The sequence below is a fragment of the Paenibacillus sp. M-152 genome (genome assembly GCF_003856555.1).
GTDB lineage: Bacteria > Bacillota > Bacilli > Paenibacillales > Paenibacillaceae > Paenibacillus > Paenibacillus polymyxa_C.
Map to the genome: position 1 here is coordinate 3,331,887 of NZ_CP034141.1, position 115,343 is coordinate 3,447,229.

Below are 115,343 nucleotides of genomic sequence, written 5' to 3' on the forward strand. Positions count from 1 at the left end.
TACCCCATATACCAAGGGACATCCCGATTTGTTCACGCGGCATAATTTTGTAAATAATCGTCATACTCAGCGGCATAATGACACCGCCGCCCAGACCAGCCAATACACGCGCTGCAATCAGGGAAGAATCACTCCATGCAAAAATACATATTCCTGTCCCCAGCGAGAACACGCTGAGCGCAAGAATCAAAAACTTTTTGTATCCGATACGCTGCTCCATATATCCGGTAATCGGGACGATTACGCCGGATGCAAGCGTGTAACCTGTAATAACCCACTGAATACGTGTCGTCGTTGACCCTAAATCCGTCGTCAATCGTGGAATGGCGACATTGATCAGACTGTTGTTCAGAATGGCGACAAAGGCGCCTAAAACGATAGCAAAAAAGGCAAGCCAGCGTTCTTTGGAAGAATCTGTCGAAGGAGCAGCAGCAGTTTCATTGGCAGCCACATGGACCCCTCCTTTTTAAGATGTATGAATTTTTACTTCCACGTTCGTTCCAGGGATAAGCTTCATGTCCTTCGGCTTGTTCACAGCAATTTCTACAGGTACACGTTGAGTCACCTTATTAAAGTTACCACTTGTGTTCACAGCAGGAACGAGCGAAAACACTGCATTGGAAGCTTCGCCCACTTTACGAACCTTACCCTGAATGACCTGATCGCCTGCTGCATCAAGCGTAATGTCAACAAGCTGTCCTGGTTTAATACGGTTAATATCGGTTTCTTCAATATTCGTGGATACATACAGGTTGTTCATATCAACCATAGTCGCTACAGCACTACCCGGTGTTCCAATTTCATGTTCTTTCGAATAAATCTTAATAACAGTTCCGTTAATCGGCGCACGCAGCACAGACTTGCTAATCATGCTTGCATCCAGTCCTGATACATCCTGTTCGGCAATCGGTTCATTGCGTTGCAGCACATCGCCTTCTTCAACATCAATGTGGCTAATCTCACCGGAAATTTGCGGCATCACCTTATACTGATCGGCTTGAATGCGCGCATCGTCACTTTTAACAAAGTGTGTTGCCTGATACCAATAATAGTAGCCAATAGCTCCACCACTCAGAATGAGCAGCACGATGAGAATCGGCAATACAGTTTTCTTACTCACTTGTTCCACCCCTGTTGTCCAAAAAATTTTTATTATTCAACGCTAATATTTTAAAATTGAAATATTAGGGCATTAAACCAAATCTAGAGCATAAATAAACACATGGCAGCAAGCCATGCACAAGACAGGACTTATTTATGTACGTAGGACAAGCTGATCCATAGTCCACAAACCGTCTTTATTATATTTAAATATTTTCATATAACTATTGTACATTGAAATATTATAGATATATTTATCTATTCAGGCAATATAAATTTTCAGTTTTTTCAGAATTTTTTTTCACAAAAAAGAACCTTGTTTCCAAGGCTCTTTCATGAAAAGGGATAGTTTACATTTAAAGGTTCACACAATAAACCTAAGAGAAAAGCGTAGGTCCAAATGACCGATCCCTACAGTTTTTCGCCTCTCGCTCTTCCTTTTTGTCCTTATTCGCTCTGTTCTGCTGAGAACCTTGCTGCCCCATACATCCCCTACAACGACAGCGTTCTGCCATCCCATGCATATCCTCTCTGGAGTCTTTTAATAGTCGTACGTAATCCATAGATTGCTGTAAAGAAGCCGAACCAGGAAGAAAACGAACCTTCTTGCCTTCTAGCAGACAGTATACTTCGATAAGCTGAGGGAGAGCTCCAAATGCATAATAACAAAATACATTTGTTAAATGTTGAAAAGTACTAATAACGTTAGGGTTGTAGTCCACCATATACTTTTGAATCAGTAATGAATCCGCTTGTTCTGATTGTTGCCAGGCAGCCTGAATAATCAGCGAAATGTCGACCTCCAACTCAGGCACCGCTGTACAAAATTGTTCATACAACATCACAGGCACCAATAAGTCATTATTTAAGGCACATATTTTTGACAACTCGCCTGACACTTTATTTTTGACATCCCAGTAATGGAACAAGGATTCAAAACTGTTCGACTGCTTAGGCCACCACTTCTCCAGCACATACTGGACAGGGACTTCTCGCCGTACCTCTACTTCCATTCCAAAGTATTCGTTCAGCGCATGCCCTATCGCATACTGAACCCTTTGCCGCCAATTCCAACCCTCACGCCCTCGTTTTCTCTGTGATTGACGGATTGGCTGCGGAGTTCTCCACATCTCCTCAAGCTGATAGTCGTGCAGAAGAGGAAAGCCGCTTAAGCTATCGCTATTGCGCATACCTATCCCTCACTCTCTTCTCAGGACACTCCAATACCAGCCTGCGCAAATTGTCTTCCGTAAGCCCGGCAATTCTCCTTCTCATCATCGAGTGGATTGAATTCAATCTTCAGACTCTCCTGAATGACCGATGCGCCGCGTTCTTTGACTTTTTCCTCTACTAAGTCCACTGCGCCACAGAATTGTGTATAAGATGTATCTCCACTGCCAAATACAGCAGTCTTTTTACCAGACAGATCAAGCTCGTCTAGTTCCTCGTAAAAATCTAAAAATTCATCAGGAAGCTCACCATCTCCCCATGTATATACACCCAACAGGAATCCGTCATATGCAAGCAATTCTTGCGCGCTGCAATCATACGAAGCCTTCAACTCCGCCTCATGCCCTGCCTGACGAACACCCTCGGCGATCAATTCCGCGATTTCCTCTGTATTACCGGTCATGCTAGCATAAGCAATCATGATTTTACCCAAGTTCATCCCTCACCTTTATTTGAAATATGGGATGCTTTCATTCCCTATTACTCAAATAATATTTGATAATGATTCTCATTGTCAAATATTAATTTCAATTATCAACTGTATTTTGGTAAACATATACGCAAAAAAGTCGCATTATATGCGACTGTTCACAATTAAAATCTATAGATAGATGCGAAAATATTATGTACGTACAACATAATACACCTTTCATAAATAGAATGAAAATCGAATAGTTGTACGTACAAGTGGGATTGATTTCATTTTAATATGGAAGCGCTCTAATTACAAGTACATCCGAAAAAAATATTTTTGCTCTGTCTAACTACTTACTTATTCATGGAATCATTCGATTGTTGCTAAGGTTTGTTGTACAATAGACTCCATATGGGGATTTTACGCAGCTTACTGCCTAAATCCTGAATTGACTGCTGAAGGATGGATTGTACATGTATGTAGCACAAGAGTGGAAAGACTATGAAGTAATGGATACAGGCGGTGGTGAAAAGCTGGAACGTTGGGGCAATATTGTCCTGCGTCGTCCCGATCCGCAAATTATATGGCCTTTGACCCAGGAAACAGCGGAATGGCGGAATGTTCATGGGCATTATCACCGCAGCTCTTCCGGGGGAGGCCAATGGGATATGAAAAAGCCTATTCCCGAGCGCTGGACGATTAGCTATGGACCGCTTAAATTCCACATTAAACCGACCAGCTTCAAGCATACTGGCCTTTTCCCAGAGCAAGCAGCCAACTGGAGCTGGATGATGGATAAAATTAAAGGCGCGGGCAGACCTATTTCCGTACTGAACCTGTTTGCATACACAGGAGGGGCCACGACTGCCGCAGCGTATGCCGGAGCCAGTGTAGTTCACGTGGATGCCGCCAAAGGTATGGTGCAATGGGCAAAGGAAAACGTTCAATTGTCCGGTCTGGCTGACCGTCCGGTGCGCTTCATTACAGACGACGTGTTCAAGTTCGTGCAACGGGAACAACGTCGAGGCAACCGTTATGATGCCATTATTATGGACCCTCCTTCTTACGGACGTGGACCTAATGGAGAAACCTGGAAGCTTGAAGAAAGCTTATATCCGTTCCTTGAATCCTGCATGAGCATCATTTCAGATCAACCCTTGTTTATGCTGATCAACTCCTACACGACGGGTATTTCACCTACTGTATTGCGTAACATGCTGAGCATGACGATGCAACAAAAGTATGGGGGCCAAATTAGCGCTGGTGAAATCGGATTGCCGATCACACGCTCAGGATTGAATTTGCCTTGTGGTATTCTCGGACGCTGGGAGGCTTAATTCCTCTTATGAATCAAGATGAACTTACTCGGCAAGAGCATGCACAGCCGAATATTCCCGTACTATATGAGGACAACCATGTCCTGGCGGTTGTAAAGCCTGTCAATGTTCCGACACAGGAGGATGCCAGCGGTGATCCCGATCTGCTGTCTTTACTCAAGGAAGATTTGAAAATCAGACACAATAAGCCTGGTAACGTCTTTTTAGGTTTAGTTCACAGGCTAGATCGGCCTGTAGGCGGAGCCATGATTTTTGCTAAGACGTCCAAAGCTGCTTCTCGCCTGTCAGAGTCGGTTCGAAGTCGTCATTTTCACAAGCTGTATACAGCTGTTCTGAATGGCGTTCCTGCGGCTCTTCAAGGCCGGCTAACCCATTACCTGCTAAAGGACAGCCGTACCAACACGGTCAAAACGGTTCGACCCGGCACGGCCGGTGCCAAGGAAGCCATTTTGGAATACCGCGTTATCGGACAGGCTGCTGGACTCAGTCTTGTGGAAATTAAGCTACACACCGGACGCTCGCACCAAATTCGCGTACAGATGCAGGCAATCGGCTGTCCCCTCTATGGGGACCAAAAATATGGCGGTAATCTGAGCCGTCCTGGTCAACAGCTGGCCCTCTGGTCCTTGCTCGCTGGAGCACCGCATCCGGTCAGCAAGGAAGCGATGAGCTTCCACTCACTGCCTCCCGTCCAATTTCCTTGGAGTGAGTGGCCCTTATCGCTTTATGAGAAGATGATTACGTCGGAAAATTGAGCAGACTTACTACAAAGAACCCGCACTGCATGTAAACAAACATGCAATGTGGGTTCTCTTTTTTCACAAAAGCAAATTAAAATGTATCCATGCTTATGATGAGGAAGCCACGGTCTTCCCCTTCTCGCTGTTGACCAGTTGTTGACGGGAACGAGCGTTTTGTGCATTCGTATTTTTGATGAAAAACGCTAAAACCAAAGCTGTCACGCTCAATAGTGTAGCAATAATAAAAGCCGAGTTAATACCGTAAATCGTAGCTTGATTGCCAGCAGCCAGCATTCCCGCTTTGTCCGTAACGTTCAGTCCTTCAGATGCAACCATCGTGGTCAAACGATTGCTGGTTTGAGTAGACATTACCGTCACTAGAATTGCTGTCCCAATCGAGCCCGAAATCATACGCAGCGTATTGCCCATCGCTGTACCATGGGCATTCAATCGTTGTGGAAGCTGATTCAGTCCGGCTGTTTGGATCGGCATCATCAGCAACGACATCCCGAACATCCGTACCGTATAGTTGATTAAGAGTGTCAAATAGGTGGTTGATTCGGTTAAACGTGTGAATTCCCAAGTCGTTATAGTCATGATCAACAACCCAATTACAGACAGCCAGCGCGCTCCAATTCGGTCAAAAATAGCCCCCGTCACAGGAGACATGATCCCCATCAGAATCGCTCCTGGTAGCATTAGCATACCAGACTGGAGTGGTGTAAATCCGCGAATATTTTGCAAATAAATCGGAAGCAATATCATACCAGCGTACAGAGCCATCGTCACAATAACATTAATGATTGTCGTCAAGCTGTACACATCGTATTTAAAGATACGGAACTCCAGCATAGGCTCATCTACCTTCAGTTGTCGGACAATAAATAAAATAAGCGCAATCGTCCCGACGATGAGTGTAGACAGGACTGGAATACTTCCCCAACCTGATGTTCCAGCATCACTAAAGCCGTATAACAGCCCGCCGAAACCGAGTGTAGACAAAATAACACTGAAAATGTCCAGCTTAGGCTTGGATTGCTCGGTTACATTTTTCAGAAAAATAAATCCGATCACAATCGAAATTACGGAAATCGGCAGGATAATCCAGAACAATACTCGCCAGTCATAATGCTGGACTATATAACCAGATAAGGTTGGTCCAATGGCTGGAGCAAACCCCATCGCAAGCCCCAGCGTTCCCATTGCACGGCCACGACGCTCTATTGGGTAAATGTTCAAGATAACGACTATCATTAATGGCATCATTATCCCTGCACCCGCAGCCTGAATAAGCCGACCGATTAGCAAGATACTAAAACTCGGCGCTATTGCACATAACAGCGTGCCGATTGAAAAAATAGTCATCGCACTAATAAACAATTTACGAGTAGAGAAACGGGCAATCAGGAATGCGGTCACCGGGATTAATACCCCGTTTACGAGCATAAAGCCTGTGCTAAGCCACTGAGCTATATTGGCATCTACATTCAGATCACTCATCATTTTCGGTAAAGCCACACTTATCAACGTCTGGTTTAAAATCGCAACAATTGCGCCAATCAACAGAGCGGCCACAATGGGTGCTCTGCGGACATTACCTGGTAGTGTCATTTGAGGACTGCTCAAGTTGATTCATTCCCTTCGGTGTTAATTTCATGATCATTTGTTTATGAACATCCAAGAGCAACTCTAGCTGCTCCCTCGGGATGTCCAGAATTGGCAAGACGCGCTCCATCCACATGGCGTCTACCTTTTGCATGATATCTTTTCCTTCTGGCGTAAGCGTCAGTACTAAAGATCTGCGATCATGCTCAAGCCGTCCACGAGCGATATATCCCGCCTTGGTCAAGCGGTCTACCACCCCGCTCATAGAGCTGCTTCCCACATGAGCTATCTCTGCCAGCTCGGATAACCCAATATTGGGACGTTTATTTAGAATGGCCAAAGCCATATGCTGAATCGCCGTCAGATCCAAATGCTGCTCCTCATTCCAGAAAGCATAAAATATTGTCTTGTTAACCTCCCTTACCGATTGAATAATCCGGTACACCTCAAGTCTGTCTTCCTCTCTGTCACTCACTAGAACCATCCTTCTTCCCAATACATATTCTTTACCCATATACACAAACTAGTAACTATTCGTATACGAAATGTTATTTATTTATAACTATTATTTTATCATCTCTTATGTAAATGTCAACATTCCCCCAAATACTACCTATGCTTGAACACAAAAAAGCGCGGAAATGAATACCACGATCGGCATTTACCCGCGCATTTCTATTCGCCTCAGAAAGCTATTCTGCTCGCTCTATTTGTTCCTTTATTCCCTCGTTTTCACTGGCTGATACAGCAGTTTTTGACTTCGTTGTAATTTTCCCCAACAAATAAACCAGCAAATTCTGATTGTGCTGAGATATTCGGTTTAGTGCAGAACCCAGAAAATCGTCCCTGATTTGCAATCCACGCTCCACTTCTTCTCTACCTTGATCTGAAATAACAATCCATACAATTCTACGGTCCTTTACGTCTCTGAACCGGGTGACCAGTCGATTCCGCTCCATCCGATCCAATAGCATCGTAACTGCCGCAGGTGTGGTGGCGAGATATGGGATAAGTTGAGACGGCTTCATGCGGCCGTATTCGTTCAGAACCTCCAGCACCGTGAGTTGAGCCTCAGTTAGTGATGGAGCTAGTTGCTGCTCCATATGAACCTTGTAGTCCTTAGCCATTCTGGACCAGATTTTTGCAAATTCGGTCGTTTGCATTTTGCCTCACTCCTTTGAATAACAGGGTCAGTAAAAGCATCAATGTTACCGTATGGGCCACCGTCCGGATTGTATTTCATCACATTAAATTTTCGCCATTTCCCTTCAGTTTCCTGCCGTTTTTGGAGCATCAAATGAAAAGGGGAAGGAAGTCTCACTTCGGATTTGGAGGCAGGTCAAGGTTCGACAGCATGACGGCAAAAAGGTCCTCATTCGTGCCGGAATGGCACGTGAGGACCTCTCTTTTTCGAGCTAAAAAACGCTTGACTTTACAATTATTCTACTGTCTGCGAACTCTGAGGTTCACTACGCGGCAGCACATTTACAATTTCGTCCTTCTTCTCCACAGGAGCCAGCAGCTTGCCTGTATCCTTGCGGTCGGTTAAAGGAGCTTTTTCCGAAAGGAAGGACATCGTCTGCCCTTCTGATGTGATGACAAATAATTGAACAGCTTCACGACAATAGAAGGCAGCCACAATTCGAGTTCCGTTCGAACGCACCCGCTTGCCTTCCTTGAATTCGAAGGTGCTGATTCCTTTACCGCCTCTTCCCTGAGAAGGATAATCCAGCAGTAGCGTACGCTTACCGTAACCGGATTCGGTCAGTACCAGCACCTCTCCTTCATCCTTTTCTACCCATAGTGCTGCGACAATTTCATCGCCTTCCGCCAGTTGTATACCTTTGACTCCCGCTGAAACGCGGCCCATGGCATTAACCTCTTGCTCCTTGAAACGTATGCTCATCCCCGCACGGGTAATCAACATAATATCCTTGCTATTGTCGCTTAACGTTACTGATAGTATCTCATCGTCGCCAGCCACCTTGCAGGCTGCTACAGCACTGGAGCGTTTTGTAGCATATTCTGTAAGTTCTGTTCGTTTGACCTGTCCTTTCTTCGTTACAAACACCAGACTTTTGCCGATTTCCTCCATATTTTTGATCGGAATAACGCTTACGATCCGATCTTCCTTCGCTAGCGAAATGACATTGACAATTGGAGTGCCCGGCTCTTTCCACTTATACTCTGGTACCTGGTGCACAGGCAGCAAAAAGTATTGTCCACGCTGGGTGAAGACGAGCAGCACATCGAGTGTATTCACGTCAAGGAACTGGGTAATGTAGTCCCCTTCTTTAACACCTGAGTTTGAACGTTCCCCGCCAGAACGAGTGAACGACAGCATACTCGTACGTTTCACATATCCATCTTTCGAGAGGGTTAGCAACACATCCTCTGCCGCAACCATGACCTCCAGGTTTACCTTAATCTCTTCTACCTCACCCTGTATCTCCGAGCGGCGGTCAATACCGTACTTTTCACGAATTTCCAGCAGTTCCTTGCGGATCAGACTGATCAGCTTGCGGTCGCTATCCAGAATAGAACGATATTGAGTAATTTTCTTCTGAATGTCAGCAAGTTCTTTTTCGAGAGTTGTAATTTCAAGATTCGTAAGACGGTACAATTGCAGAGTCAAAATGGAATCCGCTTGTCGTTCACTAAAGCCAAACATCCATTGCAAATTATTTTGTGCATCCTGACGATTTTTAGAAGCTTTAATAGCCGCGATGACCTCATCCAGAATGTTCAGCGCCTTGACTAAACCTTCCAGTACATGTGCGCGATCCTCCGCCTTTTCCAGTTCAAACTTGATACGGTTTGTGACAACCTCGCGCTGGTGAGCTATATACGCTTCCAAAATGGACTTTAATCCAAGCTGGTGTGGTGCTTTGTTTACGATGGCTACCATATTGAAGTTATAAGCCACCTGGAGATCGGTTTTTTTCAGCAGGTATGCCAAAATACCTTCCGCATCCGCTTCCTTCTTCAGCTCGACAACAATACGCAGGCCATTTCTCCCGCTCTCGTCACGAACCTCGGCAATCCCTTCTACCTTTTTCTCCAAACGGATGTTTTCCATAGCGGTTACGAGCCTGGATTTAACAACCTGGTATGGAATCTCTGTAATAACCAGTTGCTGCTTGCCTCCACGCAAAGACTGAATTTCCGTTTTGGAACGGATATAAATACGTCCTTTGCCTGTTCTGTAAGCATCCTTGATGCCTTCGCCACCCATAATGAGTCCGCCAGTCGGGAAATCCGGACCTTTAATAAAGGTCATAATCTCTTCTAGCTCGATCTGCGGCTTTTCCATCACTGCGATGGTGGCGTCAATCACCTCACGCAAGCTATGAGTTGGAATTTCCGTTGCAAATCCCGCTGAAATCCCGCTGGATCCGTTTACCAACAAATTAGGATAACGGGATGGCAGCACAACAGGTTCCTTTGCCGAGTTATCAAAGTTATCCTTGAACAAAACCGTACGTTTTTCGATATCACGCAGCATTTCCATTGCGATCGGAGATAATCGTGCCTCCGTGTAACGCATAGCTGCCGCAGGATCGTCGTCCTGAGAGCCCCAGTTGCCGTGGCCATCCACCAGTACGTGGCTCATTTTCCAAGGTTGCGCCATCCGTACCATCCCATCGTAAATAGATGAATCACCATGAGGATGGTAATTACCCATAACGTCCCCAACGGTTTTGGCGGATTTGCGATACGCTTTTTCCGGGGTATTACCCGAATCGTACATCGCGTACAGTATTCGGCGTTGCACAGGCTTTAATCCATCCCGTACATCAGGTATCGCCCGATCCTGAATTATATATTTGGAATATCGGCCAAAGCGGTCACCGACCATTTCCTCCAGATAAGCTGGCAAAAATTGCTCCGATAAGCTCATGTCTACACCTCATTTAATAGCACTACTCTACGTATTCCGTGAAATCCACGTTTTCCACGATCCAGCGCTTACGTGGATCCACCTTATCACCCATCAATGTGGACACACGGCGTTCAGCTTTGGCAGCATCCTCAATCTGAACGCGCAACAGGGTGCGTGACTCGGGATTCATTGTCGTTTCCCATAACTGATCAGGGTTCATCTCCCCGAGTCCTTTATAACGTTGAAGCTCAAAATTTCGTCCAAATTCTTTTAAGTAATTATCAAGCTGCTCGTCAGTCCAGGCATAACGAACCGTTTCGAGCTTACCCGACTTGCGGGTTATTTTATACAATGGCGGCTGAGCAATAAATATGCGTCCTGCATCAATGAGTTCTTTCATGTACCGATAAAAGAACGTCAACAACAGTACTTGAATGTGCGCGCCATCTGTATCTGCATCGGTCATAATGATGATTTTGGAATAATTGCTGTCTTCCAGCGTGAACTCAGTTCCTACCCCCGCGCCAATCGCTGCCGTAATCGCACGATACTCATCATTTTTCATAATATCCGCCAACTTTGATTTTTCCGGATTCATCGGCTTGCCCTTTAACGGCAAAATTGCCTGGATTTTGGAATCCCGTCCTTGTTTGGCCGATCCTCCAGCCGAATCGCCTTCCACGATAAATAACTCATTACGTGTAAAATCCTTAGACTGCGCAGGCGACAGTTTGCCATTCAAATTAGAACTTTCACTGCGTTTCTTGCCAGAACGCATTTCGTCCCGAGCCTTACGTGCAGCTTCACGCGCTTTGGATGCTTGAACTGCCTTTCTGATCAAGGTTTGCGCTATCTGTGGATTTTCCTCCAAAAAGCGCTGCATTTGTTCAGATACGATGGCATCCACTGTACTCCGCGCCGAAGCACTACCCAGCTGATCTTTTGTCTGACCGACAAATTCAACCTCGGCCATCTTGACACTGATTACAGCCATCATACCCTCACGCAGATCGTTACCTTCCAGGTTTTTATCCTTTTCCTTCAACATCGCTGTTTTGCGTGCATAGTCGTTCATGATACGAGTGTAAGCGGTTTTGAAGCCTGTTTCATGCGTACCCCCGCCACGTGTCGGAATGGAGTTAACGAACGAAGCAATCGTCTCTGTGTAGCCGGCATTGTATTGGATGGCAATCTCCACTTCAATGTCTTCTTTCTCGGCATTAAAGTGAATAACATCATGCAGTACATCCTTACCCTCATTCAAAAAAGAAACAAACTGACTTGCTCCACCCTCATAAAAATATTCATCTGACTTTCCGCTGCGTTCGTCTTTAAGCTGAATACGAAGGCCGGAATTCAGAAAAGCAATCTCCTGAAGGCGTTCAGCCAGCGTATCGTAGTTAAAATGAATTCCTGACTGAAAAACGCGAATATCCGGTTTAAATGTAATTTTCGAGCCCGTCTTGTTAGTATTGCCCAGCACTTCAAGGCCTGTGGTCGGTTCACCGACATGCTCCACGCCCTTCTTGTCCTGCCAATATTCAAACCGCTGACGGTGAATCTTGCCGTCCCGGTAGATTTCCACTTCAAGCCATTCCGAAAGAGCGTTCGTTACAGACGCACCTACCCCATGCAGACCCCCGGACTTTTTATATCCCGAACCGCCAAACTTACCTCCGGCGTGCAAAATGGTGAATACAACTTGAGGCGTAGGAATTCCCATTTTGTGCATTCCCGTAGGAATACCGCGCCCGTTGTCTGATACTGTAACAGAACCGTCCTTATGCATTGTGATATCAATGCGAGAGCAAAACTTGGCGAGATGTTCATCCACCGCGTTGTCTACAATTTCCCATACCAAATGATGCAGTCCCGAAGAACTGGTGCTCCCGATGTACATGCCCGGCCGTTTGCGAACTGCCACAAGCCCTTCGAGCACTTGAATGTCGTCCGCGCCATATTCTGAAGCTCCGTTCTGTGTACCGGAAGCTCCCGCAGACAAGTCGATTTTGTCGACCATTCATGCTCCCCCTTTGTCTAATCGTAACCGTGTTTTGCCTTATTCTTGATGGTTTTCACCAAAAATGCAAACAGATGTTTTCTTTTACCTTGTCCATTTTAATTCAATATATCCCGTTTCGTAAAGACGGCGAATGAAACAATCAACGCCGCAGCCCCCCAAATGCCCAGTACAGCTAAAGAAAACGGCAGGGTCATTCCCTCAATCGGGGCAGGGCTTCCAGATAAATAATCGGTTAATCCGAGGTTAACCATAAATAAATATTTGGCGCTCTGCCAAGATGAAGCCATGTTGGTCAGTATAGTGCCCGAAATGAGCGCGGCCATCATGACCACGATACTTGCAGCTGTACTACGTACCAGAACAGATACCATAAAGGCTAACGAAGCAACCACCAGACTGACAAACCAGATCAATCCGGCTTGCAGCATCAGGTAATGCCATTGTGGAATTGCATGTACAGCAGACAAATCCACCGTCGATCCAACAATTTGAAAGCCGGTAAATACCGGAACATTAAAACCACGAAAACCAAAAAACAAGCCTGATATGAGATAACTAATGACAAATACGGCCAAAATGATGAGCGAAACGAACATATACAGTGTCAGCAGCTTGCTCAGCAGTATTTTCCACCGCCTGACCGGCCGAGTCAGCAACATTTTTATCGTGCCTGTCGTCCGTTCTCCTGAAACCAAGTCCGAAGCAATGGCCATGATCAACAACGGAACGAACAGATTTATGGAGTTATCCATAAACTCTCTGGTAAAAGTGACGCCACTCGGCTCATTAGGATTCACGTCATTTTCCAGATAATATTGCATCTGCTGCACAAAGACCCGACGATAGGTCTTCCATTCTTCGGGAACCCTATCGCTGCCCAGCGAGTTTTGGTTATCGGTAATGGCTTGACGCAGTTCCAGCCGCCAATCATTGCCGAATTTCTCGCGATTGTTTTCTGCCACTTTCATCTGAGCGTACGTAAAAATCGGCACAAGCACAAGCAAAACAAGTAAAATGACATAAAATCGTTTCTTCTTGATAATTTTAAGGGTTTCATTTTGTACGAGCGGTAAAATATTATTCAAGTATCTCACCTTCCGTCATTTTCAGGAATAGTTGCTCCAGTGTAGGATTAATTTTGGTTACACCTTTAACGGAAATACCGGAAGCTGTCATGTGTGCGACCAGCTTCGCAATATGCTCTTCATCCATTTCTGTAAAAATAGCATCGACTCCGCTGCCTGCAACAATGCTGTCATCAATTAATTCATCGACGTTCGTAATTATGTGCACATACGGAGAATTTTGCAATAGGGCAAGGCCTTGATCGCGAGGCTCCAGCTGCCATACAGCCATATGTGAGTGTGTCTCAACCAGTTCCTGTACCCCACCAACAGCCAGCACCTTTCCCCGACTAATAATTGCCACACGATCACATAGCAACTGGATCTCGCTGAGCAAATGACTGGAAACAAATACAGCCATGCCTTCTGCCGCTAACAAACGGATAAAAGCTCTCATCTCTTTGATTCCCTTGGGGTCTAGCCCGTTCGTCGGCTCATCCAAAATGAGTAGCTTAGGTCTGCCAAGCAAGGCTTGAGCTATACCAAGACGTTGGCGCATCCCCAGTGAATATGTACTTACCTTATCATGGATGCGACGATCGAGCCGAACCAACTCAACCACCTCGCGGATACGCTGTTCATCAACACCAGGCTGCATGCGGGCAAAATGTTCTAAATTCTCCCATCCTGTCAGGTAGCTGTACACCTCTGGATTTTCCACAATAGAACCAATATGCCGTAAAGCCTGCTCAGGGTCACGATTTACATTATGACCGCATACGGTTATCGTCCCTTCCGTAGGCTTAATTAAATCGACCAGCATACGAATAGTCGTCGTTTTTCCTGCTCCATTGGGGCCGAGAAATCCGAAAATTTCACCTGCGCGAACGTCGAACGTTACATCATGAATGATCATTTTGCGTTTAATTCGTTTTTTAACATGCTGAACAGAGAGCACGATTTCATTATTGCTGCTGTCTCTGTCTGCGCTACCAACCTGATTGGAGGAATGAAGACTGGACACTGCATTCGTGGATGTCGAATCTTGGGTCACGCCAGCCTCGGTCTTGTCAGCAGATTGGATGCTCATTACTTGTTCCCTCCCTTTTTCGCTTCTGCAGGTTGGCTACTTGTAGACTGTTGATTAGGATTTACATGATCGGTACCCTTCGTTGCGGTAACAGCAAATCCTTGTGCGATACGTTCAGCGATTGCCTGATAGCCTTGTCCGTTGGGATGAAAATGATCGGATGATAAATAGACGGGCAAATTTTGCTCGAATAAATCGAAAGTTGGAACCAGCGTCATGTTACTGTTTTGGTTGGTAATTGCCATGGCAGCCATATTCCATTCAGTTACCACAAGATTACCGGGAATTTTCATTTCCCGCAGATCACTGAATGGATTATACAATCCTACATAGACAATTTTAGCATTCGGATTAATTTTCCCTACCTTTGTTAGCACCTTTTGCAGACGTTTGGCTGCATCAGGCAGAGCTTTGCGCAAACCGCTGAGTGTAGGTGGCTCTTTGCCGGTTTGGGCCGCCTGTGCGCCCTGAAATAAATCATTTCCGCCAATCGAAACTATAATCACATTAGCCTTCTTCAGTACATAAGACACACCAGGCTCATCCAACTTGGTTAATAGTCCTTGAGTCGTCAGTCCATTAATCCCTAGATTATTTATGAGCCGAGCTTTATGTCCTTCCTGATCATTTAACAAAGTCACCGACCGACGCACAAAACCACTTCCGGAGTCATCCCCCGTTCCTTTGGCTAACGAATCGCCAATGGCAGCTACACGCAACTCTTCCGTCTGAGCAGTAGCCGATGGTGCAGTTTGTGTCTGCGATGAACCGGATTGTACAGGTTGAGTACTTACCAATGGCTCTGGAGCCGTAATACTTCGTACTGCTGCAATAAATCCGTACAATAATAGCAGTGTGGCGGCAATGGAAACGGAACCGACAGACCGCCAAATCCATTTTGATGAATTCACTCGTGTTCCCTCCTGATAGCTTGGTGAAATAAACATAAAGCTTCTCCTGTCATTTTGCAAATAAACCGTTCTGGTTCAAGCGAAAATCAATGATTACAATCCCATATAATTTTCCATGAACATACTAAAAAAGGATGGCAAATTCCCATCCTTTTATTATACTTTTTGTGCGAATAGCCCTTCCTCTCATCAGCGGGATTAGACGGAAGGAACTATTTGCTATCAGGGATGAAACTTCTAATCCATTGTCCAAAACTACCCGGATTTCGGCTTTGAATCAGTACCGTTCCTTCACCGCGAAAACGACATACAAGAGCTTCCCCACTCGTTACGCTGGACAACCAGCCTTTAGATGCCTTTTCAATTCTATAATCCATATAATCCGGCCATGCCACTAGATGAGCATTATCAATAATACGCTCCTCTCCTGGCGCGATATAAATGGGGTGAATGGCTCCATACGAGGATAGGAATACTGTGCCTCGGCCACTGATTTCTACAATAAAAAAACCTTCACCGGAGAATAAACCTTTCATCAGGTTTTGCATTTTGGTACTAACCTCAATCCCTTCCGTACAGGCCAAAAAACCGTCCTTTTGGACCAACAGCCTGTACGTGCCATCCAGTTCCACTGCTTGTACATCACCTATGCTTGCGGGGGCTAGCAGTACTTCAGCGGGTCCCCGGGCTGCTCTCAGCTCTTGAAAAAAGAATTTTTCTCCGCTCAGCATTCTGCCTAAACCACGTAACAGCCCACCGTCTACCGTCCCCTTTATATCTACACTGGAAGACATGGAAACCATCGCTCCCATTTCTGCTTTAATGGTTTCTCCGGGGTTCAACTGCACCTTAAGCATCGCAAAAGCACCTTCATGCACGATTTCGTAGCTCATTTGTTCACCTAGCTTTCCAAAAGTAGTCTGTTATCCATTCAGCTTACTGTCATCATACTATAAGCGCGTCCCATATGTCTTTTCTGGGATAGAGAAATGGTTTATGCTTGAAGAGTCATAAGCGACATAAAAAGACCCGCTGAACGTTGTCAGCGGGTCTCTAAATTACGTTTCGTCACTATCTTTTTATAAACAGAAATGACGTTTGAAACGTTTTTTCTATCAACTTAGTTACGTGTGAACTCTTGTACCCAATATCCATTGTAGTAAGCCACACCGATTTGTGTATATTCTGCCTTCAAAATATTTTCACGATGTCCCTGGCTATTCATCCAGGCCTTCATTACTTCTTGTGGTGTTTTTTGTCCCATTGCAATATTCTCACCCGCATACGTATAAGTTACACCGAATTTTTTCATCATATCAAATGGTGAACCGTAAGTCGGAGATGTATGGGAAAAGTAATTGTTCGTGCTCATGTCCTTCGCCTTCGCTAAGGCTACTTCTGTAAGCTTCGCATTAGAGGTGAGGGGCTTCAGACCTTTTTGGCTGCGCTCGTTGTTTACAAGCTTTACCACCTCGGCTGCAAATTGAGACTTGCTCAGTTGTGCATTAGAATCTGTAGACTGACCTGCACCTGAGTTGGCGTTTTGTGTTTGGGTCTGTTGCTTGGTAACAGTCTTTGAAGCCTTTTGGCTAGCCTGATTCGTCGTTTGCTTGCCAGAAGAAGGATTTGCTGTTTTTGTTTTAGCCTTGTCCTTTTCAGAATAATCCTTAATGACAGTCTTCGTTATTGTTGTCGTCCCATTGGACATATTGACTGTGTATCCGTTATTTTGAAACCACTGTTGTAATTGGGCAGACAAATCGTCAGCTGGTGAAGCTGATGCCGGAACGATGAATCCTGCGGATAAAACGGCGCTTAAGCTTCCCATCACCAGTGTTTTTTTCAACATATTCTTCATTTCGTCATCTCCTCGTTGTATAAGTGCCTTTTGTGAACGTCTCAGGTTACAACTTTGTAATCTTTACTCTAGCAGTATATCATGTTTTATAGCATCATCAATGGTATAAAAGTTGGAAAAAAAATAGCCTGCTCGGCAATGGCGAACAGGACTAAGTTAAAAATATTGAGGCTTTAAGTATTAGATTGTTTGTTGCAAGCTGATTATCTAAGCTTTTTGCTGAAACGGTAGCCTTGCTTCTCAAAGCCGATTCGGTTGTAGAAAGCACGGGCCTCTACTTGTTTGATGCGGTTATTCGCTCCAGTAATGAATAAATGATAGCAGCCTTGCGCACGCCCCCACTCCTCACCACAAGCAACCAATCGTTTGCCAATGCCTTCGCCGCGATACTCCCCGCTCACGACCAGCATGGTGATTTGTACAGCAGGATCAGGATAGGCCAGGCTTTGAGCCGTATGCATGCCGATTACTCCGACAACACAACCATCCATTTCTGCAACCATCATATTCGCTTGACTGTCCTCCTGCGCTGTTCCCATAACTTCTTTCATAACGCCACAAGTCATCGGGTATCCGACTTCTCTAAGTAGTCCAGTTACGGCTTCACAATCGCCAAGCTCTACGGAACGAATTGTCAGTACTGGAATCATCACACTGTTAGACATGATTTACCTCCACTTTCAGCATATTGGCAGCTTCTTTGGCTGTCTTCCGTGCTGTCTCCACATCTTCTGCAGCGCTAAGCGCTACAGCCATCCGGCGTCCCGGCTTGGTTTCAGGCTTCCCGAACACTCGCACCTGTGTCCGGGGTAGCAATAGTGCATCATGCAGACCGCTTATTGCGAAATCGCGCGTAGCCACTTCTGCCTTCAAGGTAGCTGAAGCTCCTGGTGTAAGCAGCGTGACCGAAGGCACCGGGAATCCGAGAATCGCCCGTACATGAAGCGCAAATTCAGACAAATCCTGCGTGATCATGGTTACCATACCTGTATCATGCGGACGCGGGGATACTTCACTAAATATGACGCTATCAGCCGTTAAAAACAGCTCTACGCCAAACAATCCGTAACCACCCAGTTCATCCGTAATCGTACGGGCAATGTCTTGCGCCTCCGAAAGCTGCTTGTCCGTCATGCCATGAGGCTGCCAAGATTCGACATAATCCCCATCTTTTTGAATGTGGCCAATCGGTGGGCAAAAAGTCGTGCCTGATTCCGATCTGACGGTCAATAAGGTAATTTCGCTCTCAAACGGGACAAAAGCTTCAACAATGACACGTGTCGTTTTGGCACGCGCGCCTTCCAGCGCCGTATTCCAGCAGGATTCTGCGTCTTCGAGTGTCCGACATACAGACTGCCCTTTACCCGACGAACTCATTAAGGGTTTGACCACACATGGCGTGCCCAGCTCTTGAACCGCCGACCGTAACTGCTCAAAATGATCTGCAAAACGGTAGGCGGCAGTCGGAAGCTGTAATTTCTCGGCAGCCAACCTGCGGATACCCTCCCGGTCCATCGTAAGACGGGCGGCCCGGGCCGTTGGTACTACGTGAAATCCCTCTTGCTCTAATTCTTCCAAAGCACCCGTAGCAATAGCTTCGATTTCAGGTACAATTATGTCGGGCTGTTCCTTGCGAATTAATGCCTTCAACGCCTCAGCATCCTGCATATCCAGACAGTGAGAGCGATGAGCCACCTGCATTGCTGGAGCCAGCTCATAGCGATCTACAGCAATACATTCCACGCCAAGCCGCTGAGCTTCAATAATGACTTCTTTTCCCAATTCGCCGCTACCCAGCAGTAGCATCTTCTTAGCCTTGGCAGAAAAAGGAGCACCCCACATCTTGAACTCTTCCCCCTCTGACGATATTGCTCTGATCTCTTTTCATCTTTATTTTCAGGGTTTAGCTCCAAGAATGCAATAGTGCTCGGCATTTTAATTTACAAAAAACGCGATTTTTTGATCTTTTTTTTACAAAAATCTGAACTGTGCTTCCACCAGCCCCCGATATATTCCATGTTTTTTCATCAATTGTTCATGATTACCACTTTCCTGGATTTCCCCATGGTCCAGTACAACGATATGATCAGCATTCCGAATAGTGGACAAACGGTGAGCAACCATAAAAGAAGTTCTGCCTTCCAATAGAACCTGAAGAGCCTCCTGAATTTTCAGCTCCGTTTCCGTATCAATGCTAGCTGTGGCCTCATCCAGAATAAGAATTCGCGGATTAGCCAGTAAGGCACGAGCAAAGGATAAGAGCTGGCGCTGGCCCATGGACAGCATCCCTCCACGCTCCTCTACCTCTGTTTCATAGCCATCTGGTAAGTGAACAATGAATTCATGAGCATTGACCGCCTTCGCAGCCGCTTCAATTTCCTCATCCGTTGCATCCAAACGGCCAAATCGGATATTATCGCGTATCGTCCCCGAAAAAATAAATGTATCCTGAAGCACGATGCTAATCTGGCTGCGCAAGCTCTCCACCGTGACATCTCGCACATCATAACCATCAATGGTAAGTCGCCCTGACGTAATGTCATAAAAACGACTGAGCAAATTAATAATTGTACTTTTACCTGATCCGGTATGACCTACAAGCGCTATAGATTGACCCGCCTCGACAGAAAGATTAATACCTTTAAGCGCCTGACGTCCCTTTTCATATTCAAAAATGACTTTTTCAAATTGAATTTCACCCCGGATAGGCGGTAAGGCTTTTGCTCCCGGTTTGTTTGCAATATTCGGCTGTTCATCCATGAATTCAAAAATTCTTTCTGAAGAAGCCATCGCAACCAGTAGCTGATTGTACATTTGACCCAGCCGATTGATTGGCTCCCAAAAGTTCCCTACATAGTTGGCGAATGCAACCAGCAGCCCCACCGTAAGCTGATCTGTCTGAATTAAATGCGCTCCAAACCAGAACAGCACAAGCGTACCTAATCCTCCGGTAATATCAATAAGTGGGCCAAAGACCTGATTCATAGCAGAAGCCTTATCCCACGATTTTTTACTGGAGCTGTTCATATCGTCGAAATAAGCCATGTTTTCCTGCTCCTGCGTATACGCTTGTGTCACACGAATTCCCTGAATAGATTCATTCAAATGAGAATTGATACGCGAGTTCTTCATGCGTACTTCTTGCCAGGCGCGACGGATGCGTACTCGCAGCTTGGTCGAGATCAAAAACATGATCGGAACGGTCACAATCACTGCCAAACCGAGCTTCCAGTTAATAAGCAGCAAAATAACGATAATTCCGAAAAGCTGTACGCAGTCAATCAGGACATTCACTGCACCATTCGTAAATAAATCCTGTAGCGAGTTAATGTCATTCGTCACACGTACTAATACAGAACCCGCCGGTCTTTTATCAAAAAAGTTAAAGGAAAGCTTCTGAATATGCTTGAACAAATCTTCACGCAAATCGTAAATAACCCGCTGACCAATAATATTGGTGAATTTAATGCGGTACGTACTGGCTGCCCATTGAATTAAATATAACAAGAGCACGGCACCCGTAATGAGCAACAATAACTTTACGCTCGGCAGTGCAGGCCATGCGGGAGCAATGGCCTTGTCAATGGCCAGACTGATCAAATATGGAACCGTCAGCTTAGTAATCGTGCCGAGAATCATCATGACCAGAAGAATCGGCAGAATCTGACGGGCATAAGGTTTCATGTATGCTAGCAAACGTTTGAATTCCGCCCAGTTAAACGGTTTATCAATGACCTCATCATCTTGATAGACAAAGCGCTCATTGGTCGGCTTCTTTAACGGTTTGGCTTTTTCTACTGGAATATTCATGGTCTCACCTGCCCTTCGGATACACCGTCTGGAGCCTCCGCTATGTAATCGGCGTATTGAATATGATACACATCTTGATATGGACCTGGAGTAGCAATGAGCTGTTCATGTGTTCCACGTTGGACGATTCGTCCTTCCTCAAGCACTACAATTTCATTGGCATGACGAAGCGAAGAGATTCGATGAGCTATAATAAACGTTGTGCGTCCACGCATAACCTCTTGAAAACCGGACTGAATTTCATGCTCCGTCTCCATGTCGACCGCACTGGTAGCATCATCCAGCACGAGAATTTTCGGATTTTTGAGTAGTGCGCGCGCGATGGCGATCCGTTGTTTCTGCCCTCCAGACAGTCCCAATCCACGTTCACCAACAACAGTGTCGTAGCCCAGCGGTAATTCAGTTATGAATTCATGCGCCTGAGCCAGCTTGGAAACGCGTATGATGTCATCCATACTGACATGACTTAACCCATATGCAATATTGTTGCGTATAGAGGACGAGAACAGAAACGTCTCCTGAAACACAGAAGAAATTTGAGCACGTAAATCGCGAATTTTCAAATGACGTATATCCGTCCCATCCAGCTTGATGCTTCCTGCATTCACATTGTAGGCTCGCATGAGTAGTTGAATAATGGTCGACTTCCCGGAACCTGTTCCTCCTAAAATCCCAATGACCGATCCCGGTGGCGCATCCAGATTGATGTCAACAACAGCAGGTAGCTTATTTCCGTAAGCAAAGGTAACATGATCAAACGTCACATGACCCTTCACCTGATCGGCGTTGAGTGTAAGTGCATCAGCTTCATCGGTTACATCTACAGACTGATTCAGCAACTCCAAAACCCTTTCACCGGAAGCTTTGGACTGCGTATAGTTATTGATATGAAAGCCAATGCTCCAGATGGGACCGATAATATACCAAATTAAGCTAAAGAAAGCGACGAGTTCCCCCAAGGTCATTGACTTCTGGATAACTAGATATCCACCCATGCCCAAGAGAAGAACCACACTGACCGAGGCAATCAGTTCCATCGCGGGAAAAAATCGACTCCATAAGGAAGCAGCCTGAATTTGGTTACTTTTGTACTGCTCATTACGTACGGAGAATTTTTCCACTTCATAGGATTCGCGAGCAAAAGATTTAACGGTTCGCACACCTGTAATATTTTCTTGTACCGCTGTCGTCAGGGCGCTGAGAGCTATTCGCATTTCCTGAAAGGTGGGATGAATCCGAGATTCAAATTTGAATGTGACGAAGAGTAGCAATGGCATGCTGATCATCGTAAAGAGGGTGAGCTGCCAATTAATATACAGCATCATGATAGAGCCGAATACGACCATCAGTAGCACATTGAGGAGCTGCGCAAAACCAAACCCGATAAAGTTGCGAATCGCCTCCAAATCACCAGTCAGACGGGACATAAGATCCCCCGTTTTGGCGGTGTCATAATATCTGAAGGACAGAAATTGCAGCTTTTCGTAACAGGCATTGCGAAGTCGATACGCCAGATAGTTACCTAGCCGTCCACCAAAAAAACCATGTAAAAATTGCATAAACCCTTTGATGATCACGACTCCCAGTACAGTCAGAGCCAGAACCGGAACTTTCTCGAAGTCACCGGGAATGATAGCGTTATCAATGAGCCGTTGGAGCAGGTTCGGATACACCAGTCCCAAGGCAGTCGCTATCGCAAGGCATAGAATGGAAAGAAATAGATAATGTCTCCTCTCACGAAAAAAAACTTGCAGTTGCCTGAGCACTTCCATGTCAAGTCCCTCCATTAGTTGCACGACGTTGTTATATGGCTTAGTGAAGTTTACCATCCGTGTTCCAAGGCGGCAAAGAGGATAACGGGCCGTTTTCAGGCAGGTTCGCAATTGGTAGGTGATTAGACAAATTAAATCGCTTTCTTATCATTGAATATGGCTATTTCCTCAGTTTTCCTTTCTTTTTGAAGTATGCTTAAAACACCGGATTGTCCCACAACCCGGTGTCCTGAACTTAATACAATCATGAACATATTTATATTGACTCTAAATTCGCGAGCTGATCAGCAAGCTCTTCCCAAACTTGTGGCTCCTCACCGCCGTTAAGTGCATGTTCCATACCACGAATCGTCTCCAGCATTTGCTCTCGTAGCTGTGCTTTCTGCCATGTTTGTTCCTCTTGCATCATAGCAACGTAAAAAGAAGACATTCGTTCTCGCTGCTGATCCACAGCTTCTCCGATTAACTGGCGTAATATGGGCTCCAGTCTAGTTTGTAAATTCGCCCGACCCGTCCCTTCAAAAAATAGCTTTGGATTTTTAAAGCTATTCCAATAATTCTTCCACTGAATGGACTCCTGTAGGGAAATATCGCTCAGTTCGGGGACAGCCCATTCTCTAAATCCAGGAACTGTGCAATCTAGCCCATTCAACTGAAGGTTCATGTGATCTACGCACTGTTGGATAGCTTTACCCACCAAGGCTTGCCCCATTTTTTCTAGTCTGAGGGTGGTTGCCAGCAATTCCTGAGACAACTCCAGTTCGATCAATCGCATCAGCTCACGACCACAAGATGCAAAGGCCAAACGAAGATCACCTACTCCTTCACGCAAAACAGATGGATGGAACGCTTCTGCCATAAATTCACCCGTCCGGTAGGCTAGCCTTTGGCGTACATGATACAACAGTTCATCGGTTTCGTCCGACAGCACAGATCCACCATTGTTGTCAGTCGAACCAAGGAGCACATTCTCCAGTTCCCCACGAATTCGAGTTAATTGCTCTAATCGGAGCTCACGCTCTTCAGCGCTATACAGGGCATCAGCAGCATGTTGTTCTATTCGACTCCGCAGACGTCCCAGCTCCTGCAAAGCAGATGCAATAGACAAGCCTGCCAGCTCTTCGGCTGCAAATGCCGAAAAATCATTTTCAAACACATCAAACCGTGAAGCTGCACGTAGCGAAGCCTCTCCCCGCTCGGCTGCTTCCAACGCTAGCATGCTGGAAAGCGGATAAATACGCGGCTTGCGGATTCCGTTCGCCTGAAGTTGTTCCTGTACATGCTGAGTCACAGAATATAGTTCATCTTCAGAAGACGCCAAATCGGATGCGTTGACGATAAAAAACGTCTGATTCAGCGCCAATGTCTCTTTGACTCGGCCCAATTGATTCAAGAACTGCCGGTCTCCTTGCGTAAACGCATGGTTATAATATGTCACAAATACAAGAGCGTCTGCATGCTTCATATAATTGAAGGTCACACCTGTGTGCCGTGCATTCACAGAATCGGCACCTGGCGTATCCACCAGCACGATGCCCTGACGAGTCAAAGTGCAATCATAATAAAGGTCGATATGCTCCACGAAGCATGATTTGCGCTCGAATGCGACAAAATCTCGATATTGCTCTAGATTCACCTGAAGCTGTTGTCCTAGCAAGCTTTCAGCTTCTTCCCATCCAGCTGCAGCAGCCTTCAAAAAGCTGTAATGAGGCCTTCCCGCAGGATGAATACCTTCTGGTGATAACGAATTTACGGCTTCTTGCCAGCCCACGGATGCTGGCTCTCCCAATCCTAATAACCGAAATGAGTATTTAAGATCTTCCCGCAACGCATCCACTGATTTCATGTGGACGTCAGCCGTGGCATGGCGCTCATGAATTGTAGGCGCCATAATGCGATTAATCGCCGCTGTCGTCGGATGCGGCGATACGGGTAACACCGCTTCGCCCAGCAAAGCGTTGGCAAAGCTGGATTTGCCGGCACTGAATGCTCCGAATAGCGCCAGTGTAAAGCGCCCGTCCTCCAGTGCAGCAGCTCGCGCATGTAAATCCCGAACAGCCGCCTGCATCGCAGGGTACGGGCTTACCAATGCAGCGGCCGCCTTCAATCTTGTCGCTGCTGCATCCAGCCGCGTACGGCGGCCCCCGGCGGCAGACTGCGCTGTTGTCATGCCTGCTTGTGGCTGCACCGATGCGTTGTGCGAGCCAGCAATGTCTGGACGCACGGCACCTGTTGAAGCCGTATCTGTCGGGGCAGCAGCTTTGGTGTCGGCCGCAGGAGCAGGCGTGCCCACACGGGGCAACCCGTCAGGCGCGGAAGCCTGCGGCAGCATGCTACGCAGCAGGTCGGCGTGCGAATCCAAGGCTTGCAAGCGAGTGCTGTAACGGCTCGCCGCGTCCGCCTGCGCCAGCAACGCAGTGCGCGCATCCGCGAGAGCCTCGCGGTTGGCTTCGGCCCGTACCGCAAGCTGGGCCAGCAGGCGGTCTACCAGCGCCAACGCCTTGCGGCGGCAATCAGCGGTCACAGCAGCGCGCAGGTCCTTGCAATAGTTCAACGTATACTCCGGAGACAAAGCATTTTCCTTTACTGTCTGCTCTACCAGTTGCCGATCCATTGCAGGGCGGATGTCATCCAGCTCCTGTTCCATCGCAGCGGTCCACAAACCTTGACCTTCTCCCCATGACCTCAGTAACTCACGCACATGAGGCAACAGTTGTCCCTCCACCTGATCACTCAGCATCCCTGCCAGCCGGTCCAAACGGCGCTCCTTTTCTCGCTCCGTCTTTCCTCCGGCAAACCATAACCCTGTTTTAAAGCCCGGCTTGCGGCTTTCTAAATATTCGCCAGCCGCTTCACGTAGCTCCGCAGGCGTGAGATGAGCATGTTCCAGTAGATGATCCAGCTCTTGACGAAGCCGTTTATGCTCCTGCTCTGGAAGCATCCTCCAGTGTTCATCCTCTTGCTGTAAGGCCTTCTGCTCTATGTCCAGGCGCAAAATGGCCTCTTCTCCACCTGCTTCTTTGAGCAGTGCGTTCAGTTCCTCTTCTTCAGCGGCCTGCACCGTCTCCACATGCTGCTCTACCAAATGGTGCATAGAAGACACTAAACTATAAGCCAAAAGCTCTGCTTTGCGCTCCAGCAAATTCGGAATCAAGTACGTCAACTGCTCCCACTGATTCCAGGGGTGATTCTGTTCCTTCAAGGAAGTAAACAGAATGTCCGTGTAATGTACCTGCCAGGCATGAAAGCTGCTTTCCACCTCATTACGATAACGTGTAAAGGATAGCTCCCGCTCTCGGTGCTTATCGATTTGATTGATTATCAAATATAGTGGCTTGCCCCAATCCGACAAACTTTTGGCAAAAGACAAATTATTCTCAGATTGGACATGATTGTAGTCCATCACATAAAAAACAATATCAGCCCAATGTAAAGCTGAATGTGTCGCCATCGCGTGTCCGTGGTCTGTGGAATCTACGCCGGGTGTATCCAGCAGCACTCCTCTGCCAGATAATATCGGTATATCCTCCCATACTTCAACTGATTCATAGGCTCCACCATTTTTACAATACTCAGCAAGCTCGGACAGGGAAGCTTCCACGATTTCCGGCTCCGGGTTTTCTACCGATCGGGCTGGATGAATAAGCACTCTCGAACGTCCATGACGGATGGACACTACATTAGCGCTTGTAGGCACCGGTCCAGATGGCAGCACGGTTTTACCGCACAGGCTGTTAATCAAGCTCGATTTACCTGCTGAAAAATGTCCACAAAAGGCAATGGTCAACTCTTGCGCATGCGCTTTTTCCATCAAATCCCCTAGCGCCCTCGCTCCCGCTTCATCCCCTGCTTTACGCAAGTTATCCTGTATCTGTTCTATCGTATTCAACCACTTGTCCGCATCTCCTGTAATCGTTTGCATCATAAGCTACGGTTTCACTCCTTGTTTCTTATCTGCACCAAATAGCTATATTGTAGCATTCCTAAGCCACTGTGAGAATCATCACGTTAAAAAAACTAAAAAAGCGCTCCCTGGCTTTCGGGAACGCGTTCTTGTAAATGGCAAACCATAAGTTTATTTTATAATGTCCAAAACAGATCATCACAGTAATGCTTCAATATATTCTTCCATATCCAGAGGGTCTGTCGTTGCTTCAAATCGTTTGATCACTTTCCCGTTCCGATCAATCAGGAATTTCGTGAAATTCCATTTGATCGAATCTCCTGGTAAGTACTCAGGATGACGCTCATGAATTAAAGGAATAAGTATTTTGGCAACCGAATGTGTTTCATCAAAGCCCTCAAAGGGCAACGACGAAGCAAGATATGTAAACAACGGGTGAGCCTGCTCATCACGTACATTCACCTTTTGGAACATGGGGAATGCGACACCATAATTCAGAGTACAAAATGTTTGCACACTTTCATTGGAATCCGGCTCTTGATCGGCAAATTGATTGCATGGGAACCCGAGAATCACCAAGTCTCTATCCTTATATTGATCATATAGACGCTGCAAATCCTGATATTGAAATGTAAAACCGCACTGGCTGGCCGTATTTACAATCAACACTACTTTATCTTTATAATCACTAAGGGTGATCTCCTTGCCGTTCATCGCAATGGCTGAATAATCATAAATGCTCATTTAAGAAACTCCTCTGAAAATGTAATTGAAGATTTCATATTTAAATATGTGAAATCATCCATATCCAGCGTTTTATGACAGTCTTCAAGGTTCGTGTAAATATGCGCCTGCGGGCTGGTTAGACCAGCCGAGCCGCCTATACCGGAACATGCAACGCATGTCGTCCGCTAATTACACTTAATTAGCTGCAGTCTCAAGTACTGGCAGCAAAATTTCAAATACTTGACCATGCTGTAAGATCGTAATTCCACGGGATTTATCCTTCATTACGACCACTTCTGGTTTTTGTGACATACGCTCTAGGTAATGCTCAGGTACATCACCAGAATGACTAACTGTGATTCCCTCTAGCTCGCGCTCTTCGTTTTCAGCAAACTCTGTTGTTACAATTTGCTCAAAAATATCGGAGAACGCCTCAAAATTATCTGTATATACCGAAATGCACTTCATTACTCTTCATCCTTTTCTACACATAAATGGTTAAACCCTCTATTACCTTTATAGGTCTTTCGGGTCTTTAAGCTCTACGTTTCTTATCTTTTCTGATAAGAGACGTTTTCATACGTTTCTTGCCTTCCCTGCACACATCAAGCAATGGACACACCTGACATTGAGGGTTTTGAGCTTTGCAATGGTAGCGTCCGAAAAAAATGAGCCGGTGATGGGTCACAGACCATTCATCCCTAGGTACCCTTTTCATCAGCTTTTTTTCCACCTCAAGCACTGAATCATCCCACCCTGCAAAGCCGAGCCGTTTGGAAACGCGCTCTACATGCGTATCTACCGCAATAGCTGGTACATCAAAGGCAGTAGATACTACGACATTAGCCGTCTTGCGGCCAACACCGGGTAGCTTGACCAGTTGATCATGCTCCGAAGGTATCTCTCCCCCGTACTGGTCTATTAAAATCCGGCAGAGGTTATGAATATGCTTGGCCTTGTTTCGGTACAAGCCGATTCTACGAATATCCTGCTCCAGTTCCTCAAGAGGAACAGCCAAATAATCCTCAGGTGACTTGTATTTTTGAAACAGGTCTGCCGTTACTTTATTGACCATCTGATCGGAGCATTGAGCAGACAATAACACGGCAATCGTTAATTCAAAAGCATTGTCATGGTTCAGCTCACAATGGGCATCCGGAAACATCGTACCGATGGTGTCCAATATATGACGTGCGGTTGCTGCATTCACGGAAATCCTACCTCCTAGCAAAAAAAACGTCTTGATACGGGATAGCCCGCATCAAGACGGTCACTCTAAATAATCATCCGGAAAGAAACGAATACTATTTGTGCATGACTGCCTGCATAGGCGAGAAATACACTCCTATATTATCATTATCTGTCACAGATTGCACGTGAAAAGTGTGTAAATTCTCAAGAAATTTTCATACAGTCTGATCGATTAACGGCTCATTGGATGCTCCAAATCTACATGTCCCATTAAGGACTCCAGAGATTGACCATCTACGAGCAAATCCAGCGTTTTGACTTCCTTGAATTGGAACATCGTTTGCTTCAAAGCATCGATAGCCAATTCCTCGCCGCCAGCTCCCAATCGAGCCTCATCCGGCAGGGAAATATCAAAGGTCAATGCACCGTTATCCAATTTGATCTTATGCACGGTAATTTTCTCGGACCACAACGGAATCAGAGCAGAATCACCGCTCTTTTGTAGAGCTTCAAACGCTTTTTGGAATTTTTCCAGCTCGCTCGGATAGGTAATTTCCTTTTTCTGTTCTTTCAAACCGTTCTCTTGTGTATCCGTATAATACACCGTGATCTGCTGTGTTTGACGATCTCCTGACTTTTCCGTGTCCGTCTTGGTCTTTGTAGGCTCCGTCGACGGAGTTGCAGGTGTTTGACTCGCTCCATTATTTTCAGCAGACTGAGCTGATGGATCAGGGGTCGTCTGTTCGGGTGTACTATTTTGTGCAGCTGAAGTTTGTGTTTCCTGAGATGGAGTCGCAGGAGCCGATGTTTGCTTAGAGGCACACCCTGCACCTGCAATGGCAAACAGTGCCAGCAGACCTGCAATTACGATTTTCTTGTTCATATGTCTGTCCCCCTCCTTACTTGACGTTGGCAAGCGATTTGTTGAAGATTTATTTTACGTCGAGATACTCTGTGATTCCATCTGCAATCCCTTGAGCTACCCGGTTTTGAAAATCTTCATCAAACAGTGTTGCTTCCTCTTTTGCATTACTCAGATATCCTACTTCAAGCAAAACAGCTGGCATAGTCGTTTCCCGAATTACATGGAAATTTCCATAACGAATGCCGCGGTCTGTCAGACCCGTCGCAGGAGCAAAGTACTTATGCATAACGTTGGCGAACGCTTTGCTTGCACTACGCTGGTAATACGTCTCTGTGCCGTTGGAAGCTGAGCTACCGCTGCTGTTAGCATGAATGGACACAAACACGTTGGCTTTAAGATTTTCAGCCACTTTTACGCGCTGTTTAAGCTCCAAAAATGTATCATCGCTACGTGTTAACACAACCTCAAGCTTGGGGTTTTGTTTTAATATGCTTTCTACTTTCAGAGCCATCGCAAGGTTGAAGGTCTTTTCATAATTTTTTCTTGAAATACCAACTGCCCCGGAATCTTTTGCTCCATGTCCAGCATCAATAACAACGACCTTTTTACCATTGCTATTAACTGGAGATGTCTGCGTATCGTCCGGCTCTGACCCATCCGGTAACGTTGCGTCTGGCGTTGTATTCACTGAATCCTTGGAAGCCAGATCGACGATAACACGATTCGATCCATCATTATATGCGGTATAATTCATGGCATGTTTCAAATCAATAACAACTCGCACCGTTGATGGTTCCTTTTGGAATAAAGCATATCGGATACCGGACACATCCGCTTCATTCTCAATGTCCAGCGAACCATTTAAGTTGCTATCCAGCTTCTGCTGGTCTCCAAAATTGTCCGCAAATGCAGTCGCTGGCAAATCCACCACTACCCGATCAGGGCCTGTCATCGTAAACGCTTTCGGCTTGACAGCACCCGCTGTTGTGATGGTTAAGCGGTTTTGGCTGAAACTGACTCCCTGCACCTGCGTCACACCTGAACTTGCATTATTGGTTGGCGCAGTTACACTTCCTGTACCTGTACTGTTATTTCCGGACTTAGGAGGTGTAAATTCCCCGTTTCCAGACCCACTATTGCGGGTATATAATTTTACGGACTTGGAGCTGCTGTCCCATTTTACGTCCAGTCCCATTTGCTCGCCGATAAAACGAAGCGGTACAAGGGCATAATTGGAACGCAGCAGAGGCGAAGCATCCAGACTAATGTCGCTTCCATTGACAGTCGCCGTCTTACTTCCGATTATCATTCGGATCAAGGTACTGTCCTTCTCAATCGTTATGGTTCGCGCCTGCTGCTTCCATGTCACGTCATATCCCAAATTTTCAGAAATTACGCGCAGCGGAACCATCGTACTTCCGCCAATTACTTGTGCCTTAGCACCACTAGGGACACTTAACTGTTGATCGTCGAGATAGATTTGTGTTCCACTCGAAGCCGCATGTCCATAACCCGGAACCACCCACATGAAGACAAATAATAACAACAAAAAACCAAATTTCTTCATTCGTCACCCTTCCATTCATAATTTTTTTGCCACATGCTCCGGTGCGGCGACCTGATATACGCGCTTATGTAATATCAGACAACCTTATAGACGTTATCTCACACCAAAAGTTGCGAATATATTCCATCATAACAGAAATATACGTGCCAAAGAACTATTTTTGTCGAATTTTGACTAAAAATATGGACCATTTGCTTCCCGTCAAAAGTCACAGCAAAAAAATAAAAAAAGCTACTTTTCACCCTCATGAATTTTCATTAAAAGGTGAAAAAGCAGCTTTTATTGCAAACTTTCTTAGTTGAGTGATTCAGTTACTCCTGTGCCTGTTCCAAGGTACTCTTTCAGGCCATCGACAATACCTTCGGCAATCTTCTGCTGTGTTTCTTCTGTGAACATGGCCGCTTCATTTGACAGATTACTAAGGTAGCCACATTCCAGTAATACAGCGGGCATTTGTGATTTTCTCGTCACCACATGGTTTGCCACCTTAATACCGTTATCCTTAAACTCGGTTGCTGCTACAAGATGCTTGTGCATGATCGTGGCCAGGCTCAAACTTTCCTGACGTGCATAATAGGTTTCAGACCCATTAGCTTTTCCGTTATTAGAAGTTGGCATACTGTTACCATGAATGGAAACAAACACGCTAGCCTGCTGATTATTAGCGAGCTGTGGCCGTTCATCCAGTGTGGGATACGTATCTCCATTGCGAGTCAATACAATTTGAATATCAGGATCATTTTGGGCAAGCTGCTGGACTTTTAACGCTACCGCCAAAGTAAATTCCTTCTCATGTCGTCCAGTCACACTGCCTGCTCCAGGGTCCTTACCACCATGTCCTGGATCAATTACGACGATTCGCCGTCCTTCGACATTCGTTGGAGCTACTATCTCCGGGTTCACACTACGTTCACGCAACTGAAGGGTGATATCACCTATGCCATTTGTTGAAAGATCGTAATCACGTGCCTGATTCAAAGCAATGACGATACGTGCGCCCCCTTTTGTTCCATCCGCAGGAGCAAATCTGATTTCCTGTACATCCTCACCGTAACTATTCACCAACGCCCGAGTGCCATCCTTACGAACCGGGAACGACTGGAGAAGATCTGTCGACAGTGAAGTCTCCGGTAAATCTACAACTATACGGTCAGGTCCTGTCATTTTGGATACTTTAGGAGTTAGGTCTTTGTTCAGAGAAATCTTTAACGTTTCATTCTCAAAAGAAATGTTTTGTACAAGCACCGCATTTGTAGTAGTCTGTTCTACATTCTGCTCCTTGGAAGTTGAAGGTACGGCTTCCGTATGCTTGTCTGCTTCAACCGGAGTTATTGTTCTCGCTGTTGCTGTAGGCGTTTTATTTGTGCTTTTTGTACTCTGTGTTGACGTTTGCGACGGTTGTTGGGATTGAGACTGTTTATCCGCTGGTTGAGTTGCAATCTTCTGACTGAGATTTACGGATTTATTTTGATTATTCCAATCCACTTTTAACCCCATTTGCTCCCCGACAAAACGCAATGGAACCATGGTCGAGCTGCCCCGCAGCACAGGTGGTGCATCCAAACTAACTGTTTTTCCATTCACATCAGCCGATGTACGGCCTACATACATAGACATATCGGTACTGTTTTTTTGTATTGAAATTTTATAGGCTTGTGGCTCCCACTTAAACTGATATCCAAGCTGCTCCCCAACCACCCTGAGCGGTACCATGATTTTACCATTGACCATTTCAGGCTTGGCACCCGCGGGCGCTTCCACCCTTTTGCCATCCAAAAACAATTCTGCTCCAGCCGCATTCACATGAGGGGAGGACGGCCACAACCAAATCAAGATAGCCGCTAGTATCACCCAACCATATTTCTTCATCCTCATTCCCCTAACTTATATATGTATTTTTTGTGCTACTTACAGACATAATCCTTCAACCATTTTACATTTACAATACCATGATGAGTCGAACCGTCAACCCCTTATTTACCAATTTATTTTCTAAACATGATAAAAGCCCGTAGGCAAAAGAGTTGCCAGTACGGGCTGTCTGTCTATCAAATAAATTAACTATATTTCTTCATATTGAAATTGGACCGGAAATGAACATTATGCGCCTTGTTTCGCAGCACGCTTTTGCTCATAAGCCAGAATTTCAGACTCATGCTGGAGGGTCAAGCCAATATCATCCAAGCCTTGCAGCAGGAATTGACGGCGATGTTCATCCAGATCGAATTCAATACGCAGACCGTAATCGTCAGTGACCGTTTTTTCATTCAGGTCTACGTTTAATTGGTAATTATCATGCTTTGCCGTGCGCTGGAACAATTCCTCTACTTGCTCTTCAGACAGTTTGATCGGCAAAATACCGTTTTTAAAACAGTTATTATAGAAGATATCCGCAAAAGACGGTGCGATTACACAACGAAACCCATAGTCCATGATTGCCCACGGTGCATGCTCACGGGAGGAGCCGCAACCAAAGTTGGCGCGAGAAATCAGTACAGATGCCCCTGCATAACGAGACTTGTTCGGTTCAAATTCAGGATTAATATTGCCCGCCTCATCAAACCGCCACTCATAGAACAAAAACTGCCCAAAGCCTGTGCGCTCGATGCGTTTCAAAAATTGCTTAGGAATAATAGCATCCGTATCCACGTTCACCCGATCCACAGGCGCTACAATTCCTTTTAAAGTTGTGAAAGCTTCCATCGTTAATTCCTCCTCCGTATCCTAGCGGACAACTTCTTCTTGCTTGAATTTCCAATCTCGTACATCGACAAAATGTCCATGAATCGCCGCAGCGGCTGCCATTGCTGGAGATACAAGGTGAGTACGTCCTCCGCGTCCCTGACGACCTTCAAAGTTGCGATTAGAAGTTGAAGCACAACGTTGCCCCGGTTGAAGTACATCTGGATTCATCGCAAGACACATGCTGCAACCCGCTTCGCGCCACTCAAATCCTGCTTCTTGAAAAATGACGTCCAGTCCTTCTTCTTCAGCCTGAATTTTCACACGACCCGAACCTGGTACCACGATTGCCGTGACTTTGTCAGAAACCTTGTAGCCTTTGGCTACTTCGGCTGCAGCGCGCAAATCTTCAATCCGACCGTTGGTGCATGAGCCGATAAACACATAATCAATTGCAATATCCGTGATCGGTGTGCCTGGCTTCAAATCCATATATTCAAGCGCTTTCTCAGCTGCTTTACGTTCGTTTTCTGTCGGCAATTCTGCCGGAATGGGTACGGTTGAGGAAATATCTGTGCCCATACCGGGACTGGTGCCCCACGTTACTTGTGGAATTAAGGAATCCACGTCAAACTCCAGCACGACATCAAACTCGGCGCCTTCATCGGTGACAAGCTCTTTCCACTCAGCAACCGCCTGCTCAAATGCGTCACCTTGGGCTACATGTTGACGTCCACGCAAGTAGTTGAAGGTCGTTTCGTCCGGCGCAATCATACCTGCTCTGGCTCCGCCTTCAATAGACATGTTACACACTGTCATGCGCTCTTCCATGCTCAACTCGCGGATGGATTCACCCGTGTACTCAATAACATAGCCTGTAGCGAAATCTGTACCGTATTTGGCGATGACACCCAAAATCATGTCCTTTGCCGTCACACCAGGTTTGCGACGCCCTACAAAACGAACTTCCATCGTTTTTGCTTTTGCTTGCTGGAGACATTGCGTTGCCAATACGTGCTCTACCTCACTGGTTCCGATACCAAAAGCGAGCGCTCCGAACGCCCCGTGTGTGGAGGTATGGCTATCACCACAAACAATCGTTTTTCCCGGATGAGTCAGCCCCAGTTCAGGCCCCATAACGTGAACGACACCCTGATCCACCGTATCCAGATCATATAGTGTGACACCGAAATCGCGGCAATTTTGAGTTAATGTATCAATCTGCTGCTTGGAAATCGGGTCCGTAATGTTGTAACGATCTTTTGTCGGTACGTTATGATCCATTGTGGCAAACGTCAGCTCTGGACGACGCACCTTGCGACCGCTAAGACGTAGTCCCTCAAACGCCTGCGGCGAAGTTACCTCATGTACGAGGTGAAGATCAATGTACAAAATACTCGGCTTGCCCGCTTCCTGATAGATGACATGGTTATCCCAAATTTTCTCGAACATGGTCTTTTTACTCATCAATATTCACCCCTGTGTTTTTCGAACCTAGTGGAGAGAAGCTGTACGGCTCTCTCTTGGATGTCAACAATATACCACGACGTGTCTGATTGGTCTAAGATATGATATCTATAGAAGTGATAGTCTTGACCTATAAGCGCACTTAAGAAAATATTGAGGCAAGACTAAAACACCAAAGGCCGAAGGTTATTTTTCCTTTTGACCTTTGGTATGACTCTATTTTTATATCATTATAGTTTTGCGCTAAAACATTGAGATTGAGTGCATCACCATACCGTACACCGTCAATCTCCGATGACTGCTTACTTCAAATAGGTTCCCGTTTCTCCAATTCCACCACTGCCATTCAAAACATATACCCTTGCATTTCCTTTACCGGAGCAAGTCAAGGTAATTTTGCCATCCGTAACTTTTTTGGAATCACCGGTCACTGCATCCACATAGGTTCCGTTCGGAATTCCGGAAAACGTTGCGTTTCCCGAAATCGTGACCAACGCAAAGCTGTCAATGCCTTTGGCGCTGTCGGTATATCTTCTCTTAAACGCAAGATTACCCGTAACATTTTCTGTAGAATACTGGCCTTTTTGCAAGGCAGGTACAGCTCTTCTAATTAAATTAAGCTGTCTGATATGTTTCGCCAGAGGATGGCTGAGTGATTCCGCAAGCGTGCCAGTAGCGTTTGTGTATTTGCCATAATCTTGTACCATAACACTGCCTTCTATGTGATCGCCGTAGTAAGCCCGTCCCGTTTTGCTTAGCGGTGCATTTGGACCCGGATCAATGACTGCCCCCTTTTGAAATTCGATTTCGGAGCCATAGAAGATGGCAGGTATTCCGCGGAAGGTGAACATCAGATCGAGATTCTCGGCCCAAGTATCTTGTGTGCCCGCAAATCTTTGATTTTCCGGAGCCTGGTCGGGCGCATAGTCATGAGAGTCGACATAGGTTACATTCCAGGTGGCATCATTGTAGTATTGATCTCCACTTCTCATATTGAAGGCTTCATGCGCGGTCTTGAACGCCCAATGCATAGGAAAATCTATCACATCCATACCCGATTTCATCGAATAGTCAGGCGTATGATAGGTATTGCCGATTAAGAAAGCATTGTTCGAAGTTGGCTGTCCTGCTGTAGTAGAGTTATCCGCCCACTCTTGTTCAACCGACATTTTATTAGAGGCATAGTCATTTTTCCCATCGCCCGGATACGATTTTGAAGCCTTCCAAGTATAGAATGGCGTTGAAATCGCTGGAATTCCGCTGTTCCAAACATCTCTGTACCGGGTGGCTACTTCTCCAAAAACATAGAAATCCGAGCCGCCTCTTGTCTTCCAGGCAGGAATATAGTATTTATTGAAAATATATCGGCTCACATGCTTCACTGTATCGACACGGAAAGCGTCAACGCCCATGTCTATATAGTGATTGTAGGTATCAATTAAATATTTGTTAACTGTAGGGTTTTCCGTGTTCAAATCCACGCAATCTCCCGCTATCTGACCAGTCTGAACAGTATAGGACTCCCAGGAAAGACTTTTCTCTGTATGGTAAATATTATTATTCGTTTCGGCGGTCTTCATTAAAGCGAGCCTTGCCTGATACTGCTGATCGGGTGTCATGGAATCATAGTTTGACGGCAGCTTATCCGTAGTTTTCACCAAGTTGTTACCGGTATCCGGTTTAGCCGAATCTTTCTTAAACATGGGGTACAGATTCTCTTCACCAAAATTACCGGTATGATTGACGACGATGTCCTGAATAACCTTCAGCCCTTTGGCATGGGCCGCATTGATCAAATCCTGATAAGAAGCTCCCGCCGATTCATACCTTGGATCTACTTTGGCAAAGTTTATAGCATGGTAACCATGATAATCATAACCGCTGGCATTCTGCACAACAGGTGTAATCCAGATGGCACTAAATCCGAGGGCTTTGATATAATCGAGCTTTTGAATCAGTCCCTTAAAATCTCCTCTCCAAGCCGGGTCCGAATCCGGATTACGCGCCTTGGTATCATCCCATGCATGCACATTGTTGCTTGGATCACCGTCATAGAACCGGGAAGTAATCACGAAGTAAATAGTGTCTTCCCGAAAATCCCCCTTGTCTCCAATATTATAAACAAAGCTCTGTTTGGTTTGATTCCCAGCACCGTCTATAATAAGAAATTTTAATGTCGTGGTCTTGGAGATAAGGATGGACGGTCCGGTCAATCCGGCCAGTGCGTTACCGTGGATGTAGACTTTTGAGCTTGTGGTAGGTTCCGTACCATCCTCCGTGTAGTATGCCTTGGTCGTTGCCGCCTTGTTATCTTTCAGGTTGAAGGATACCGTCACAGAGGAACCGGAATGCCCGGCAGGCAAATTCGCCGTGATTGTCGGAGCTTGCAGATCGGCATTTAGATCAATTACATAATCGAAAGAGGATGCATTTCCAGTTTGACCGATTGAATTGACAGCGATGGCTTTGATAGTCAAAGAGGAAGCAACCTTGATTGGAGTGGTATACAAGGTCGAGGAGGTCGTAGGTGTCGAACCGTCTATCGTATAATAAATCTTATTGCCACTGTTGGTGCTGGACAGCGTTACCATTTGGGCCGAATCGTATGTTTTCGGCTCGGGAGAGATGGAAACCACCGGAACTTTTGGAGTTTCCGGGTTGGCATCATACCATACGTTATCCGTGTAATACCAGCCGTCTTTCACACTGCGGGACAAGTCGGCCGTCTGTTTGCCACTACTATCATTAAAGATGAGACTTGAGCCTGTCGCCTCGGCAATGGTATAGCTATACCAGTCGTTTCCGTCCGACTTCATAAGAATTCCGGGCCACGCCCCACTAATCGGAACGGTTGCCGGATTCAAATTCCAGTAATGGATTCGAATTGCTGAATTCCAGCTTGCAGGCTTTTTAAAGTGAACCGTTAATCCGTTTTGAGTTGATGCAGGTGATGCTGTAGGTGCATACGTCGCAGTAACGGTAGACGTGACCGCTGCGGTCGGCAATGGAAGAACATTCACTGTGGAATTCGTATAGGCGGCTGTATGATCGGTGTTACTGGCCGAAGCACCGCCAGGTAAACCGAAAAAGTTCAAGCAAAGCGACAGTATAATCAACCAAGAAATAAAACTCCCTGTTTTTTTTCTTAGCAAGTTAACACCCTCCTGATAAAATTTAGTAGCTAGATCGTGCAACCGGTTGCATAAAAAATAAAAAAAAAGAAAGACACTTATTTTGGATAAAATGAATCCATTGATCGCCTCCCCCGTGTTATGTAAGAAAAATCATTGTACGCGCTTACAAAATAAACTCTTAAAAAAGCCCGTTTAAATACGGATCTAAAATAATCAATGATTTTTCCTTTTTTGATTATATCATCCATACTTTTCCTCGGTCAATGTATTTGCTAGTGTGTAGATTTCCTCCGACCATAATCACTCTTTATGAAAACCAATGGCTACTTTTCCAGAACTCTCTCGCTCGCAAATTCCCAGCATACCTACCTCCAATCTAAACTATGTAAAATTTTGGTTGGGTGTAATGAATTTCACATCTTTCCTGGTCAACCTGTTCTACCATAGAAGAGTGATACGCCGTGCTGGGCAGACCATTTTGGTCGGGACGTTTACTTCCTGTTCTAAATTAGCTACAGAGGCTGTCTAGCATGCGCGGCAAGTACGCCTTTATTTTGATTCGAAGCGGAGTGTCCAGATGTTGAATACCGAATTGGAATACCGTGAGCGCATCAGGAAGCTGGCCGTATGTATTGTCAAGCATTACCGAGGAAAAGGACCGGACAACGTTAAGGTTTCTTTGAACTCACCACTCCGAGTTACAGTAGAGATCCAAGGTACTTTGTCTAATCTGTCCGAAATTCTCGTTCATGAAGGCGCTGTGGAAAAGGTCAGTGATTACTGGAATGTCCTTCGTCCTTATCTGGAAAAGGAGTTTATGAGGGAAGCCGAAAAAACACTTGGCAGTCCCTTCACTTACACTTGGGAGGTCTGCCCCTCCGTCCATGGAGACGGACATATTATCATTACTCTTGAACTACAACACATACCCCGGTTGGATTAGCGGGAAGGAGATTATCTCCTCGCTCGCGGATAAGCCAGTACAGAATGCAGCGTAAAGCGGCATTTTTGTATTGGCTTTTTTTATGTTACGAGTTTCATCTATTTCATATAAAAAGAGGTGCTGCACACATGGCAGACAAGGTATTAACAGTATGTCCTTACTGCGGAAGCGGTTGTCAGCTTCATTTGCTAGTGGACAAAGGACAGGTAATTGGCGCGGAGCCAGCTAATGGCCGTACAAATGAAGGAACATTGTGTCTGAAGGGACATTATGGGTGGGATTTTCTGAATGATCCACAGATTCTGACTGCACGCTTGCGCAAGCCCATGATTCGCAAAAATGGAGTCATGGAGGAAGTGGAATGGAATGAAGCCATTCAGTATACTGCCGAACGGCTGTCAGCAATTAAGGAAAAGTATGGACCTGACTCTATCATGGGGACGGGTTCCGCACGCGGTCCGGGGAATGAAGCCAATTATGTCATGCAAAAGTTCATGCGGGCAGTCATTGGCACCAATAATATTGATCACTGTGCCCGTGTTTGCCACGGTCCTTCCGTAGCAGGCTTAACCTACTCGCTTGGGGATGGGGCTATGTCCAACTCTATTCCTGAAATTGAACATTCTGATCTCCTTTTCGTATTTGGATACAATGCGCCAGAAACGCATCCAATCGTCGCAAGACGTATTGTAGCTGCCAAGCAAAGAGGTGCCAAAATTATTGTATGTGATCCTCGTATGACTGAAACAGGGCGCATCGCGGATATGTGGCTACCTCTAAAAGGCGGCTCGAACATGGCTTTGGTGAACGCCTTTGGTCATGTGCTAGTACATGAAGGGCTGTACGACAAAAGATATGTCGAAGCAAACACAGAAGGCTTTGCCGAATATGTAGAAAACATTAAAAAATATACACCTGAATATGCGGAAGGTATTACGGGTGTCAAGGCTGCTGACATTCGGGCGGCTATGAGGGAATATGCCAAGGCTCCTACCGCTACAATTCTATACGGAATGGGCGTATGTCAATTTTCACAGGCCGTTGATGTGGTAAAAGGTCTCGCTTCCCTTGCCCTGCTTACTGGTAATCTGGGCAAGCCAAATGTAGGTATTGGACCTGTACGTGGACAAAACAATGTCCAGGGCTCCTGCGACATGGGTGCATTACCCAATGTGTATCCTGGTTACCAGGATGTCATCGACACTGCAGTTCGCAAAAAGTTTGAAAAAGCATGGGGTGTTGAACTGCCGCGTAAAAAAGGATATTCACTTACAGAAGTACCGCATCTCATTCTGAAAGAGAACAAGCTGAAGGCTTATTATATCTTCGGCGAAGATCCTGTACAAAGTGATCCGAACGCTGCCGAGCTGCGTGAAGCGCTGGAAAAATTGGAATTTGTCGTGGTGCAGGATATTTTCATGAACAAGACGGCACTGCATGCGGATGTCATCCTCCCTTCTACCGCTTGGGGCGAGCATGACGGGGTGTATTCTTCGGCAGACCGTGGCTTTCAGCGCATCCGCAAGGCCGTCGAGCCTCAGGGTGATGTAAAGCCAGACTGGGCTATTATTAGCGAGGTTGCTACCGCTATGGGCTACCCTATGTCCTATGCAAACACAGAGGAAATTTGGGATGAAATGCGAAGCCTCAGTCCCTTATTCGCTGGTGCCAGCTATCAGAAAATGGAGGAACAAGGCGGCGTACAATGGCCATGCCCTACAGAGGATCATCCAGGTACACCGTATTTGTACAAAGGCAACCAATTTTCCACACCTAGTGGTAAAGGCCGATTATTCGCCTGCGAATGGCGACCACCACAAGAACAGCCGGATGCACAATTCCCGCTTGTCTTATCTACAGTACGTGAGGTAGGCCATTACTCCGTACGTACTATGACTGGTAACTGCCGTGCATTGCGCCAGTTGTCTGATGAGCCTGGATTTATTCAGATTAGTCCGGAAGACGGAGCAGATCTAAACATTCTAGATGGCGAAATTGTGGCTATCTCCTCGCGTCGGGGACGCATTATGGCACGGGCACAAATCAGTGACCGTGTGCAGAAAGGTGCGACCTACATGACCTATCACTGGTGGGTCGGAGCATGTAACGAGTTGACCGCCGATTTTCTCGACCCGGTATCCAAAACCCCGGAATTAAAATACTGTGCCATCCGGTTGGAGCGGATTGCCGACCAAGCGCAGGCTGAACGTGATGTACATGAATCATACCAACAGATTCGTAAACAAATGAACGTTCAGGAAGCCGTTTTAGCTGACAAGGTGACGAGATGAGCGGCGCGCGCAACACGCTGAGCCGTCCGACAAACAGAATGGGGTCAGCCGATAGAACAAGTGCTATTGCTTCCTCATTCGTCGTTGCAGACGGCGGGCAATGTATTGGCTGCAAAGCCTGTGAACTGGCGTGTTTTGCCGTTCATGGGCAGGCGGGCGGCATAGGCGCTTCGGTCGGAACCGTCAGTGTGCCTGTGGTTCCCAAGGTATATGTAGTGCGCGCCGGAGATACGTACGTGCCAGTGCAATGCCGGCATTGTGAAAATGCCCCCTGTGCACATGCCTGCCCGGTGCAGGCCATTCGCCAGGAGGATGGCGTAGTCATGATTGATGAGGACCGATGCATCGGCTGCACCTCCTGTGTCTTGGCCTGCCCCTTCGGAGCAATCGAGGTGTCTCCAGTCTATCGAGCCGGACACGTTATCACGCAGTCCGGTCTGACTAACCGTGCAAATCGAACCGCGCTTCCCCGCACTGCGGCAAGCAAATGCGATCTGTGCGCGGAAACAGAGAACGGACAGCCTGCTTGTGTAGAGGCCTGTCCAAATCATGTGCTACGGCTGGCCAATGGTATATCCGACTCGCCTCCAGAGCCTCGGCGGGAAGTCTTTTTCCCACGCCTGTAAGGTCAAAATCAGCCGCAGAAAGGTAGAAAAACATGTCAACAACAGACAAGATCTCTTCGCCTCCATGTATGAGGACGTCTGATTCTACAGACCCCGTCATTCATATTGACCCAACGCTCTGTACTGGATGCAGACGCTGTGCGGGTGTTTGTCCGGTAGATGCCATAGAGGGACTGCCTGGAGAACCTCAAACCGTGAACGCAGACCGCTGTGTTATTTGCGGTCAATGTGTGCAAATATGCAGCGTGTACGCCTCAGATTGGGCAGATTCATCTCCACAGGTAGCCGCCATCAGACGACAGGAACGTATACGTGAACGCGATATGCCTGCCGACATCGGCGAACCGCTATTTGCTGCCTATTATAGCTATAACCTGAATAAGGTAGCTGACATGATGAAGAAGCCAGGACAGCTTCGAATCGTGCAGTGCGCCCCAGCCATTCGCGTGTCACTCGCAGAGGAATTTGGTATGCCGTTTGGTACCCTGACGCCCGGCAAAATGGCCGCTGCCCTTCGTCGTCTCGGCTTCGATCGAGTATATGATACGAATTTCGGAGCTGACGTAACTATCATGGAAGAAGGCACTGAGTTGATTCGCCGCGTAACCGAGGGTGGACCGTTACCGATGTTCACATCCTGCTGTCCAGCTTGGGTCCGTTTTGCCGAGATTGAATACCCCGATCTGCTAGACCATCTATCCAGTTGCAAATCGCCAATGCAAATGGTGGGAGCGCTGGTCAAGACCTATGGTGCACAGCTGGATGAGGTGGAACCTGCGAATATTTACAGCGTCGCGATCATGCCATGTACCTGTAAACAATTTGAATGCGATCGTCCCGAAATGGAATCCGACGGTTATCGTGATGTAGATGAGGTATTGACCACGCGTGAGCTTGCATACTGGATCAAGCAACAAGGCATTGATTTTATGAACCTGCCTGATGAGGAATTTGATGCACCGCTAGGTCAATATTCAGGCGCAGGTACTATTTTTGGTGTAACTGGAGGAGTTATGGAAGCTGCCATCCGCACAGGTTATGAACTGCTGACAAATGAGAAGCTGCCAAAGCTCCAGCTGGATTTTGTCCGTGGCGAAGAAGGCATTCGAGTAGCGGAGGTACAGGTGGGCGAATTGCAGCTCAAGGTAGCGGTCGTCGCTGGACTCCAGCATGCCTATCAGCTCCTGGATCGTGTGCAGGCAGGCGAATGTGATTATCATTTTATTGAGGTGATGGGCTGTCCAGCTGGATGTATCAGCGGAGGAGGGCAACCCAAGCTCATGTTGGAAAAACAAAAAATCGATGCTTATCGTGCGCGTAAATCGTCTATCTATGGACATGATGCTGCATCTCAGGTGCGCAAATCGCATGAGAATCCTTTTATCATCAAGCTGTACGATGAATTTCTAGGTGAGCCGCTAGGTCATGTATCACACCATCTGCTGCACACGACCTTTCAAAAGCGTGGACCCGGCAGGCAGAGCCGCAGCAGCAGTGATATGTCCGTCAAAGGACATAACGATTATCCCATTCATTAGTACGTTCAACACATAGATATAATCATTAGAAATTATAATTTGCCGTTAGTTAGAGAGGAGTCGAGTTAGTATGAATCGCTTTGTTTTAGCTGATCCCGATCAGTGTATCGGCTGTCGTACCTGTGAAATCGCATGTGTTATCGCACATTCATCGGAGAACCCTTTTATCTCGCCAGATGACGAGTTTCATTTTCACCCTCGCTTAAAGGTGATCAAATCCTTTGGAGTCACCGCACCTGTCCAGTGTCGTCACTGTGAGGATGCTCCATGTGCTAATGCTTGCCCGAACGGCTCCATTACGAACGCAGACGGCTGCATTCTTATTAACAGCGAAAGTTGCATTGGCTGTAAAACCTGCATGATCGCCTGCCCTTACGGCGCGATTACCATGGTGCCTCAATACAGAGACGGACAGCCGGTCGTGCAAGACGGACTGTACACTAATGTGTCGGGTCGTTTGCAACCCAAAGAACGCATGATTGCCAGCAAATGTGATTTGTGCGAAGGTGTGGATGGCGGACCGGCCTGTATTGGAAAATGTCCAACGCAAGCCCTCAAGCTGGTCGAGCCAGATCTGGTTCATGCACGGGTTGAGGAAAAACGAGCTGCAAGTGCACGTCAGCTGCTGCATATGACACGTATTCCGGCGACGGGTCTATAACATGACTCCGTCTTCTCCTCTGGTCAAAGTTATGCGGACCGAACGGGATGCACTAGGAGACATGGAAATTCCTGCGGAGGCCTTGTACGGTATTCACACCGCACGTGCGATGAACAATTTTGCAGTCAGCGGCAGGCCCGTGAACAGAAACCTGATTCACGCTCTTGTATTGGTGAAAAAAACGGCCGCTCAAGTCAATGGTGAGCAGAAGCGGCTACCTACTCACCGGGTGTCTCCCATTGTAAATGCCTGCGATGAATTACTCGCTGGACGGCATCAAGATATGTTTACCGTAGATGCCATGCAAGGCGGCGCAGGCACCAGTACCCATATGAATGTAAATGAGGTCATTGCTAATTTGGCCATCGTACAGCTAGGGGGGCAGCCAGGGCAATATGAGCTTGTACATCCGCTGGATGATGTGAACTGCTGCCAATCTACGAATGATGTCTATCCTACGGCGCTACGAATTGCTGCGATACGCCTGCTGCGCCCTTTATGTGACACGATGTCTTCGTTACAAAATACTTTACAGCAAAAAGAAATAGAATATGCCGACCTGCTCAAGCTAGGCCGCACACAGCTAATGGATGCCCTGCCTATGATGGCCGGGCAAGGCTTTGGTGCCTACGCAAAAGCTATAGCGCGTGACCGTTGGCGCCTCTATAAAGCCGAAGAACGGCTGCGAGAAATCCCAATTGGAGGCACGGCGATTGGCACAGGTATGAATGCGCCTCGGGCTTACAGCTACCGGATGGTCGAAAAGCTGGCGGACGAGACTGGATTAGGACTATGTCGTAGCGACCACCCCATGGACCCGATTCAAAATATGGATGTCTTCGTTGAGGTATCGGGTCTACTTAAATCCGCTGCCGTAAATCTGCTCAAAATATCTGGCGATTTTCGTCTGCTGGCCTCTGGTCCTTTCGGTGGTATCGGTGAATACATGCTGCCTCCGGTCCAAGCTGGCTCCTCTATTATGCCAGGCAAGGTCAATCCGGTGATGGCAGAAATGGCCGGATTGACAGCGATGCGCGTGATGGCCAATGATGCGGCTATCACGATGGCTGCTGCCTCTGGACAGCTGGAGCTGAACGCGTTCCTACCGTTGATTGCCGAGTCGCTGCTGGAATCTCTGCACATTCTCAGCAATGCCGTTCAACTGTTCGAGGAACGGTGTGTGCGCGGTCTGATCGTACATGAGGAACGCTGCTCTGCTAATCTGCACAGCTCAGCTGTGATGGCTTCTGCGCTAGTCGCGGAACTTGGCTATGATGAAGCTGCTTCCATTGCATCAGCAGCCATTGCACAGGGGCGCTCACCAGAGGATATTGCAGAGGATCGCGGTCAACTGACCCGTGCGCGGATTGACCAATTGTGCCATCCCTATACCGTTACCAAGCCCGGAATTCCGGGGCAGGAAGAAGGAACTCACCATGGGAATGAATGATACCCCGAGAAGCAACCGACCACATATCGTTCTGCTTGGTCGCCGAAATGCAGGCAAATCCAGCATTCTGAACACCTTGACCGGCCAGCCCGCCGCTGTGGTATCACCTATAGGAGGAACGACTACGGACCCCGTTTTCAAGCCGATGGAGCTACTTCCTGTGGGTCCCATTGTTCTGGTGGATACCGCCGGACTGGACGATGAGGGTGAGATCGGGGAGCTGCGCCGCAACAAAACGCTAGAAATTCTTAATAGTACAGACTTGGCTCTGCTGGTCATCGACGCCACTGTTGGCGTCGGACCATTCGAGCATGAGCTGCTTGAAAAGCTACGCACTAAAAAGATTCCTGTCATTGGGGTACTTAATAAAATAGATACCCTTGCTGAATCAGATCCGATGGCTGCAACGCTGGGGAACGAATTGAATCTCACACTGATTCCTTTCAGTGCCGCTATGCTTCGGGGGGACACTGAACTGAAAAAGGCCATCACGAATACACTCCCCCAAAACGAAGATCGCTTCCGCATCGTAGGTGACTTGTTGTCACCTGGCGATCTGGTCGTGCTGGTGGTTCCCATCGATAAAGCTGCGCCAAAGGGTCGATTGATTCTGCCGCAGCAGCAAACGATCCGTGATACGCTAGAGAGCGATGCCATCGCTGTAGTGACCAAAGAGCATGAACTACGTTTGACGCTGGAGCGACTGGGACGCAAGCCCCGCCTGGTCATTACCGATTCACAGGTCTTTATGAAAGTCGCAGCCGACACACCCAAGGATGTACCTCTTACCTCTTTCTCTATTCTGTTTGCCCGTCATAAAGGCGATCTGGACGAACTGGTGCGAGGGGCAAGAGCCATTGATCGCCTCAAGGATGGAGACCGTGTACTCATTGCCGAAGCCTGCACTCACCAATGCCAATCTGACGATATTGGTCGAGTGAAGATCCCTCGTTGGCTCCGCCAAACGATAGGCAAACGTCTCATTATCGAGCATGCATCCGGCTCCAGTTTCCCTGACGATTTGAGTGAATATGCGTTGGTTATTCATTGCGGTGCCTGCATGCTCAATCGGCGTACAATGCTTCATCGTATGTCTGAAACGAAAGCGGCCGGCGTGCCGATTGTGAACTATGGTGTTTTTATCGCTTATGTACAGGGTGTCTTTCCCCGTGCTATTGAATGCTTTCCATCTGCTATGCTGGCCTGGGAGCAAGCGGCTGAAGCCGGAAGTTATTCTTAAAATCTCATCATTAATATTTTTTCTCTAGACATACAAAAGCAGCCGCGTTGGAATCAGCGCGGCTGCTTTTGTATGTTCAAATGCTATTATTATAAATAATAAGAATTTTCATAGCGTGAAATGATACTACCCATATTATATAATGCTAAAAATACAAATCACGCTCGCCTGCTTCCAATCGTTCAAGTCTGTCAAGCGTCAAACGGCGCGTCGATTCACGTGGGATACGCTCCAGATTCTCTCGCAACGCGGCAGCTCCCAGTTCACGTGCCTCCTCATCCCCATAATCCAGTAGATATTCTTGGAAGGTCAGCAGCGAATTCGGCTGGCACACATTGTGAATTTGTCCGGATTTGGCAAGCTCCATGAAGCGGTCTCCAGTTCGTCCCTCACGGTAGCAAGCTGTACAGTAGCTTGGCATATATCCGCCGCGGCACAGACTTTTAATAATTTCCGATGGTGAGCGATGGTCTCCCACCTCAAATTGGGGCTTGTCTTCCGTGTCCTGTTTGGCATAGGCGCCTACGCCCGTAGCTGATCCTGCACTAATCTGTGACACGCCTAAACCAATGACACGGTCTCTATATTCCGGCTCCTCGCGTGTAGACAGGATCATACCAGCATAAGGGACAGCCAGTCGAAGGACGGATACAATTTTCATAAAATCATCATCGTTGACCAGGTACGGATATCGCTCCAGGTCTACATTTTCAGCCGGACGCAAGCGTGGAACCGAGACCGTGTGAGGCCCACAGCCAAAGACTTCTTCCAAGTGCTCGGCGTGTTTCAGCATGGCTACAGTTTCATAGCGGAAATCATACAAACCGTACAACACACCGATCCCCACATCATCTATACCTGCACGCATAGCCCGGTCCATTGCGGTGGTGTGCCAATCAAAGTCCCGTTTTGGTCCTTGTAAGTGAAATTTGCGATAGCTTTCTCGGTGATACGTTTCCTGAAATAGAATATACGTTCCAATACCCACCTCTGCCAACTTCCGATAATCCTCTTCGGTAGTGGATGCAATATTCACATTGATCCGCCGAATGCTGCCATTATCTACTTTGACCTCATAGATCTGGCGCAGACAATCAACGATATAGTCAATGGGACAATGGACTGGGTCTTCGCCCGCTTCCAGTACGAGTCGCTTGTGTCCCAGTTCTTGAAGTACTCTGACCTCTTCCACCAATTCCTCCGGGGTCAAGCGGCTACGCGTAAAGCTATCATTGGTATGTTTATAACCACAATATTCGCAGTTATTAACGCAGTGATTGCTTACATATAAAGGAGCAAACAACACAATCCGGTTGCCATAAATCTGCTCTTTGACTGCCCGCGAAGATTTGAACATCTCTTCCAATAATTCAGGATCATCCACATGCAAAAGAGCCGCCGCTTCACTTGCATTCAGTCCGCGGCAGGCTCTACCCTTTTCTAAAATTTCCAAAATGCGTTGTCGATTGGTTGCCTCTTGTTTCCCCTGCTCCACTGCAGCCATAATCTCTGCTTCATTAATAAAATCCGCCGACACTTTCTCCCGTACTCCACTCACGTATACCCATCTCCTTATTTATGGTTACTGCAATGTTTCCGTCACGTTCTCACACTGTCCCCTGTCTCATAAGCTGTCGTTGCACTCTCAAACTATCGCCGCGCCCCATATCAACTTCAAATCCAGCTCCACGGATCCGCAGCTCCAAGCAATGTCTACATTGGGCAGACTCATCACCCAAACATATTTTATTCTCATAAATCGCATACTTAGGCCTCACCGCCAGTGGCGACAAATTAGGCATCACCACATTCGCTCCCGCCTGAAGCGCCTTCTCCCTTCCTTGGGGATGAATCGTCCCCATGGCCGTGGATGCCGGAATAAGCGCATCTGGAACGACCAATCGGGATAATGAGATGATATCAAGTGCCTTTTCCATGCTCCCCTGGCTGGCCTCACGAAGCGGCGTGTTGCTATGTGGTAAAAAGGGACCAATCCCGATCATATCTGGCGACAGGCTATGCAAATAGACCAAATCGTCTGCTAATTCACTGTTCGTTTGTCCTGGCAATCCCACCATACATCCAGCCCCGATCTGAAAGCCGATACGTTGCAAAGCCAGCAGACGGCTACGCCTGCTTTCGATCGTCATCGTCGGATGCAGCTTGGCGTACAAACTGGGTGAAGCTGTCTCATGCCGGAGCAAAAAACGGTCCGCACCCGCCTCGTATAATCGCTCATAAGTTTCGTCATCCCGTTCACCGATGGACAATGTAACCGCCACATCTGCAAAACGGCTTTTAATTTCCCGAATTAGTTTCGTCAGCCGAGCAGCCGTAAACCAGTAATCTTCCCCACTTTGCAAAACAAAGGTCCGATAACCCAGTTCATACCCCTCCGCGCAGCAGGCCAGAATTTCTTCCGGCTGCAAACGGTAACGGTCAGCCTGTTTATTCGAAGCACGCAGCCCACAGTACATGCAATCCTGACGACATATACTTGAGAATTCAATTAATCCTCGTAAAAAAACACCTTTGCCATAACGCTCCAATTTGGTGCGAGCTGCCAGTTGACGCAGTTGAGCTCGTAGCGCCGGCTCACTATCCAGACGTGTTAGCAGTTCCGTCATTTCTGTATGCGTCCATTCCTTGCCATCAGCCAGACGCAGTAATAATTCGTCCGTGACTCATCCCTTCTTCCCTCGTCCATCCGGACTTTACATCATCAGCGACTTATATCGTACATGTATTATTCTAGCAACATTAGAGAGAATATAACGTGACTAGTTTCACAAAAAATCCCATTTTCTGAAAACCAATTTCATTCTCAACTTAAAAACTACATATTCATCTCTACACACAAAAAAAAAGCTGCCTCCTCCCTTATGGAAGAAACAGCTTCTGTCGATGGTTCTGTTTATCACTGAATCAAATCAATCGCTTGCTGGGGTACAAAATAATCAACGCCGTTAAATACGACTACACCGTTGAGCGTAGAATTTTTACCATTGAGTGTAGCAATATTTTTGTATACTGGAAGCTCCAGCTTGTTACTGCCTTTGGTCACTGTAATGACTTTCGTGTCTGCAGTAAACTTGGCTCCTTTAGCTTCAAAAGCGGCTTTTGCAGGAACAAACAGTTGCTTGCTGACTGTATCCAAATCCAGTCCAAGTACACGTGTCATATACTTATTTACATCCGTATTGTCGATTACACCGGATGGACGGTCTCCGTTCGGCGCGTACGTGTACAACACAACATCGCCTCCTGTATGTCCACCCGTAGTCCAGCCAATATTGGCACGTTTGCTAATCATCGGTCCGACGGCATAATTCATGCTACCTTCTTTAGCATTTTTAATTGTCTTTACTTCTTCGTCTGTCAAATCGGTGATGCCAAAATACGTGGAAAGCACCTCTTTAATATTGCTGCGATCTGCATTCAGCTTGGCTTCCAAGCCTTCCCCCGTTAGCTTCGCTTTTTTCAGCGGGTCTATAAAAGAAGCCAAAGGCGTTTTGTCATAATTGCTAGTTGTATCACTGCTACCAATCGTCAATCCACCGTTTCCGTGGTCTGTCACTGCTACGACGACAGTATTTTGATTTTGCTTGGCGTAATCCAGAGCCACTTTCACGGCATCGTCAAATGAAAGCACGTCACTAATAATTCCCGTTGGATCATTAGCATGTGCAGCCCAATCCACTTTACTGCCTTCTACCATTAAGAAAAAGCCTTTATCATTTTTGGATAACACATCAATGGCTTTCGTTGTCATTTCTGCCAAACTAGGTTCCTTGGATGCATCGCGATCCAAGTTATACGCGAGGGCTTCGGGAGAAAAGCTGCCCCAGAGCTTGTTGGAGGTCGAATTTTTCAACCCTTCAGGTGTTGTGACAAAATCATAGCCCTGGTCTTTAATTTGAGCAATTATATCTTGGCCGTCCTTACGCCCTGCTGGCTCCAAAAACTTGCCTCCTCCACCTAACACAACGTCAACTCCGTTGTAGGCTTGTTGCATGCTGAGTGCATCATAATTTTTACGGTCAGGATAATGTGCGGTAAAATCAGCTGGTGTCGCATGCATAATCTCCGAAGTAGCAATAATTCCGGTCGATTTCCCTGCTAGCTTGGAAGCCTCCAGAATGGAAGCTACAGGTTTTTTGGCATCACCTGCTGCGATCGGTTGTTGTCCAGGCATCGTCGCTTCATCCGGAAGAACACCTACATAGCCAGTATGTGATTTATGTCCTGTGGCAAAAGCTGTACCCGCTGGAGCAGAATCGGCAATCGGTGCATCCGCGGAATGCGTGCGCACCATGCCGCTTGCCATGCTGTCTAACGTTAAAGATGATCCTTTGTACCATCTAGCCAGTGCAGTAGCGTCATTAGCCATACCGTCTGGAATCAGAATAATTACATTTTTAATTGATGTATCCTTCTCGACTGCCATCGCTGTCCCGCCGCTTACGGTTAGCATCATTGTCGCTACGAGTGCAGCCACCGATTTTTTCGTATGTATCCCCCAACATTTTAGCATTCATTTTCCTCCCAGACCTTTTTTGTACAACCAGAACTAAGATTAATTAGGTTTTATCAGGAGAATGTTAAGGGAATTCATTATCTGTATTAAAAGGCGCTATTTGTGAAAAAACACTTCATCTATATAAAACTTGTGACACATGAGATTCGTTAGGATTGGGCATTTAATTTTATTATTGTATAATCAGTCTATAATGTAATAGGAAAAGCTTATAAGATAGGAGCATGAAATTCGATGGAGTTCAGACAGCTTCAGTACACCCTGCAAATTGCAGCGGAAAAAAACTTCTCACGTGCCGCAGAAAAACTGCATATTGCCCAGCCTTCTTTGAGCCAGCAATTGTCCAAACTGGAAAAAGAGCTTGGGGTGCTGTTGTTTCAACGCAACACCAGCACGGTGGAATTAACACATGCCGGAGCAAGCTTTGTGGAAAAGGCAAAAAAAATAGTCGACGCGGTGGAGCAACTCCGACAGGAAATGGACGATATCTCTCAACTGAGAAAAGGGAAGGTCGTCGTTGGCAGCATGCCTATCACGGGCTCCCATTTGCTGCCGCATGTGCTGCCTGTATTCAAGAGGGCTCATCCAGACATTGAAATCGTGTTAGTCGAAGATTCCTCCATGAATCTGGAGAAAAAAACGGCAAGTGGCGATACAGATCTCAGCCTGCTCTCTCTTCCCTTAGTAGAACCTACACTTTCTTATGTGCCCATCGGTGAAGAATGGATTGATCTCGCCGTTCCTCCGGGTCATCCCCTAGCCGTGCGTAAAATCGGTGACCAGCCGCAGCCCGTGCATATGGAAGAACTTAAAGACGAGCCTTTTGTCGTCCTGAAAAAAGGGCAGGGCTTTCGCAAGCTGACGATGGATCTGTGTCATCAAGCAGGCTTTGAACCCAATGTGGTGTTTGAAAGCACTAATATGGAGACACTCCAATCGCTCGTCGCGACAGGTATGGGCGTGACACTCGTCCCCCGTTTCATCGCACGGGCCGCCAGTAGCGAGTTTGTTCCAGCATTGCTGCCACTAGCCGAACCTACCCCCAGCCGCACCCTAGCGATTGCTTACCGGAACGGACGTTATTTGTCTAAAGCTGCCGAAGCTTTTATTGATACCTTCCGAGAAACGGTCAAGCAACTTTCTCAAAAGTAGCCTCGAACGTGAAAAGGACCGTCTTCCTCCCCAGCCCAAGCCAGAGAGGAAGACGGTCCTGGGGCTTCGCCCCTATACTTTCAATACTGCAATTAGATCACGGGTTCGATTACACTGTTGCGATGTTGCTTCATTCTGTCTTCAACGAACCACATTTCATGTTCATTTGAAATTCATGTCAGCCTCGCCTGATTACTCTACGCTTGCTCGGAAACTCCACTTTATCCATCCCGCATCACTTCTTTCCTTAAGGTCTCTAGTCTTGGTATCCAAGAATGTCCTACCTCAGTTCCAATGTGCTGTGTGATCCCAAAGTGTCTGTCCTCGCCTTGTTGTGATCAGGGTCTCCCTAGATGTGGTGGACTTTTGTCCTGATCATAGCCCATTTCATAGTTGTTTCCGACAACCTGTCTATTTAAGCCTCTCGGCCGTGACAGGCCATCCCTATTCGCCAGTTCGGATCTACTTTGGTTATCCATCGTTATCAACCTCCTGGTGTCGGGATACTATTATAATACACCTATAGGCTGTATCTGAAACAGGCGGAACAATTTTTTTATCGGGAAGAACCAAATGCTTGCTGCACGTCAGCTTCACTCACTTGTGTCTTAATAACCAGTTTCGAAGGATCTTGAGGCGAATATATAACCTCTATAATACTTCCCTGCTGCAGTTTGGATAGTTGGGAAGAGAAAACATCCTTTTGCGTGGTTACATTAAATGTTTCGCCACTGCTTTTCGTCACCGTCAGCGTAAATTGAAGCTTGATTTTATTGGGCCCCGCTTCCCCCATAGGTGTGACATCCAGTATCTTCGCATAGGCTTGCTCACCGGTTTTGGCAATTTCCATCAGCTCAGGCGATACGCCCTGCTTGACCATCTGCTCATTCATTAACGCTTGCAAATCCATTTGCGACACCTGACCTTTCAGGTCAAGACCTACCTTCATTTTGTCTTTCTCAGATACGATCAACGGAACGATCGAGCCCGGCTGAAATTGAGCCATGGAGGTCAAAGGAATAATTGTCGTCAAAGCAGTATCATATTTGTCTTCTCCCTGTTTGGTTACGGTCAACCCGAGCTTTACCTGCGGCTGATTATTTACATAAGTCCCTGTTTGTTGAACACTTGTAATGATTCCCACTCCAGGAACACCCTTCTTGACTTTACCGCCTCCAAAAAATAGACCTAAAATACCCGGTAGAAATATAAGCGCAAATCCTGTATAAATTAACGGCCGATACCACGGAGCATCCATAATCAAAAATGGATCATCCCATAAATATTCAGCCAGAAAAGGCGAAAACCCTACGCCAAACACCAGAAGTACCCCAATCAGACTCAAAAATCCTTTCATCCTCCAAAACCCCTTTTTCAATCATCTATTTTAAAAATATGCCCGCAAGAATGGTGAAACGCTCCAATCATTTATGCTGTCACCAGCCCCATATAAATCAGCTCTGATGGATTTACCGGATTGCTACCCAGCCCCACTGTATCTCCGGGCCGCGGAATTTGCAGCTTGGAAACGAGTGTTTCCAGTGTTTTTTGGTATCGATTGCCGTTAACTTCCGTCACATCTAGTACAAGCACCACAATCGGATCAAAATTTACGAGCTTCCCGGTATCTGTTACCGAAATGACAACCGCAGTCGCTGCCATCGCCAATCCACCGTTAGCCGCTGCTTGAGCTTGTCTTGCCGAGTTTAAGCTCTGGTTGATCTGTTCCCGATGCTCTTTGGGGACCAGACCTTTCATAAATAATCCGGATAAGCCCTTATTCATCAGTTGATCTGCATGTTCTATCGCATCCTGCTGTTTTTTCTTCTTGCCGAAAAAGTTCATCATGTGGCTGCACCTCATATTTTGTATTGTTGTTGTGCCTTATGAATTCAGTATAGAAGACGGTATCCGGCATCACAATATGTTTTGGCACATACAAAAAAACCGAAAAAACAGCAGCTTTAAACTGTATTTTGTCGGTTTAGTTTTGAACTTTGGGGCGGTTTGCACAAAATTTTGCGCACTTCGGAGCATTCTTTTACACGATCATCTGATCGTTTTGTGAAAAACGAATGCATTCAGACTATTTTTTACGCAAAAGATAGACCAGTTTACGATAATACGCTGATGATTCTTTATAACGACGACTGTCCTCGGACACTACAGCCAGCGTTTCATATAGTTGCTCAAGCCGCGCAGGATGCTGGAGGGCTTCAAAATAAGGCAAGCATTGCTGAGCATGCTTCCAAAAAGCATCCTGTTTTCCCTGGGCAAGCGCAAGCTGGCTTTCATAAAAATCAAGCCCCATTTGCTGATCCGTTGTCAGATTAGTTTTACGCAGCTGATCCAGATGCTGTGAGAGCAGCCCCCAGTTTTTCCGGGCAAACGCAATCTCGCAGCGATATATCAGCGTAACGGGCAGCATCATTTGTTGCATTTCCTCTCGCTCCCGACTCACCAGTGCTTCAAAACGCACCACTTCCTCCAAGGCCTTATCCAGCTCGCCAATCGACGTCAGCATAATAATCCGATTGTTCAGAATCGTCGTGAGCATATCTGCTGCATTTTCCAAATAGACCAAATTGGCCTCCGCCATAGACAACGTTAACAGTGCTTCCTGTACAGAACCCATAGCAAAACAATATCCGCTGTAAGCCACATACAGACCCGTCAAACGGTGAAAAAGCCGATCATCATATACTCTGCGCATCGTCTGCTCAAATACCTGCTTTGCCTGATCAAATTGCTTGACCTGAATGCAGGCCTCCATCATAATGTTTTGCGCATTGAGCCAGTTTTCCGTCCCTTCTTCCACCAGGCGGATTAGCTGCGTAACATTATTTAGTACATCATAATAATGATTTTTAGAGCGGAAATACTGAATTTTATAAAATAAAATTGCTTTTTTTAGCGGTACAGGCAGCTCCACCTCATCCGAGCGACCAAACTTCTCCAAGTAAAAATTCAAATAGGTTTGATGCAAATAATCATAGGCCGTTGGGTCATTTAACTGTTGAAAATAAACAGCCTTCATCAAATAAGTCGTCATTTCCACCACGAGCGAATCGTTGCGATCCTCCAACTGATCCACATAGCTTTCCGTAGCGGGATTAGCCAGCTTGGACAGCTCTGTGAAAATCTTATCCGCTGTAGCCAGCGTCTCCTCGTCCTCTGCCGATGCGCGCAATAGGTAAGAAGGTTGTACACCTAGGCGCTCAGCAATTTGCTCAGCTAAATCCTCAGCCAGCGGGTAACGGTCAGCCAGTATATTCGCAAAATGTGCAGGTGTAACTAATCCGTCTACTAACTCTTTACGGGATAGGTTTTTCTTTTTACACAAAAATTCAATGCGTTCCTTAAGCATGGATTATCCTTTCTACACTAACTATCGGTCATACAGCAGGGGACGCCGATCTTCAAACACCGGAATACGCCCGCGCACGTCCTGAACCAAGGCTGATTCAATTGATCCTGTGAGAATTTCCTCCTGTTCTCCGCCCTCGGCAATCATTTCTCCCCATGGATCAATGATGAGCGAATGCCCGAAGAAATCGGTATCTCCGCTACGACCTACCCGGTTACAAGCGATGACATACATCTGATTTTCAATAGCCCGTGCGGTCAGCAGGGTACGCCAGTGATGAAGCCGGGGATGAGGCCATTCTGCGGGTACGATTAGCAAATTTGCGCCGGACAGAGCCAGACTGCGGGCCAGTTCAGGAAAACGGATATCGTAGCAGATTGACGCCCCAGCCTGAATCCCGCCATCCAGTGCGAATACAACCTTTTCCTCGCCAGGCTGTAAATATTTCTCTTCATCCATAAGTCGGAACAGATGAATTTTGGAGTACGAAGCTATCTCTTTGCCTGTACGGTCAAAAACGAGCATCGTATTATACACATGACCGTCGCTTTTTTTCTCTGCGATTGACCCTGCTACTACATTCACTTGATGGGTGGCGGCAAATGCTGCTATCCATGCCCGAGTCTCCGTCCCTTCTTCGTCCGCCAGCTCATGAATGCGATCCAAGGCATAACCCGTATTCCACATTTCCGGTAGAACAATCAGATCTGGCTTTTGTTCGGCCCTCACCGCTTGTTCCATTAAAGATCGGATATGACTGTGGTTTTCGGGGGGATTTCCTATCTCTATATGAGCTTGTATAAGTGCCACACCGAATGGCTGAGCTTCCTGATACGTCAAAGTCCTTCATCCTCTCTGTGAGCCGGAACTTCCCGTGTCCTATCGTCCGGTATTTTCTCCCATCATAGCCCGATTAATCTGGATTACGCAACCATGAAAGCTCAATTCCTCCTATACAACTCGGTAAAATCGTGATAGATTGTTTCTTAAACTATTCCAAAAGGTCGTGTACATTGATGACTCATTTTTCTATTCCCTCAGCTGACGTCATGAAACAGTTACCCACTCAATTTTTTGCCACACTTGTACAAAATGTAAATCGTGAAATTGCAGCAGGGCATGATGTCATTAATCTCGGACAGGGAAACCCGGACACTCCTACTCCACCCCATATTGTAAAAGCTTTACAGGAATCAGCAGATAACCCGCTGTACCATAAATATTCACCTTTTCGCGGCTACAGCTTTCTCAAAGAAGCCGTTGTCCAGCGCTATCAGGAGGATTACGGTGTAACGCTTGACCCGGAAAGCGAGGTCGCCATCCTGTTTGGCGGGAAAACAGGCTTGGTTCAGCTACCGCAAGTCTTACTCAATCCGGGCGATGTGTGTCTCGTCCCTGATCCCGGCTACCCGGATTACTGGTCGGGCGTAGCCTTGGCTAAAGCGGAAATGTCATTTCTCCCCTTAAAGGAAGGGAACCGTTTTCTGCCCGATTATGAGGCCATTGCCGAAGAAGATCGCCGCCGCGCCAAATTAATGTTTCTTAATTATCCGAATAATCCCACTGCGGCAACTGCCCCACTCTCCTTCTACGAGGATACGGTTGAATTTGCGCTACGTAACAATATTGTGGTTGCCAGTGATTTTGCCTATGGCGCTATTGGATTCGATGGCGAACGGCCAGTGAGCTTCCTTCAGGCTGAGGGGGCTAAGGACGTGGGAATTGAGTTTTATACCTTGTCCAAAACATACAACATGGCCGGCTGGCGTGTTGGTTTCGCGCTCGGTAATGCCAAAATTATTTCACTGATTAATCTGCTGCAGGACCATATTTATGTAAGCCTGTTTGGCGGCATTCAGGCAGCAGCGGCGACAGCTCTGACGTCTTCGCAAGAGTGCGTAGGCCAGCTGGTGGCCCGCTATGAATCACGCCGTAACGCTTTTTATGATGCACTTGGGCATATAGGTTGGAAGGCGCCACGCCCAAGCGGCTCCTTCTTCAGTTGGTTACCTGTGCCGCAGGGCTATAGCTCGGCTTCTTTTGCCGATCTGCTACTGCGTGAAGCCAAGGTGGCTGTCGCTCCAGGGATCGGCTTTGGTAGCGGCGGCGAAGGGTATGTGCGGGCAGGGCTTCTAAGCTCAGAAACCCGACTGACCGAGGCAGCTGATCGAATTGGCAAGCTAAACCTGTTTGGTTAAGCCGTATTTTCCAGCTACAACTTCTTTGCCAAACCTGGTCTTTTCGTGGTATTCTGTATCCAATATCATTTAGCGCGTTGAAGGGACTATTAAGAGAGACCCGGTCCTGTTCAGAGAGTAAATTCCGATAGGCTGCAAGAATTTACCTGGACTCTCTCCCAACTCCTATCCCCGAGCGCCCTGCGCAATCAGGCGGTCCCTGCCGTTAACAGGTTTTAAGTGGGATGATCATGAATCATCAATGAAGGTGGTACCGCGGAAGCACAAACTTTCGTCCTTTGCATACAAAGGATGGAAGTTTTTTTGCATTAAAAAGAGTAAAATTAAGGAAGTGGACGTCTTGTCAACACGTATCGTCATTAAAATCGGTAGCAGCTCACTGACTGGAGTGGAAGGTGGCCTGAATCGGGAAGCCATCGCTTATTTTGCTAGGGAAATCAGCTTGCTTCGTGCAAAAGGCCATGAAGTGCTGCTGGTTACATCAGGCGCTGTAGCCGCCGGATTCCGGGAGATTGGGTATCCCTTTCGGCCCAAACTGCTGCATGAGAAGCAAGCGGCAGCTGCCGTCGGCCAAGCTCTTCTCATGCAAGCCTATGAGCAGGCTTTTAAAAATTTTGACCTCGTGATCGCACAGGTTCTCCTCACCCGTAGTGACTTTTTGAGCCGCAAACGGATGAACAACGCCGGAATGACTGTAGAAGAATTGCTGCGCCAGCAGGTTATCCCGATTTTTAACGAAAATGACACCGTATCGATTGACGAATTGAAATTCGGCGATAACGATATGCTGTCTGCACTAGTTGCCAATCTGGTCAAAGCCCAGCATTTGATTATCATCACGGATACCGATGGTGTATATACGGCTGACCCGCGCAAGCATCCAAACGCCGTACGTTTTGAACGTATCGAGGAAATTACTGAAGAGATTTATGCATTAGCCGGAGGTTCTGGATCAGCAGTAGGGACTGGCGGCATGCGCTCCAAAATCGAGGCTGCCAAAGTTGCTACACGCGGCGGTGTGCCTGTATATGTCGGCCGAGTAAGCGCAAATGGTGATCTGAAAGCAGCTGTCGAAGGACACGGACCGGGCACTTATTTTGATACTCACCTCTCTTCACTGCCGATGAAAAAACAATGGCTTGGATTTATGTCCACCCCTCTGGGCTCGGTGCATGTAGACCAAGGGGCCGAAGAAGCGTTGGTACACGGAGGACATAGTCTGCTTCCGGTTGGCGTACGGCGTGTCGAGGGCAGCTTTCATGCCGGAGATGTCGTTGAGGTACTGGGACCGGAAAATAAGGTGTTAGGACGAGGCATTGTCAATTATGATGATGAACAGCTTAGAATGGTACAAGGTTTACCTAGCGGCGAGGTTGTGGGCAAAATTGGTCCCATCCATCGACTTGAGGTGATCCACAGGGATGAATGGATTACATTATGTATGTAGGGAGGCCATAATATGAGTGATTTAACAACAAACACAGTGACAACAGCGGATAACCAATTCAGCGAAGTACGCACCAAAGCAAGTCTTGCGAAAAAAAGTGCCGGGGTTATGAACCGACTGACTACAGCACAAAAAAACGAGGCATTGCTTGCTATGGCAGAAGCTCTAGTGAACCATGCAAAAGAGCTGATTGCAGCAAACCATAATGACCTGAAACGTGGACGGGAACTGGGAACATCCGAATCACTTCTCGACCGCCTCAAGCTGACCGAGGAGCGAATTGGGGCTATTGCCGAAGGATTACGCCAGATTGCGGCGCTACCTGATCCAGTCGGCGACACGCTTGAGCAAATTGAACGTCCCAATGGTCTACGAATTGAAAAAATACGTGTACCGCTGGGTGTCATCGGTATCATATATGAAGCGCGTCCAAATGTAACCGTGGATGCAGCGGGCCTGTGCTTGAAAACAGGCAATCCGGTTGTACTGCGCGGTGGTTCGGCTGCTCTCTCCTCCAACCGCAAGATCATTGAAGTGCTTCAGCAGGCGCTAGACGCAACAGCCGTGCCACGCGAGGCGCTTCAACTCATTGAAGATTCAGATCGTGCCTCCGTCAATGAAATGCTCACCTTGAACGGCTTGCTGGATGTGATTATTCCACGCGGCGGGCGTTCACTCATTCAAAATGTTGTTCAGAATGCTACCGTGCCTGTCATCGAAACCGGGGCTGGCGTATGCCATACATTCTTGGACGCTACAGCGAATACAGAAATGGCCGAAGCGATTACACTCAATGCGAAGGTACAAAGACCGTCCGTGTGCAACTCGATGGAAACACTGCTCGTACACTCGGATTATGCACAAGCACATTTAACAGGATTGGCAGAACGTTTTCGTGATGCCGGGGTTGAGCTGCGCGGCTGTGCACGGACACGAGAACTGGCTCCTTGGGCTGTTCCTGCCACGGAAGAGGATTATGGCACCGAGTACAATGATTACATTTTAAACGTTAAAGTCGTACACAATTTGGACGAAGTACTGGAGCATATTGCCCGTTATGGTACGATGCATTCAGAGTGTATTGTCACTGAGAATAAAGCTCATGCCGATCGTTTTCTGCAAGAAGTGGACGCGGCAGCCGTGTACCACAATGCATCCACCCGCTTCACGGATGGCTTCGAGTTTGGATTTGGGGCCGAGATCGGAATCAGCACACAAAAATTACATGCCCGCGGCCCCATGGGATTGCCTGCCTTGACTTCAACCAAATACCGCGTGTACGGTACTGGACAAATCAGGGAATAATATCATAAATCAATCCGTATCTTTGGAGGTATGAATCCATGTGTGAATCACAAACAAAAGTGTTAATTAACGAGCAAATTACATTTTTCGGGGCAGGTTCAATGGCTGAGGCTATTATTCGTGGGATGACGAATCGTTCTGTCGTCAAACGTGGCGGTATTACCGTCATCAACCGCAGTAATCAGGCTCGTCTTGAAGAACTTCAACAGCAATACGGAGTATTGTTCCAAACTGAAGATGCCGCCAAAACTGAACTGCTGCGTCATTCTCCAGTGATCGTGCTTGCCATGAAGCCTAAAGATGCTGCCGGAGCACTTGAACAGCTTGGTCCCCTCCTGTCAGATGAACAGCTGATCATTTCAGTCATCGCCGGATTGTCTATTCGTACCATGCAAACGTTGCTTGGTCGTAAGCAGCCAATCGCGCGGACGATGCCCAATACATCCAGCTCGATTGGACTGGGAGCCACAGGCATCAGCTTTTCCAAGGAGATCAGCGAAAGTCAACGTAAAAACGTGCTTACAATGTTCGAATCTGTAGGTACAGTCACGGTTATAGAAGAAGAGAAAATGGATGTATTGACCGGCATTTCCGGAAGCGGCCCTGCGTATGTCTACTACTTAATGGAAGCCATGATTGCTGGGGGAATCCGCGGTGGCTTGACTCCTGAACAAGCGCACGAACTAACAGTGCAAACTGCGCTTGGTGCAGCACGCATGGTACAGCAGACCGGAGAGGAGCCTTCTGCCCTTCGTCACAAAATCATGTCTCCTAATGGCTCCACGGTAGCTGCATTGGAAACACTGGACAAAGGTGACTTCTACGAAACAGTGATTGCGGCGGTGCAGCGCTGCGCTGAACGATCCCGCGAGATGGGAGCTGTACTTAAGGAGGGAATTGAGTGAGCTATTGCCTGGCGACCTACCGAATATACGATGACAAAGCTGATTTTAACCAAAAGGCCCAATCTATTGCCATCGGCATGACGGTGGGCAGCTGGACTGAGCTCCCGCAGGCCAAGCGGGATGCGATGCAAAAACATCTCGGCTCTGTTCAATCTGTAGATATTCACGATGGAGGCCTCGGTGAGCGATACGCCGACTTGACGATTGCTTACCCGGATGTCAATTTCAGCCGAGACATTCCCGCATTGCTAGTTACAGTCTTCGGCAAAATTTCGATGGACGGCCGAATTAAGCTGATGAAGCTGGGGTTCTCGGAAGCATTCCTCTCTGCTTTTTCAGGACCGAAATTCGGTATCAGCGGCTTGCGCGAGCAGCTTGGCGTGTATGACCGGCCTCTGCTCATGAGCATTTTCAAATCCGTGATCGGGCTCAATTTGGACGAACTGCGTGAACAGTTTACCCGGCAGGCTCTCAGCGGCGTCGATCTGATCAAGGACGACGAGATCTTATTTGAAAATGCGCTGACGCCGATTGAAAAACGTGTCGAAGCCTGTATCCGAGCTGTCGAAGAGGCTGAGCGTGAAACTGGTAAAAAGCTGCTGTATGCCGCTAATTTAACCGGTCCAACCTCGCAGCTCAGGGCGCAAGCCCTCAAAGCTATCGACGCAGGCGCGAACGCGTTACTGTTTAACGTACTGGCCTACGGTTATGATGTGCTGCATGAACTTAGCAGCGATCCCGCCGTTTCAGTACCGATTGCAGCCCATCCTTCATTAGCAGGTGCTGCTTACCCCTCGCCTCATTATGGTATTTCGGCGTCCGTCCTGCTTGGTCAGCTTATGCGGCTGGCTGGCGCTGATCTCGTCCTCTTCCCTTCTCCTTACGGTTCAGTGACGATGCCGCGTGAGGAAAACATGGCGATCCGCGATGAGCTGATCACCCCTGATTCACCGCTGAAGGCCTGCATGCCTGTCCCTTCCGCAGGGATACACCCCGGCCTAGTGCCGCTCATTGTCCGCGATTTTGGTACCGATGTGGTGGTTAACGCTGGAGGCGGTATTCACGGACATCCGCTGGGTACGGAAGCTGGCGGACGCGCCTTTGTGCAAGCGATTGAAGCGGTCCAGCAAAATGTCCCGCTGGCACAATACGCCCGCACTCATCCCGAGCTGCAATCTGCGCTCGACACGTGGGGAGGCGAACGATGAGCACTGCCAAGAAGCCTGTCATTTTTTGCGATTTTGACGGGACCATTACAAACAGCGATAATATTGTCGCTATTATGAAGCATTTTAAGCCTGCGGGCTATGAGCCCATCATGCATCAAATCGTGAGCGGACATATGTCCATTCGTGAAGGCGTAGATGCGATGTTCGCCCTGATGCCTTCAGAGCTTAAAGAAGACATTATCTCATATGTACTTGGACAAGCGGGTATACGTGAGGGCTTTGCACGCTTTTTGGACTTTGTACGAGAGCAGCAGATTGAATTTTTTGTTACTAGCGGGGGCATTGATTTTTTTATTGATCCATTGCTAGAACCGTTCGACATCCCGCAGGATCACATCTTTTGCAACGGAGCGGACTTTTCCGGGGCTCACATCCAGATCACGTGGCCGCATCCATGTAATGAGCCGTGTAAGAATGACTGCGGCATGTGCAAAACGACCGTCATTCGTCAATACCCTCCCGAGCAATACGAACGGATTTTGATTGGCGACAGTCTGACCGATTTTGAAGGTGCCAAAATTGCCGATCTTGTGTACTCCCGCTCGCATCTGACATTAAAGTGTCAAGAGCTTGGCGTACCGCATGTACCCTTTGAGACATTTGATGATATTATCGAGGATTTAAAGCAAAAACAGGAGCAGGGGGTACTGTAATGAGTTTTAACTTGGCAGACATTTCATTCGAGGAAAAACGCCGTTCGCTGGAAGAACTCGCTGATGTCAAGGAGCTATTCGCCTCTCGTAACTGGTTCCCAGGCACAAGCGGCAATCTGTCGATCCGAATCGGTGATTTTCATCCTGGACAATTTTATTTTGCAGTCACCGCTAGCGGCAAGGATAAGACCAAACGCACTCCTGAGGATTTTCTGTTCGTAGACCAATACGGAAAAGCAGCAGAAGCCACAAACCTTAAGCCAAGTGCAGAGACGCTCATCCATTGCGAAATTTACCGCCTGACAGGCTGTGGAGCAGTTTTTCATGTGCATACCGTGTTTAACAACCTGATTTCTGAATACTACGGCGAGCAGGGTTTTGTACCTGTGCAAGGCATCGAGCTCATTAAGGCTTTTAACATTTGGGAGGAAAATGCCGCCATCCAGATTCCCGTGCTGCCAAATTATGCTGATATCGCCTCGATTGCCAAGCTGGTACCAGGCGTGCTGAATGATCAGGTTCCAGGAATTTTATTGCGTAATCATGGCATTTATGCATGGGGTCGTGATGTGTTTGAAGCTAAAAAGCATCTAGAGGCGTTTGAATTTCTGTTTGAAACGACCTATCGCTCCCTACTACTAAAAACTTCGAAATGAATAAATCATAAATATTAAAGATGCATATCATTGAATTGTAAAAGTGGTCATTGAATATCGAGAACGGAACCTAGCGAAAGCACGGAACGTTCTTTTTTTTATTAAAAAAGCAACCTGTCCTACTGGCGACATAAAATCTAATCTTTTTTTCTCAAATTGAGCTTTTAAATCCGATGAAGGTATCACTGAAAATTGAAAGGCAACTGGGGTGATAAGGTGAGTAAAGAATTAGAAGATATAATATTAAATTTAGAAAAGCAGTTAATGCATGCTCGAAGAGAGGATTTTGAAAGACTACTAGCTGATGACTATATTGAGTATGGTTCGTCGGGTCGGAAGTACGACAAGTCAATGCAAATAACCTTTTTAAAGGGTAAGTTTCCATTAGACTATATACCATTTGTGATTACTGACTTTAACATAAAGGTGTTATCTTCAGATTTTGTACATGCAACATACTGTACTGAGTCGATTGATACCGGAAATAAGTCATTAAGAAGTTCCATTTGGAAATTAAATGAAGGGCAATGGCAAATGATTTTTCATCAGGGAACCCCAACCCAGTAGGAGCCCATTCTAAACCCTCGATCTCCTAAATCCTACAAACATCTTAGAATATTTTCATTGCCTGGCAAATTCCTTTTACTTGATGTTGTAAAAAAACGTCCCCTATTGGGGACGTTCCAGCGTGAATTGCTCTCCTAGCTTCGCATAGTTGTTTCCAGCCAGCCGACTCACCGGACGCAACTCCTTGGCGATCACATATGTATTTTGGTACGCTTCCTCCGACAAATGATACTGCACTACACGCCCAATTAATAGATCACAGGCAGGTGTGTCCTCCTTACCTCCCAGCGGTATCACTTTCTCCAAAATACATTCCAACCGTATTTTCGCTTCAGTCACACCAGGAACGGCGATTTTTGTACTCTTAATCGGGGTAAGACCTGCCAGTGCAACCTCACTCTCCTCCGGCGCCAGACGGGAAGCCGTCACATTCACCGCCCCCACATTGTCTTCGTCTGTAATATGTACGACAAAAGCATTATGCTCCATCGCATTACGTGCTGTATCTTTGGAAACTCCATCGACACGCTGTACAGATACAGACAGCAGTGGCGGCTCAGCGGCAACGATGGAAAAATAACTGAACGGAGCACCATTCAGCACGCCTTCGCTGCTCAAAGTCGTTACAAACGCTACCGGCCTTGGGATAATACTTCCGGTCAACAGCTTATAATTTTCACGCTCTGTAAGTGTGTCAGGATTCAATGAAATCATTTTTTCCCTCTTTTCCGGTTACATTCGCTCTTCGAATGCATATCATCAAGTTACGCTCCCTTACAAGTATCGCGCGTATAATACAAAATGTAAAGCTGAAGCTGGAAACACTCTCTATTTTTCAATCACATTTCCCTGACTGTCACGCACAGTAACCGCTATTCCCTCAGGTACCGCAATGGTAACGTCCAGCTGATGATGTGTTTGCATAAAACGTGTGGGAACCTGGCTGAGAAGTACATATAGTGTATCTCCAATATGCTTGGTCTGATACAGCTCGGTTCCTTTGAAATCATCCTCATTGCCTGTATATACGTAACTCCCGAACACGTGCACCTCCGGTGAGGTGGTTGCGTCAATTTTGACCGCATAAGGATCTTCACCCTGCACAATCACCTTAGTTACTCCGGCAGGCAGTTTTTCATGCCAGTCTGGAAGGATCCTTGTTTCCTGAACCGAACTCATTATTTCTCTAACTTGCGGAGTGATCCCCAGTGAACTGACCAATGCAAATCCGATACAACAAAAAACCAATACCGCCGTAATAAACATACTGAACAGGTCATAGCGAATGCGCTCACGTGTTCCTTTCCAAGCGGTGTACATTAAAATTTCCAGTCCCAGTAAAACAAAAACGACAGGCCACCAGGTCAATGCCTGATCCAGTATACCTGCTCCCCAAAACTTGGAAGCAAACGTTACACCGCCCAGCAGCACCAAGAACAGCCCCATGGATAGCCTTCCGACTTTCCACACCCCTGTTGGCGCGTTGGAGTTCTTAGAGGGACCATTCTTATGGGATGAAGTGCCCAATAAGCCTATCGCCCCATTTACATCGTTCTGAGAGTGATGGGCTCCCTTGAAGGAAGCCTCACTCTTTGAAAATTCAGTATCCATTTTATCGTTTCTCCTTTGCTCGCTTAGATTTGGAATTACCGATCATCATCCAAACACCGCCGCCAATTAATAGGAAGGAGACAATAATGGTTCGTAAATACATGTCAACTATATTGTAAATTTGTCCATCCGGGAACAGACGGTCCAGTGTGGGAACAAGTACGTTAATCAGGATGTAGTATGCACCTAGCAGAAGCAGTCCCAAGCCTACCCAACGGTGATATTGAGCAAACATACCGATCACAGGCTTGTCGATCAGCTGCTCCTGTCCATAACGGCTTACCTGCTGCAATGCATCAAAAAAGCTGTAAAACCACACCACCGGGATTAGGAACAAAAAGAGTGAAAGATGCAGCACATCCAGTATATAGATAAATCCTAAAAACAGTAGCATGAGCTGGAGTCCACGTTTTTGCAAACCAATATACATATGCCCAGCACCGGGAAATACCGATAAAATGGTAGCCAACATTTTACTACGACGTCCCTCAACTCTTCCATACTCCAGTTCCTCAAACAAAGTCCGGTCCTGAAGAATGTCTCCGGCTTGTTTACGATGTACATGCTGCACCGCATCAAACATGCAATACAACCAAATAATCGGCAATACGCCCGCAAACGCCAAAAATCCGGATTCGTTCGTAATGCTCGTGATAAAGACAAGGATCGCTCCAAAGCCAAAGAAGGATAGCAGAAAAGACAAACCACGCTGCATCAGCCCCAAATGAAGGTGCCCCAATCCAGGAATAAATGACAGCAAAATCGTAAAAAATCGTTCATTGTCCGATCCTTTTTGAAAAGCAGGTGATCCTGCCATACCATAATGTCCTTGTTGATAATGGTTATACCCCGGCGCATATCCCATACCTGCCCCCGGGGCATTCGTGCCTGTGTCTGTTGCCCCCTCTGGTACCTCTCCTGTTAAATCAGCCTGTCCATAAGGTCCACTTTGCGAGTAAAAGCCATATGGATTGGGTCCTGCATGAGGGGGATAAGGAGCAGCGACTGCGCGAGGATCGTAACGTAATAAGCTAATCACGATATGCAGCATGCTGAGTCCCCATAAAAGAGCAGCAATAAAAATACTCACCAAAAAAGGCGTTCCGTCACTTGCTACCACTGAAAAAAATATTCCCCCTGCCAGACATCCGAAAAACAAAATGGTATATACAAACGCATTGGCTTTTCTGGTCCAGTAATAGTGTCCTACACCCGGAATAATGTTCAATAGAAATGCCAAGAGCTTGCTTCGTTCCGTATAAGGCATTGCTACACTTCCTTTCTATTTACGGGATCTTGATACAAATTCCCAACAGATGGTTGACTTTAAACTTGTTCATCTTACCCTTAACTTAATTTAGGGCTTTAATTTATCGAGCCAGGTTGTCGTAGCTTGCATGACTTCTTCACTGTAAGAGACGCGTTCTTTTGGAGGAATCGGCTTATCGCCTGTTTGCGGCATCATTTTGTCAAAGGCTCCACTGGACAGCAAGATCAACGTCAGACTTGCGGCAACAACATAGTGAAACACAGGTTTTTCAAACCAGCGGCGTTTTTTGAACAAAACTTGATTTGGTTCCATTTCTATCTCGGGAAGAACAGCCATTACCTGATCTGTGAAGCGCTCCGTGTCCATCCAGGCAGAGTAATCTTTCAAGGTTGGCTCTAATTGCTCCAGTGCAACAAGATATAGCATAAGCGCCTGTTCATCTTCCAATAAGAGCTTTTCCAGTCGGGTAGATTCCTCTATCGAACAAGCACCTGTAATATATGCATGCCAGTCATTCGTTTGCCCTTCTATCCACGGTCTATCCTGTTGGTCAGTCATTGCCATTCCTCCTCCTTCCAGTGATTTCGAATCCATAGTCGTGCCCGATAGAGTCTGGACTCTACCGTTTTTAAAGCTACCTGCGTCTCTTCTGCAATTTGGTCGTAGGTTTTACCCTGCATATAGTAAGCTTGAATAATATCCCGATGCTGCTGGGGTAACTGGGCGATTTTTTGTGATAGTTCTACCGTTTGCTCTTCGCGAATGAGACGGGCCAGTACATCCTCATCCGGGGAAGGGAGCTGCACAAGGGATTGCGCCACGTCTATAAGCTCTGCGGGCCGCCTGTCTTGTTTACGTTTGATATCCAACGCTTTGTGGAGCGCAATTCGGCTCAGCCACGTTTTAAACCCTTCGTTCCGGTACTGGGGGAGAGACTTGTATACCTGAACGAACGCCTCCTGCGCGGCATCCTCCGCTTCCTTGCTGTCATGCAGTACCGAATAGGCCACATGAAATACATGCTTGCTGTACAGCTCTACGATCTCACGGAACGCCTGCCGATCACCAGACCGGATTCGTTCAATGATTCTCTCTATATCAATGACGCTCTCCCCCTTCCCAATACTATAGACGCCAGGAATTTTTCTCCCCCTGCATATTTCGAAAAAAAATTTAAAAAGGACACCCCCTCCAAATCGGAAAGGTGTGTCCTCTATCATTAAAGTCTACTTAATCACTTTAATTTTCTGCCCTTCATCTGCACAGGCGAAACTCCCCGGTTGTCCATGTATCGCCCTTTCAATGTGAAAGCCATAGTGCATCAATTTACTACCTAAAAGGCTCAGTCTGCTACTTTAATTGCGACCGCCACCACGGAATCGCTGGGCATATTCTTTCGCATCCTGTGCATTACGGACCCGGTTTCGGCTCCATTCTAGCAAAATACGATCTATATACCGGAAATGTACCTTCCCAGCAAACACCGCTTCCTTCAAAGCCAGTAAAATCAGTTCCTCCGGATACCGATCCTGATCCACCCAACTGCTGATCGTCTCGTACTCCATCGGTGATAATGGTCGTCCGAATTCTTTCTCAAAAATCGTAAATAAATTTCGTTCTTCTGTAATTGGGGATTCTGATAATCCATTCAGTAAATCGGGCTTCCCGGCAAACAAAATGTCATCTTCATCGCGCTGCTCCGAACGCTCGGCGATCATACATTCAGCCAGCTTGCGATACAGACCCGCCAAGTTATAACGTTCAAATTGGACGGATGAGCTGCGGTCTTCCACGGAATCTATTCGCAAAAACCCTTCTTTCATGAGCTTACTGAAATAAAGCGCGATTTCGTTTGCAGTGCATCCGATACGAGCCTGCAATTGCTCCCATGTCGGAAATTCATTACGTTCCGCTTGTTTAAATGCAAGTAACTGCATCAGTAGCAGCATTTCACCATCCGTCAGCCGAAGCGTCCGATAATGCTTGAGCAGAGCGTAGGGAATTTGAACCATTCCGGTTTCCATAGCATAGGCTACTCCCTCCGCCCATTCTGCCGCTGATGTCTTGTCGAATGATCCTGTCATTGATTATGGATACAAACGATACAGCATGCGTGGGAACGGAATCGTTTCACGTACATGATCGAGTCCACAAATCCATGCTACTGTACGCTCCAGTCCCAATCCAAAGCCAGAATGCGGAACGGAACCATATGTGCGAAGATCCATATACCATTGATAGGCTTCACGTGCCAGGTTATGCTCGTTAAAACGCTCTTCCATCAATGCTGGATCATCAATCCGTTGGGAACCCCCGATAATTTCGCCATAACCTTCAGGAGCGATCATATCAGCACACAGAACAACCTCTGGGCGGGATGGGTCAGGTTTCATATAGAATGCTTTAATGTGAGTCGGCCAATGCGTAATGAACACAGGCTTGTTATATCTTTCGGCAATAGCTGTTTCATGAGGAGCACCAAAGTCTTCCCCCCACGGGATATCGAATCCTTCACCTTGAAGGAAGGCAATCGCCTCATCGTACGTAATCCGTGGGAACTCGCCTTGAATTTGCTCCAGCTTCGAAACATCGCGTCCGATGGCTTCAAGCTCCTTCGCACAATTTTTCAGAACAGACTGCACGATATGGCTTACAAACTGCTCCTGAACGCGCAAGGATTCTTCATGATCCACAAAAGCCATCTCAGGCTCGATCATCCAGAACTCAATCAGGTGACGACGTGTTTTGGACTTTTCCGCACGGAAGGTTGGACCAAAGGAATATACTTTACCCAGCGCCATTGCCGCAGCTTCCATGTACAACTGCCCGCTTTGTGTCAAATAGGCATCTTCGTCAAAATATTTGATATGGAACAACTCTGTTGTGCCTTCTGCAGAAGAAGGAGTCAAAATAGGCGGGTCTACCTTCGTAAAACCGTTGCCGTTGAAAAATTCCTGTACAGCACGGATAATTTCCGCCCGTATGATCAGAACTGCACGTTGCTTGGCGGAACGCAGCCACAAATGGCGATGATCCATTAGGAAATCTACACCGTGCTCTTTAGGGGTAATCGGGTAGTTTTCGGTCAAATGAATTATTTCTATACCTGTAACCGTTAATTCATAGCCCGATTGACTGCGCGGCTCCTCACGCACGATTCCAGTTACATATAGGGAGCTTTCTTGAGTCAAGGATTTGGCATCATTCCAAATATCCTCAGACACTTCGCTTTTTACGATAACCCCTTGAATATACCCGCTACCATCACGTAGTTGCAGGAACTGAATTTTACCGCTAGACCGCTTATTGTTTACCCAAGCGCCGATTGTAACCGTTTCCCCTACATGGCGGCCCACTTGGGCAATCGTACTTTTATTTGTCATGACCGTCTCTCTCCTTGAACCGAAAATCAAACAGCCCTTCCCCTTGGGTCAGGCTGTTTGCTCTCGCTGTTTGGTGCATGTGGTACTTAAACCATAGTTCCACATGTATAAAGTTTACACTTAGGGACCGAACTACTGAACCAGACGGAACGTGTCACGGGCAATTACCAGTTCTTCGTTTGTTGGAATGATCAGTACTTCTACCTTTGAATTTGCAGTTGTAATCCGGCGAATCTCGCCAGAACGAATAGCATTCAATGATTCATCCAGCTCGATACCGAGGAATGTCAGTTGTTCCAACACTCTCTTACGCAGAACGATGGAGTTCTCGCCTACGCCTGCCGTAAATACAATTACGTCTACCCCGTTCATTGCGGCAGCATACGAACCAATATACTTGCGCAGACGGTATTCATACATTTCAAATGCCAATGTAGAATTAGCTTCGCCTTTTTCCATACCTTCAGTGATTTCACGCATATCACTGCTGATACCAGAAATAGCTAGAAGTCCACTATGCTTGTTCAGCATCGAATTGACCTCATTGACAGTCAATTCTTCTTTGTTCATGACATAAGGTACGATTGCTGGATCCAAATCACCACTACGAGTACCCATCATCAGTCCTTCCAGTGGAGTCATACCCATGGAAGTATCTACAGACAAACCGCCTTGAACTGCTGTTACACTACCACCATTACCGATATGGCAAGTGATAATCTTCAGGTCTTCCAAAGGACGGCCGACAAATTTGGCAGCTTCCTTACTTACAAAGTCATGGGAAGTGCCGTGTGCACCGTAACGACGAACCTTGTACTTATTGTACAACACTCTTGGTATGGCGTACATATAAGCTTTTTCTGGCATCGTTTGATGGAACGAAGTATCAAATACCACAACTTGTGGTACTTCTGGCATATTCAATTCAGCCGCTTTAATCCCCATCATGGATGCTGGGTTATGCAGTGGAGCCAGGTCGAACAAGCGACGGATTTCACTCTTCGCTTCAGGAGTTACGAGCGCTGACTGTTTGAAGATTTCGCCTCCATGAACCACACGATGGCCCACAGCCTGAATTTCGCTAATGCTGGAGATGACACCATGCTCTGCATCTGTGAGTGCATTCAGCACTTTACGGATGGCAGTAGTATGCTCCAAAATTTCGCTAACTTCAGTGTATTCTTCCTTATTGGTTGGTTTATGCGTCAGAATCGAAGAGTCCATACCGATACGCTCTACCAATCCTTTTGCCAAAACGGACTCGTCCGTCATATCATACAATTGGTATTTCAGGGAAGAACTCCCTGCGTTGATTACGAGAATTTTCATATCCGGTCACCATCCTTGTCATACTTAAAGAAGCCTTCGCCCGATTTTACGCCCAGATTACCTGCACGCACCATTTTCTTCAGGACGATGGACGGACGGTATTTCAGTTCGCCAAATTCACGGAACATCCGCTCCAAAGCAGCCAAAACGGAATCCAGACCAAAGCGGTCAGCCATTTCCAAAGGACCGTTTTGGAAGTTGTAGCCGATGCGCATAGCATCGTCAATATCTTCCGCAGAAGCTACGCCCTCTTGAAGTACATGAGCTGCTTCGTTAATTAGCAGACAGATAATCCGGCTAGTTACAAAGCCAGGAGATTCATAAATCATGACTCCTTTTTTCTCCACGATTTCTTCTACGAACATTTTCGTGTTTTCAAAGGTATCGTCTGAAGTTTTCAAACCACGAATAATTTCTACAAGATCAATACGGGATACTGGATAAATAAAGTGCATACCAATAACACGCTCTGGATACTTGGTCGAGCTGGCAAGCTCGGTCAGGCTCAGCGTGGATGTATTACTTGCAAGAATAATGTTGCTTGGACACACATGATCCAGCTCTTGGAAAACAACTTTCTTCTCGTCCAGATTCTCTGTGATTGTTTCAATGACCATATCACAGCTAGCGAGCTCCGCCAGATGGGATACTTTTTCAATGCGAGATAAAATCAGTTTTTTCTCTGCTTGGGTGATTGCCCACTTTTCCAGTTGCTTGTCTAGACTTGTTTCAATCATATTATAAGCGTAGTCTAGTTTCTCTGGTGTCTGCTCTACTAGCAGCACATCGATTCCTTTGGACGCGAGCATTTCAGAAATACCTTGTCCCATGGTGCCGCCGCCAATGACGCCGATTTTTTTAAATTGCATGGTTCTTAACTCCACCCTTTCCTGGTCACTCTCATATATTGTATCCTTCTTTGTCGAAAAATACATGTTTATGTCCCAATAGATAATAATATCTTAGCACGGACTAAAAGTAAAAAAAAATAACCAGCATAAAAAATTATGCTGGTAATAAAGCATTTTCACTAAATTGACATCTAAATTGATCCCCGGACAGAGTTTCTTCCTTCATCAGAATGTCAAGAGAATTGTCGAACACAGGACGATGCTTTTCCAGCAACTCCAAAGTCCGATTATGCAGGTCATTCATAATTTCGCCATTTTCCCGCATAAGTTCCTCTTTTGTAACCATTTCCATGTTAATAATCCCAAGAGAAGTCAAACCGGAAGTCATCATCGTATGAACAATGTTCAGCGCCTGCTCAAAATCATTACTTGAGCCCGTACTTCGACCGCCATAGTACATTTCTTCCGCAGTAGCCCCTGCGAGCGAGATCATAATCTGCTCCTCCAGGTACTGCTTGGTATATAAATAATGTTCTTGCTGTGGATTGTGACGCACGTAACCGAGCGCTTTCCCACGCGGGCTGAGCGCTACTTGACTTACGCTACCAGGACGGACGATTTCAGCCATAATAGCATGTCCCAGCTCGTGAATCGCTACACGCTTTTTCTCTTCCAATGTTGATTCTCGGTCTGTTTTTTCACCCATCATCACCTTGTCAATCGCCATGGATAGATGACTCTGCGCAATCATTTGACGATCCTGTCTCATTGCATAGATGGCCGCTTCATTCATGACGCTCTCCAACTGTGCACCGGAAAAACCGTAAGACTCCTCAGCGATTTTGTCCAAATTAGCATCTTCCTGAATCGGTTTGTTTTTGGCATGAATTTTAAGGATATGAAGACGGCCCTTCTTATCAGGCAAGTCTACTTGAATATGGCGGTCAAAGCGTCCTGGACGCGTTAAGGCGCTGTCCAGCATTTCTTTACGGTTTGTTGCCGCAATAAGTAATATCCGCGGTGTATCTGCCGAATAAATGCCATCCATTTCTGTCAGCAACTGATTCAAAGTCTGATCATATTCTCGTTGCTGTCCACCCTCACGCTTACCACCAATAACATCAATCTCGTCAATAAAAATAATTGCATTTTCTTTCTTTTCCTTGGCTGCACGAGTGCGAGCCTCCCGAAACAACTCACGGACACGACCTGCACCGACACCCACGTACATTTCAACAAATTCACTGCCTGAAGCTGCAACAAACACAGAATTGGTGTAGTGTGCAGCTGCTTTCGCCATCAGCGTTTTTCCTGTTCCCGGAGGGCCTGTAAGCAAAACGCCTTTCAATGGACGAATACCAAACTTGGAAATTTCATCATGCCGATTCAAAAAATCCAAGGCTTCACGCAATTCCTGTTTAGCGCTTTCTTGTCCACCAATTTCCTCAAAAGTCAGCTTGTCCGGACCATTTTTTTTACGTTTGCGCTCTTGCCCGGCACCTACGGCCAAGCCGCCACGAGCATGCATGAGCATTAACAAGCCGCTGAGCATCACGCCCGCAACCAGAAGAGGGATAATATTCACCCCAATAAAAACGAGAAATATAATGGTCACCGGCACAATACCGATTAATATTTCCTTGATCCATCTAGGCATTAGGCCATACCCCCATTTGCTGAGATTGACGTGGCAAAACGATAAACTTAGTCGCATTGCCTTCGCTGAGTCGGATATAGACATTGTTTGAATCCATATCGGTATCAGCCTTGATACCTGCTTTTTTCTTTTTCATCTGCTCAACTGTAGATGAAATTTGAGTATACTTTTTATTTTCCATCGCTTCGGCTACAGGAAACATAGCCTCAGACCACCATTGATTCAGTGCTGAATTGGAACGATCTGCGATATCCAGCTTAATGGTACGGCTGCCAATGATGGATTGCCCTTTTTGCTTAACCACATCGACCAATCCGGCCACATCCGCCTGCGGTTTGAGATCTAGTTTCAATACGACCTGATCCTGTTTAATATCTATTTGAGCGCTTGTCACGCCTGGATATTGAGATACCAGTTTTTCCAGAGGACTTTGCATTGTAACCTGACGGTAAATGAACCATCCCCCAAACATCAACAAGGCTGCCAAAACGGCCGCCACAACAATAGGAACTGCACGCAATTTCAAACAACATCCTCCTCTCAAAATGTAAAACCCAGAAGAAACGGGACGAATGTCAACAAACAACCAAATTGCATGATCTTATAGAGATCAGCAACTCGTTTTTCTATCATTTTTGTCTATCACTTATAAAATATAGTATATCATAACGTGAATCTAATATCGAAGGCAATGTGTGGAGGAGTTGTGATTTTCGTAGTAGCAAAAAAAGACGCAAATACGATTTAATCGCATTTGCGTCTTTTCAACTTCAATCAGTCATTCTTTTAACAATACATTGTTTTCACCATCACTACTCCCATAGCACGCTAGTAATTAGGCAAAGTATACTTTATCCCCGTCGATGCTCCATCTGAGAAACGGTAAAAGGTATAGTTATGATGGCTTTCATCATCGTAAAACAGTTGCCATACATATTCGCCATTGAACACACTCGGTTGGAGCCTTACAATTTTTGCATTTGGAAGTTGCTGCTGAATTATCGCTGTCATTTTTTGCTCGTCGACTCCGTTTTTCATCAGCTCGGTATGAACACCGCTTGGATCTGCGATAGGTACGTTAGGTTGTCCTTCCATTTTTTGAAAAGGAACCCACACCATTATATTTTCATTCTGTGCGTTTTTTCCTTGAACCACCCAATAAATCTGATCCCACACAGACTTCCAAGTCTGAGTCGTGCTAACCAGACCACCTGATTGCTTGGCCTTAATGATAGCGGCATTTTTCTCAGCCACCTGGTCTTGAGTAACATAGGAATAATACCAGAAAATGCTGACCAGGATCAGTATTACGGCCAAAATGGCGACCGCTATCCATTTCTTCTTATTTTTCAAACCTGTGCTTCCTCTCTAAGGGGATGTGACACCTGAATTAGCGCGACAGCAGCCCTTCAAAGGCGGCTTGTGCCTCATGTTTGATACGTTCCTCGTCCATCGTCAGGCATTCGCCGTTTTTCACAACCTGACGACCGTCTACCCACACATGAGCCACGTCTTTGGCACTTGCAGAGTATACGGCATGGGAAATAAGATCTGTACGCGGCAAGAAGTGGGCCTGATTCAGATCTAGCGCGATAAAGTCAGCCTTGTTGCCTGCTGCCAGCGCTCCTACTTCTTTTAAACCAATCGACTTTGCACCATACTCTGTTGCCAGACGCAGTGCTTCATTTGCAGGAACTGCTGTTGGGTCGCCAGATACTCCCTTGTGAATGAGTGCCGCCAGACGCATTTCCTCGAACATATCCAGGTTATTATTGCTGGCAGGACCGTCTGTTCCAAGAGAAACAGTAACTCCTGCACGCAGCAATTCAGGCACTCTAGCTACACCACTTGCCAGCTTCAAGTTGCTGCCTGGATTATGTGAAACCGCCACACCTCGTTCCGCTAATAAAGCTATCTCTTCGTCGTTCAAGTGTACGCCGTGGGCAACAAGTGAAGGGCGGGAGAAAAAGCCAAGCTTATCTAAGTGTGCAACTGGACGCAAACCGTAGTCGCGTACGTTTTGCTCAACTTCGGCTATGGTCTCGGACATGTGCGTATGCAATGGTAAATCGAGATCATGTGCTGCTTGAACAAATTTCTCAATAAACGCTGGCGGGCATGTGTATGGGGCATGCGGAGACATCATCGTTGTGATACGTCCGTCTGCTTTTCCATGCCAGTTACGGGCAAAAGTCACGGCCTCAGCCAGCTTGATCCGCTGTTCTTCTTCTGAACAGAGTCCAATGGCTCCACGCATCAAACTTGCACGGATGCCCGACTCTTCAGCTACACGTGCCACCTCATCCATATGATCGTACATATCCAGGAAAGTTGTGGTTCCACCTTTCAGCATTTCCAGCACTGACAAGGATGTTCCCCAGTACACATCCGTAGATGTAAACTTGGCTTCCATAGGCCACATTTTTTCCTGAAGCCACACTTGAAGTGCCAAGTCATCTCCATACCCTCGCAGCAGAGACATCGCCGCATGACCATGAGTATTAATCAGACCAGGCAAAAACAATAACCCGTTACCGTCGATTGCTTCTGTCTCTTCCTCACCCGCAGGCAGAGTCTCGCCAATGTAAGTAATACGGCTATCCTCCACAATCATAAAACCATGGATTACCCCAGCTTCAGGTCCATTCACGGCAAAAGAACCGTTTTTAATCATCCATTTATTCACTGTCATATTGTGCTTCTTCCTTTCCGTCCTCCAGATAATAAGCGAGGCTAAGCAAATCAGTTGTAAAGTCTGTGGCATGTATCCGAATGTTAGCCGGTGCCTTGAGAATGATAGGTGCAAAGTTTAAAATCGCTCCAATTCCACTCTCAATGAGCCTATCAGCTACGTGTTGTGCCTCAAAATCAGGTACAGTAATAATCCCGATTCGAATATTTTTTTCTTTCACAGTCGCTTCCAATTCATCCATCGGCTGAACGACTAAGGTATTGATTCTGGTCCCAACCTTATCCGGGAACGCATCAAATACCGCCACAATCTTCATATTGTCTTTTAAATAAGCGTTATAGTTTGATAGGGCTTGACCCAGATTACCCGCTCCGACCAATACTACATTAATTTGCTGGTCGATTTTCAGGATATGGCGTATTTTCTCAATTAGATAAGAAACATCATAACCGATGCCCTTCCGACCAAAATCGCCAAAATAGGCAAGATCTTTACGAATTTGGGCCGGATTCAAATCTAACCTCTGTCCCAGCTCTTGAGAAGAGACCGTAGCCACCTCCCGTTTGTGCAGTGCATTCAGATAACGTAAATATACGGGTAATCTCCGTACGACAGCCTCTGAAATTTTATCTGATTTCATACTTGCTCCCCCTAATTGTAACGGACTTTAGGTGTCCGTCCGTTGTGCCTCTGTCTCCGGGGCGGATTGGAGCCATTCGGCGATGCGGGGCACCATTTGCTCCGATGGCATATGCTCCATTTTTGGTCCCGGTAACGAGTACAAAAAGTGCTTTCCATAATAGGATTCGATCACACGCGTATCGTAAACGATAACGACTCCGTGGTCACTCGCTGTACGTACCAATCGCCCAAATCCCTGTTTGAAGCGAATAACTGCTTGTGGTACAGACAGCTTCATAAATGGATTCTTCTTCTGCTGCTGGAGCAGCTCGCTTTTTGCCTCCAGTAACGGGTGATTGGGCGGTTGAAACGGCAAGCGAACGATAGCCAGACAAGTCAAAGCCTTCCCTGGAATATCGACGCCTTCCCAGAAGCTGCTCGTTCCCAGCAATACAGAAGCCTTGGCTTCCTGAAAACGACGGGTTAGCTTGCTCCGACTCCCACTGTCTACACCTTGTCCTAACACGGTAATATCGCTGGATGCTAACGCCTCTTTAAGTGGCTCATACACTTGCCGGAGCATCCGATAGGAAGTAAACAGAACAAGCATTCTCCCCCGCGTCGCCTGGGCAGTCGCTCCTAGAGAGCTAACGAGCATCTCTACAAAATGTGCATCCCCTACACTGCCCTTCACACTCGGAAAGTCTCGCGGAATGACCAGCAACACCTGATCCCTGTAATTAAAAGGTGATGGGAGCTGTGACGTCATTAATCGTCCTTGATCCGCTGCCTCCTGCAAGCCGAGTTGATCGGTCATGTACTGAAACGACTTATCTACCGATAAAGTAGCAGATGTCAGAATAATACTTCTTTTTTTGTCAAAAAACATTTCTTTCAACTGGCGGCTCACATCGACGGGCACTGCATAAAATTGCAATGATTTACTACGGAATTGCCCACTCGCTTCGAGCCAATATACGGTTGTTTCATCATCGAGTCGTATAAAGAAGCGCAAATTTTCCCTAATCCCCGCCAAATCCTTAAGCAGACCCGTGATATCTGTAATGAGACTATCCGCCGCATAATCGTCGTGTTCTTCCTTGACATCCAGCATCAGCTTGTCGCCCTTGCGCAAAATTTCACCCATCGTTACATAAAGCTGATTTTCCAACGCCGCCGCTTGATCCCACTTTGCAGGCTTGGCCGACGGTTTGAGACGCGAAGAAAATTGCCCCGTTTCACCCGGTGTGGCATCAGACCGCTCTGGCAACATACCAAACAGCTTATCGCTTAGCAGGTCCCAAGTTTCCTTAACCTCTAACACGAGTGGGTACAGCTGATCAATGGTCGAGGCCCATTCCGTCGACTTCTCATGTCCCGACTTTGCCAACTGCTGACGTAACGAAGGCAATTGTCCGTTCTTACTGTCCTTGAACAATCGAGTCAGCGTATGCACGAGTGTGAAATATTTCATATGCATGCCTAAGTGCTTACCGGCTACTTCCTCTAGATGATGTGCTTCATCAATTACCAGATGTTCATAGCTGGGCAATAGCTGGTGACTTGCTTTGACGTCGGTGAACAGCTTGGAGTGATTCGTTATAACCACATCCGCTGTTCCTGCTTCATGACGTGCACGATGATAGTAGCATTTGCGGAACCATGGGCAAGAACGACCAAGACAGGACTCGGAATCACTAGCTACTGTTTCCCAAAAATCCCCTCCACGGTTGCTCAGGTTCAGTTCCTCATCATCACCGGTTTCTGTCAGAGTCAGCCAGACAATCATTTGAGCCGCTGTAATCAAGTCTTCCTTTGGTGTCGCGAAGTCTCTTCTGTTTATTTTATGTTCAAACTTACGCAGACACAAATAATGCCCCCGACCCTTAAAAATGGCAGCCCGGAACGGGAACGGAATCACTTTTGTCAGCATCGGAATATCACGCTCTCGCAATTGCTCCTGCAGATTAATGGTATGCGTGCTTACTGTGACCCTCTGCCCATATTTTACACTGTGATACAGTGACGGAAGCAAATAGCCTAGGGACTTCCCTGTTCCTGTACCCGCCTCGATCAACAAATGCTTATCTTGACTCAGGGCTTGATTTACACCCTCAATCATTTGTGTTTGCGCCTCGCGCTCCTCATATTGGCTCAAGGATGAACGCAAATTGTCCCGCACATCATCCATATACTCCTCAAAGGAAACGCCTGAGAGTGGATTCGGATCATCTTCTCTACGTGGAGTAGCCAATTCGGTCCAATCTTCCACTTTAAGCGCAAGCTGACGAAAAAACTGATGTTTCTCCAAATCCTGAATAGGGTCTAGCTCTTTCTCTTCTCGTATGCCGTCAAGAAACCAACCCAGGTCACTGTCTTCCTCTGCGAACAAATCGCTGAGCCGCTGTATCGTTATCAGAGGTAATGCCTGAAGCTCACCCAGACACTTTAAAAACACCTCAGCCGTAGCCAACGCGTCGCTGTCTGCTTGATGAGGGCGGTCATGCGCCAGCCCAAACTCTGAGGAAACAAAACCCAACTGATAAGAAGATAACGATGGAAACATAATTTTCAGAAAATCCATCGTATCCAAAATTCTACCGCTAAAGGGTAAATATCCACACCGGTCCAAAGCGCTTTGCAAAAAATTGAAATCAAACGCCACGTTATGACCGACAAGCACGACATCGTCCAGCATAGGCACGAGCTCCATCATCATTTCTTCGAGTGCAGGTGCATCCTTGACGTCATCATCTGTAATTCCGGTCAATCCGCTGATAAAAGGTGGAATAGATCTGCCAGGGTTTACATAAGAGCCGTAAACACGGGAAATGCTGTTATCATGATCTATAATTGCAAGTCCGACTTGAATGATGTCATCCGCGGACTGGGTGCCTGTCGTTTCAAAATCCAATACCGCAAATTTCATTCGAGCTTAATCCTTTCTTATGACACATACAAAAATAATAACTCTGTATAATAGCATAGCAGAAGATTGTCTGTTTGGAAATTAAGACAGCCAAAAAAGACGATGCACACACCGCCTAAGGAGGTGAGCATGCATCGTCTTACTCGGTGTCTGACAACTACATCCAAGTCAACAAGGAACTGTCGTAGCGAAGCTTTTCGGCACCGGACAAACAGGCTTGCATATTGTGCAGTGGCTCGGGCAGCGTTGGATCGAACTGATGCGCGAGAGCAAAATATTTTTGCGCCTCTTTTACGTCTGCCTGCTTTGCCATCAAACAGCCTAGCGCATTATAGATGACCGCTTTTAGCCCTGACTGTTCAGTCAGGTGTAACACCTTTTGAAACTGGCTTATAGCCTCTGCTGGATCATCCAGTTGAAAATGCGCCATTCCCATATAGATGCGACTCTGCCAGCTGTCCGGAAAATGCTCCAGCACCTGCTCAAATTGCTGGATTGCCTCCGGGTACATAAGTAATCGATAATACCCCTGCCCCCGGTTAAATGCCGGTAGCTCCTTTTCAGGCAGCTCAGCGTCAGACATGTCGGCCTCTGCGGAAAAGCCGGCTGCACGCAGGCAAACCATTTTTTCCTCAAAGGCCAGCCACTCATCCATAATTCCGTCACTCATTCTCCGCAGCAGACTCCAGTGCTGTAGCAGCTCCTGTCTGCGGGGGCCCTGGGCTGATGGGTAATGCTTCACGATATCATCTAACATGCTGTTCATTTCTGCGAATACATGCTGGAACATGTGCATCCCGCCCTTACGAAAGATGGATTAATACACTCACATTTTTCGCTTAAAAGACGGGTTTCATCCGCATTCCCATTCATTACATGATCGTTGCGTGTACTTCCTTGCTCATCGTTTGGGCTGGTTTATTATGTTCATCCACAAATACCACAGTTGGTTTGTATGTTTTGGCCTCTTCATTTGACATGGAAGCATAGGAAATAATAATGACTGTATCACCGGGCTGGACCAGACGGGCTGCCGCACCGTTGAGACAAATCACGCCGCTCCCACGCGGTCCGGGGATCACATAGGTTTCCAGTCGAGCTCCATTGTTATTGTTTACAATTTGAACCTTTTCATTCTCCAGCAGATCTGATGTCTCCATTAAATCTTCATCTATGGTAATACTGCCCACATAGTTCAGGTTGGCTTCAGTAACCGTCGCGCGGTGAATTTTAGATTTCATCATGGTTCTAAACATGGGAAAGTACCTCCACTTTCTGTATTCTTATATTATCAATCAGTCGGGTATTCCCAAATTTTACGGCTAGTGCAACAATGACATCTTCTTGCACATCACATAGGCGCTGCTCAGGGCGAAGAGGCTCCAGGCCACGGAATGTTAATATTTCAATGTAGTCAATATCTGCCAAAGGAGATGAGGAGATGGTCGACTCCACCATTTGATGTAACTGCTCAATCGTAATGGTGTTCTGTACAATATCTTCGCTCACTTCTTGCACCTTGCGCAGTGACTGGGACAGCACTAACGCCTGCTCACGCTGTTCCGCACTTAAATATACATTGCGGGAGCTAAGAGCCAAACCATCGGCCTCTCTGACGATAGGACAAGGTATGAGGGTCACATTCATATTGAGATCAGCCACCATTTGTTGAAGCACAGCAACCTGCTGCGCATCCTTCATTCCAAAGAAAGCCAAATCAGGACCTACCATGTTAAACAGCTTAGCTACCACTGTAGTTACACCATCAAAATGGCCAGGACGGGAAGCGCCGCACAAACGGTCTGTCAGAGCGGATACGTGAATTTTAGTTTGAGTTGGCTGCGGATACATTTCTGCTACAGTCGGCATAAATACAATATCCACGCCTTCACGTCGCGCTACTTCCAGATCACGAGCTTCATCGCGAGGATAGCTGTCCAGATCTTCGGTAGGTCCAAATTGAATCGGATTTACGAAAATGCTAAGCACCACCGTATCTGCCATTTCACGCGCCTTTTGCATCAAGCTTGCGTGCCCTTCGTGCAGGTATCCCATGGTTGGTACAAAGCCGACTTTATGTTGCAGTAAAGAGGCAGAATCGTGTAAAGTTTTTGCTCCATTGGCTCCAAGTTGGCGACGTTCGGCAATAACCTTGCGTAGTTGAGCCACTTCTCTTACGATGATCATGACTGAGATTCCACCTTTTCCTTAGCTTGTTCCTGCGGTTGTCCTTTTGCCTGTCCGTACAAGGACTCCAGGGACTCCACAACACGGTCATCCGCGCTGAACACATGCTCTGCGGCCGGGAATGCCCGCCCTTTTACATCGCTCACATACTGCTCAATGCTGCTGCGGATCATGCCGCCTACATCTGCATAAGTTTTAACAAAACGTTTGCTGAAATATGGCGATGCATATTGAATCAGATCGTGGTAAACGAGTACTTGACCGTCACAGCCACGTCCTGCACCGATTCCAATGGTTGGAATGGAAAGTTCTTTAGAGATCGCCGTTGCCACTTCCTCAGTCACCAATTCCAAGACAATACCAAAGGCACCCGCCTGCTCTAATGCCTTGGCATCTGCCATCAACCGGCGTGCGTCTGCTTCGTCCTTACCTTGAATGCGATAGCCGCCAATTTGATTAACCGATTGCGGAGTAAGCCCGATATGTCCCAGTACAGGCACACCTGCCTGAACAGTCGCTTTTACGACATCGGCAATCTCAGCTCCGCCCTCCAATTTAACAGCATGCGCATGTCCTTCCTGCATCAGACGGCGGATGCCTTGAAGACTTTCGGATATGCTGCTGTGATATGTCATAAAAGGCATGTCCGCTACGATAAATGTATGCTCAGCGCCTCTTGCGACTGTCCGGGAATGGTACACCATATCATCCAAGGTCACAGGGATGGTTGAATCGTAACCAAGAACTACGTTACCCAGCGAGTCACCCACGAGAATGATATCAATTCCGGCCTCCTCGGCTATTTTAGCCGATGGATAATCATAGGCGGTCAGCATACTGAGCGGAATGCCCTCTTGCTTCATTTTTTTCATTTTTACAATATTCAGTGCTTGTTTTCCTGCCATTGTGAATGGCTCCCTTCCATCTTTTTTTGGCACAAAAAATAACCTTTTATGAACGCCTGTACATCTGCGTCATCAAAAGGTCCGAACAGCCAAAAAAGACACTCATTTTGAGATCGTCCCTTCTGTCTCGGTCCTGTTCGGCTCAGAGCAGAATCCAACGTAACCTTCAAATGAAGTTATGATGGTCTTACAAACTTGCTAAAGTAGAGCCATGTGCCCTTGGAGTGCAGCTCGGACCGTCCGATGCCGCCTCCTGCACAGTATAACAAAAAACACCAGCTTTTTCACGTGAAGTTTTACACAGGAAACAGAAAGTTTGTGGTCGTATACTCAGCTAGGGTCGCTTCTACAATTGTATATCCCCTGAAATAACCTGAATCCGCTCACCCTGGTTCGTTTCTATTACGAGCGCTCCTGAAGGGTCCAAGCCAACCGCTGTACCTTCTACCGCTATCCCTTGTCCTGTATGTGTCCGTACGCTGCGGTTCATCGTCACAGATAATGCCTCCCACAGCATGGCTATTGGCTGGAACCCCTGCTCGGCATATAGCTTGCTTAGCAGCTCCATTTCTTCCAAAACAGCAGCAATCAGCGCAGTACGGTCAACTTCAAGCCCTGCCTCTATTTTCAAAGATGTCCCTACATGGGATAACTCTTCCGGATAATCTTCTACATTCAAATTAACGTCGATGCCAATGCCTGCAATGCAATAGCGAACCCTTTGATCCTCTGTTGCAGATTCCAACAGAATACCGGATACTTTGCGACCATGAATCAGCAGATCGTTTGGCCATTTAATGCCTGCCTCCACACCCGTCAGTCGGCGAATAGCCCTACACACCGCAACACCTGTAAGCAGCGTTAGCTGGGGGGTAAAGGCCAAGGGCTGGGCTGGGCGCAATACAATGCTCATCCAGATACCTTTGCCGCGAGGGGAATACCATTTCCGCCCCAGACGTCCCCGACCTGCCGTTTGTTCCTCCGCAAGCACTAACGTTCCCTCCGGCGCACCCTCTTCTGCCAAACGCATAGCATCCTGCTGGGTAGATACCGTTGAATCCAGAACGACGATACGCTGGCCAAACGATTGAGTATTCAACATATCTGCCAGTTTGGAGGCTTCCAGCCGATCTGGCTGAGAAATCAGCCGATACCCCCGACGTGAGGAAGCATCGATATTATAACCCAGTTCACGCAGTTTGTTGATCTGCTTCCATACCGCTGTACGACTAACCGACAGTCGTCGGCTAATTTCCTCCCCGGATACGTAATCGGATGAACCTTCCTCCAGTATGCCTAACAATCTTTCATGATTATTCACTACTCATCACCCGTTTCACTTCCTGAAGCAATGTTTCTGTTTCATTCGGGATATCTCCGCAAGCGACCGCTTGTAAAAGCCGTTCCATCATCTGGCCCAGCCAAGGTCCACCTGGTCGATTCATTGCCTGAACCAGTTCATTTCCAGTAATATTTAAATCTTTGATACGAACGACGACAGCCTGCTGTGTCCACGAGTTAGCCAGTTCGGCAATTTTCTTTACATGCTTTTCTACCCATGGCGGTAATCCACGGAACGAAGAAGGCAGTGTCTTGTGAAGCTCCAACCAGTCTGAAGCTGTATCCTTTCCCAGCTTAATTAACAAGCGAATCCAGTTACGACGCAGCACCTCGTCGTTGATAGGGTCAGAATCTCTCGAAATAGAGTTGTCAGCTATGGCAACAGCATGGCTGATGAGTTCGGTCTCCCATTCCAATAAATGAACCAAACGCAAACGTACGGCGTTGGAGAAGGTCCAAGCTCTTAAAAGCTCGTCCGCTGCCTCGGAGCTAAGTCTACAAGACATAAGGAGCAAACCCCACCGCAGCTCTGCTGGCAGCTGCACGATCTCCTTGAGCGCCTGTGCGTCACATTGTTCCCAGGGAACCGGAACTTTTGTACAGCCGAGCAATCCGCTACGACCCAGCATCTCTAACCCACGTAATGGGTCAGGCCCCGCTAGCATCTTTTCTAACTCGACTCGTACCCGTTCCATGGCTATGTGTCGAAGTCCCTCTCTGCGACGGATCATACCTTTCCAGGTATTGTAGGCCACTCGGAACCGAAATACAGAGGCAAAACGGATGCAACGCAGCATTCGTAGCCCGTCCTCCTCAAAGCGTTCCTCGGCTCGTCCCACACAACGAACGAGAGCGGCTCGCAAATCAGCTTCCCCACCAAACGGGTCCACTCGCTCCCCATGTTCAGCCATCGCTATCGCGTTCATCGTGAAGTCCCGCCGCATCAGATCCTCACGGATGTCCTTCACAAAGGATACTTCCGTTGGACGGCGGTGATCGGTATAACCGCTTTCCGTACGAAAAGTGGTCACCTCGAATGCATGACCATCCTGCATGACCGTTACCGTCCCATGCTGGATTCCTGTCGGAATCACATGAGGGAACAGCGCTAAGACCTCTTCAGGCTCAGCCGAAGTGGTCAGATCCATATCATGAATAGCTCGTCCTAATAGCTCATCCCGCACACAGCCACCAACCCAATAAGCTTCGTGGCCAGCTGTGGTTAGTGTATGTATGACCTCTCTGCCGCGAAGAGCCATTTCTGGATCAGCATGTTGCCAAGTATTTGTATTCACAGGGTTTCCCCCTTTGCAAGTATTCAATAAAAAAACGGACGCGAGTCCGCCTCCTTAAACGCTGATCGGTTTAAGATCCGGCACCTCGCGTCCCAAAACACGGTAATAGATTTCTTCATATTGACGGGTAATCAGCTCATCGCAGAATACGGTACGTGCGCGTGTCAGGCACGCTTCACGGAAACGTTCCGCCATCGCTTCATCGGAGAGCAGTTCTACTGCATAATCCGCCATCGCCTCGGTATTCCCGATTTCAGCAAGATACCCCGTACTTCCATGCACGACAAGTTCAGGTACTCCTCCTGCCTGGGAACCAATTGTTGGTACTCCACAGGCCATTGCTTCCAGTGCAACTAGACCAAAACTTTCTTTCTCCGAGGGAAGCAGCAGCACATCTGCCATAGAAATCACTTCTGCGATTTGATCCTGCTTACCCAAAAAGAAGACTTTGTCCTGCAAGCCTAAACTTTCGATTTTACAACGAATTTTTGGAAGATCCGGTCCTTCTCCCACCAACAGCAGCTTCGCAGGTATCTTTTGTTGCACTCTGTCGAATATATCCAGCACATCCCCCACCCTTTTGACAGGACGGAAATTGGAAATATGCATCATAATTTTTTCGTGCGGTTGGGCAAAATCTCTCCTAAGCGCAGCAGCATCTCGTGGATAATATACTCGTTTATCTACAAAGTTGTAAGTCAAATCAATATGTCGTGTGATTTCCAACGCATCAATCGTCTCACGAATCAAATCCTTGGAGACCGCTGTCACAGCATCGCTTTTGTTAATAGCCAGTCGAATCAGATCCTTTAATGATTCATCCTGTGCCAACACTGTAATGTCTGTACCGTGCAGGGTGGTCACCACTTTCAAATGATCGCCCACCATTTCCTTCGCTAAATATGCGCATACTGCATGCGGGACAGCATAATGGACATGGAGTACATCCAAATTCTTCATTTGTGCCACCTGGGCCATTTTTGTCGCTAGCGACAAATCATATGGCGGATATCTAAACACATAATAATCGTTAACCTCAACTTCATGATAAAAAATATTCTTCTGGAACGCCCCGCCTAATCTAAACGGAATGCTATTAGCAATAAAATGGACCTCATGCCCTTTTTCTGCCAGCAACTTCCCCAGCTCAGTAGCCACAACGCCAGAGCCACCCAGCGACGGATAACAGGTAATCCCAATTTTCAGTTTGTCATTCAAGCTAAGCTGCCTCCTTCCGTCCATCCGTAATCACTCGTATGCCCATGTATTTCAGCATTCTACAACATGCGTAAGTATAAAATCCTTATGTGAATAGCTTAACCAGATGTGGCGTTTTGGACGCAAATCCTTCTGCATATGAAATCAGCTTACGTTGACCCAACAACGAGTCCCGAGCTTTTACACGTTCCACGTACCCCTGGTTCAGTGGTGTGGATACCGTGTCCTTCCCAGGCGCTGCCTGAAATTGCGAAGCATAACTCAACAACGACTGCTCCTTCGCTTCATAATGCTCGGTAATGTCCACGATCAAGTCCGTTCTGCCGATGTCATTAATAAAATAAAAATATAATTGCTCTACCTGTACCGCAGGACTTTCTGACATAAAACGTCTCAACTTGGCGTTAAACACAGCTTCCTCTACTAACTTGCTGCACATGACATGATCGGGATGCCGATCCTCCCAATAAGGGGCAAATACAACTTTTGGTGCATGGCGCCTGATTTCTGCTGTAACTGCAGCTACATGTTCAGGAGTTACATATAACCCACGATCAGGCAGACCCAAATTCGTCCGCACAGCAAGCCCGAGCACTTTCGAAGCGTGTTCAGCTTCTGCCATGCGAGTATCTACATCACCATTAGATGACATTTCAGCCCGTGTCAAATCGCATACCCCCACCTTTAACCCAGCGGCAGTATGCTTGGCAATCGTGCCTCCCATTCCTATTTCTGCATCGTCGGCATGGGCTCCGAAAATCAGGATGTCCAGCGTCATTTTACATCACCCTGCTGGTCAATGCCCGGTTTATATTTATGTACCAGCTCACGCCAAGCAAAATCGCCACGATCCAGCGCTTTAACCAGTATTTCAGCAGTTGCAACGTTGGTTGCCAAAGGAATCCCCTGTACATCACACAGACGTAATAATGCGCTAATGTCCGGCTCATGCGGCTGTGCCATGAGTGGATCACGCAAAAATATAATTAAGTCCATATCATTTTGCGCAACCATAGCCCCGATTTGCTGATCTCCACCAAGCGGCCCAGACATGAAGCGGTGAATTTGAAGCTTGGTTTGCTCCATAATGCGCTGACCTGTTGTACCTGTTGAATATAATTGGTGATCTGTAAAAACATGCTCATATGCCGTTATAAAATTAACCATTTCATCCTTTTTGCGATCATGCGCTATAAATGCAATCTTTAACATTCCAAACTCCTCCTGCCTCATTCTATAATTCCATTCATCAATTCATTCGTATATTCTTAATCGATGTAATGCTCAAAACCATATACAAGCCCCGGGTGCTCCATTACCTTCTGGATACCGATTTTAACACCAGGCATATAACCAGCTCGTTCATAGGAGTCCTGACGAATTTTCAGAGATTGTCCAAATCCTCCAAATACGACTTCTTGCTGTGCGAACACACCGGGAAGACGAACACTGTGAATGCGGAAGCCTTGATAGTAACCGCCACGCGATCCTTCTAGCGTTTCTTCCTCTTCCGGGTTGCCTTGTCGTAGCTCCTCACGCTGCTCAGCGATCAGTTCTGCAGTCTTAATGGCTGTGCCTGATGGCGCGTCCAATTTTTGGTCACCATGATATTCGATGATTTCTAGATGCGGAAAATATTTCGCTGCCTGAGCCGCAAACCGCATCATCAAAATGACTCCGATCGAAAAGTTAGGCGCAATCAGACCCCCAATTTGTTGCTCACGACACTGCTTGTCCAGTTCATCAATTTGTTCAGGAGTAAACCCTGTCGTACCGATAACCGGACGAACTCCATGCTTAATAGCAAGCGCTGTATGTGCGTACGCGAAGCGCGGCCCCGTAAAGTCGACCATGACATCTGCTCGGCTCTCCAGTAAAGCCTGCTCTACATCCTCCATAATAGCGATACCAGCTTCCGGTAGTCCGACGAGAAGGCCGGCATCACTGCCGGCGTGTGTTCTGTTCACTGCGGCTACAAGCTGTAGTTCCTCATCCTGAAGAACCAATTTGACCACCTCACGGCCCATACGCCCTGCTGCTCCAACGACAGCCACTTTTATTGGTTCTGACATATCCCTACAACTCCTTATGCATCCATTTGTACTAGATTTGTTCATTCATCTGCTGGCATAATTTCTTCATGAGGTTGGCAAGCTGCACATTGTGAGGAAACAGCGCTGCCGCCTCACGAGCAGCCTGCACAGCCAGCTTATATTCATTCAATTCGTCATAAATCAATGCGAGCAGCAAAAATGCGTCACCACATAGCGGATCAAGAGAAATTGCCCGTTCGAGCAGCAAAATCGCATCCTGGTGCATCTGTGGCGTAGCTCTGTCGACCTCCAGCATTTTTCTGGCCTTTTCTGTATACTGCCTGGCTTCCTGCGCATGCAGATGGAGAACATATTCATCCTGATGTGGCGCGAGACGAACCGCATGCTCTGCATATGCGAGGGCCTGCTCCAAGCGTCCACTGCGAGCGTAGGTAACCGAGCAACGGAAATAATGCTCCGCATGATCAGGCTGGGCTGAAATCGCTTTTTCAAACCACTCCACCGCCTGCTCAAAATCGTTCTGCAAAATGCACTGATAAGCTTTCTGAACGTATTCCTCCGCCTTCATGACACTGCACCTCCGGGTAACCGGTTTGGTACAGCATATGTACAAAATGCCTAATCGGTGTCCTTTTTGGTCCAGCGATTCGCATCACGCGTGTTAAATTTATGCATAACCTTATCATGTGCCTCGGTCAAATTGATACCTAGTGAGTTCGCAAAGCAAACTGTGATGAACAAGATGTCCCCCAGCTCCAGCTCAATGGAATTGTCCGCCTCATCCGTTTTTTTCGGCTTCTCACCAAAGGAGTGATTAACCTCCCTTGCCAGTTCACCGACTTCCTCGGACATCCGGGCCAACATGGCCAGAGGGCTGAAATACCCTTCTTTAAATTGAGAGATATACTGGTCTACCTCACGTTGAATTTCATCTAACGATTTTTCCATGAAACACGCAATCCCCCCATGTGCAGGTTTATTCATATGTTATCGTAAAGCACATTTTAAAACAAATTTTTTTTAATTGTGAACTTACGATGCCAACTTACAGTCATCTGTCTTTTAAAGCTGCCGCAAAAAGGTATACTAAACATAAGGGCCTGCGATTTAGCAAAAATTTGCATTCAGTCGCTCATCCTTAAACTGCTACTGTGAGGGATCTTATGAAAATATCCAAGTCCATGGAACAGCTTAAATTGATCTTGCCCATCGTATTCGGCACCGCCATCTATGCATTCGGTCTGCTTTATTTTATTATACCCAGTAAACTGATGGAAGGCGGTATTACAGGGATCACCCTGCTGTTAAATTATGCTTTTTCGATTTCACCTTCTCTCTCCACTTTGTTTCTGAACATTCCATTATTTTTAATTGGATGGAAAATGCTTGGGGGCAAGCAGATTATATATACGGGGGTCGGTATTGGGTCGCTCACATTCTTTCTGTGGTTATTTGAAAAAATGATTCATTCCGGATGGATGGGGACGTTTCAGACTGAACACGATTTTATACTTTCTTCATTATATGCGGGGGTTACGCTGGGGGCCGGGTTAGGTATTGTGTTCCGCTTTGGCGGCACTACTGGCGGCTCGGATATTATCGCTCGTATTTTAAACCGGAAGTTTGGCTGGAGTATGGGAAGGATTATGCTGGTCATTGACATTGTCATTATCGGCGCTTCACTACTTTACATACCCAAAGAAAAAATTCTATATACATTAGTCGCTGTGTTCATTGCGTCCAAAATTATTGATTTTATACAAGAGGGGGCTTATTCCGCCAGAGCCTTTATGATTATTAGCGACCACACGATGGACATTGCAGATATTATTACCAAGGACATGGATCGCGGAGTTACGATTATTCCGGCTGTAGGTGCATTTTCCAAACAGGCCAAGCATGTTGCCTATTGTGTCGTGTCCCGTCAGGAAATACGGCGACTGCACCAAATTGTTAAGGCGGTTGATCCACGGGCGTTTATTATCATTCAGGATGTGCATGATGTGCATGGCGAAGGGTTCAAAGAGGAATAGCCCGGTAATCCGGGCAATGGGCTGACATATATGGATGGATCCACAGCCAACGATGCGAATGTTCAAACTTTCATCGTTACCCAATGAAACCAGCCCGATATTTACGATAACCTGCGTAAGCCAGCGCCAGCAGAACAATCATGCCGATGGCCCATTCAGCCCGGCGCTCACTCTCACGCGGGATAAATGGCGCCAGTGCGGTAGCGTCTTTCTCACGTCCAAACAAGGCATTAAACGTCGGGTTGCCTTGGTCCAATGCTCCTCTAATCGCTGAGGCATCTGCATTTTGCTGATCTCCCAATCCTTTGACGTAGGAAATCCAGGAATCAGTCCGCACGACCTCGGTTGTTCTGCCATGGATCAATGCTGCTGTACGAATCGTTTCATAGTGGTCTTCCAGCACTTCGGTACCAGCTTTGAATCCCTTCATGTTCCCTTTAGCAAACTGGTTATTCAAGCCGCTAACATCTTCTCTTAAAATCTTATAATACTGCTGCCATAAGGGCTGGCGCGGGTGCGCAAGCGCATCTGTCGCAAGCCGTAAATTCGCAGCTGCCTTCACCCATTCATCCGGTGATGCTTGAACCGACTGTGTAGCTTGCTGCACCTCCAGAATGCTGCCGGATAGAGCATGAATGGCCTCTACAGATAGCGCTGCCTGCACCTGTCCAGTGCTGAACCATCTGCTCACCTCGGCTACATCCGCGCGTGCTTTTTCAATATTCCCGTCCATTACGTCACGGTACAGTGTCGCAGCTGCATGATCCAGTTCTTCAATTTCCTTGGTATTACCTTCGGGTTTTGACTGATCGCGCGCTTCTGCCATACCTGGAGGGACGTAGACGGACAGCAGCAGGACCATGGATAACACAATACTCAAAACCACACGTAACGTAATACGACCCCCCCGACCCCTAATCATGGGACATCCCTCCTCACCTTACTGTATGGCAAGGTTAACGGGACTAGAACTGGCTTTAGGTGAAACGTTAGAAACCGGCTATGCTCTGGACAAAATAGGAAACATAAGTGGATTTTCATTACATTTGTTGGGATGCTTAGTCATATAAAACAGCGTAGTATCTTCCTGCTTCAGCACAGAAATTTCGCAGCCGTCCTGTTCTTTTGGTGTAAAGCCAAAAACAACCTTTTTCGTATCTTTTTTCATGACTACCCCTAGAATTTCATCTAAAGAAATGTCGCCCGCTCCAAAAATATCGTAACAATTCATCGTATCCCCTTCGAAATCTGCAACAACAATCGTCTCGTATTGAGGTATGTGCCAGAACTTGTCTTTAAAAAATAAGGTACTATAAAATAAAACCAACCACTCATTGTTTTCCGCAGAAAAAAGTGAATACGGATTGAAGTCAGCACTCTTCATCTTCAACAACTGCAAATCCGACATTTCTTCTGTATTCAATTTCTCGATCCTTATGTCCAAGCTGTTAGGTGCCTTCCGGCTATATTGATACTCGGGTGCCGAAGCGAAGCCGAATTTAGGATAAAAATCCCTCACACTATCATTTCCAAACAGATAGATACCATCACAATTGCCATGCCAATCTTTCAGCGCTTGCTCTACTAAAAACCGACTCAAACCTTGATTCCTGTAGTTTGCATCCGTCATTACAGTCCCGATCTGAATATATTTTTTCTTCTCGCGTGATACATCAAAATCCATTAGACTTACAGATACATTGGCCACAACACAATCCGCATCCAAAAGGACATAAGGAATATATCTATCCTCCCAATCCCCCAATTGATACCAGGCTTCAAAATCAAAGCCAAAACTCTGTTTTGCTAATTCATTAAAACTTGTTTTTATTTTGTGATCATCACGGATGCCCTTTTGGAATACATATTCCTTCTGATTTATAACTATATGCATCTCTATTTCTCCATTCAAAAGACTCAAGCTATATCACGATGAGACGATACCTTTCGATTACGCGCCAACATGGCAAGCCATGCCGCTACAATACTAACAAGGGTCAGCATGTAGGTAAAGACACATACTTGCGGTACATCATCCGTTAGTGTTCTGGGAAGATAAGGGTATATGCCAAAGGTATAATCCATCGTATCATTTAACAAGGTCCACAGTGCGGCTAAGCATAAAGCAATCCATTTGCAGGTAAAAAAACGTACAAACAGTAACGCTTCGACCGCCATTGCTGTGTGAGATGCCATCAGCATCCAATCCTGCCATACCATAGGTCCCCCCTGCGCAACTCCCCACAAAATAATAGCCGAAGCCCAAAAGCCATACTTTACACTCGTGACGACAGCCAACGCTTCCATAATCTGGAGAATAACCTTCAAGCTTTTGAGATGCGGAGGATAGAGCAAAAATGCTATGGAAATTGTAAAAAATAGGCTGGCTGTCGGACTATCAGGCACAAATACAATCTGCCACATCGGGTGATAATTCAGTGTATATTCCAGCTGTCCTCCATACCATATGTATCCATACACCGTTCCAACTAAATTACACCAGAACAGCAGCCACAAAAAGGGCCGGCTCGTCAAGAACGACCGGCTCCACAAATAAGATAACGACACGCCCTTCATCCTCCGTTCATACGACAGATACCTTGCACAGGCACTATCTTACAAAGACTATATCATATCCAAGCGTATCAAAAAAACCTGACCGCCGTTACGGGTCAGGTTTGATGATATAATCTCAAACTGGCGCTTGGCCATTTATGACCAACTTAAGCTTACCAAAAGCGTTCTAACTCATTGCTTTCAGCTCATCCGTAAGATGACGAAAAGCTACTTCATCTCCGGAGGCTAACGCCTCATCAATATCCTTGTAAAGTTTTTCACTCCGGTGTTTACGTAATGCCTCGTCCAAAACCATTTCAGCAGACAGGCCCAACATTACCTCATAAGTAACCTTCATTTTATCCATAGGATGCACCTCCAACATGAGTTTAAGAGATCCTATATTCTTTTCCTTTCGCCACATAGCTGAGTGTCGTTCGTGACATCCGCTGCAAATCTGCATCTGTCAATTCGCGCACCACTTTGGCAGGTGTACCGATAGAAAGAGTATAGGGTGGTATTTTGGTATTTTCCGTAACGACCGACCCTGCTCCTATTAAAGCATATTCACCAAGCTCCGCTCCGTTGAGTACAATGGCCCCCATACCAATTAAAGTGCCTTTGCCTATCGTACAACCGTGGATAATGGCAGCATGTCCTACCGAAACATCATTCGCCAGCAGCAGGGGCTGATCCGTGTTCACATGTCCCACGACGCCGTCCTGAATATTGCAGCGTTCACCGATGATGATAGGCGCCATATCCCCGCGCAGTACGGCATTAAACCATACGGAGGACTCTTGGCCGATCGTTACTTTTCCGACAACTTTTGCTCCTTCTGCCACATAGACAGATGAATGGAGCTGTGGCATGTTTCCGTTGTAGTGAATGAGCATCAACTTCACCCTCTCATATTTTGGGTGAAATTCTATCAACATGTGTACTGCTTGTCAATGGAGCCGTATACCCGAGTCGTTTCGCCCAAGGCGGCACTCTCCCGCCAACTTCTGCCCCCAGGCCGTCATTTGTACAGAAGGTCCTGTTGAATGCTCACCTTGTCGAAGCATACCCAAGTGAAGCATCATTCGTATAATCCTCTGATCAAAGACCGAACGGGGGGTATCATAGTAAAACGGTCGGATCAGTGGACCAATATGCACAAAAAGCGACTCCGAGGATGTCCATGGCCTGGCACATTCTCCAATCCAATAGACTAGTGAAAGCAGATTGGGTACGGCTCCTTTATACAATCTTAACCAAAACCTGAATAGCTGTATCATTTCATCCTCAATTGCAAGTTCCTGTTGTGCTTCCCCTTTTGCGGTCAGCTCAACCCGGTCTCCCTTCTCCTCAATATACTTGGAGTGACGGGCGTAATCGTACAGTAATGCCATTCGATCCGGATAAAACTTAAAAGAGGAACCATAGCCAAAACGCCATCCTCCTTTACCCAACAACGGCTCCGCAATGTGCAAATGCTCCATTAGCTGCTGCTGATTGCGACGGTACCAAGCTCCTTCAGGATTAAGCAGAACCTCATGCTGTCTCATATATTGAAGGAAAAGCCGTAAATCCTCCGCCAGTAGATGACCTTCATCCCGGTACGACGACGGTTCGCTTACCCGAGTCATCCCGTTTTGAAAGTCATGTACCATAACACGCCGGAAGCGCTCTTTCATATCCGACGGAATTTGGTACAAATACCTCGTATTGTGCGTCGAACCGTTGAACAACCAGCCGCTAGAACGCAGACGGGTCACAATATCTCGTGGTCGCTCACCAGCATCCTCGTCATTCTCAACCGACTGTTTGGCAATCGCAATCAATTCCTCCATACTGAAATAAGGTCGGTCATCGAACAATAGCGCGTTCAAAAACCTTACCTCTGACAACCTCAGCTCCTTGACCTGCGTCTCAAAGAAACTACTACTGCCGAGCTTTGTCAAAATCCCTTGGATCAACTCATGCTTGGAATTAGGTTTGCAGTCACAATCGTAATACACTGCGATTCTGTTCAAATGCACAATATCCGCAAATGTCAGCATATCCGCCAGATTCATTGTTCCATCGCCTCGTCACTGGACTGTCATCCGGAAATGATTCTTACCTGTTGTACCCACAGCTTTGACGGAATCTTCAGACTCTAAACCTCTTTTTTCGCAAAGGTATAATTAAAAAACAAAAAGACCACGACTCTATGATGAATAGAAGCCGTGATCTTTCACAAATTATTTAAGTTGCAGCTACTTTTTCTCTTGCAAATGCTTTGTACAATTATACAAAAGCGGTTCCCAGTCCGCATCCTCACGCTGGAGTACACTTAGTGACAAATTACCAATTCGCTCTGTGAATTTCTCCTGATACAGAGCCTTATACAAATTAGCCAAAAAACCGCCGTGGGAAACGACCAGCAGATTCTTGTCCCGATTTTCCGTCCAAAGAGCCTCCATAAAAGCTAGCGCGCGAAGCTGAAGATCTGCATCGCTCTCCTGCCCCAAATCCAGCAGATGCCAGTCAACTCCCCACTTTTCTTCGCGTTCGGCCTGTGTCATCCCCTCGACCTGACCATAAGCACGCTCTCTTAGTCGATCATCAGGTTCCAGCAACGGCAAATGCAGAGCAGAGGCAATAATATCCCCCGTCTCTTTCGCTCTGGAGAGACTACTTGTAATAAGTCCGTCCCAATGATAAGGCTCTTCCTTCAATCGTTCTGCCAGCAAGCGTGCCTGCCGACGTCCTTCATCATTCAACGGAATATCACTGTGGCCCTGGATTTTACCTACCGCATTCCAATCCGTCAATCCATGTCTGATCAAGCCAATAAGCATTATGTTAGTCCCCCGCTGTTGTGTTATTCAGGCATTATAATGAATTTTATATGGAGCCCATCTGCCAGCTAATTTCTAACTCTTCTCGTCCGATGGATCCAGCCCAGAGAAAATAAAGCAAGCGCAAGTGCCAATACAGACAGCAACATCCAGTATTGCGGGTAAGTAGGAACAATGCTTGCAACCAGCGGATCCATAATGCCACTGTTCACATCTTTAATGTGGTATTGATACTGTGGAGATGTACTTGTAGTTTCCAGCAGGCCTGTCGGTAAAATACCCGTGTCCATGACAGGAGCCGCTTGGGGGGGATTTTCCTGAGAGGAGCTTCCATTCCAGTTCAAAAATAAAAAGCTGCACAAAAATACGGCCAAGAAGCCGGCGATCCATACAGACATATACTTACGGGCTGCTGGGTTCACTCGCGCACGTCGATGCTCGCCCGGAACAAGCCACGGTGATTCTTCATAAATTCGATCCATGACTCTACGATTCATTGCCTCTAGCTTATCATCTGTTATTTCAAAGGAAATATCACGAATAGCTGATCGACTTTCTTTTGACAAATTCCAATCATTCTCTTCCGAACCATGCTCCCACCCGGCAGACGAGCTTTTGGCCCGTCTGCGCTCCGAGTCTTGTTTCGATACATTTTTGCCTGTAGCGAACAAATCCTCAGCGTCCCTGGATTTCATTGGCTGCTCATCCCTTCGTTTTCCTCATAGAGAGGCTCAAAAAAATAAGGCTCCAACTGCGTCTTCACACTGGTTCTTGCCCGGAAAAGCAATGACTTCACCGCACTGACCGTCTGTCCTAAAATAGTCGCAATCTCCTGATAATCTAATTGCTCATATTCACGCAAAATCAGCGCAGATCGCTGCTTCTCAGGCAATCTGTTGATTGCTTCACGAACCATCTCTACCTTCTCACCGCGAAGAACAGCCTGCTCCGGAATCACATCCGATGGAGCTACCGGTACATAACCGCTCTCTTCCAATGGAACCTGACCACTACGGTGCTTGCGAAGCTCGCTTAGCACCGTATTACGTGCAATTGTATATAGCCAAGTGGAGAACGATGCATCTACCTCGCGAAAAGAATGCAGGCTCCGATACGCTTTATAAAACGTCTCCGAGCATAAGTCTTCAGCAATCATTTCCAGGTTCGAACTTTTCAGCATATGATAAACAAAAGCTAAAATTTTACGTTGGTGTCGCCTCATTAATTCTGAATAAACCTCGACATTACCTTGTTTGATTTCCTGAATCATCTGGGAATCTGTCATCATCCGAGTGAGACCCTCCTCGCCCATACATGTGCTGTTTTCCCGTTCGATTCTGTCTATATATACCGAACAGGTCAAAAAAAGTTGCGCCCTCTGCGCAAATGGATGAAACAGCATCATGGAACATTTGTTATTTTCTTACCCTATGTAGTGCCAACATTAACGGTGCTATCCCCAACAATATTCAATATCCAAAATGGACTTACCCATTGTACCACAAAATGGCCGCCAGTAAAAAAGTCCAAAATCCCCACGATTTCCATCGAAGGCTCCCTAACGCTGGCAGCTAATTCATTTAAACAGCTTTTCAATGGATTTTAAGTTTATTCAAGATAAATGACAAACCCAATGAAAGTGTTCCATATAAAGCACCAATAAGGATAATTACACAAAAAAGAAAACGCTTTAAAAAAATATTGACAAAATGAAAACGTATACATATAATAAAAGTACAGTATGGTTTCTCTCCACTCCTATCCTACTCAGCTACTTTACTGAAAGTAGCTACCACCCGGGGCTTTACCCGGGTGGTCTTTTTTTGTTTTCCAATACTCCTCTTTACCTTACTCACCTACCCATATGTGGGTTGATAAAATACATCAATAATTTACTAATTATTTGATTATCCTATTGAAACACATTATTATATAATAAATTTTTTTCAATAGGTAGGGGGCAGGTAATGAATAATAAGTGGAACAAGGCTGTATATAAGATTTGGTCTCCAATTTATGATAAGTTTTTCAATTCAGGCAGCTTCCTCAATTCTAGAAAGATCATATTTCAAGAAAAGTCATTTAATAGCGAGCAAAAAATACTTTTTGTAGGTGTAGGAACTGGAGCAGATTTAGAATTAATAAATCACTACGGGCTGGATATTACTGCCATAGATTATTCACCTGAAATGCTTAACAAAGCAAAAGAGAAATTTATTAACACCTCCATAAAATTCTTAGTAATGGATGCTCAACAAATGAATTTTATGGATGAGCAATTTGATATAGTAGTAGGAAGTTTAATTCTCTCAGTAGTACCTAACGCAAATAAATGCTTCGATGAGATGGTGCGGGTTTTGAAAAAGGACGGGGAAATTATTATTTTCGATAAGTTTTCTCCTAAAGGAAAAAAGCCCTCATTATTCAAAAAAACGATAAGACCCGTTATTAAGGTGTTAGGAACCGATATAGGGTTGAATTTTGAAGAACTGTTTGAAACCCAAAAAACAAAACTGCGTATCAAAGAGGATGCACCTATAATGTTTAACGGTATGTATAGAAAGATAGTAATTACGAAATAAGGCGTAGCTTCACCCCCTCTTCAAGTACAAAAAAGCGAGCGAAGAGAACCTTCGCCCGCTTTAGATCTTTTCTTACTACTCACTCCCAGAAAGTGTGGTCCTTTTATGGCGGCTGTAGCGTAGAGGTTCATTTGAATCTGGAGAAGCGTAGCGTTCGCCTTTGCCTGCGGATTTTCACCTTTGAACATATAATCAGAAAATCCGCAGGCAACAGCGATCATAAGATCAAATGAATCGCGGAGCGGAGCACCTCTTTAACGAATACTCATTCCACTCCACCCTTCACACCACCACTTTATAGCCCATCGAATCCAGCAAGGTTTTGGCACGTTCCCAATCCTGCTCTTGACGGAAGGAAAGCCGCATGATGCCAGGAACATCCTCCCGGCTTTCAATGATTCGCATATTGCTCAGATTAATGCTGTGATTTCCCAGTTCCATTGCAATTCTTCCGATAATCCCTGGGGTATCCGGTACATCAATATACAGATCAAACGTAGAGACAATAACTCCTTTACGACGCTCTGGCAGTTCACTACGGAAATGCCCAGCTGTCAAAAATTCGTCAGCAATTCCCTCTCCGTCCTGTGTTCTCAGCAAGTGAGTAAAACGCTCAATCTGCCCATTCCACTCTTCCAACAGACCCAGTAAAACATCACGATTACTCAGCAAAATGTCCCGCCACACAACCGGATCACTAGAGGCTATCCGTGTAATATCACGAAACCCACCAGCAGCCAATGTACGGTACAACGGATTTTCATCATTGTGCTTTCGCACCTGATTCACCAGCGCTGCTGCAATAATATGCGGAAGATGACTAATCGCACCGACAATATCATCATGCATATCAGGTTGGACACGCACAACATGAGCACCTGTATATTTCAACAAATGCTCCAGCGAGCTGTATGCTTCCTCAGGCACACCCTCTGCAGGGGAAAGTACATAATATGCGTTTTCAAACAACAACGCAGAAGCGGCCTTGACACCGGAACGCTCCGAGCCGGCCATCGGATGCCCCCCGATAAAATAAGCGTTGCGCAAAGAAATTTCTGATGCTTTTTTGGTAATCGCCGATTTCGTGCTGCCTACGTCGGTAATAATACAACCCGCTTTAAGCGGTAGCTGACTTAACAACTCGAGATAATGCTCCAGTAAACCAACCGGTACGCATAAAAAAATAAAATCGGCATCCTTTGCCGCCTCTTCAACCGAAAGAGTCGCAGTGTCTACGACACCACGGCTTAACATCGGTTTTATCAGTTCAGGGAGATGAGCGTGGCCGACTACAGTAATATCCGGTTTCCCTTTAAAACAAAGTGCGAGGGACCCGCCAATCAGTCCCACGCCGAAAATAGCAATCTTCATCTAATATCAAATCCCATCTGCGGAAATTATAGGCGTACTTTCGCCGCTTCCGCCCCTAGGACCTGTTCCAGCGCGCGAATAAACAACTCATTTTGCGGCTGTGATCCAACCGACACCCTAATATAAGTCGGATATTTGTGATGACCTGCGCGAATGATCACACCTTTACGAAGCAACTCCTGAAATACCTCACCGGATGGACGACGTACATCCAGCATAATAAAATTGCCATGTGCCGGGAAAGACTCCAAACCCAGACGTTTCAACTCATTTTGCAAATAAGCTCTACCCTCTGCATTACGATCTCGGCATTCCTGAACAAATTCCTGATCTTCCAAGGCAGCAATGGCTGCAGCCTGCGCTACCCGTGAAGTATTAAATGGCTCCCGAACCTGATTGATCAAGCGAATGGTTGACTCGGCCCCCATACCATATCCGATACGTAGCGAAGCCAGACCATAGATTTTGGAGAAGGTACGTAGTACAACCAAATTTTCATAAGCTGACAACAAGCGAATGCCGTCTGGATACGAACGATCTATTACAAACTCAGCGTAGGCTTCATCCAGCACCACCATGATATGCTTGGGTACTTGGTTCAGAAACGCTATCAACTCGGCTTCGGGTACAATCGTTCCTGTTGGGTTATTTGGATTACAGATCCAAATAATTTTTGTACGGTCATTGATATGAGATAGCATGGCATCCAAATCATGTACACCGTCACGCAAAGGCACCTCAACTGCAACTGCTCCCTCAATTTCCACGTTACTTTTATATACGGAAAATGTCTGATCAGCCATGATGCTTTCTTCCCCTGGAAGGAGAAATGCACGCGTAATCAACGCAATAATTTCGTCAGAGCCACAGCCATAGATAAACTGTTCTTCTTTTAAACCCGTCCGTTTAGCTAGTGCTTGTGTCAGAGCAACTGCACTTCCGTCAGGATACACACTGATGTTAGCAAACTCCTGCTGAATGGCCTGCAACACTTTAGGAGAACTGCCATACGGATTCTCGTTTGAGGCGAGCTTGATTACTTCATCGAGTCCCAGCTCACGTTTCACATCCTCAATCGGTTTACCGGGCTGATATACTGGCAAATGTACAATATGCGGTTTAGGTTGCATGCCCCTACCTCCTCTATCCAATCAGAACTATATTTAAAATTTCTATTTTGACCCTATTACTGCTTTAATTGTGCCACAAAATCACGAATTTGCAAAAGCCCTTCTTCTCTGCGTGCAGAATCCTCCAGCAATGGAATGGCTTCCTCCACCTGGCGCACAATGGCACTGCCAACCACAACTCCATCGCAAATGTCTGAAAACCGGACAACCTGCTCACGATTTGAAATACCAAAGCCTATCGCCACCGGAACACTGGTATGCCGTTTGACCTGCGCGATAAAGCCCTCTATACCTTCAAAAAAAGAAGCTCTTTCTCCGGTTACACCCAGCGAAGATACACAGTATACAAATCCACGGGCCTGACGGGCAATTCGTTCGATACGCTGTTCAGACGTTGGGGCTACCAGCGGGATCAGATGCACACCCACCTCTGCTGCACGTCCTCCCAGCTCTTCTGCTTCTTCAAGTGGAAGATCCGGAATAATAAGACCACTGATACCGTGCTCCTGCAAGCCAGCAAAGAAAGAATCCATTCCCATCTGCAATACAGGATTATAATATGTGAACAGAATAAAAGGCAGGTTTGAACCTGCCGCTCTAGCCAGAGACGCGGTCTCCATACAGGTGCGGATCGAAATTTGCCGTTTCAATGCACGTTCAGACGCACGCTGAATCACAGGACCGTCAGCCAACGGATCCGAATAAGGTACGCCTAGTTCCAATATATCGGCTCCGGCCGACTCTAACTGCCGAATGATCTCTATCGTAGTATCTACGTCCGGGTCGCCTACCGTCAGAAAAGGAATTAATGCCGTTTTGCCTTCATTTTTAAGGCGTTCAAACGCCTGATCAATTAAATTCATAACGGATTTCCCCCTAAATACTTGATAATGGAGTCCACATCTTTATCCCCGCGCCCAGACAAACAAATAACGATAATATCATCTGCGGTCAACGTAGGTGCCAGCTTGGCGACCTGTGCAACGGCATGCGCCGACTCTAATGCAGGAAGTATTCCTTCGGTACGGCAAAGGAGCTGAAGTGCATCTAGTGCTTCCTGATCGGTAATCGGAACATATTTGGCCCGCTCAATATCTTTTAGGTATGAATGCTCCGGTCCAACACCTGGATAATCCAGTCCAGCCGAGATGGAATGCGCAGGCTGCACTTGTCCGTACTCATCCTGAAGCAGATAACTCATAGAGCCTTGGAAGACCCCTTGTGTTCCCTTGCTCATGGTAGCTGCATGGAATTCCGTCTCGACGCCTTTTCCAGCAGCCTCCACGCCAATCAAAGCGACACCCTGATCCTCTATAAAAGGATAAAACATGCCGATAGCATTGCTTCCACCACCGATCGCTGCCACGACTACATCCGGAAGTCTACCTTCCTTCTCCAAGATCTGACGGCGTGTTTCATCGCCTATCACACGTTGGAAGTCCCGCACCATCATCGGATACGGATGTGGGCCGACAGCCGAACCCAAAATATAGAACGTATCATGGACGTGGCTCACCCAATAACGCAAAGCTTCATTCCCGGCATCCTTCAGTGTACGCGTACCGGATGTCACCGGAATCACTTCTGCACCCAAAAGCTGCATCCGAAATACATTCAACTGCTGGCGAACTGTATCCTCTTCCCCCATAAACACCTTGCATTCCAATCCGAGCAATGCAGCCACAGTAGCCGTCGCAACACCATGCTGTCCAGCACCTGTTTCGGCAATAACCTTCTGCTTACCCATACGCTTCGCCAGCAATCCCTGGGCCAATGCATTATTAATTTTATGGGCGCCAGTATGGTTTAAATCTTCGCGCTTCAAGTAAATTTTAGCCCCGCCCAGATGTTGACTCAGTCGCTCCGCATGATAAAGCGGCGTTTCCCGACCCGAATAGTCTTTTAGAAGTCCGTTCAACTCTGCTTTAAATTCAGGATCATCCGCATACTTTCGGTAGGATTCCTCCAATTCAATCAGTGCGTTCATCAACGTTTCCGGTACATAACGTCCGCCAAAAGTTCCAAAACGTCCGTTGTTATCAGGTAATTGTGTCATGCCTGCTTCACCCTTTCTACGAATGCTGTGATTTTTGCAATGTCCTTGACTCCGTTCGTCTCTACACCGCTGGACACATCCAGCCCTTCGGGATGATACTCGTTAATCAGCTTTTCTGCGTTATCGGCAGTCAGTCCCCCGGCTACAAACAAAGGAATTCCATGTTGGTGAGTCCAAGCCTGATAGGCAGGAATCCGATCCCACGCAAACGTTTTTCCAGAACCGCCACCATACAGGGGATCGTATGTATCCAACAGTAAAGCATCGATCGTTCCGACATAAGCCTCCAATTCGTCCGCTCGGTATTCGATCTTCCCCTTCACGGTCTGCCCTTGGCTATCCACAGACCAGGCCTTGAATACTTGCATGCCAAAACGTTCCTTAAGCTCCCGACAACGCTGCGGACTCTCCTGTCCATGCAGCTGGATGACATCCAATGGTGCTTTCTCCATCACATCGTTTAACAGTGCGTCACTAGGGTTCACAAATACGCCCACGCTACGAGGTCTGCTGCCTGGAGTCCATTCATCCAATACGCGAAGCAACTCTCCAGCATGTGCGCCGTCAATCCGGCGCTTGCTGTCAGCAAACACAAAACCTATATAATCGACCGGTAAGTTTACCATAGATTTTAGCACTTCAACGCTTTGAAGTCCACAAATTTTTACGCCCGTTTTGTTCATGCTTTAACCCCGTCCATCAATTCGGCTACAGCCTGTCCTACATCTTCCTTACGCATCAAATGCTCCCCTACCAGAATGCCGTGCGCACCTACCGAATGCAGATACTTCACATCTTCCGGTCCTGCAATGCCGCTTTCGCTGATGAATGTAACCCCTTTAGGGATCAGTGAGATCAGCTCCTCTGTCGTCTGGAGACGGGTCTCAAATGTCCGAAGATTACGATTGTTCACACCAATTAAGGTTGCTGTCCCAAGATCCAGCACTGTTTTAAGTTCCTCACTGTCATGAACCTCTACCAATGCATCCAGCCCAAGATCCTTGGCGATTTGTAAGAATGACCCTAATACATGGGGTTCCAAGATAGCCGCAATCAACAGTACCGCATCTGCTCCTAACAGACGAGCTTCATATATTTGCCGTTCATCAATGATAAAATCTTTTCGCAGCAGCGGAATTTTCACCTGATCGCGAATTTGCTGCAAATATTCAGGACTTCCCTGAAAATACGTCACATCTGTCAGTACAGAAATGCAATCGGCTCCTGCCCCCTCATATGCACGTGCGATATCCACCGGATGAAAATCAGGTCGAATCAACCCTTTTGACGGGGAAGCCTTCTTCACTTCAGCAATCAGCCCGAGCGGACGGTTGCGTCCGCTCGCGAGCGCATTTTCGAATCCTCTCGTCACAGGTAAATCCGCAATTAAGCGTTCGGCTTTATTAATTTGAAAATGCTGCTTCAGCTGCTCCACTTCTTGTCGCTTCGTCACCACGATTTTATCAAGATACATATTGATATTCCCCCGTTGCCTGTATTAATTGATCCAGCTTGGAAAGTGCCAGTCCGGAGTCAATGGCTTCTGCTGCTCGCGCTACTCCGTCTGTCAAGCTAGCTGCTGCGCCTGAGACATAAATACATGCTCCTGCGTTCGCTAGCACAACATCACGATAGGCTCCATGCTCTCCGTTCAAAATTCTTCGTATGATATCTGCGTTAACCTGTGCATCGCCACCTAACACCTGATCTAGAGAATGTGTCTGCAAGCCCAGATCGGACGGATGAAGCTCGAACGTATGAACCTTGCCGTCCTTGAGCTCAGATACTCGCGTCGCAGCCGAGATACTAATTTCATCTAGTCCATCCAAACTGCTGACAACCATGGCTCGTTTGGAGCCGAGCTGGTTCAATACCTCGGCAATCACTTCCGTTTTGCCGGCATCATAAATGCCCAACAGCTGTCGATCCGCACCAGCCGGATTCGTCAATGGACCGAGCATATTGAATACTGTCCGCACACCTAGCTCGCGACGCGGCGCTGCGGCATGCTTCATAGACGGATGATACAGCTGTGCGAATAAAAAGCAAATGCCAATGCGGTCCAGACACGATCGCGCCTGATCACTTGTCAAATGAATGTTGACTCCGAGTGCCTCCAGGACATCAGCGCTTCCGGCACGGCCACTTGCAGAACGGTTGCCATGCTTTGCTACCCGTACGGAAACCGAAGCCGCGATAATAGCAGATATCGTGGAAATATTAAACTTGTGAATACCCGAACCCCCGGTGCCGCATGTATCCAGTAGACGACTGTTCCCTTCTCCAGCTTGCACTGGACTAGCGTAATTGCGCATTGCTTCGGCAAAACCGGTAATTTCATCTACCGTCTCTCCCTTGAGGCGAAGAGCCGTCAGGAGCCCGCCGATTTGCGCCTGTGTAGCACTCCCACTCATAATCTGTTCCATCACGCTACGGGCCTCCGTACGCGAAAGATGCTGTCCCTCAATGATCCGGCTTAACCCTACTTGCATCATGTCATGTCGTTCCATTGTCGTCTCCTCCTCAGAATCAGATTTTGGTGTGTTACGGAGTGTACAAATAATCTTGGTTGATGACGCTGTTGTAAGGCTGTGTCGTTGCTGGGAACATCGCTTCCGCCGTGCGGATTGCTTTCAGCAGTGCCTTCGCTTTGTTCACTGTCTCCTGATACTCGCTTTCCGGTACCGAGTCCCACACAATCCCAGCCCCTGCCTGGACATAGGCCCGGTTCTTTTTAAACACAATTGTGCGAATCGTAATGCAAGCATCCATATTGCCTGAGAAGCCCAAATATCCAATTGCTCCTGCATAGGTTCCGCGTGCTTCCCGTTCCAGCTCGGCAATAATCTCCATGGCCCGTAGCTTTGGAGCTCCTGATACGGTGCCGGCAGGCAGGCAAGACAGGAAAGCATCGAAGAAATCTTTGTCCTCACGCAGCTCACCCGACACATTCGATACAATGTGCATCACGTGGGAATAGCGTTCAATCTCCATGAACGTATCACATTTTACGGTGCCAAACTGGGATACACGGCCCAGATCATTTCTTCCCAAATCGACCAGCATCAGATGCTCTGCACGTTCTTTTTCATCCTTCAACAATTCTTCAGCAAGTGCCGCATCTTCTGTTTCCGTTACACCACGCGGTCTCGTTCCTGCAATCGGCCGGGTCTCTACGCGGCCGTTTTCCACCTTGACGAGTGCCTCCGGCGAAGTGCCTACGATGATCTCGTCATCCATTTTCAAATAATACATATATGGCGACGGGTTCATCGTGCGCAGCACGCGGTATACCTGTAGTGGAGAGGCCTCTGTATCAATGTGAAAACGCTGGGACAGTACAACCTGAAAAATATCACCTGAGCGGATATACTCCTTTGCCTGCTCCACGTTTGATATAAACTGTTCCTTCGTCACATTGGATTGAATCTCACCCAGTTCCACATCATCAGGAATGGAAGCTGATCCTAATCGCTCCGGTGGGGACTGCTTGCGCAGATACTGCGCCGTGTTCTCCAACTTGCGTTCCACATCTGCATAAGCAGCACGTATGTCCTCCTCGCGGAACCCTTCACCTATATGAACATTGCCAACCAGCAAAATTTGCTGTTTCACATGATCAAAGACAATGACTTGATCACAGAACATAAAACGAATATCATCCATATTCAAATCATCTACCGAATGCTCCGGCAGCTTTTCGTAATATTGAAGAAGGTCATATCCAAAAAATCCGATAGCCCCGCCTGTAAACGGAGGCATTTCTTTCAGTTTCGGACTACGGTATTTACGAAGCAATGCTTTGAGCGCTTCAATCGGCTTGTCGCTTAATATTTGCCGTTTACCGTGCTGTTCCAGAATCAATCGACCTTTTTTACCTGAGACCATTAGAAACGGGTCTGTTCCGATGAAGGAATGTCGTGCCCACTGCTCGCCTCCCTCTACACTCTCCAGCAGAAAGGCACGGTCCCGCTCAGCATACCGACGGAATATCCGAATCGGCGTCTCCATATCAGCCAGCACTTTTTTGTACACAGGAATCAGGTTAAATTCATTCGCCATCGCTATCACTTGCTCCACATGCGGCGTTAACATGAGATCACTTCCTTTCCAAATTGGCGCAGAACCCAATGGAGAGAATAAAAAAGCCTCTACCCGTAAGGTAGAGGCTGTCAGTTATTGAAATTATAAGAATGCTCCATATGTAAAATGATTACAGCAAATAGACAAAAGCATATACTCATCCCTTTGCATAACCACGCAGGTTACCTCAAATAAGCTTCTCTTTAGAAGAAAGTCTCTTCATGGACAAAAGCTTACCCGCTACCGCCGGTCTCTGTAATCTCATATGGAATTGGCTAAGGCTACACTCTTCTCATCTCAACTCTGCTCTGGCTAACTCTACTCTACTCAACTCTGCTACACACACTATATCTCATAGAATGTTACTTTGGCAACCATCAACTTTAAAAACGGGCGCTTATTTCCCTTGGGAAGCCAGATCCGGTCTTAACATCTGTGCTCCGTTCAAATATACATGTTTCATTTCACGCTGAGATTTATCAGTATTCACCTGTACCATCAAACGGATGCACTTGGGCAAGCTGCCAGCCACAGGAATTTCTAATGCACACATGAGTGGAACCATATCCCAGCCGTCAAGCTGACGGATGGCCATGGCTGGAAAGGCAGCATCCAGGTCATGCGTCACCGTTATCCATACATTACTAATATCGTCTGGCTGAATTTCATTGTAGGATACAATTTCCTCCAGCAGTTGGCTTGTTGCTTCCAAAATTTCGTTTGCTTCATTATTTGCAACGGTCGTCGCGCCACGAATACCACGATTGTACATCGTTACGCCTCCTCTTTTAACTGTTCAATGACTTCCCGGATGTAAGAGACGGAAATATCCTTCACAACCTCCACACGCCCAATACTGCGTGGGACAACGAAAGTAATGCTGCCTTCCTTGAACTTTTTGTCATGCATCATCGCTTCAAGCAGTCGATCTGTATCGAGATGTGATGGAAGAGAAGTCGGTAAGCGCAGCGAAGACAGCATCTCCTTCGTTTCGTTTACCAAAGAAGGATCTGCCCCCAGCTTCACACCCAGAAGTGCGGAGCCGACCATACCAATAGAAATGGCTTCCCCGTGTAAAAACTCACCATATCCCGCAATCGCTTCAATCGCATGACCAATCGTATGACCTAAGTTTAGAATAGCGCGCAAATCGTTTTCTCGTTCATCGCGCGATACGACTTCAGCTTTAATGGAACATCCCTTTTCCAGTCCATACTCCAGTGTCGCCGCATCCAGTGCGAGCAAATCCGTCGCATGCTCACGGCACCACTGAGCGAAATCGGCATCCCAGATCAAGCCATGCTTGATCATTTCAGCTAGTCCCGCAGATACCTCGCGAGGAGGTAATGTTGACAACGTATCTACGTCATACAGTACGAGTTCCGGTTGGTGGAAGGCTCCTATCATATTTTTTGCCAAAGGATGATTGATGCCGACCTTACCGCCCACGCTGCTGTCATGAGCAAGGATTGTAGTTGGAACCTGTACGAACTTGATGCCTCTCATAAAAGATGCCGCCACAAATCCAGCCAAATCACCCACCACACCACCACCAAGAGCGATAACGGCTGAATTCCGATCCAGGCCGCCCTCAATGGCTGCTGTTATAACCTGCTCAAATACAGCAAGCGACTTGGATGTTTCACCTGGTTTAACGACAAATGATACCGTTTTGTATCCCGACTCCTGAAGATTGCTCTCCAATGCTGCCAGGTAAAATCCCGCTACATTTTCGTCTGAAACAATCAATAATGGGCTTTTTTGTGCAATTCCTCGTTCCTTCAACGACTCTCCGGCCTGATGCAACAATCCACGTCCGATATGAATAGGATAAGAACGTTCGCCAAGCTGTACCGTCAGCGTACTCATCTTAGTACTGCTCCAATTGTTGTTCATAGGATGCAATATTCGCGCGGATTTCTTCGATCGAATCCCCGCCGAATTTCTCTAGTAAAGCTTTGGCTATCTCCCAAGCTACTACATGCTCCATGACTACGCTTGCCGCTGGTACCGCACATGCATCCGAACGCTCAACCTGTGCAGTGAATGCTTCCTTCGTATCAATGTCGACGCTTTGCAGCGGCTTATAGAGTGTAGGGATTGGCTTCATTACGCCACGAACCACCACGGGCATTCCGTTGGTCATGCCACCCTCAAAACCACCCAAACGATTCGTACGACGATGATACCCACGTTCCTCATCATACAGAATCTCATCATGCACCTGTGAACCGCGTAATTCTCCTGCTTCAAACCCGATGCCGATTTCCACACCTTTAAATGCATTGATCGACATGACTCCTTGTGCGATACGCGCATCCAGCTTCCGATCATACTGTACATGACTGCCTAGACCAATCGGAACACCTTCCACGATACATTCCACTACCCCACCGACGGAGTCACCTTCTTGCTTGATCAGGTCAATATATGCTTCCATTTTCTTCTCCGTTTCCGGATCGGTTACTCTCACCGAAGAAGCTTCTGTTATAGCAATCAGTTCATCAATCGGCAAATCGCGATAAGGAGCTTCGATTTCACCAATACGGATGACCTGACCTGCCACCTTGATTCCGAACTCAGCCAACAATTGACGAGCCAAACCGCCACATGCCACACGAATTGCTGTTTCACGTGCACTGGAGCGTTCCAACACGTTACGAAGATCCTTCAGGTTGTATTTCATTCCGCCATTCAAATCCGCATGGCCCGGACGTGGCCGATGAACCCGACGCTTCTCTTCATCACTGCCTTCAATAGGCTCAATATTCATAATATTCTGCCAGTGCTTCCAATCGTTATTTTCCACAACTAGCGCAATTGGTGCACCTGTGGTATATCCGTGACGTACGCCACCAGCAATCTTCGCCGTATCTTTTTCAATCTGCATACGCCGCCCCCGTCCATATCCTTTCTGACGACGGTGCAACTGAAAATTCAATTCCTCAAAATCCAATTTTAAATTACTCGGCATACCCTCTACAATGGCAGTTAGCTGGGGACCATGCGTTTCCCCCGCGGTTAAATAACGTAAACTCATGACGCGTTCCCCCTTTAAACTGTTAAACTGTGCATCGCTAAAATCTTTAACTGTGCTTCATTATAGTATACGCACCTTTCTTTGACAAGAAAAGCCACGTGTGAGGCAGATAAACAAAAAAACACGTCCCTCAGCTAGAAGAGCTAAAGGACGTGCGCTGTTGATAAGCCAGCCATCCATTACTTAAGGATACAAATAAGTTCCTACGAAACGATGGATGATATGTACAGGCTTATGCTTTTTTGCGATAAAAAAAGGTTTCAGTCGATTCCAGCCCGTATTGGTTAGGAGAAAAGATTTGCTCGGTACTGCCGACAAATAGAACACCGCCGGGACGAAGGCTGGCAGCAAACTTTTGATATAACGCATGTTTGGCCTCTTCTGTAAAATAAATCATAACATTTCGACAGATAATGAGATCATACCCATCCTCAAATCGATCCAGCAGCAAGTTTTGCTTTTGAAATTTCACAGCCTGTTTTAAACGGTCATCAATCCGATACATGGCACCATCTGGTTTAAAATATTTGCTAGCTACCTGCTCAGGCACATCCTTGAGCGAACGCTCCAAATATTTACCTTCCTTGGCTTTAGCCAATGCGCCATCATCAATATCGGAAGCTGTAATGGAGCAATTCCCCAAAATTCCTTTACCGTCGAGAACCATTGCTAGGCTATAAGGCTCTTCACCAGTCGAGCAGGCCGCACTCCACAGCTTAAGCTTCTGCTTTCCCACAAGCAACTGTGGCAAAATGATGTCCCGTAGCACTTCCCAACGATTGGGATTTCGCCAAAACTCGGAAACATTGATCGTCATACGATCCAGAAATTCATAGAATAGAGGTTTTTCCTTCATCATGGCATCATAAAAAGAAACAAAACTGGGAAACCCGTTTTTGTTGCGAAGCGTCGTTAACCGCCTTTTCATCTGTGCTTCTTTGTATTGTGCAAGATCAATACCTGTGCTGTCCTTGATTTTGCGGATAAACGCTGTGTAATCGGGGTCCGTCTGACCCAGTTCCAGATCTGTCATGCTACCATCCTTCTTCATACGTAATTAAACTTACACCCAGGTCGCTACCGTTTTTTCATACCGAACTAATTCTTCCGGTGTGAAAAAATTTGCAATCTCGCGTTCTGCGCTCTCCGGTGAATCTGAACCATGAATGAGGTTAAACGGTGTATGTGCAGCAAAGTCTCCACGAATGGTGCCCGGAAGAGCCTCTGTTACTTGTGTTTTACCAATCAGCAAGCGGGAAAGCGTAACAATGTTATCCCCTTCCCAAACCATGGCAAATACAGGACCTGATGTGATAAAGCCTACAAGCTCTTCAAAAAAAGGCTTGCCCACATGCTCCGCATAATGCCGTTCTGCTTGTTCTCTAGATACCTGAACAAGCTTGCCAGCCGCCATTTTGAAGCCCTTGTCTTCCAAACGACTGACAATACGCCCCATCAGTCCGCGTTGTACACCATCCGGTTTAACCATCAAAAACGTACGATCCATCGGCTCACTCCCAATCCAATCTAATGTATTTATACAGTACTAATCTGTATTGTAACAGAAAGATTGGAAACGGTTAAAGTATTTTGTCACAGCAAACCTAAAATACAACTTTAGTAGGAGCGGCGTGTTACAAAATGAGCAATATCGCGCAGCGTCTTTTTTGTTTTGACATCTGGTAGTAAGTCCAGCGCGTTCAGCGCTTTATTAATATATCGGTCGGCGAGAATTTCAGCTTTAGTGATTCCTTCACTTTTTTTGATCATATCCACCGCTTTACGGGTGTCTCCTTGCCCGTCCCCATCCTGAATCCGCCGGATTTCAGCCAGCAGATCATCCCGCAGTTCGGGTTGTTCAAGCGCATAAATGACCGGAAGCGTAATATTGCCCTGTCTCATATCGCTGCCTGGCGGCTTGCCGATCTTTTTTTCTGTCCCACACAGATCAAGCAAATCATCCTGAATTTGAAAAGCCATACCTACGTTATAGCCATAGGTGTACAACAGAGAGTTGACTCTTTCCCGTGCTCCTGCAGCCATAGCTCCCAATTGGCAACTAACTGCAATCAACAATGCCGTTTTGCGCCGTATGCGCAGCAAATAATTGCGCACACTCTGATCCACATTAAAAAAATCACGTATTTGTTCCATTTCACCAATTGACATCTGTACCAACGCCTTAGACAGCACCCGGTGAATATCGGGATTCGGCAGTCCAGCAGCAATAGATAGTGCGCGTGCATATATGTAGTCCCCGGTGTACATAGCCACCCGATTGTCCCATTTGGACTTCACGGTGGGTTGGCCGCGTCTCATTTCCGCATCATCAATCACGTCGTCGTGAACGAGAGAGGCAGAATGAATCAGTTCCAGAGGTACCGCTATGCGCTTGAGCTTGTCCAGATCATATTCTCCAAACTTGCCTCCCAGCAATACAAACACGGGACGCAAACGCTTGCCCCCTGCTTTAAGCAGATGAAGCGACGTATCATTAATCAACGGCTCCCTACTGTCAATGCTGCGGTACAGCTCTTCTTCTATGAAGTTCATATCCTTTTTTAATAAACCGAACAAATCCAATCGTTTCATTCTTTCACCCGTGTCAGCGTATTGTCACTCCAGAGAAGCGGCTTCACTCGTCGGTCAAGCAGCCCCAGTTCATATGCATACTGAAAATAAAGCTCTAAACCTTGTTGTTGCTTCTCTCCAAAATCATAACACAGATTCGTAAAGTAGCGCTCCCAATAATCTTCCGAACCTCCAATTTCCTTGCAAGCTTCAGAAATAACAGGTGCCAGGTCAGACAGACTACGCTGCTTGCTTACGCGGAACGCACTCGCAATTTCAGCCACCGTAGCGGGATTCTGAGCAGCAACAGCACGTCGAACTGCCCATACAGCAAATGTCATGCTGTAGCCCGTCCAGCGTTTCCACTCTTCCCCAAGGTCGGTTACATACAGGCCTTCACTTCGCCAGGACGCCTTGATCGCGTGATCTCCAATCAGCAGCCCTGCATCTGCCTGTTCCAACATCAAATCAAGATCTGGTTCACAGTCAAAGTAAGTAGGCTGGCCTTCCCATGCCTTTTGCATCAAAATTTTCAACAAGTTCACCGATGTTGCTGAAGTATTCGTCAGTGCAATGGTGCCGTTAATGATTTCATTTAGCGGCTTGCGTG

Annotated in this window: 107 protein-coding genes (2 of these 107 cut by a window edge); 20 read left to right on the forward strand and 87 right to left on the reverse strand. The window is 46.8% G+C overall.

Features of this window, described 5'->3' with window-relative positions:
- From EGM68_RS14495 to EGM68_RS14510, 4 genes are all read right to left on the reverse strand, one after another.
- Window positions 1–451, reverse strand: partial view of a DHA2 family efflux MFS transporter permease subunit gene (locus EGM68_RS14495; protein ID WP_016822117.1) — the 5' portion only. 1,067 nt of this gene lie to the left of the window's left edge; 451 of the gene's 1,518 nt are visible here — the first part of the coding sequence; the start codon lies at window positions 449–451; the stop codon falls past the left edge of the window.
- Between the two features lie 15 nt (window positions 452–466).
- Window positions 467–1,120 carry an HlyD family secretion protein gene (locus tag EGM68_RS14500; RefSeq protein WP_013371571.1) on the reverse strand — a complete coding sequence of 218 codons (654 nt, stop codon included), beginning with the start codon at window positions 1,118–1,120 and terminating at the stop codon, window positions 467–469.
- A gap of 358 nt (window positions 1,121–1,478) precedes the next feature.
- Window positions 1,479–2,291, reverse strand: coding sequence for a hypothetical protein (locus EGM68_RS14505; protein ID WP_129549482.1), 813 nt, complete (start codon window positions 2,289–2,291; stop codon window positions 1,479–1,481).
- Between the two features lie 20 nt (window positions 2,292–2,311).
- Window positions 2,312–2,770, reverse strand: a complete 459-nt coding sequence (locus EGM68_RS14510; protein WP_016822119.1) for a flavodoxin — start codon at window positions 2,768–2,770, stop codon at window positions 2,312–2,314.
- 449 nt (window positions 2,771–3,219) lie between these two features.
- Here EGM68_RS14510 and EGM68_RS14515 point away from each other — a divergent pair, with 449 nt between their 5' ends.
- Complete coding sequence (locus EGM68_RS14515; RefSeq protein ID WP_013371574.1) at window positions 3,220–4,083, forward strand: class I SAM-dependent methyltransferase; 864 nt, start codon at window positions 3,220–3,222, stop codon at window positions 4,081–4,083.
- An 8-nt stretch (window positions 4,084–4,091) separates the two neighbouring features.
- A complete protein-coding gene (locus EGM68_RS14520; RefSeq protein WP_013371575.1) occupies window positions 4,092–4,838 on the forward strand; it encodes an RluA family pseudouridine synthase in 747 nt (248 codons plus the stop codon).
- A gap of 93 nt (window positions 4,839–4,931) precedes the next feature.
- Here EGM68_RS14520 and EGM68_RS14525 read toward each other — a convergent pair whose 3' ends face one another.
- From EGM68_RS14525 to EGM68_RS14640, 24 genes are all read right to left on the reverse strand, one after another.
- The gene (locus EGM68_RS14525; RefSeq protein WP_129550331.1) at window positions 4,932–6,434 is read right to left on the reverse strand and encodes a DHA2 family efflux MFS transporter permease subunit; all 1,503 of its coding nucleotides are present in this window, start codon (window positions 6,432–6,434) and stop codon (window positions 4,932–4,934) included.
- The gene (locus tag EGM68_RS14530) at window positions 6,418–6,903 is read right to left on the reverse strand and encodes a MarR family winged helix-turn-helix transcriptional regulator (RefSeq protein ID WP_129549483.1); all 486 of its coding nucleotides are present in this window, start codon (window positions 6,901–6,903) and stop codon (window positions 6,418–6,420) included. The genes EGM68_RS14525 and EGM68_RS14530 overlap by 17 nt, the downstream gene beginning before the upstream one ends.
- Before the next feature lie 217 nt (window positions 6,904–7,120).
- Window positions 7,121–7,591 carry a MarR family winged helix-turn-helix transcriptional regulator gene (locus EGM68_RS14535; RefSeq protein WP_013371578.1) on the reverse strand — a complete coding sequence of 157 codons (471 nt, stop codon included), beginning with the start codon at window positions 7,589–7,591 and terminating at the stop codon, window positions 7,121–7,123.
- Window positions 7,592–7,866: 275 nt separating this feature from the next.
- Window positions 7,867–10,329, reverse strand: a complete 2,463-nt coding sequence (gyrA, locus tag EGM68_RS14540) for a DNA gyrase subunit A (protein ID WP_129549484.1) — start codon at window positions 10,327–10,329, stop codon at window positions 7,867–7,869.
- 22 nt (window positions 10,330–10,351) lie between these two features.
- On the reverse strand, window positions 10,352–12,331 hold the full coding sequence (gene parE / locus EGM68_RS14545; protein WP_013371580.1) for a DNA topoisomerase IV subunit B: 1,980 nt from the start codon (window positions 12,329–12,331) through the stop codon (window positions 10,352–10,354).
- 98 nt (window positions 12,332–12,429) lie between these two features.
- Entirely contained in the window at window positions 12,430–13,419 is a 990-nt protein-coding gene (locus tag EGM68_RS14550) for an ABC transporter permease (RefSeq protein WP_040103529.1), read from the reverse strand.
- The gene (locus EGM68_RS14555) at window positions 13,412–14,488 is read right to left on the reverse strand and encodes an ABC transporter ATP-binding protein (RefSeq protein WP_013371582.1); all 1,077 of its coding nucleotides are present in this window, start codon (window positions 14,486–14,488) and stop codon (window positions 13,412–13,414) included. The genes EGM68_RS14550 and EGM68_RS14555 overlap by 8 nt, the downstream gene beginning before the upstream one ends.
- Window positions 14,488–15,435 (reverse strand): GDSL-type esterase/lipase family protein, encoded by a 948-nt coding sequence (locus EGM68_RS14560; protein WP_013371583.1) that lies wholly within the window; start codon window positions 15,433–15,435, stop codon window positions 14,488–14,490. Before EGM68_RS14560 ends, EGM68_RS14555 begins: the two co-directional genes overlap by 1 nt.
- Window positions 15,436–15,611: 176 nt before the next feature.
- On the reverse strand, window positions 15,612–16,292 hold the full coding sequence (locus EGM68_RS14565; RefSeq protein ID WP_016822128.1) for a TIGR00266 family protein: 681 nt from the start codon (window positions 16,290–16,292) through the stop codon (window positions 15,612–15,614).
- A 227-nt stretch (window positions 16,293–16,519) separates the two neighbouring features.
- Window positions 16,520–17,257, reverse strand: a complete 738-nt coding sequence (locus EGM68_RS14570; protein ID WP_058829692.1) for a CAP domain-containing protein — start codon at window positions 17,255–17,257, stop codon at window positions 16,520–16,522.
- A 203-nt stretch (window positions 17,258–17,460) separates the two neighbouring features.
- A complete protein-coding gene (locus EGM68_RS14575; protein ID WP_013371586.1) occupies window positions 17,461–17,922 on the reverse strand; it encodes a GNAT family N-acetyltransferase in 462 nt (153 codons plus the stop codon).
- Complete coding sequence (gene purT / locus EGM68_RS14580) at window positions 17,915–19,099, reverse strand: formate-dependent phosphoribosylglycinamide formyltransferase (RefSeq protein ID WP_019687815.1); 1,185 nt, start codon at window positions 19,097–19,099, stop codon at window positions 17,915–17,917. Before purT ends, EGM68_RS14575 begins: the two co-directional genes overlap by 8 nt.
- A 129-nt stretch (window positions 19,100–19,228) precedes the next feature.
- Complete coding sequence (locus EGM68_RS14585) at window positions 19,229–21,067, reverse strand: ABC transporter ATP-binding protein (protein ID WP_040103526.1); 1,839 nt, start codon at window positions 21,065–21,067, stop codon at window positions 19,229–19,231.
- On the reverse strand, window positions 21,064–22,839 hold the full coding sequence (locus EGM68_RS14590; RefSeq protein WP_013371589.1) for an ABC transporter ATP-binding protein: 1,776 nt from the start codon (window positions 22,837–22,839) through the stop codon (window positions 21,064–21,066). The genes EGM68_RS14585 and EGM68_RS14590 overlap by 4 nt, the downstream gene beginning before the upstream one ends.
- A 256-nt stretch (window positions 22,840–23,095) precedes the next feature.
- Window positions 23,096–26,764 (reverse strand): dynamin family protein, encoded by a 3,669-nt coding sequence (locus tag EGM68_RS14595; RefSeq protein ID WP_129549485.1) that lies wholly within the window; start codon window positions 26,762–26,764, stop codon window positions 23,096–23,098.
- Window positions 26,765–26,941: 177 nt separating this feature from the next.
- On the reverse strand, window positions 26,942–27,487 hold the full coding sequence (locus EGM68_RS14600) for a glutathione peroxidase (RefSeq protein ID WP_129549486.1): 546 nt from the start codon (window positions 27,485–27,487) through the stop codon (window positions 26,942–26,944).
- Window positions 27,488–27,664: 177 nt separating this feature from the next.
- Window positions 27,665–27,937 carry a hypothetical protein gene (locus EGM68_RS14605; protein ID WP_013310628.1) on the reverse strand — a complete coding sequence of 91 codons (273 nt, stop codon included), beginning with the start codon at window positions 27,935–27,937 and terminating at the stop codon, window positions 27,665–27,667.
- A gap of 67 nt (window positions 27,938–28,004) precedes the next feature.
- The gene (gene nth / locus EGM68_RS14610; RefSeq protein ID WP_025365090.1) at window positions 28,005–28,679 is read right to left on the reverse strand and encodes an endonuclease III; all 675 of its coding nucleotides are present in this window, start codon (window positions 28,677–28,679) and stop codon (window positions 28,005–28,007) included.
- Between the two features lie 213 nt (window positions 28,680–28,892).
- A complete protein-coding gene (locus EGM68_RS14615; protein ID WP_013371594.1) occupies window positions 28,893–29,543 on the reverse strand; it encodes a GerMN domain-containing protein in 651 nt (216 codons plus the stop codon).
- Window positions 29,544–29,592: 49 nt separating this feature from the next.
- A complete protein-coding gene (locus tag EGM68_RS14620; protein WP_129549487.1) occupies window positions 29,593–31,092 on the reverse strand; it encodes an N-acetylmuramoyl-L-alanine amidase family protein in 1,500 nt (499 codons plus the stop codon).
- Between the two features lie 294 nt (window positions 31,093–31,386).
- The gene (locus EGM68_RS14625; protein WP_129549488.1) at window positions 31,387–32,961 is read right to left on the reverse strand and encodes an N-acetylmuramoyl-L-alanine amidase; all 1,575 of its coding nucleotides are present in this window, start codon (window positions 32,959–32,961) and stop codon (window positions 31,387–31,389) included.
- Window positions 32,962–33,192: 231 nt separating this feature from the next.
- The gene (gene leuD, locus EGM68_RS14630) at window positions 33,193–33,795 is read right to left on the reverse strand and encodes a 3-isopropylmalate dehydratase small subunit (RefSeq protein ID WP_129549489.1); all 603 of its coding nucleotides are present in this window, start codon (window positions 33,793–33,795) and stop codon (window positions 33,193–33,195) included.
- A gap of 21 nt (window positions 33,796–33,816) precedes the next feature.
- Entirely contained in the window at window positions 33,817–35,241 is a 1,425-nt protein-coding gene (gene leuC, locus EGM68_RS14635) for a 3-isopropylmalate dehydratase large subunit (RefSeq protein ID WP_013371599.1), read from the reverse strand.
- Window positions 35,242–35,543: 302 nt separating this feature from the next.
- Complete coding sequence (locus EGM68_RS14640; RefSeq protein ID WP_129549490.1) at window positions 35,544–38,393, reverse strand: alpha-amylase family glycosyl hydrolase; 2,850 nt, start codon at window positions 38,391–38,393, stop codon at window positions 35,544–35,546.
- Window positions 38,394–38,952: 559 nt separating this feature from the next.
- On the opposite strand from EGM68_RS14640, the gene EGM68_RS14645 reads away from it, so the two are divergent.
- The 7 genes from EGM68_RS14645 to hydF all read left to right on the forward strand — a co-directional run bounded on the left by EGM68_RS14645 (window position 38,953) and on the right by hydF (window position 47,124).
- Window positions 38,953–39,318: a hypothetical protein gene (locus tag EGM68_RS14645; RefSeq protein WP_013371601.1), complete on the forward strand. Its 366-nt coding sequence runs from the start codon at window positions 38,953–38,955 to the stop codon at window positions 39,316–39,318.
- Between the two features lie 128 nt (window positions 39,319–39,446).
- A complete protein-coding gene (gene fdhF, locus EGM68_RS14650) occupies window positions 39,447–41,609 on the forward strand; it encodes a formate dehydrogenase subunit alpha (protein ID WP_025678582.1) in 2,163 nt (720 codons plus the stop codon).
- Window positions 41,606–42,235: a 4Fe-4S dicluster domain-containing protein gene (locus tag EGM68_RS14655; protein ID WP_025678581.1), complete on the forward strand. Its 630-nt coding sequence runs from the start codon at window positions 41,606–41,608 to the stop codon at window positions 42,233–42,235. The genes fdhF and EGM68_RS14655 overlap by 4 nt, the downstream gene beginning before the upstream one ends.
- Window positions 42,236–42,267: 32 nt before the next feature.
- Window positions 42,268–43,773, forward strand: coding sequence for a [FeFe] hydrogenase, group A (locus EGM68_RS14660; protein WP_240664050.1), 1,506 nt, complete (start codon window positions 42,268–42,270; stop codon window positions 43,771–43,773).
- A gap of 70 nt (window positions 43,774–43,843) precedes the next feature.
- Window positions 43,844–44,434 carry a 4Fe-4S dicluster domain-containing protein gene (locus EGM68_RS14665; RefSeq protein WP_013371605.1) on the forward strand — a complete coding sequence of 197 codons (591 nt, stop codon included), beginning with the start codon at window positions 43,844–43,846 and terminating at the stop codon, window positions 44,432–44,434.
- Between the two features lies 1 nt (window position 44,435).
- On the forward strand, window positions 44,436–45,884 hold the full coding sequence (locus EGM68_RS14670; RefSeq protein ID WP_080771909.1) for an aspartate ammonia-lyase: 1,449 nt from the start codon (window positions 44,436–44,438) through the stop codon (window positions 45,882–45,884).
- Entirely contained in the window at window positions 45,871–47,124 is a 1,254-nt protein-coding gene (gene hydF / locus EGM68_RS14675; RefSeq protein ID WP_129549491.1) for a [FeFe] hydrogenase H-cluster maturation GTPase HydF, read from the forward strand. Before EGM68_RS14670 ends, hydF begins: the two co-directional genes overlap by 14 nt.
- 145 nt (window positions 47,125–47,269) lie before the next feature.
- Here the strand turns inward: hydF and hydG are convergent, their stop codons facing one another.
- The 3 genes from hydG to EGM68_RS14690 form a co-directional block, all read right to left on the reverse strand.
- Window positions 47,270–48,682 (reverse strand): [FeFe] hydrogenase H-cluster radical SAM maturase HydG, encoded by a 1,413-nt coding sequence (gene hydG / locus EGM68_RS14680; RefSeq protein WP_013371608.1) that lies wholly within the window; start codon window positions 48,680–48,682, stop codon window positions 47,270–47,272.
- Window positions 48,683–48,731: 49 nt separating this feature from the next.
- A complete protein-coding gene (gene hydE, locus EGM68_RS14685; RefSeq protein WP_267127973.1) occupies window positions 48,732–49,784 on the reverse strand; it encodes a [FeFe] hydrogenase H-cluster radical SAM maturase HydE in 1,053 nt (350 codons plus the stop codon).
- A gap of 257 nt (window positions 49,785–50,041) precedes the next feature.
- Window positions 50,042–51,658 carry an alkaline phosphatase gene (locus tag EGM68_RS14690; RefSeq protein WP_013371610.1) on the reverse strand — a complete coding sequence of 539 codons (1,617 nt, stop codon included), beginning with the start codon at window positions 51,656–51,658 and terminating at the stop codon, window positions 50,042–50,044.
- Window positions 51,659–51,895: 237 nt separating this feature from the next.
- Here EGM68_RS14690 and EGM68_RS14695 point away from each other — a divergent pair, with 237 nt between their 5' ends.
- Entirely contained in the window at window positions 51,896–52,813 is a 918-nt protein-coding gene (locus tag EGM68_RS14695) for a LysR family transcriptional regulator (RefSeq protein ID WP_013371611.1), read from the forward strand.
- Between the two features lie 338 nt (window positions 52,814–53,151).
- Here EGM68_RS14695 and EGM68_RS25750 read toward each other — a convergent pair whose 3' ends face one another.
- The 5 genes from EGM68_RS25750 to EGM68_RS14715 form a co-directional block, all read right to left on the reverse strand.
- Window positions 53,152–53,292, reverse strand: coding sequence for a hypothetical protein (locus EGM68_RS25750; RefSeq protein ID WP_165082404.1), 141 nt, complete (start codon window positions 53,290–53,292; stop codon window positions 53,152–53,154).
- A gap of 77 nt (window positions 53,293–53,369) precedes the next feature.
- Window positions 53,370–54,170, reverse strand: a complete 801-nt coding sequence (locus tag EGM68_RS14700) for a DUF3592 domain-containing protein (RefSeq protein ID WP_013371612.1) — start codon at window positions 54,168–54,170, stop codon at window positions 53,370–53,372.
- Between the two features lie 71 nt (window positions 54,171–54,241).
- Window positions 54,242–54,661, reverse strand: a complete 420-nt coding sequence (locus tag EGM68_RS14705; RefSeq protein WP_090738888.1) for a hypothetical protein — start codon at window positions 54,659–54,661, stop codon at window positions 54,242–54,244.
- Between the two features lie 238 nt (window positions 54,662–54,899).
- Window positions 54,900–56,180, reverse strand: a complete 1,281-nt coding sequence (locus EGM68_RS14710) for a helix-turn-helix domain-containing protein (protein ID WP_058829707.1) — start codon at window positions 56,178–56,180, stop codon at window positions 54,900–54,902.
- A gap of 21 nt (window positions 56,181–56,201) precedes the next feature.
- Window positions 56,202–57,020 (reverse strand): carbon-nitrogen family hydrolase, encoded by an 819-nt coding sequence (locus EGM68_RS14715; protein WP_129549492.1) that lies wholly within the window; start codon window positions 57,018–57,020, stop codon window positions 56,202–56,204.
- Window positions 57,021–57,196: 176 nt separating this feature from the next.
- Between EGM68_RS14715 and EGM68_RS14720 the strand changes: the two genes are divergently transcribed.
- From EGM68_RS14720 to EGM68_RS14755, 8 genes are all read left to right on the forward strand, one after another.
- Window positions 57,197–58,378 carry a pyridoxal phosphate-dependent aminotransferase gene (locus EGM68_RS14720; protein WP_090738887.1) on the forward strand — a complete coding sequence of 394 codons (1,182 nt, stop codon included), beginning with the start codon at window positions 57,197–57,199 and terminating at the stop codon, window positions 58,376–58,378.
- Window positions 58,379–58,619: 241 nt separating this feature from the next.
- Window positions 58,620–59,825 carry a glutamate 5-kinase gene (proB, locus tag EGM68_RS14725; RefSeq protein WP_129549493.1) on the forward strand — a complete coding sequence of 402 codons (1,206 nt, stop codon included), beginning with the start codon at window positions 58,620–58,622 and terminating at the stop codon, window positions 59,823–59,825.
- A gap of 12 nt (window positions 59,826–59,837) precedes the next feature.
- Window positions 59,838–61,130: a glutamate-5-semialdehyde dehydrogenase gene (locus EGM68_RS14730; protein ID WP_129549494.1), complete on the forward strand. Its 1,293-nt coding sequence runs from the start codon at window positions 59,838–59,840 to the stop codon at window positions 61,128–61,130.
- A 38-nt stretch (window positions 61,131–61,168) separates the two neighbouring features.
- Window positions 61,169–62,035 carry a pyrroline-5-carboxylate reductase gene (gene proC, locus EGM68_RS14735; protein ID WP_013371619.1) on the forward strand — a complete coding sequence of 289 codons (867 nt, stop codon included), beginning with the start codon at window positions 61,169–61,171 and terminating at the stop codon, window positions 62,033–62,035.
- Window positions 62,032–63,243: a 2,3-diketo-5-methylthiopentyl-1-phosphate enolase gene (locus EGM68_RS14740; RefSeq protein WP_129549495.1), complete on the forward strand. Its 1,212-nt coding sequence runs from the start codon at window positions 62,032–62,034 to the stop codon at window positions 63,241–63,243. The genes proC and EGM68_RS14740 overlap by 4 nt, the downstream gene beginning before the upstream one ends.
- Window positions 63,240–63,917 carry a 2-hydroxy-3-keto-5-methylthiopentenyl-1-phosphate phosphatase gene (locus EGM68_RS14745; RefSeq protein WP_129549496.1) on the forward strand — a complete coding sequence of 226 codons (678 nt, stop codon included), beginning with the start codon at window positions 63,240–63,242 and terminating at the stop codon, window positions 63,915–63,917. Before EGM68_RS14740 ends, EGM68_RS14745 begins: the two co-directional genes overlap by 4 nt.
- Window positions 63,917–64,573, forward strand: a complete 657-nt coding sequence (locus tag EGM68_RS14750; RefSeq protein ID WP_129549497.1) for a methylthioribulose 1-phosphate dehydratase — start codon at window positions 63,917–63,919, stop codon at window positions 64,571–64,573. Before EGM68_RS14745 ends, EGM68_RS14750 begins: the two co-directional genes overlap by 1 nt.
- Before the next feature lie 216 nt (window positions 64,574–64,789).
- Window positions 64,790–65,140, forward strand: a complete 351-nt coding sequence (locus EGM68_RS14755; protein WP_129549498.1) for a nuclear transport factor 2 family protein — start codon at window positions 64,790–64,792, stop codon at window positions 65,138–65,140.
- Between the two features lie 102 nt (window positions 65,141–65,242).
- Here EGM68_RS14755 and EGM68_RS14760 read toward each other — a convergent pair whose 3' ends face one another.
- The 27 genes from EGM68_RS14760 to EGM68_RS14890 all read right to left on the reverse strand — a co-directional run bounded on the left by EGM68_RS14760 (window position 65,243) and on the right by EGM68_RS14890 (window position 91,431).
- Window positions 65,243–65,854, reverse strand: coding sequence for a flavin reductase family protein (locus tag EGM68_RS14760; RefSeq protein WP_013371623.1), 612 nt, complete (start codon window positions 65,852–65,854; stop codon window positions 65,243–65,245).
- A 114-nt stretch (window positions 65,855–65,968) separates the two neighbouring features.
- A complete protein-coding gene (locus EGM68_RS14765; RefSeq protein WP_040103510.1) occupies window positions 65,969–66,751 on the reverse strand; it encodes a hypothetical protein in 783 nt (260 codons plus the stop codon).
- 1 nt (window position 66,752) lies between these two features.
- Window positions 66,753–68,018, reverse strand: a complete 1,266-nt coding sequence (locus EGM68_RS14770) for a hypothetical protein (protein ID WP_040103509.1) — start codon at window positions 68,016–68,018, stop codon at window positions 66,753–66,755.
- A gap of 90 nt (window positions 68,019–68,108) precedes the next feature.
- Window positions 68,109–68,579: a hypothetical protein gene (locus EGM68_RS14775; RefSeq protein ID WP_040103508.1), complete on the reverse strand. Its 471-nt coding sequence runs from the start codon at window positions 68,577–68,579 to the stop codon at window positions 68,109–68,111.
- Window positions 68,576–69,241, reverse strand: a complete 666-nt coding sequence (locus tag EGM68_RS14780) for an RNA polymerase sigma factor (RefSeq protein ID WP_129549499.1) — start codon at window positions 69,239–69,241, stop codon at window positions 68,576–68,578. The genes EGM68_RS14775 and EGM68_RS14780 overlap by 4 nt, the downstream gene beginning before the upstream one ends.
- Before the next feature lie 135 nt (window positions 69,242–69,376).
- Complete coding sequence (locus EGM68_RS14785) at window positions 69,377–70,105, reverse strand: DnaD domain-containing protein (protein ID WP_013371628.1); 729 nt, start codon at window positions 70,103–70,105, stop codon at window positions 69,377–69,379.
- A gap of 3 nt (window positions 70,106–70,108) precedes the next feature.
- On the reverse strand, window positions 70,109–71,404 hold the full coding sequence (asnS, locus tag EGM68_RS14790) for an asparagine--tRNA ligase (protein ID WP_025678555.1): 1,296 nt from the start codon (window positions 71,402–71,404) through the stop codon (window positions 70,109–70,111).
- 132 nt (window positions 71,405–71,536) lie between these two features.
- Window positions 71,537–72,733: an acetate/propionate family kinase gene (locus EGM68_RS14795; RefSeq protein ID WP_013371630.1), complete on the reverse strand. Its 1,197-nt coding sequence runs from the start codon at window positions 72,731–72,733 to the stop codon at window positions 71,537–71,539.
- Window positions 72,730–73,602, reverse strand: coding sequence for a 3-hydroxyacyl-CoA dehydrogenase family protein (locus EGM68_RS14800; protein WP_013371631.1), 873 nt, complete (start codon window positions 73,600–73,602; stop codon window positions 72,730–72,732). Before EGM68_RS14800 ends, EGM68_RS14795 begins: the two co-directional genes overlap by 4 nt.
- 136 nt (window positions 73,603–73,738) lie before the next feature.
- Window positions 73,739–75,241 carry an AAA family ATPase gene (locus EGM68_RS14805; RefSeq protein ID WP_013371632.1) on the reverse strand — a complete coding sequence of 501 codons (1,503 nt, stop codon included), beginning with the start codon at window positions 75,239–75,241 and terminating at the stop codon, window positions 73,739–73,741.
- The gene (locus tag EGM68_RS14810) at window positions 75,234–75,767 is read right to left on the reverse strand and encodes a hypothetical protein (RefSeq protein ID WP_013371633.1); all 534 of its coding nucleotides are present in this window, start codon (window positions 75,765–75,767) and stop codon (window positions 75,234–75,236) included. Before EGM68_RS14810 ends, EGM68_RS14805 begins: the two co-directional genes overlap by 8 nt.
- Window positions 75,768–76,069: 302 nt before the next feature.
- The gene (locus tag EGM68_RS14815; RefSeq protein ID WP_040103505.1) at window positions 76,070–76,594 is read right to left on the reverse strand and encodes a cell wall elongation regulator TseB-like domain-containing protein; all 525 of its coding nucleotides are present in this window, start codon (window positions 76,592–76,594) and stop codon (window positions 76,070–76,072) included.
- Window positions 76,595–76,631: 37 nt separating this feature from the next.
- On the reverse strand, window positions 76,632–77,933 hold the full coding sequence (locus EGM68_RS14820) for an amidohydrolase (protein ID WP_013371637.1): 1,302 nt from the start codon (window positions 77,931–77,933) through the stop codon (window positions 76,632–76,634).
- Window positions 77,920–78,573 (reverse strand): redox-sensing transcriptional repressor Rex, encoded by a 654-nt coding sequence (locus EGM68_RS14825; RefSeq protein WP_016822178.1) that lies wholly within the window; start codon window positions 78,571–78,573, stop codon window positions 77,920–77,922. Before EGM68_RS14825 ends, EGM68_RS14820 begins: the two co-directional genes overlap by 14 nt.
- A gap of 27 nt (window positions 78,574–78,600) precedes the next feature.
- Entirely contained in the window at window positions 78,601–81,483 is a 2,883-nt protein-coding gene (gene dinG, locus EGM68_RS14830) for an ATP-dependent DNA helicase DinG (RefSeq protein WP_129549500.1), read from the reverse strand.
- Between the two features lie 157 nt (window positions 81,484–81,640).
- Window positions 81,641–82,273 carry a tetratricopeptide repeat protein gene (locus tag EGM68_RS14835; RefSeq protein ID WP_013371640.1) on the reverse strand — a complete coding sequence of 211 codons (633 nt, stop codon included), beginning with the start codon at window positions 82,271–82,273 and terminating at the stop codon, window positions 81,641–81,643.
- A gap of 82 nt (window positions 82,274–82,355) precedes the next feature.
- Entirely contained in the window at window positions 82,356–82,739 is a 384-nt protein-coding gene (panD, locus tag EGM68_RS14840) for an aspartate 1-decarboxylase (protein ID WP_025678543.1), read from the reverse strand.
- A complete protein-coding gene (gene panC / locus EGM68_RS14845) occupies window positions 82,732–83,670 on the reverse strand; it encodes a pantoate--beta-alanine ligase (protein WP_129549501.1) in 939 nt (312 codons plus the stop codon). The genes panD and panC overlap by 8 nt, the downstream gene beginning before the upstream one ends.
- On the reverse strand, window positions 83,667–84,575 hold the full coding sequence (gene panB / locus EGM68_RS14850) for a 3-methyl-2-oxobutanoate hydroxymethyltransferase (protein WP_064962996.1): 909 nt from the start codon (window positions 84,573–84,575) through the stop codon (window positions 83,667–83,669). Before panB ends, panC begins: the two co-directional genes overlap by 4 nt.
- Before the next feature lie 346 nt (window positions 84,576–84,921).
- The gene (locus tag EGM68_RS14855; protein ID WP_129549502.1) at window positions 84,922–85,896 is read right to left on the reverse strand and encodes a biotin--[acetyl-CoA-carboxylase] ligase; all 975 of its coding nucleotides are present in this window, start codon (window positions 85,894–85,896) and stop codon (window positions 84,922–84,924) included.
- Complete coding sequence (locus EGM68_RS14860; protein WP_129549503.1) at window positions 85,889–87,211, reverse strand: CCA tRNA nucleotidyltransferase; 1,323 nt, start codon at window positions 87,209–87,211, stop codon at window positions 85,889–85,891. The genes EGM68_RS14855 and EGM68_RS14860 overlap by 8 nt, the downstream gene beginning before the upstream one ends.
- Before the next feature lie 54 nt (window positions 87,212–87,265).
- Window positions 87,266–88,429 carry an N-acetyl-alpha-D-glucosaminyl L-malate synthase BshA gene (bshA, locus tag EGM68_RS14865; protein ID WP_129549504.1) on the reverse strand — a complete coding sequence of 388 codons (1,164 nt, stop codon included), beginning with the start codon at window positions 88,427–88,429 and terminating at the stop codon, window positions 87,266–87,268.
- 85 nt (window positions 88,430–88,514) lie between these two features.
- Window positions 88,515–89,207 carry a bacillithiol biosynthesis deacetylase BshB1 gene (bshB1, locus tag EGM68_RS14870; protein ID WP_025678534.1) on the reverse strand — a complete coding sequence of 231 codons (693 nt, stop codon included), beginning with the start codon at window positions 89,205–89,207 and terminating at the stop codon, window positions 88,515–88,517.
- On the reverse strand, window positions 89,204–89,641 hold the full coding sequence (mgsA, locus tag EGM68_RS14875; protein WP_013371648.1) for a methylglyoxal synthase: 438 nt from the start codon (window positions 89,639–89,641) through the stop codon (window positions 89,204–89,206). Before mgsA ends, bshB1 begins: the two co-directional genes overlap by 4 nt.
- 56 nt (window positions 89,642–89,697) lie before the next feature.
- On the reverse strand, window positions 89,698–90,501 hold the full coding sequence (dapB, locus tag EGM68_RS14880) for a 4-hydroxy-tetrahydrodipicolinate reductase (RefSeq protein ID WP_013371649.1): 804 nt from the start codon (window positions 90,499–90,501) through the stop codon (window positions 89,698–89,700).
- A 31-nt stretch (window positions 90,502–90,532) separates the two neighbouring features.
- Window positions 90,533–91,051, reverse strand: coding sequence for a tetratricopeptide repeat protein (locus tag EGM68_RS14885; RefSeq protein ID WP_013371650.1), 519 nt, complete (start codon window positions 91,049–91,051; stop codon window positions 90,533–90,535).
- Window positions 91,052–91,101: 50 nt separating this feature from the next.
- Window positions 91,102–91,431, reverse strand: a complete 330-nt coding sequence (locus EGM68_RS14890; protein WP_007430805.1) for a nucleotide pyrophosphohydrolase — start codon at window positions 91,429–91,431, stop codon at window positions 91,102–91,104.
- A 215-nt stretch (window positions 91,432–91,646) separates the two neighbouring features.
- On the opposite strand from EGM68_RS14890, the gene EGM68_RS14895 reads away from it, so the two are divergent.
- A complete protein-coding gene (locus EGM68_RS14895; protein WP_040103495.1) occupies window positions 91,647–92,516 on the forward strand; it encodes a YitT family protein in 870 nt (289 codons plus the stop codon).
- A 76-nt stretch (window positions 92,517–92,592) separates the two neighbouring features.
- Here the strand turns inward: EGM68_RS14895 and EGM68_RS14900 are convergent, their stop codons facing one another.
- From EGM68_RS14900 to EGM68_RS14940, 9 genes are all read right to left on the reverse strand, one after another.
- Complete coding sequence (locus tag EGM68_RS14900; RefSeq protein ID WP_040103494.1) at window positions 92,593–93,438, reverse strand: sporulation protein YpjB; 846 nt, start codon at window positions 93,436–93,438, stop codon at window positions 92,593–92,595.
- Window positions 93,439–93,516: 78 nt separating this feature from the next.
- The gene (locus tag EGM68_RS14905; RefSeq protein WP_235329930.1) at window positions 93,517–94,428 is read right to left on the reverse strand and encodes a GNAT family N-acetyltransferase; all 912 of its coding nucleotides are present in this window, start codon (window positions 94,426–94,428) and stop codon (window positions 93,517–93,519) included.
- A gap of 5 nt (window positions 94,429–94,433) precedes the next feature.
- On the reverse strand, window positions 94,434–95,084 hold the full coding sequence (locus EGM68_RS14910) for a DUF1405 domain-containing protein (RefSeq protein ID WP_064962990.1): 651 nt from the start codon (window positions 95,082–95,084) through the stop codon (window positions 94,434–94,436).
- Window positions 95,085–95,259: 175 nt separating this feature from the next.
- The gene (locus tag EGM68_RS14915; RefSeq protein ID WP_013371655.1) at window positions 95,260–95,439 is read right to left on the reverse strand and encodes an IDEAL domain-containing protein; all 180 of its coding nucleotides are present in this window, start codon (window positions 95,437–95,439) and stop codon (window positions 95,260–95,262) included.
- A 22-nt stretch (window positions 95,440–95,461) separates the two neighbouring features.
- On the reverse strand, window positions 95,462–95,968 hold the full coding sequence (locus EGM68_RS14920; protein WP_040103491.1) for a gamma carbonic anhydrase family protein: 507 nt from the start codon (window positions 95,966–95,968) through the stop codon (window positions 95,462–95,464).
- A gap of 54 nt (window positions 95,969–96,022) precedes the next feature.
- Entirely contained in the window at window positions 96,023–97,132 is a 1,110-nt protein-coding gene (locus EGM68_RS14925) for a hypothetical protein (protein ID WP_129549505.1), read from the reverse strand.
- A 183-nt stretch (window positions 97,133–97,315) separates the two neighbouring features.
- Window positions 97,316–97,900 (reverse strand): histidine phosphatase family protein, encoded by a 585-nt coding sequence (locus EGM68_RS14930; protein WP_040103489.1) that lies wholly within the window; start codon window positions 97,898–97,900, stop codon window positions 97,316–97,318.
- 68 nt (window positions 97,901–97,968) lie between these two features.
- Window positions 97,969–98,595 carry a hypothetical protein gene (locus tag EGM68_RS14935; protein WP_013371659.1) on the reverse strand — a complete coding sequence of 209 codons (627 nt, stop codon included), beginning with the start codon at window positions 98,593–98,595 and terminating at the stop codon, window positions 97,969–97,971.
- A complete protein-coding gene (locus EGM68_RS14940; protein ID WP_013310707.1) occupies window positions 98,592–99,188 on the reverse strand; it encodes an RNA polymerase sigma factor in 597 nt (198 codons plus the stop codon). The genes EGM68_RS14935 and EGM68_RS14940 overlap by 4 nt, the downstream gene beginning before the upstream one ends.
- Window positions 99,189–99,867: 679 nt before the next feature.
- Between EGM68_RS14940 and EGM68_RS14945 the strand changes: the two genes are divergently transcribed.
- On the forward strand, window positions 99,868–100,482 hold the full coding sequence (locus tag EGM68_RS14945; RefSeq protein WP_040103488.1) for a class I SAM-dependent methyltransferase: 615 nt from the start codon (window positions 99,868–99,870) through the stop codon (window positions 100,480–100,482).
- A 282-nt stretch (window positions 100,483–100,764) separates the two neighbouring features.
- Here the strand turns inward: EGM68_RS14945 and EGM68_RS14950 are convergent, their stop codons facing one another.
- From EGM68_RS14950 to EGM68_RS15020, 15 genes are all read right to left on the reverse strand, one after another.
- Window positions 100,765–101,853: a prephenate dehydrogenase gene (locus tag EGM68_RS14950; protein ID WP_040103486.1), complete on the reverse strand. Its 1,089-nt coding sequence runs from the start codon at window positions 101,851–101,853 to the stop codon at window positions 100,765–100,767.
- A gap of 26 nt (window positions 101,854–101,879) precedes the next feature.
- Window positions 101,880–102,983, reverse strand: a complete 1,104-nt coding sequence (gene hisC / locus EGM68_RS14955; protein WP_016822198.1) for a histidinol-phosphate transaminase — start codon at window positions 102,981–102,983, stop codon at window positions 101,880–101,882.
- Between the two features lie 56 nt (window positions 102,984–103,039).
- Window positions 103,040–103,846, reverse strand: a complete 807-nt coding sequence (trpA, locus tag EGM68_RS14960; protein WP_025675664.1) for a tryptophan synthase subunit alpha — start codon at window positions 103,844–103,846, stop codon at window positions 103,040–103,042.
- Window positions 103,843–105,039 carry a tryptophan synthase subunit beta gene (trpB, locus tag EGM68_RS14965; protein WP_025675663.1) on the reverse strand — a complete coding sequence of 399 codons (1,197 nt, stop codon included), beginning with the start codon at window positions 105,037–105,039 and terminating at the stop codon, window positions 103,843–103,845. Before trpB ends, trpA begins: the two co-directional genes overlap by 4 nt.
- Entirely contained in the window at window positions 105,036–105,722 is a 687-nt protein-coding gene (locus EGM68_RS14970) for a phosphoribosylanthranilate isomerase (protein WP_040103484.1), read from the reverse strand. Before EGM68_RS14970 ends, trpB begins: the two co-directional genes overlap by 4 nt.
- Window positions 105,719–106,513: an indole-3-glycerol phosphate synthase TrpC gene (gene trpC, locus EGM68_RS14975; RefSeq protein WP_040103483.1), complete on the reverse strand. Its 795-nt coding sequence runs from the start codon at window positions 106,511–106,513 to the stop codon at window positions 105,719–105,721. The genes EGM68_RS14970 and trpC overlap by 4 nt, the downstream gene beginning before the upstream one ends.
- Window positions 106,503–107,549 carry an anthranilate phosphoribosyltransferase gene (gene trpD / locus EGM68_RS14980; RefSeq protein WP_129549506.1) on the reverse strand — a complete coding sequence of 349 codons (1,047 nt, stop codon included), beginning with the start codon at window positions 107,547–107,549 and terminating at the stop codon, window positions 106,503–106,505. The genes trpC and trpD overlap by 11 nt, the downstream gene beginning before the upstream one ends.
- A 34-nt stretch (window positions 107,550–107,583) precedes the next feature.
- Window positions 107,584–109,134 (reverse strand): anthranilate synthase component I, encoded by a 1,551-nt coding sequence (gene trpE / locus EGM68_RS14985; protein WP_013371669.1) that lies wholly within the window; start codon window positions 109,132–109,134, stop codon window positions 107,584–107,586.
- 385 nt (window positions 109,135–109,519) lie between these two features.
- Complete coding sequence (gene aroH / locus EGM68_RS14990) at window positions 109,520–109,894, reverse strand: chorismate mutase (protein WP_013371670.1); 375 nt, start codon at window positions 109,892–109,894, stop codon at window positions 109,520–109,522.
- Window positions 109,895–109,896: 2 nt separating this feature from the next.
- Window positions 109,897–110,991: a 3-dehydroquinate synthase gene (aroB, locus tag EGM68_RS14995; protein ID WP_013371671.1), complete on the reverse strand. Its 1,095-nt coding sequence runs from the start codon at window positions 110,989–110,991 to the stop codon at window positions 109,897–109,899.
- A 1-nt stretch (window position 110,992) separates the two neighbouring features.
- Window positions 110,993–112,162, reverse strand: coding sequence for a chorismate synthase (gene aroC / locus EGM68_RS15000; protein ID WP_025675657.1), 1,170 nt, complete (start codon window positions 112,160–112,162; stop codon window positions 110,993–110,995).
- 232 nt (window positions 112,163–112,394) lie between these two features.
- Window positions 112,395–113,195: a CheR family methyltransferase gene (locus tag EGM68_RS15005; RefSeq protein ID WP_013371673.1), complete on the reverse strand. Its 801-nt coding sequence runs from the start codon at window positions 113,193–113,195 to the stop codon at window positions 112,395–112,397.
- Window positions 113,196–113,225: 30 nt separating this feature from the next.
- The gene (ndk, locus tag EGM68_RS15010; protein WP_025675656.1) at window positions 113,226–113,669 is read right to left on the reverse strand and encodes a nucleoside-diphosphate kinase; all 444 of its coding nucleotides are present in this window, start codon (window positions 113,667–113,669) and stop codon (window positions 113,226–113,228) included.
- Window positions 113,670–113,779: 110 nt separating this feature from the next.
- Window positions 113,780–114,754: a polyprenyl synthetase family protein gene (locus EGM68_RS15015; protein ID WP_129549507.1), complete on the reverse strand. Its 975-nt coding sequence runs from the start codon at window positions 114,752–114,754 to the stop codon at window positions 113,780–113,782.
- Window positions 114,751–115,343: the 3' portion of a menaquinone biosynthetic enzyme MqnA/MqnD family protein gene (locus EGM68_RS15020; protein WP_129549508.1), read on the reverse strand. It continues 274 nt past the right edge of the window; only the last 593 of its 867 coding nucleotides appear in the window; its start codon lies off the right edge, out of view — the gene reads right to left on this strand; it ends in the stop codon at window positions 114,751–114,753. Before EGM68_RS15020 ends, EGM68_RS15015 begins: the two co-directional genes overlap by 4 nt.

Coding starts and splice junctions, on each gene's coding strand:
- EGM68_RS14895 (WP_040103495.1), top strand. CDS start 91,647: ATGAAAATATCCAAGTCCATGGAACAGCTTAAATTGATCTTGCCCATC.
- EGM68_RS14915 (WP_013371655.1), bottom strand. CDS start 95,439: ATGGATAAAATGAAGGTTACTTATGAGGTAATGTTGGGCCTGTCTGCT.
- EGM68_RS14600 (WP_129549486.1), bottom strand. CDS start 27,487: ATGAGCATTTATGATTATTCAGCCATTGCGATGAACGGCAAGGAGATC.
- dinG (WP_129549500.1), bottom strand. CDS start 81,483: ATGAAATTTGCGGTATTGGATTTTGAAACGACAGGCACCCAGTCCGCG.
- EGM68_RS14900 (WP_040103494.1), bottom strand. CDS start 93,438: ATGATTAGGGGTCGGGGGGGTCGTATTACGTTACGTGTGGTTTTGAGT.
- aroC (WP_025675657.1), bottom strand. CDS start 112,162: ATGAGTTTACGTTATTTAACCGCGGGGGAAACGCATGGTCCCCAGCTA.
- EGM68_RS14800 (WP_013371631.1), bottom strand. CDS start 73,602: ATGCAATTTAAAAAAATCGGCGTCATTGGCGGCGGCACCATGGGACAA.
- EGM68_RS14745 (WP_129549496.1), top strand. CDS start 63,240: ATGAGCACTGCCAAGAAGCCTGTCATTTTTTGCGATTTTGACGGGACC.
- panC (WP_129549501.1), bottom strand. CDS start 83,670: ATGATCATCGTAAGAGAAGTGGCTCAACTACGCAAGGTTATTGCCGAA.
- EGM68_RS14925 (WP_129549505.1), bottom strand. CDS start 97,132: ATGAATCTGGCGGATATGCTGACATTTGCGGATATTGTGCATTTGAAC.
- EGM68_RS14700 (WP_013371612.1), bottom strand. CDS start 54,170: ATGAAAGGATTTTTGAGTCTGATTGGGGTACTTCTGGTGTTTGGCGTA.
- EGM68_RS14645 (WP_013371601.1), top strand. CDS start 38,953: ATGTTGAATACCGAATTGGAATACCGTGAGCGCATCAGGAAGCTGGCC.
- EGM68_RS14730 (WP_129549494.1), top strand. CDS start 59,838: ATGAGTGATTTAACAACAAACACAGTGACAACAGCGGATAACCAATTC.
- EGM68_RS14605 (WP_013310628.1), bottom strand. CDS start 27,937: ATGAAGTGCATTTCGGTATATACAGATAATTTTGAGGCGTTCTCCGAT.
- EGM68_RS14585 (WP_040103526.1), bottom strand. CDS start 21,067: ATGAATATTCCAGTAGAAAAAGCCAAACCGTTAAAGAAGCCGACCAAT.
- EGM68_RS14590 (WP_013371589.1), bottom strand. CDS start 22,839: ATGGAAGTGCTCAGGCAACTGCAAGTTTTTTTTCGTGAGAGGAGACAT.
- EGM68_RS14515 (WP_013371574.1), top strand. CDS start 3,220: ATGTATGTAGCACAAGAGTGGAAAGACTATGAAGTAATGGATACAGGC.
- EGM68_RS14690 (WP_013371610.1), bottom strand. CDS start 51,658: ATGCTAAAATGTTGGGGGATACATACGAAAAAATCGGTGGCTGCACTC.
- EGM68_RS14705 (WP_090738888.1), bottom strand. CDS start 54,661: ATGATGAACTTTTTCGGCAAGAAGAAAAAACAGCAGGATGCGATAGAA.
- EGM68_RS14575 (WP_013371586.1), bottom strand. CDS start 17,922: ATGTCTAACAGTGTGATGATTCCAGTACTGACAATTCGTTCCGTAGAG.
- panD (WP_025678543.1), bottom strand. CDS start 82,739: ATGTTTAGAACCATGATGAAATCTAAAATTCACCGCGCGACGGTTACT.
- EGM68_RS14780 (WP_129549499.1), bottom strand. CDS start 69,241: ATGATAGAGGACACACCTTTCCGATTTGGAGGGGGTGTCCTTTTTAAA.
- purT (WP_019687815.1), bottom strand. CDS start 19,099: ATGTGGGGTGCTCCTTTTTCTGCCAAGGCTAAGAAGATGCTACTGCTG.
- EGM68_RS14835 (WP_013371640.1), bottom strand. CDS start 82,273: ATGTTCCAGCATGTATTCGCAGAAATGAACAGCATGTTAGATGATATC.
- EGM68_RS14570 (WP_058829692.1), bottom strand. CDS start 17,257: ATGAAGAATATGTTGAAAAAAACACTGGTGATGGGAAGCTTAAGCGCC.
- EGM68_RS14825 (WP_016822178.1), bottom strand. CDS start 78,573: ATGAAATCAGATAAAATTTCAGAGGCTGTCGTACGGAGATTACCCGTA.
- EGM68_RS14950 (WP_040103486.1), bottom strand. CDS start 101,853: ATGAAGATTGCTATTTTCGGCGTGGGACTGATTGGCGGGTCCCTCGCA.
- EGM68_RS14670 (WP_080771909.1), top strand. CDS start 44,436: ATGACTCCGTCTTCTCCTCTGGTCAAAGTTATGCGGACCGAACGGGAT.
- proC (WP_013371619.1), top strand. CDS start 61,169: ATGTGTGAATCACAAACAAAAGTGTTAATTAACGAGCAAATTACATTT.
- leuC (WP_013371599.1), bottom strand. CDS start 35,241: ATGAGTAAAAAGACCATGTTCGAGAAAATTTGGGATAACCATGTCATC.
- EGM68_RS25750 (WP_165082404.1), bottom strand. CDS start 53,292: ATGGATAACCAAAGTAGATCCGAACTGGCGAATAGGGATGGCCTGTCA.
- EGM68_RS14805 (WP_013371632.1), bottom strand. CDS start 75,241: ATGCCTAGATGGATCAAGGAAATATTAATCGGTATTGTGCCGGTGACC.
- asnS (WP_025678555.1), bottom strand. CDS start 71,404: ATGACAAATAAAAGTACGATTGCCCAAGTGGGCCGCCATGTAGGGGAA.
- trpD (WP_129549506.1), bottom strand. CDS start 107,549: ATGGAACGACATGACATGATGCAAGTAGGGTTAAGCCGGATCATTGAG.
- EGM68_RS14565 (WP_016822128.1), bottom strand. CDS start 16,292: ATGAGCTACGAAATCGTGCATGAAGGTGCTTTTGCGATGCTTAAGGTG.
- EGM68_RS14890 (WP_007430805.1), bottom strand. CDS start 91,431: ATGGAAAAATCGTTAGATGAAATTCAACGTGAGGTAGACCAGTATATC.
- aroH (WP_013371670.1), bottom strand. CDS start 109,894: ATGTACAATCGTGGTATTCGTGGCGCGACGACCGTTGCAAATAATGAA.
- EGM68_RS14930 (WP_040103489.1), bottom strand. CDS start 97,900: ATGCTTATTGGCTTGATCAGACATGGATTGACGGATTGGAATGCGGTA.
- trpA (WP_025675664.1), bottom strand. CDS start 103,846: ATGAATTTAATTGATCAGGCGTTTGAACGCCTTAAAAATGAAGGCAAA.
- mgsA (WP_013371648.1), bottom strand. CDS start 89,641: ATGTTAAAGATTGCATTTATAGCGCATGATCGCAAAAAGGATGAAATG.
- EGM68_RS14595 (WP_129549485.1), bottom strand. CDS start 26,764: ATGATGCAAACGATTACAGGAGATGCGGACAAGTGGTTGAATACGATA.
- EGM68_RS14770 (WP_040103509.1), bottom strand. CDS start 68,018: ATGCCTTATACGGAACGAAGCAAGCTCTTGGCATTTCTATTGAACATT.
- hisC (WP_016822198.1), bottom strand. CDS start 102,983: ATGCAACCTAAACCGCATATTGTACATTTGCCAGTATATCAGCCCGGT.
- EGM68_RS14615 (WP_013371594.1), bottom strand. CDS start 29,543: ATGAACAAGAAAATCGTAATTGCAGGTCTGCTGGCACTGTTTGCCATT.
- EGM68_RS14505 (WP_129549482.1), bottom strand. CDS start 2,291: ATGCGCAATAGCGATAGCTTAAGCGGCTTTCCTCTTCTGCACGACTAT.
- EGM68_RS14510 (WP_016822119.1), bottom strand. CDS start 2,770: ATGAACTTGGGTAAAATCATGATTGCTTATGCTAGCATGACCGGTAAT.
- EGM68_RS14785 (WP_013371628.1), bottom strand. CDS start 70,105: ATGACAGGATCATTCGACAAGACATCAGCGGCAGAATGGGCGGAGGGA.
- EGM68_RS14620 (WP_129549487.1), bottom strand. CDS start 31,092: ATGAAGAAATTTGGTTTTTTGTTGTTATTATTTGTCTTCATGTGGGTG.
- EGM68_RS14935 (WP_013371659.1), bottom strand. CDS start 98,595: ATGAAATCCAGGGACGCTGAGGATTTGTTCGCTACAGGCAAAAATGTA.
- EGM68_RS14750 (WP_129549497.1), top strand. CDS start 63,917: ATGAGTTTTAACTTGGCAGACATTTCATTCGAGGAAAAACGCCGTTCG.
- EGM68_RS14525 (WP_129550331.1), bottom strand. CDS start 6,434: ATGACACTACCAGGTAATGTCCGCAGAGCACCCATTGTGGCCGCTCTG.
- EGM68_RS14945 (WP_040103488.1), top strand. CDS start 99,868: ATGAATAATAAGTGGAACAAGGCTGTATATAAGATTTGGTCTCCAATT.
- EGM68_RS14625 (WP_129549488.1), bottom strand. CDS start 32,961: ATGAAGAAATATGGTTGGGTGATACTAGCGGCTATCTTGATTTGGTTG.
- EGM68_RS14520 (WP_013371575.1), top strand. CDS start 4,092: ATGAATCAAGATGAACTTACTCGGCAAGAGCATGCACAGCCGAATATT.
- EGM68_RS14795 (WP_013371630.1), bottom strand. CDS start 72,733: ATGAAAATTCTCGTAATCAACGCAGGGAGTTCTTCCCTGAAATACCAA.
- panB (WP_064962996.1), bottom strand. CDS start 84,575: ATGGCAGGAAAACAAGCACTGAATATTGTAAAAATGAAAAAAATGAAG.
- trpE (WP_013371669.1), bottom strand. CDS start 109,134: ATGTTAACGCCGCATGTGGAGCAAGTGATAGCGATGGCGAATGAATTT.
- dapB (WP_013371649.1), bottom strand. CDS start 90,501: ATGTCAGAACCAATAAAAGTGGCTGTCGTTGGAGCAGCAGGGCGTATG.
- EGM68_RS14820 (WP_013371637.1), bottom strand. CDS start 77,933: ATGACAGTGAATAAATGGATGATTAAAAACGGTTCTTTTGCCGTGAAT.
- EGM68_RS14555 (WP_013371582.1), bottom strand. CDS start 14,488: ATGAGCATCCAATCTGCTGACAAGACCGAGGCTGGCGTGACCCAAGAT.
- EGM68_RS14695 (WP_013371611.1), top strand. CDS start 51,896: ATGGAGTTCAGACAGCTTCAGTACACCCTGCAAATTGCAGCGGAAAAA.
- EGM68_RS14655 (WP_025678581.1), top strand. CDS start 41,606: ATGAGCGGCGCGCGCAACACGCTGAGCCGTCCGACAAACAGAATGGGG.
- EGM68_RS14665 (WP_013371605.1), top strand. CDS start 43,844: ATGAATCGCTTTGTTTTAGCTGATCCCGATCAGTGTATCGGCTGTCGT.
- bshB1 (WP_025678534.1), bottom strand. CDS start 89,207: ATGACGCTGGACATCCTGATTTTCGGAGCCCATGCCGACGATGCAGAA.
- leuD (WP_129549489.1), bottom strand. CDS start 33,795: ATGGAAGCTTTCACAACTTTAAAAGGAATTGTAGCGCCTGTGGATCGG.
- EGM68_RS15005 (WP_013371673.1), bottom strand. CDS start 113,195: ATGACAGATCTGGAACTGGGTCAGACGGACCCCGATTACACAGCGTTT.
- parE (WP_013371580.1), bottom strand. CDS start 12,331: ATGGTCGACAAAATCGACTTGTCTGCGGGAGCTTCCGGTACACAGAAC.
- trpB (WP_025675663.1), bottom strand. CDS start 105,039: ATGACACAATTACCTGATAACAACGGACGTTTTGGAACTTTTGGCGGA.
- EGM68_RS14760 (WP_013371623.1), bottom strand. CDS start 65,854: ATGATTTCATTGAATCCTGACACACTTACAGAGCGTGAAAATTATAAG.
- EGM68_RS14765 (WP_040103510.1), bottom strand. CDS start 66,751: ATGGATACTGAATTTTCAAAGAGTGAGGCTTCCTTCAAGGGAGCCCAT.
- EGM68_RS14775 (WP_040103508.1), bottom strand. CDS start 68,579: ATGACTGACCAACAGGATAGACCGTGGATAGAAGGGCAAACGAATGAC.
- EGM68_RS14660 (WP_240664050.1), top strand. CDS start 42,268: ATGTCAACAACAGACAAGATCTCTTCGCCTCCATGTATGAGGACGTCT.
- EGM68_RS14970 (WP_040103484.1), bottom strand. CDS start 105,722: ATGAACAAAACGGGCGTAAAAATTTGTGGACTTCAAAGCGTTGAAGTG.
- aroB (WP_013371671.1), bottom strand. CDS start 110,991: ATGAGTACGCTGACGGTACAGCTTGGCGAACGTTCTTATCCTATTCAT.
- proB (WP_129549493.1), top strand. CDS start 58,620: ATGAAGGTGGTACCGCGGAAGCACAAACTTTCGTCCTTTGCATACAAA.
- fdhF (WP_025678582.1), top strand. CDS start 39,447: ATGGCAGACAAGGTATTAACAGTATGTCCTTACTGCGGAAGCGGTTGT.
- gyrA (WP_129549484.1), bottom strand. CDS start 10,329: ATGAGCTTATCGGAGCAATTTTTGCCAGCTTATCTGGAGGAAATGGTC.
- EGM68_RS14710 (WP_058829707.1), bottom strand. CDS start 56,180: ATGCTTAAGGAACGCATTGAATTTTTGTGTAAAAAGAAAAACCTATCC.
- EGM68_RS14940 (WP_013310707.1), bottom strand. CDS start 99,188: ATGATGACAGATTCCCAGATGATTCAGGAAATCAAACAAGGTAATGTC.
- hydF (WP_129549491.1), top strand. CDS start 45,871: ATGGGAATGAATGATACCCCGAGAAGCAACCGACCACATATCGTTCTG.
- trpC (WP_040103483.1), bottom strand. CDS start 106,513: ATGTATCTTGATAAAATCGTGGTGACGAAGCGACAAGAAGTGGAGCAG.
- EGM68_RS14920 (WP_040103491.1), bottom strand. CDS start 95,968: ATGCTCATTCACTACAACGGAAACATGCCACAGCTCCATTCATCTGTC.
- EGM68_RS15015 (WP_129549507.1), bottom strand. CDS start 114,754: ATGAAACGATTGGATTTGTTCGGTTTATTAAAAAAGGATATGAACTTC.
- EGM68_RS14720 (WP_090738887.1), top strand. CDS start 57,197: ATGACTCATTTTTCTATTCCCTCAGCTGACGTCATGAAACAGTTACCC.
- EGM68_RS14535 (WP_013371578.1), bottom strand. CDS start 7,591: ATGCAAACGACCGAATTTGCAAAAATCTGGTCCAGAATGGCTAAGGAC.
- ndk (WP_025675656.1), bottom strand. CDS start 113,669: ATGGATCGTACGTTTTTGATGGTTAAACCGGATGGTGTACAACGCGGA.
- EGM68_RS14560 (WP_013371583.1), bottom strand. CDS start 15,435: ATGTTTATTTCACCAAGCTATCAGGAGGGAACACGAGTGAATTCATCA.
- EGM68_RS14885 (WP_013371650.1), bottom strand. CDS start 91,051: ATGAAGGCGGAGGAATACGTTCAGAAAGCTTATCAGTGCATTTTGCAG.